The 115,343-nt window shown below is 38.6% G+C and carries 123 protein-coding genes, 1 other RNA gene, 1 pseudogene and 1 riboswitch (2 of these 126 cut by a window edge); of the genes and pseudogenes, 114 read left to right on the top strand and 11 right to left on the bottom strand.

Annotation, left to right across the window (positions count from 1 at the left end):
• The 8 genes from resB to J2X07_RS07655 all read left to right on the top strand — a co-directional run.
• A protein-coding gene (gene resB, locus J2X07_RS07690; protein WP_310257880.1) for a cytochrome c biogenesis protein ResB crosses the window boundary here: on the top strand, positions 1 to 481 show its 3' end. 1,127 nt of this gene lie to the left of the window's left edge; the window shows 481 of its 1,608 coding nt (coding positions 1,128-1,608); the start codon falls outside the window, past its left edge; it ends in the stop codon at positions 479 to 481.
• A gap of 28 nt (positions 482 to 509) precedes the next feature.
• A complete protein-coding gene (gene ccsB, locus J2X07_RS07685) occupies positions 510 to 1,697 on the top strand; it encodes a c-type cytochrome biogenesis protein CcsB (protein ID WP_310257879.1) in 1,188 nt (395 codons plus the stop codon).
• Between the two features lie 148 nt (positions 1,698 to 1,845).
• Entirely contained in the window at positions 1,846 to 2,562 is a 717-nt protein-coding gene (locus J2X07_RS07680) for a response regulator transcription factor (protein ID WP_310257878.1), read from the top strand.
• A complete protein-coding gene (locus J2X07_RS07675) occupies positions 2,559 to 4,349 on the top strand; it encodes an ATP-binding protein (protein ID WP_310257877.1) in 1,791 nt (596 codons plus the stop codon). The genes J2X07_RS07680 and J2X07_RS07675 overlap by 4 nt, the downstream gene beginning before the upstream one ends.
• Before the next feature lie 104 nt (positions 4,350 to 4,453).
• Positions 4,454 to 4,637, top strand: a riboswitch (cobalamin riboswitch).
• A gap of 148 nt (positions 4,638 to 4,785) precedes the next feature.
• Entirely contained in the window at positions 4,786 to 5,187 is a 402-nt protein-coding gene (locus J2X07_RS07670; protein WP_310257876.1) for a DUF4430 domain-containing protein, read from the top strand.
• On the top strand, positions 5,180 to 5,704 hold the full coding sequence (locus J2X07_RS07665; RefSeq protein WP_310257875.1) for an ECF transporter S component: 525 nt from the start codon (positions 5,180 to 5,182) through the stop codon (positions 5,702 to 5,704). The genes J2X07_RS07670 and J2X07_RS07665 overlap by 8 nt, the downstream gene beginning before the upstream one ends.
• Before the next feature lie 344 nt (positions 5,705 to 6,048).
• On the top strand, positions 6,049 to 6,861 hold the full coding sequence (locus J2X07_RS07660; RefSeq protein WP_310257874.1) for a histidinol-phosphatase: 813 nt from the start codon (positions 6,049 to 6,051) through the stop codon (positions 6,859 to 6,861).
• A gap of 368 nt (positions 6,862 to 7,229) precedes the next feature.
• The gene (locus J2X07_RS07655; RefSeq protein ID WP_310257873.1) at positions 7,230 to 7,898 is read left to right on the top strand and encodes a Type 1 glutamine amidotransferase-like domain-containing protein; all 669 of its coding nucleotides are present in this window, start codon (positions 7,230 to 7,232) and stop codon (positions 7,896 to 7,898) included.
• A 597-nt stretch (positions 7,899 to 8,495) separates the two neighbouring features.
• On the opposite strand, the gene serA is transcribed toward J2X07_RS07655, so the two are convergent.
• Together serA and J2X07_RS07645 are read right to left on the bottom strand one after the other, a co-directional pair.
• Positions 8,496 to 10,070 (bottom strand): phosphoglycerate dehydrogenase, encoded by a 1,575-nt coding sequence (serA, locus tag J2X07_RS07650; protein ID WP_310257872.1) that lies wholly within the window; start codon positions 10,068 to 10,070, stop codon positions 8,496 to 8,498.
• A 186-nt stretch (positions 10,071 to 10,256) separates the two neighbouring features.
• The gene (locus J2X07_RS07645) at positions 10,257 to 10,505 is read right to left on the bottom strand and encodes a ferredoxin (protein ID WP_310257871.1); all 249 of its coding nucleotides are present in this window, start codon (positions 10,503 to 10,505) and stop codon (positions 10,257 to 10,259) included.
• Between the two features lie 232 nt (positions 10,506 to 10,737).
• On the opposite strand from J2X07_RS07645, the gene J2X07_RS07640 reads away from it, so the two are divergent.
• From J2X07_RS07640 to J2X07_RS07620, 5 genes are all read left to right on the top strand, one after another.
• Complete coding sequence (locus tag J2X07_RS07640) at positions 10,738 to 11,799, top strand: helix-turn-helix domain-containing protein (RefSeq protein WP_310257870.1); 1,062 nt, start codon at positions 10,738 to 10,740, stop codon at positions 11,797 to 11,799.
• Positions 11,789 to 13,294 carry a RecQ family ATP-dependent DNA helicase gene (locus J2X07_RS07635; protein WP_310257869.1) on the top strand — a complete coding sequence of 502 codons (1,506 nt, stop codon included), beginning with the start codon at positions 11,789 to 11,791 and terminating at the stop codon, positions 13,292 to 13,294. The genes J2X07_RS07640 and J2X07_RS07635 overlap by 11 nt, the downstream gene beginning before the upstream one ends.
• Entirely contained in the window at positions 13,291 to 13,893 is a 603-nt protein-coding gene (locus J2X07_RS07630; RefSeq protein WP_310257868.1) for a CPBP family intramembrane glutamic endopeptidase, read from the top strand. The genes J2X07_RS07635 and J2X07_RS07630 overlap by 4 nt, the downstream gene beginning before the upstream one ends.
• Before the next feature lie 7 nt (positions 13,894 to 13,900).
• Positions 13,901 to 14,212 carry a hypothetical protein gene (locus J2X07_RS07625; protein WP_310257867.1) on the top strand — a complete coding sequence of 104 codons (312 nt, stop codon included), beginning with the start codon at positions 13,901 to 13,903 and terminating at the stop codon, positions 14,210 to 14,212.
• A gap of 358 nt (positions 14,213 to 14,570) precedes the next feature.
• Complete coding sequence (locus tag J2X07_RS07620; RefSeq protein WP_310257866.1) at positions 14,571 to 15,023, top strand: DUF2663 family protein; 453 nt, start codon at positions 14,571 to 14,573, stop codon at positions 15,021 to 15,023.
• Between the two features lie 4 nt (positions 15,024 to 15,027).
• On the opposite strand, the gene J2X07_RS07615 is transcribed toward J2X07_RS07620, so the two are convergent.
• On the bottom strand, positions 15,028 to 15,243 hold the full coding sequence (locus tag J2X07_RS07615; RefSeq protein ID WP_310257865.1) for a hypothetical protein: 216 nt from the start codon (positions 15,241 to 15,243) through the stop codon (positions 15,028 to 15,030).
• 173 nt (positions 15,244 to 15,416) lie between these two features.
• Here J2X07_RS07615 and J2X07_RS07610 point away from each other — a divergent pair, with 173 nt between their 5' ends.
• The 6 genes from J2X07_RS07610 (at position 15,417) to J2X07_RS07585 (ending at position 22,030) form a co-directional block, all read left to right on the top strand.
• Positions 15,417 to 16,181, top strand: coding sequence for a metallophosphoesterase (locus J2X07_RS07610; protein ID WP_310257864.1), 765 nt, complete (start codon positions 15,417 to 15,419; stop codon positions 16,179 to 16,181).
• A gap of 50 nt (positions 16,182 to 16,231) precedes the next feature.
• The gene (locus J2X07_RS07605) at positions 16,232 to 17,140 is read left to right on the top strand and encodes a MerR family transcriptional regulator (protein ID WP_396193788.1); all 909 of its coding nucleotides are present in this window, start codon (positions 16,232 to 16,234) and stop codon (positions 17,138 to 17,140) included.
• Between the two features lie 111 nt (positions 17,141 to 17,251).
• Positions 17,252 to 17,842: a genetic competence negative regulator gene (locus J2X07_RS07600; RefSeq protein WP_310257862.1), complete on the top strand. Its 591-nt coding sequence runs from the start codon at positions 17,252 to 17,254 to the stop codon at positions 17,840 to 17,842.
• A gap of 167 nt (positions 17,843 to 18,009) precedes the next feature.
• Positions 18,010 to 18,927: a D-alanine--D-alanine ligase family protein gene (locus tag J2X07_RS07595; RefSeq protein ID WP_310257861.1), complete on the top strand. Its 918-nt coding sequence runs from the start codon at positions 18,010 to 18,012 to the stop codon at positions 18,925 to 18,927.
• A gap of 235 nt (positions 18,928 to 19,162) precedes the next feature.
• Complete coding sequence (locus J2X07_RS07590) at positions 19,163 to 20,446, top strand: Glu/Leu/Phe/Val family dehydrogenase (RefSeq protein WP_310257860.1); 1,284 nt, start codon at positions 19,163 to 19,165, stop codon at positions 20,444 to 20,446.
• Positions 20,447 to 21,046: 600 nt separating this feature from the next.
• On the top strand, positions 21,047 to 22,030 hold the full coding sequence (locus tag J2X07_RS07585) for a YpdA family putative bacillithiol disulfide reductase (protein ID WP_310257859.1): 984 nt from the start codon (positions 21,047 to 21,049) through the stop codon (positions 22,028 to 22,030).
• A gap of 49 nt (positions 22,031 to 22,079) precedes the next feature.
• Here the strand turns inward: J2X07_RS07585 and J2X07_RS07580 are convergent, their stop codons facing one another.
• The gene (locus J2X07_RS07580; RefSeq protein WP_310257858.1) at positions 22,080 to 23,048 is read right to left on the bottom strand and encodes an asparaginase; all 969 of its coding nucleotides are present in this window, start codon (positions 23,046 to 23,048) and stop codon (positions 22,080 to 22,082) included.
• An 82-nt stretch (positions 23,049 to 23,130) separates the two neighbouring features.
• Between J2X07_RS07580 and prsW the strand changes: the two genes are divergently transcribed.
• From prsW to J2X07_RS07370, 42 genes are all read left to right on the top strand, one after another.
• On the top strand, positions 23,131 to 23,799 hold the full coding sequence (prsW, locus tag J2X07_RS07575; protein WP_310257857.1) for a glutamic-type intramembrane protease PrsW: 669 nt from the start codon (positions 23,131 to 23,133) through the stop codon (positions 23,797 to 23,799).
• Between the two features lie 151 nt (positions 23,800 to 23,950).
• Entirely contained in the window at positions 23,951 to 24,829 is an 879-nt protein-coding gene (gene sleB / locus J2X07_RS07570) for a spore cortex-lytic enzyme (protein WP_310257856.1), read from the top strand.
• A gap of 18 nt (positions 24,830 to 24,847) precedes the next feature.
• Positions 24,848 to 26,197, top strand: a complete 1,350-nt coding sequence (gene ypeB / locus J2X07_RS07565; RefSeq protein ID WP_310257855.1) for a germination protein YpeB — start codon at positions 24,848 to 24,850, stop codon at positions 26,195 to 26,197.
• 102 nt (positions 26,198 to 26,299) lie between these two features.
• Entirely contained in the window at positions 26,300 to 26,959 is a 660-nt protein-coding gene (locus J2X07_RS07560) for a flagellar brake protein (protein WP_310257854.1), read from the top strand.
• 53 nt (positions 26,960 to 27,012) lie between these two features.
• On the top strand, positions 27,013 to 27,189 hold the full coding sequence (locus tag J2X07_RS07555) for a DUF5359 family protein (RefSeq protein WP_310257853.1): 177 nt from the start codon (positions 27,013 to 27,015) through the stop codon (positions 27,187 to 27,189).
• 133 nt (positions 27,190 to 27,322) lie between these two features.
• Positions 27,323 to 27,997, top strand: coding sequence for a (d)CMP kinase (cmk, locus tag J2X07_RS07550; protein WP_310257852.1), 675 nt, complete (start codon positions 27,323 to 27,325; stop codon positions 27,995 to 27,997).
• The gene (locus J2X07_RS07545; protein WP_310257851.1) at positions 27,998 to 28,579 is read left to right on the top strand and encodes a lysophospholipid acyltransferase family protein; all 582 of its coding nucleotides are present in this window, start codon (positions 27,998 to 28,000) and stop codon (positions 28,577 to 28,579) included.
• A gap of 69 nt (positions 28,580 to 28,648) precedes the next feature.
• Complete coding sequence (rpsA, locus tag J2X07_RS07540) at positions 28,649 to 29,788, top strand: 30S ribosomal protein S1 (RefSeq protein WP_310257850.1); 1,140 nt, start codon at positions 28,649 to 28,651, stop codon at positions 29,786 to 29,788.
• 716 nt (positions 29,789 to 30,504) lie between these two features.
• Complete coding sequence (locus J2X07_RS07535; RefSeq protein WP_310257849.1) at positions 30,505 to 31,107, top strand: YphA family membrane protein; 603 nt, start codon at positions 30,505 to 30,507, stop codon at positions 31,105 to 31,107.
• A 137-nt stretch (positions 31,108 to 31,244) separates the two neighbouring features.
• Positions 31,245 to 32,558: a ribosome biogenesis GTPase Der gene (gene der / locus J2X07_RS07530; protein WP_310257848.1), complete on the top strand. Its 1,314-nt coding sequence runs from the start codon at positions 31,245 to 31,247 to the stop codon at positions 32,556 to 32,558.
• Positions 32,559 to 32,650: 92 nt separating this feature from the next.
• On the top strand, positions 32,651 to 33,676 hold the full coding sequence (locus tag J2X07_RS07525; protein WP_310257847.1) for an NAD(P)H-dependent glycerol-3-phosphate dehydrogenase: 1,026 nt from the start codon (positions 32,651 to 32,653) through the stop codon (positions 33,674 to 33,676).
• Positions 33,677 to 33,797: 121 nt separating this feature from the next.
• Positions 33,798 to 34,064 carry a stage VI sporulation protein F gene (locus J2X07_RS07520; protein WP_396193780.1) on the top strand — a complete coding sequence of 89 codons (267 nt, stop codon included), beginning with the start codon at positions 33,798 to 33,800 and terminating at the stop codon, positions 34,062 to 34,064.
• A gap of 444 nt (positions 34,065 to 34,508) precedes the next feature.
• Complete coding sequence (locus tag J2X07_RS07515; protein ID WP_310257845.1) at positions 34,509 to 34,709, top strand: DUF2768 domain-containing protein; 201 nt, start codon at positions 34,509 to 34,511, stop codon at positions 34,707 to 34,709.
• A 17-nt stretch (positions 34,710 to 34,726) separates the two neighbouring features.
• Complete coding sequence (locus J2X07_RS07510) at positions 34,727 to 35,437, top strand: hypothetical protein (protein WP_310257844.1); 711 nt, start codon at positions 34,727 to 34,729, stop codon at positions 35,435 to 35,437.
• A 262-nt stretch (positions 35,438 to 35,699) separates the two neighbouring features.
• Entirely contained in the window at positions 35,700 to 37,178 is a 1,479-nt protein-coding gene (spoIVA, locus tag J2X07_RS07505) for a stage IV sporulation protein A (RefSeq protein WP_310257843.1), read from the top strand.
• 399 nt (positions 37,179 to 37,577) lie between these two features.
• On the top strand, positions 37,578 to 37,850 hold the full coding sequence (locus tag J2X07_RS07500; protein ID WP_310257842.1) for an HU family DNA-binding protein: 273 nt from the start codon (positions 37,578 to 37,580) through the stop codon (positions 37,848 to 37,850).
• 522 nt (positions 37,851 to 38,372) lie between these two features.
• Entirely contained in the window at positions 38,373 to 38,939 is a 567-nt protein-coding gene (folE, locus tag J2X07_RS07495; RefSeq protein WP_310257841.1) for a GTP cyclohydrolase I FolE, read from the top strand.
• 11 nt (positions 38,940 to 38,950) lie between these two features.
• The gene (gene mtrB, locus J2X07_RS07490) at positions 38,951 to 39,169 is read left to right on the top strand and encodes a trp RNA-binding attenuation protein MtrB (RefSeq protein WP_066241872.1); all 219 of its coding nucleotides are present in this window, start codon (positions 38,951 to 38,953) and stop codon (positions 39,167 to 39,169) included.
• Positions 39,170 to 39,280: 111 nt separating this feature from the next.
• Complete coding sequence (locus J2X07_RS07485) at positions 39,281 to 39,988, top strand: heptaprenyl diphosphate synthase component 1 (protein ID WP_310257840.1); 708 nt, start codon at positions 39,281 to 39,283, stop codon at positions 39,986 to 39,988.
• A 4-nt stretch (positions 39,989 to 39,992) separates the two neighbouring features.
• Positions 39,993 to 40,697, top strand: coding sequence for a demethylmenaquinone methyltransferase (locus tag J2X07_RS07480; RefSeq protein ID WP_310257839.1), 705 nt, complete (start codon positions 39,993 to 39,995; stop codon positions 40,695 to 40,697).
• A 46-nt stretch (positions 40,698 to 40,743) separates the two neighbouring features.
• Positions 40,744 to 41,577: a UbiA-like polyprenyltransferase gene (locus J2X07_RS07475; RefSeq protein ID WP_396193893.1), complete on the top strand. Its 834-nt coding sequence runs from the start codon at positions 40,744 to 40,746 to the stop codon at positions 41,575 to 41,577.
• Complete coding sequence (locus tag J2X07_RS07470; RefSeq protein WP_310257837.1) at positions 41,574 to 42,164, top strand: UbiX family flavin prenyltransferase; 591 nt, start codon at positions 41,574 to 41,576, stop codon at positions 42,162 to 42,164. Before J2X07_RS07475 ends, J2X07_RS07470 begins: the two co-directional genes overlap by 4 nt.
• 6 nt (positions 42,165 to 42,170) lie before the next feature.
• Positions 42,171 to 42,998: a menaquinone biosynthetic enzyme MqnA/MqnD family protein gene (locus J2X07_RS07465; RefSeq protein WP_310257836.1), complete on the top strand. Its 828-nt coding sequence runs from the start codon at positions 42,171 to 42,173 to the stop codon at positions 42,996 to 42,998.
• A 22-nt stretch (positions 42,999 to 43,020) separates the two neighbouring features.
• Positions 43,021 to 43,986 carry a heptaprenyl diphosphate synthase component II gene (hepT, locus tag J2X07_RS07460; protein ID WP_310257835.1) on the top strand — a complete coding sequence of 322 codons (966 nt, stop codon included), beginning with the start codon at positions 43,021 to 43,023 and terminating at the stop codon, positions 43,984 to 43,986.
• 88 nt (positions 43,987 to 44,074) lie between these two features.
• Positions 44,075 to 44,518: a nucleoside-diphosphate kinase gene (gene ndk / locus J2X07_RS07455; RefSeq protein ID WP_310257834.1), complete on the top strand. Its 444-nt coding sequence runs from the start codon at positions 44,075 to 44,077 to the stop codon at positions 44,516 to 44,518.
• A 142-nt stretch (positions 44,519 to 44,660) separates the two neighbouring features.
• Positions 44,661 to 45,434 carry a CheR family methyltransferase gene (locus J2X07_RS07450; RefSeq protein WP_310257833.1) on the top strand — a complete coding sequence of 258 codons (774 nt, stop codon included), beginning with the start codon at positions 44,661 to 44,663 and terminating at the stop codon, positions 45,432 to 45,434.
• Positions 45,435 to 45,763: 329 nt separating this feature from the next.
• Positions 45,764 to 46,792 carry an anthranilate phosphoribosyltransferase gene (trpD, locus tag J2X07_RS07445; protein WP_310257832.1) on the top strand — a complete coding sequence of 343 codons (1,029 nt, stop codon included), beginning with the start codon at positions 45,764 to 45,766 and terminating at the stop codon, positions 46,790 to 46,792.
• Positions 46,782 to 47,558: an indole-3-glycerol phosphate synthase TrpC gene (trpC, locus tag J2X07_RS07440; RefSeq protein ID WP_310257831.1), complete on the top strand. Its 777-nt coding sequence runs from the start codon at positions 46,782 to 46,784 to the stop codon at positions 47,556 to 47,558. Before trpD ends, trpC begins: the two co-directional genes overlap by 11 nt.
• Positions 47,542 to 48,168, top strand: a complete 627-nt coding sequence (locus J2X07_RS07435) for a phosphoribosylanthranilate isomerase (RefSeq protein ID WP_310257830.1) — start codon at positions 47,542 to 47,544, stop codon at positions 48,166 to 48,168. Before trpC ends, J2X07_RS07435 begins: the two co-directional genes overlap by 17 nt.
• Positions 48,169 to 49,374, top strand: coding sequence for a tryptophan synthase subunit beta (trpB, locus tag J2X07_RS07430; RefSeq protein WP_310257828.1), 1,206 nt, complete (start codon positions 48,169 to 48,171; stop codon positions 49,372 to 49,374).
• A complete protein-coding gene (gene trpA, locus J2X07_RS07425; RefSeq protein ID WP_310257827.1) occupies positions 49,371 to 50,177 on the top strand; it encodes a tryptophan synthase subunit alpha in 807 nt (268 codons plus the stop codon). Before trpB ends, trpA begins: the two co-directional genes overlap by 4 nt.
• Positions 50,178 to 50,191: 14 nt before the next feature.
• Entirely contained in the window at positions 50,192 to 51,298 is a 1,107-nt protein-coding gene (gene hisC, locus J2X07_RS07420) for a histidinol-phosphate transaminase (RefSeq protein ID WP_310257826.1), read from the top strand.
• A 360-nt stretch (positions 51,299 to 51,658) separates the two neighbouring features.
• The gene (locus tag J2X07_RS07415) at positions 51,659 to 52,531 is read left to right on the top strand and encodes a hypothetical protein (protein WP_310257825.1); all 873 of its coding nucleotides are present in this window, start codon (positions 51,659 to 51,661) and stop codon (positions 52,529 to 52,531) included.
• A gap of 38 nt (positions 52,532 to 52,569) precedes the next feature.
• A complete protein-coding gene (locus J2X07_RS07410) occupies positions 52,570 to 53,853 on the top strand; it encodes a tetratricopeptide repeat protein (RefSeq protein WP_310257824.1) in 1,284 nt (427 codons plus the stop codon).
• 90 nt (positions 53,854 to 53,943) lie between these two features.
• Positions 53,944 to 54,495, top strand: a complete 552-nt coding sequence (locus tag J2X07_RS07405) for a ReoY family proteolytic degradation factor (RefSeq protein WP_310257823.1) — start codon at positions 53,944 to 53,946, stop codon at positions 54,493 to 54,495.
• Positions 54,496 to 54,946: 451 nt separating this feature from the next.
• Positions 54,947 to 55,420: a YpiF family protein gene (locus J2X07_RS07400; protein ID WP_310257822.1), complete on the top strand. Its 474-nt coding sequence runs from the start codon at positions 54,947 to 54,949 to the stop codon at positions 55,418 to 55,420.
• 119 nt (positions 55,421 to 55,539) lie between these two features.
• On the top strand, positions 55,540 to 56,043 hold the full coding sequence (locus J2X07_RS07395) for a ubiquinol-cytochrome c reductase iron-sulfur subunit (RefSeq protein WP_310257821.1): 504 nt from the start codon (positions 55,540 to 55,542) through the stop codon (positions 56,041 to 56,043).
• A 3-nt stretch (positions 56,044 to 56,046) separates the two neighbouring features.
• Positions 56,047 to 56,718: a menaquinol-cytochrome c reductase cytochrome b subunit gene (gene qcrB / locus J2X07_RS07390; RefSeq protein ID WP_310257820.1), complete on the top strand. Its 672-nt coding sequence runs from the start codon at positions 56,047 to 56,049 to the stop codon at positions 56,716 to 56,718.
• A 49-nt stretch (positions 56,719 to 56,767) separates the two neighbouring features.
• A complete protein-coding gene (locus tag J2X07_RS07385; RefSeq protein ID WP_310257819.1) occupies positions 56,768 to 57,529 on the top strand; it encodes a menaquinol-cytochrome c reductase cytochrome b/c subunit in 762 nt (253 codons plus the stop codon).
• A 58-nt stretch (positions 57,530 to 57,587) separates the two neighbouring features.
• The gene (locus J2X07_RS07380; protein WP_310257818.1) at positions 57,588 to 58,172 is read left to right on the top strand and encodes a DUF1405 domain-containing protein; all 585 of its coding nucleotides are present in this window, start codon (positions 57,588 to 57,590) and stop codon (positions 58,170 to 58,172) included.
• 58 nt (positions 58,173 to 58,230) lie between these two features.
• Positions 58,231 to 59,031: a sporulation protein YpjB gene (locus J2X07_RS07375; RefSeq protein WP_310257817.1), complete on the top strand. Its 801-nt coding sequence runs from the start codon at positions 58,231 to 58,233 to the stop codon at positions 59,029 to 59,031.
• 141 nt (positions 59,032 to 59,172) lie between these two features.
• Positions 59,173 to 59,853: a zinc metallopeptidase gene (locus tag J2X07_RS07370; protein ID WP_310257816.1), complete on the top strand. Its 681-nt coding sequence runs from the start codon at positions 59,173 to 59,175 to the stop codon at positions 59,851 to 59,853.
• Positions 59,854 to 60,713: 860 nt separating this feature from the next.
• On the opposite strand, the gene J2X07_RS07365 is transcribed toward J2X07_RS07370, so the two are convergent.
• Entirely contained in the window at positions 60,714 to 61,586 is an 873-nt protein-coding gene (locus tag J2X07_RS07365) for a YitT family protein (RefSeq protein WP_310257815.1), read from the bottom strand.
• Between the two features lie 168 nt (positions 61,587 to 61,754).
• Between J2X07_RS07365 and J2X07_RS07360 the strand changes: the two genes are divergently transcribed.
• The 19 genes from J2X07_RS07360 (at position 61,755) to J2X07_RS07270 (ending at position 80,030) form a co-directional block, all read left to right on the top strand.
• The gene (locus J2X07_RS07360) at positions 61,755 to 62,102 is read left to right on the top strand and encodes a nucleotide pyrophosphohydrolase (protein ID WP_310257814.1); all 348 of its coding nucleotides are present in this window, start codon (positions 61,755 to 61,757) and stop codon (positions 62,100 to 62,102) included.
• Positions 62,095 to 62,898 carry a 4-hydroxy-tetrahydrodipicolinate reductase gene (gene dapB / locus J2X07_RS07355; protein WP_310257813.1) on the top strand — a complete coding sequence of 268 codons (804 nt, stop codon included), beginning with the start codon at positions 62,095 to 62,097 and terminating at the stop codon, positions 62,896 to 62,898. Before J2X07_RS07360 ends, dapB begins: the two co-directional genes overlap by 8 nt.
• 12 nt (positions 62,899 to 62,910) lie before the next feature.
• Positions 62,911 to 63,324, top strand: coding sequence for a methylglyoxal synthase (mgsA, locus tag J2X07_RS07350; RefSeq protein ID WP_310257812.1), 414 nt, complete (start codon positions 62,911 to 62,913; stop codon positions 63,322 to 63,324).
• Complete coding sequence (gene bshB1 / locus J2X07_RS07345; RefSeq protein ID WP_310257811.1) at positions 63,324 to 64,016, top strand: bacillithiol biosynthesis deacetylase BshB1; 693 nt, start codon at positions 63,324 to 63,326, stop codon at positions 64,014 to 64,016. Before mgsA ends, bshB1 begins: the two co-directional genes overlap by 1 nt.
• Before the next feature lie 10 nt (positions 64,017 to 64,026).
• Positions 64,027 to 65,157, top strand: a complete 1,131-nt coding sequence (bshA, locus tag J2X07_RS07340) for an N-acetyl-alpha-D-glucosaminyl L-malate synthase BshA (RefSeq protein ID WP_310257810.1) — start codon at positions 64,027 to 64,029, stop codon at positions 65,155 to 65,157.
• A gap of 7 nt (positions 65,158 to 65,164) precedes the next feature.
• Positions 65,165 to 66,349 carry a CCA tRNA nucleotidyltransferase gene (locus J2X07_RS07335; protein ID WP_310257809.1) on the top strand — a complete coding sequence of 395 codons (1,185 nt, stop codon included), beginning with the start codon at positions 65,165 to 65,167 and terminating at the stop codon, positions 66,347 to 66,349.
• Positions 66,334 to 67,320 carry a biotin--[acetyl-CoA-carboxylase] ligase gene (locus tag J2X07_RS07330; RefSeq protein WP_310257808.1) on the top strand — a complete coding sequence of 329 codons (987 nt, stop codon included), beginning with the start codon at positions 66,334 to 66,336 and terminating at the stop codon, positions 67,318 to 67,320. The genes J2X07_RS07335 and J2X07_RS07330 overlap by 16 nt, the downstream gene beginning before the upstream one ends.
• A gap of 225 nt (positions 67,321 to 67,545) precedes the next feature.
• The gene (gene panB / locus J2X07_RS07325; RefSeq protein WP_310257807.1) at positions 67,546 to 68,385 is read left to right on the top strand and encodes a 3-methyl-2-oxobutanoate hydroxymethyltransferase; all 840 of its coding nucleotides are present in this window, start codon (positions 67,546 to 67,548) and stop codon (positions 68,383 to 68,385) included.
• Positions 68,382 to 69,266, top strand: a complete 885-nt coding sequence (gene panC, locus J2X07_RS07320; protein WP_310257806.1) for a pantoate--beta-alanine ligase — start codon at positions 68,382 to 68,384, stop codon at positions 69,264 to 69,266. The genes panB and panC overlap by 4 nt, the downstream gene beginning before the upstream one ends.
• Positions 69,251 to 69,634 carry an aspartate 1-decarboxylase gene (panD, locus tag J2X07_RS07315; protein WP_310257805.1) on the top strand — a complete coding sequence of 128 codons (384 nt, stop codon included), beginning with the start codon at positions 69,251 to 69,253 and terminating at the stop codon, positions 69,632 to 69,634. Before panC ends, panD begins: the two co-directional genes overlap by 16 nt.
• Before the next feature lie 44 nt (positions 69,635 to 69,678).
• Positions 69,679 to 72,504 carry an ATP-dependent DNA helicase DinG gene (gene dinG / locus J2X07_RS07310; RefSeq protein WP_310257804.1) on the top strand — a complete coding sequence of 942 codons (2,826 nt, stop codon included), beginning with the start codon at positions 69,679 to 69,681 and terminating at the stop codon, positions 72,502 to 72,504.
• 598 nt (positions 72,505 to 73,102) lie between these two features.
• A complete protein-coding gene (locus J2X07_RS07305; RefSeq protein ID WP_310257803.1) occupies positions 73,103 to 73,273 on the top strand; it encodes a YpmA family protein in 171 nt (56 codons plus the stop codon).
• Between the two features lie 12 nt (positions 73,274 to 73,285).
• Positions 73,286 to 73,768, top strand: coding sequence for a DUF5590 domain-containing protein (locus J2X07_RS07300; protein ID WP_310257802.1), 483 nt, complete (start codon positions 73,286 to 73,288; stop codon positions 73,766 to 73,768).
• Positions 73,769 to 73,795: 27 nt separating this feature from the next.
• The gene (locus J2X07_RS07295) at positions 73,796 to 74,986 is read left to right on the top strand and encodes a pyridoxal phosphate-dependent aminotransferase (RefSeq protein ID WP_310257801.1); all 1,191 of its coding nucleotides are present in this window, start codon (positions 73,796 to 73,798) and stop codon (positions 74,984 to 74,986) included.
• 64 nt (positions 74,987 to 75,050) lie between these two features.
• On the top strand, positions 75,051 to 76,343 hold the full coding sequence (gene asnS, locus J2X07_RS07290) for an asparagine--tRNA ligase (protein WP_310257800.1): 1,293 nt from the start codon (positions 75,051 to 75,053) through the stop codon (positions 76,341 to 76,343).
• Positions 76,344 to 76,487: 144 nt separating this feature from the next.
• On the top strand, positions 76,488 to 77,204 hold the full coding sequence (locus J2X07_RS07285; RefSeq protein WP_310257799.1) for a DnaD domain-containing protein: 717 nt from the start codon (positions 76,488 to 76,490) through the stop codon (positions 77,202 to 77,204).
• Positions 77,205 to 77,688: 484 nt separating this feature from the next.
• A complete protein-coding gene (gene nth / locus J2X07_RS07280; protein ID WP_310257798.1) occupies positions 77,689 to 78,351 on the top strand; it encodes an endonuclease III in 663 nt (220 codons plus the stop codon).
• Positions 78,341 to 78,715 carry a YpoC family protein gene (locus J2X07_RS07275; protein ID WP_310257797.1) on the top strand — a complete coding sequence of 125 codons (375 nt, stop codon included), beginning with the start codon at positions 78,341 to 78,343 and terminating at the stop codon, positions 78,713 to 78,715. The genes nth and J2X07_RS07275 overlap by 11 nt, the downstream gene beginning before the upstream one ends.
• A 52-nt stretch (positions 78,716 to 78,767) precedes the next feature.
• Positions 78,768 to 80,030 carry a glycosyl hydrolase family 18 protein gene (locus J2X07_RS07270; RefSeq protein ID WP_310257796.1) on the top strand — a complete coding sequence of 421 codons (1,263 nt, stop codon included), beginning with the start codon at positions 78,768 to 78,770 and terminating at the stop codon, positions 80,028 to 80,030.
• 244 nt (positions 80,031 to 80,274) lie between these two features.
• On the opposite strand, the gene J2X07_RS07265 is transcribed toward J2X07_RS07270, so the two are convergent.
• The 3 genes from J2X07_RS07265 to J2X07_RS07255 all read right to left on the bottom strand — a co-directional run bounded on the left by J2X07_RS07265 (position 80,275) and on the right by J2X07_RS07255 (position 83,905).
• Positions 80,275 to 82,884, bottom strand: coding sequence for a transglycosylase domain-containing protein (locus J2X07_RS07265; protein ID WP_310257795.1), 2,610 nt, complete (start codon positions 82,882 to 82,884; stop codon positions 80,275 to 80,277).
• Between the two features lie 77 nt (positions 82,885 to 82,961).
• Complete coding sequence (recU, locus tag J2X07_RS07260) at positions 82,962 to 83,585, bottom strand: Holliday junction resolvase RecU (protein ID WP_310257794.1); 624 nt, start codon at positions 83,583 to 83,585, stop codon at positions 82,962 to 82,964.
• A 71-nt stretch (positions 83,586 to 83,656) separates the two neighbouring features.
• Positions 83,657 to 83,905, bottom strand: coding sequence for a glutaredoxin family protein (locus J2X07_RS07255; protein WP_310257793.1), 249 nt, complete (start codon positions 83,903 to 83,905; stop codon positions 83,657 to 83,659).
• Positions 83,906 to 84,038: 133 nt separating this feature from the next.
• Between J2X07_RS07255 and J2X07_RS07250 the strand changes: the two genes are divergently transcribed.
• Complete coding sequence (locus J2X07_RS07250) at positions 84,039 to 84,992, top strand: DUF2515 domain-containing protein (RefSeq protein ID WP_310257792.1); 954 nt, start codon at positions 84,039 to 84,041, stop codon at positions 84,990 to 84,992.
• A 35-nt stretch (positions 84,993 to 85,027) separates the two neighbouring features.
• Here the strand turns inward: J2X07_RS07250 and J2X07_RS07245 are convergent, their stop codons facing one another.
• A complete protein-coding gene (locus J2X07_RS07245) occupies positions 85,028 to 85,159 on the bottom strand; it encodes a hypothetical protein (protein WP_310257791.1) in 132 nt (43 codons plus the stop codon).
• Between the two features lie 212 nt (positions 85,160 to 85,371).
• Between J2X07_RS07245 and J2X07_RS07240 the strand changes: the two genes are divergently transcribed.
• From J2X07_RS07240 to J2X07_RS07220, 5 genes are all read left to right on the top strand, one after another.
• Positions 85,372 to 85,881 carry a MerR family transcriptional regulator gene (locus J2X07_RS07240; RefSeq protein WP_310257790.1) on the top strand — a complete coding sequence of 170 codons (510 nt, stop codon included), beginning with the start codon at positions 85,372 to 85,374 and terminating at the stop codon, positions 85,879 to 85,881.
• Between the two features lie 65 nt (positions 85,882 to 85,946).
• The gene (locus J2X07_RS07235) at positions 85,947 to 86,303 is read left to right on the top strand and encodes a YppE family protein (RefSeq protein ID WP_310257789.1); all 357 of its coding nucleotides are present in this window, start codon (positions 85,947 to 85,949) and stop codon (positions 86,301 to 86,303) included.
• 51 nt (positions 86,304 to 86,354) lie between these two features.
• The gene (locus J2X07_RS07230; RefSeq protein ID WP_310257788.1) at positions 86,355 to 86,894 is read left to right on the top strand and encodes a hypothetical protein; all 540 of its coding nucleotides are present in this window, start codon (positions 86,355 to 86,357) and stop codon (positions 86,892 to 86,894) included.
• Positions 86,891 to 88,117, top strand: a complete 1,227-nt coding sequence (locus tag J2X07_RS07225; RefSeq protein ID WP_310257787.1) for a DEAD/DEAH box helicase — start codon at positions 86,891 to 86,893, stop codon at positions 88,115 to 88,117. Before J2X07_RS07230 ends, J2X07_RS07225 begins: the two co-directional genes overlap by 4 nt.
• 38 nt (positions 88,118 to 88,155) lie before the next feature.
• Positions 88,156 to 88,452, top strand: a complete 297-nt coding sequence (locus J2X07_RS07220; protein WP_310257786.1) for a YciI family protein — start codon at positions 88,156 to 88,158, stop codon at positions 88,450 to 88,452.
• Between the two features lie 63 nt (positions 88,453 to 88,515).
• On the opposite strand, the gene J2X07_RS07215 is transcribed toward J2X07_RS07220, so the two are convergent.
• Entirely contained in the window at positions 88,516 to 89,304 is a 789-nt protein-coding gene (locus J2X07_RS07215; RefSeq protein ID WP_310257785.1) for a LysM peptidoglycan-binding domain-containing protein, read from the bottom strand.
• Between the two features lie 406 nt (positions 89,305 to 89,710).
• On the opposite strand from J2X07_RS07215, the pseudogene J2X07_RS19975 reads away from it, so the two are divergent.
• The 14 genes and pseudogenes from J2X07_RS19975 to J2X07_RS07140 all read left to right on the top strand — a co-directional run.
• Positions 89,711 to 90,232: pseudogene (locus J2X07_RS19975) on the top strand (ankyrin repeat domain-containing protein); the annotation flags it as partial.
• Positions 90,233 to 90,321: 89 nt separating this feature from the next.
• Complete coding sequence (locus J2X07_RS07200; RefSeq protein WP_310257784.1) at positions 90,322 to 91,233, top strand: rhodanese-related sulfurtransferase; 912 nt, start codon at positions 90,322 to 90,324, stop codon at positions 91,231 to 91,233.
• Between the two features lie 103 nt (positions 91,234 to 91,336).
• On the top strand, positions 91,337 to 91,969 hold the full coding sequence (locus tag J2X07_RS07195) for a phosphatase PAP2 family protein (RefSeq protein WP_310257783.1): 633 nt from the start codon (positions 91,337 to 91,339) through the stop codon (positions 91,967 to 91,969).
• A 65-nt stretch (positions 91,970 to 92,034) separates the two neighbouring features.
• A complete protein-coding gene (locus J2X07_RS07190) occupies positions 92,035 to 92,223 on the top strand; it encodes a hypothetical protein (RefSeq protein ID WP_310257782.1) in 189 nt (62 codons plus the stop codon).
• Positions 92,224 to 92,353: 130 nt separating this feature from the next.
• Positions 92,354 to 92,542 carry an alpha/beta-type small acid-soluble spore protein gene (locus tag J2X07_RS07185; RefSeq protein ID WP_066290324.1) on the top strand — a complete coding sequence of 63 codons (189 nt, stop codon included), beginning with the start codon at positions 92,354 to 92,356 and terminating at the stop codon, positions 92,540 to 92,542.
• 171 nt (positions 92,543 to 92,713) lie between these two features.
• Complete coding sequence (locus J2X07_RS07180) at positions 92,714 to 93,445, top strand: MBL fold metallo-hydrolase (RefSeq protein ID WP_310257780.1); 732 nt, start codon at positions 92,714 to 92,716, stop codon at positions 93,443 to 93,445.
• 3 nt (positions 93,446 to 93,448) lie between these two features.
• A complete protein-coding gene (locus J2X07_RS07175; RefSeq protein ID WP_310257779.1) occupies positions 93,449 to 94,024 on the top strand; it encodes a TetR-like C-terminal domain-containing protein in 576 nt (191 codons plus the stop codon).
• A 172-nt stretch (positions 94,025 to 94,196) separates the two neighbouring features.
• Positions 94,197 to 95,027 (top strand): tryptophan 2,3-dioxygenase, encoded by an 831-nt coding sequence (gene kynA, locus J2X07_RS07170; RefSeq protein WP_310258189.1) that lies wholly within the window; start codon positions 94,197 to 94,199, stop codon positions 95,025 to 95,027.
• A 362-nt stretch (positions 95,028 to 95,389) separates the two neighbouring features.
• Positions 95,390 to 95,818 carry a MarR family winged helix-turn-helix transcriptional regulator gene (locus J2X07_RS07165; RefSeq protein ID WP_310257778.1) on the top strand — a complete coding sequence of 143 codons (429 nt, stop codon included), beginning with the start codon at positions 95,390 to 95,392 and terminating at the stop codon, positions 95,816 to 95,818.
• A gap of 54 nt (positions 95,819 to 95,872) precedes the next feature.
• On the top strand, positions 95,873 to 96,508 hold the full coding sequence (locus J2X07_RS07160) for a nitroreductase family protein (RefSeq protein ID WP_310257777.1): 636 nt from the start codon (positions 95,873 to 95,875) through the stop codon (positions 96,506 to 96,508).
• A 26-nt stretch (positions 96,509 to 96,534) separates the two neighbouring features.
• Positions 96,535 to 96,831: a putative quinol monooxygenase gene (locus J2X07_RS07155; RefSeq protein WP_310257776.1), complete on the top strand. Its 297-nt coding sequence runs from the start codon at positions 96,535 to 96,537 to the stop codon at positions 96,829 to 96,831.
• Positions 96,832 to 97,085: 254 nt separating this feature from the next.
• On the top strand, positions 97,086 to 97,316 hold the full coding sequence (locus J2X07_RS07150) for a FeoA family protein (protein ID WP_310257775.1): 231 nt from the start codon (positions 97,086 to 97,088) through the stop codon (positions 97,314 to 97,316).
• Entirely contained in the window at positions 97,310 to 99,313 is a 2,004-nt protein-coding gene (gene feoB / locus J2X07_RS07145; RefSeq protein ID WP_310257774.1) for a ferrous iron transport protein B, read from the top strand. Before J2X07_RS07150 ends, feoB begins: the two co-directional genes overlap by 7 nt.
• A 17-nt stretch (positions 99,314 to 99,330) precedes the next feature.
• Entirely contained in the window at positions 99,331 to 99,477 is a 147-nt protein-coding gene (locus J2X07_RS07140; RefSeq protein WP_310257773.1) for a FeoB-associated Cys-rich membrane protein, read from the top strand.
• Between the two features lie 203 nt (positions 99,478 to 99,680).
• Here the strand turns inward: J2X07_RS07140 and J2X07_RS07135 are convergent, their stop codons facing one another.
• A complete protein-coding gene (locus J2X07_RS07135; protein WP_310257772.1) occupies positions 99,681 to 100,109 on the bottom strand; it encodes a VOC family protein in 429 nt (142 codons plus the stop codon).
• Between the two features lie 184 nt (positions 100,110 to 100,293).
• On the opposite strand from J2X07_RS07135, the gene J2X07_RS07130 reads away from it, so the two are divergent.
• The 14 genes from J2X07_RS07130 to parC form a co-directional block, all read left to right on the top strand.
• Entirely contained in the window at positions 100,294 to 100,977 is a 684-nt protein-coding gene (locus tag J2X07_RS07130; protein ID WP_310257771.1) for a carbonate dehydratase, read from the top strand.
• A gap of 317 nt (positions 100,978 to 101,294) precedes the next feature.
• Complete coding sequence (locus J2X07_RS07125; RefSeq protein ID WP_310257770.1) at positions 101,295 to 101,864, top strand: cysteine hydrolase family protein; 570 nt, start codon at positions 101,295 to 101,297, stop codon at positions 101,862 to 101,864.
• A gap of 117 nt (positions 101,865 to 101,981) precedes the next feature.
• A complete protein-coding gene (locus J2X07_RS07120; protein WP_310257769.1) occupies positions 101,982 to 104,264 on the top strand; it encodes a DEAD/DEAH box helicase in 2,283 nt (760 codons plus the stop codon).
• The gene (locus tag J2X07_RS07115; RefSeq protein ID WP_310257768.1) at positions 104,248 to 105,510 is read left to right on the top strand and encodes a ribonuclease H-like domain-containing protein; all 1,263 of its coding nucleotides are present in this window, start codon (positions 104,248 to 104,250) and stop codon (positions 105,508 to 105,510) included. Before J2X07_RS07120 ends, J2X07_RS07115 begins: the two co-directional genes overlap by 17 nt.
• Before the next feature lie 533 nt (positions 105,511 to 106,043).
• A complete protein-coding gene (locus J2X07_RS07110; protein ID WP_310258188.1) occupies positions 106,044 to 106,601 on the top strand; it encodes a DUF1273 domain-containing protein in 558 nt (185 codons plus the stop codon).
• Positions 106,602 to 106,673: 72 nt separating this feature from the next.
• Positions 106,674 to 106,988: a cell division regulator GpsB gene (gene gpsB, locus J2X07_RS07105; RefSeq protein ID WP_310257767.1), complete on the top strand. Its 315-nt coding sequence runs from the start codon at positions 106,674 to 106,676 to the stop codon at positions 106,986 to 106,988.
• Positions 106,989 to 107,064: 76 nt separating this feature from the next.
• Positions 107,065 to 107,473: RNase P RNA component class B (rnpB, locus tag J2X07_RS07100), an RNA gene on the top strand.
• Positions 107,474 to 107,609: 136 nt separating this feature from the next.
• Positions 107,610 to 108,752, top strand: a complete 1,143-nt coding sequence (locus J2X07_RS07095) for a THUMP domain-containing class I SAM-dependent RNA methyltransferase (RefSeq protein WP_310257766.1) — start codon at positions 107,610 to 107,612, stop codon at positions 108,750 to 108,752.
• 372 nt (positions 108,753 to 109,124) lie between these two features.
• Complete coding sequence (locus tag J2X07_RS07090; protein WP_310257765.1) at positions 109,125 to 109,502, top strand: PH domain-containing protein; 378 nt, start codon at positions 109,125 to 109,127, stop codon at positions 109,500 to 109,502.
• Between the two features lie 453 nt (positions 109,503 to 109,955).
• Entirely contained in the window at positions 109,956 to 110,141 is a 186-nt protein-coding gene (locus tag J2X07_RS07085; protein WP_310257764.1) for a hypothetical protein, read from the top strand.
• A gap of 94 nt (positions 110,142 to 110,235) precedes the next feature.
• Positions 110,236 to 111,756 carry a carboxypeptidase M32 gene (locus tag J2X07_RS07080; protein ID WP_310257763.1) on the top strand — a complete coding sequence of 507 codons (1,521 nt, stop codon included), beginning with the start codon at positions 110,236 to 110,238 and terminating at the stop codon, positions 111,754 to 111,756.
• A gap of 110 nt (positions 111,757 to 111,866) precedes the next feature.
• The gene (locus tag J2X07_RS07075; RefSeq protein ID WP_310257762.1) at positions 111,867 to 112,274 is read left to right on the top strand and encodes a CoA-binding protein; all 408 of its coding nucleotides are present in this window, start codon (positions 111,867 to 111,869) and stop codon (positions 112,272 to 112,274) included.
• Positions 112,275 to 112,479: 205 nt separating this feature from the next.
• Positions 112,480 to 114,447 (top strand): DNA topoisomerase IV subunit B, encoded by a 1,968-nt coding sequence (gene parE / locus J2X07_RS07070; RefSeq protein WP_310257761.1) that lies wholly within the window; start codon positions 112,480 to 112,482, stop codon positions 114,445 to 114,447.
• Positions 114,448 to 114,450: 3 nt separating this feature from the next.
• Positions 114,451 to 115,343, top strand: partial view of a DNA topoisomerase IV subunit A gene (parC, locus tag J2X07_RS07065; RefSeq protein ID WP_310257760.1) — the start only. The gene runs 1,552 nt beyond the window's last position; only the first 893 of its 2,445 coding nucleotides appear in the window; it begins with the start codon at positions 114,451 to 114,453; the stop codon falls past the right edge of the window.

Genomic DNA, 115,343 nt, shown 5'->3' with positions numbered 1-115,343 from the left:
CAACGGCTATAAGGTTGAAATCTTAGACTATTATCCTAACTTTATCCTTAACGATCAAGATGAGCCTGCGACAGTAAACAATCTGCCTGATAACCCAGCATTTGTGTTTGCGATGTATTCTCCTCAAAAGCCGCAAGGAGAAAAAGCGTTTGTAGGAATTATGAAAAATATCGATTCTGGAGATAACACATTAAAAATGTCATTTGCAGGACTTGAAACGAAAGATCTAACGGCTTTAACCGTGAAAAAGGATCTCACATTATGGATTATCGCACTTGGTGGATTCATTTTCATGATTGGTGTAACACAAGGGTTATATTGGAACTATAGAAGAATTTGGATTAAGCAGAATCAGGGAGAAGTTTGGGCGGCAGCTCATACAAATAAAAACTGGTATGGTTTAAAGAAAGATTTAGAGTTTCTAACAGAGAAAACGGAATTAACACCGTTAGAAGACCGGGTAAACAGTTCTGAAAAATAGGTAAACGTTCAGGCAGGAGGAACTTACAATGTCGGAAATTAGCAGTACATTGCTATATAGTGCATTTATTATTTATTTGTTTTCAACCCTTTTCTTTTCCATGTCGCTCTCGGACAAGAAGAGTTCAGAGGCAGCTTATACGAAAAAATGGGGAAAAGTTGGTTTTATTACTGCTTGTGCAGGATTTGCTGCCCAGCTTGGATACTTCATTACGAGATGGATCGCAAGCGGACATGCTCCTGTAAGTAATTTATTCGAGTTCACTACTTTCTTTGGCATGATGATGGTATTAGGTTTTATTGTGTTATATTCCATTTACCGTACGAATGGATTGGGCGTGTTTGCAATGCCGGTGGCACTTCTTGTAATTGCTTACGCAAGCATGTTCCCAAAGGATATCTCACCATTAATACCAGCTTTGCAAAGTGACTGGCTTAAAATTCACGTAACAACAGCTGCATTAGGTGAAGGAATTCTAGCGATCTCTTTTGTTTCAGGTCTTATCTACTTAATTCGTACTGTTGATCAGACTGTTTCAACCAAGAAAACAAAATGGCTTGAAATTATTATGTACAGTTTAATAAGTGTAGTTGGATTTGTAATCATTTCTTTAGCATTTAAAGGAGCAGGCTATGAATCTAGCTTTGAAGTAATGAACAAACAAAATCAGCCTGTCAAAATTGTTTATGAATTGCCAGCGATCGCAGGACCAGCGAACGGAGATCATTTAGATAGAGGATTCGGTCCTCTTTTCAATACACCATCCTGGATGCAAGGCGTGAATGCATCAATGAAACTGAATACCTTTATTTGGTCGTTATTATCCGGTTTCGTTCTTTATGGATTACTGCGCCTTGTTCTTAGAAAAAGAATCTCAGCAGCACTTCAAACAAAAGTAAAGAATGTTAACTCGGAATTGCTGGATGAGATCAGTTATCGTGCAGTAGCGATTGGATTTCCGATTTTCTCATTAGGAGCCCTTATTTTTGCCATGATATGGGCACAGCAAGCATGGTCCCGTTTTTGGGGCTGGGATCCAAAAGAAGTTTGGGCACTGATTACTTTCTTGTTTTATGCAGCATACTTACATCTAAGATTATCAAGGGGCTGGCATGGGGAAAAATCAGCCTGGCTATGTGTTGTCGGATTTTGGATCATTACGTTTAACTTGATTGCCGTTAACCTTGTTTTAGTAGGGTTGCATTCATATGCATAATAGCTTGAAGGAAAAGCCTCTCTTTTTTAAGAGGGGTTTTTTTATACAATGTTTCCAATTTGTTTGTACCCCTTTTTTTCATGTATGATAGAAAAGGATAAAGAGACATGTGTAAACGTTATTTTGAATGATAATGGAGGATTAAAGAATGAATACTGAAGCAAAAATTCTTGTTGTAGATGATGAAGAACGCATTCGTAAACTGTTAACCATGTACCTGGAAAGAGAAAATTATGAAGTATATGAAGCTGAAAATGGTGAAGATGCTTTGCAGATGGCTGTATCCATAAATTTTGATCTCATATTGTTGGATCTCATGCTTCCCGGAATGGATGGAATAGAAGTATGTGAAAAATTACGGGAAAAAAAAGCGACACCTGTTATCATGCTTACAGCAAAGGGTGAAGAATTAAACCGGATTCAAGGCTTTGAAGCCGGAACAGATGACTATATAACGAAACCATTCAGCCCTCGTGAGGTATTATTGCGTGTTAAAGCTCTTTTAAGAAGATCTTCGCCGACAAAGTTTCTTAAAACAGAGACGGTTGCAAAAAACGTGATTGTATTTAATCACCTAACGATTGATCATGATGCACATCGAGTAACAGCCGGCGGAAAAGAAGTGAACTTGACGCCTAAAGAATATGAGTTGCTTTATTATCTTGCTAAAACTCCAGATAAAGTGTATGCGCGTGAACAGCTATTAAAAGACGTATGGAACTATGAATTCTTTGGTGATTTGCGCACGGTTGACACACATGTAAAAAGACTTCGAGAAAAGTTAAATAAAGTTTCAACTGAAGCAGCTTCAATGATTGCGACCGTTTGGGGAGTAGGATATAAATTTGAGGCGGGAAATGAATGATCTGGAGAAGTGTTGTAGGTAAACTCTGGGTCACAATATTGCTGTTAGTTTCTGTTGTACTGACGTTACTAACAATATTGCTAACTCAATTCTTTGAAAACTTTTATGACAGCCAAGCAAAAGAGCAGCTAACGAAAATGGCTGACAGGCTTGTTCTTATTATGGAGCATGATAACAACAAAGAAGAAGCGATTCGAATTACAAATGAAATGGCTGAGGCTTATTCAATGTCTGTTATGATCATTGATGAAAATCACCACTCATTTATTTCATCGGATTCTTTAGATAATGCACCGTACATTCCTGTTTCGGTTTTTAATCAAAACAAGAAACTGTCATCCGTAACAGAGTCAAAGGAAAAAATTTATACGAAGAGTGAATTTCCGGTTTTAAAGAATGGTGAAAAATCCTCGCATACCATGATCGTCTATGGAGAACCATACAGCGTGAATGGGAATTCTGGCGGTGTGTATGTATATCAATCGATTGAAAACATCGAAGAAACAACAAATCATACGAAGTACTTGATCTTTTTAGCTGCTGGAATTGCCATTATATTAACTACAATTTTTGCCTTTTTCTTATCCACGAGAATTACTGCCCCACTGAGGAAGATGAGAGAAGCAGCAATGTTTGTTGCAAAAGGTGAATTTGATATGAAAGTTCCAATCTTAACACATGATGAGATTGGAGAATTAGGAATGACGTTCAATCGGATGGGCAGACAGCTGAAAAATAACATTACTGCCCTAAATCAAGAAAAAGAACAGCTTGCGAGCGTTCTAAGTTCGATGGCTGATGGTGTAATTACATTTGATAGAAGAATGAATATTTTAGTCACAAATCCTCCAGCTGACCGTTTTTTGCAAGCCTTTTATTATGAATCAGGTATGAAGACGCAGAAAAAGGAAAACATGCTCCCGGAAGCTGTTATTCATTTGTTTCAAAAAGTGGTTTCACTTGAAAAAGAGCAGCTGACTGAAATTGATATTCAAGGACGTTCGTGGGTGGTCGTTATGACTCCGCTATATGATAACTCTGTTATTCGCGGTGCAGTTGCCGTATTAAGAGATATGACAGAAGAGCGAAGAATGGATAAGCTGAGAGAAGATTTTGTTGCGAATGTATCACATGAATTGAAAACCCCGCTGAGTATGCTGCAAGGTTATAGTGAGGCAATCGTTGATAATATCGCAGAATCAGAAGAAGAGAAAAAAGAATTAGCGAGTATCATATTGGATGAGTCCAAAAGGATGGGTAGACTTGTAAATGAACTGCTCGATCTGGCAAAACTTGAAGCGGGTCATATGAAGCTTCATTATACCAATGTTTCTTTGAAGCCATTTGTTGAACGAATTGTAAGGAAATTTCAAGGACCAGCCAAAGAGCGGGATATTCAATTAAGTTTGCATATGGAAGGGGAACCTGAAGAACTTAATATTGACCCAGACCGAATTGAGCAAGTTCTGACGAATTTAATTGATAATGCTATCCGTCATACATTGAACGAAGGTTTCGTTAGTTTAACAATAAAAATCAGTGAGCAAACAGTCTCTTTTAATGTGAAGGATAATGGTACAGGAATAAAAGAGGAAGATTTGCCATTTGTTTTTGAACGCTTTTATAAGGGTGATAAAGCTAGAACAAGAGGGAAATCTGGAGGGACAGGTCTTGGCTTAGCAATAGCAAGAAACATAGTAGAGGCACATGGCGGCCAAATTAACGTTCACAGTAAAATGAATGAAGGAACGACATTTTCATTTGTTATACCTCGAATGTTGAAATAAAAGATCAAACTTTCCCGATTAATCTTGTTTCATAAGGAACAATTACTTAATAAAAAGATTTCACAAACTTCTTCATTAAGCTATAATTAATGAGAAATCTAATTTCATAATAATGTAAAACAGGTGCTGTCTGTCCGCAGACAAGCATAATTGGGAAAACGGTTAAAATCCGTTGCGGTCCCGCCACTGTAATTGTGAGAACCCTAATAAAATGCCACTGTCAACACGGGAAGGCGTTAGGGGACGATGAACAAGAGCCAGGAGACCTGCCTGTTATTCATGAACATGACCTACGAGGATAGGGGGGTGTTAAGACAGTGCTGATGAACGGCACCTGTTTTTTGCCTGTATACCAAATTTCCGAGCCCCTTCGTAGCCGAAGGGGCTTTTTTTGGTTAACGATTAAAAATTGATAAAAATAGGAGAGAGTTAAAACATGAAAAAACTAGTAGTAGTATTGGCAGTATTAATGATGATGCTCGCAGGATGCGGTACAGCTGAAACGAAAAAATCTTCAGAACAGCCTAAGACAGAAGAAACAAAAAAACAGCAAGTTACAGTGAACATCACGAAAGATAACGGCAAGGAAAAAGTAACGGAAAAGAAAGTAGCCATTAAAGAAAATGACACCGTAATGGATGTTATGAAAAGTAATTTTAAACTCGATTTGATCTATAATGATGCATTTATTAATGGAATTGATGGAGTAAAAGGAAACGAACAAGACAAAACATCGTGGTTCCTTTCTGTTAACGGTAAAGATGCTACGAAGGGCGCAAAGGATATAAAAGTGAAGCCAGGGGATGTTATCGGGTTCGACTTACATAAATATGAATAAATTAACGCTCAGACGAATGACCCTCTTGGCACTTTTAACAGCATTACTTACTATAGGGAGAATTTCATTCGCGATCATTCCAAATGTACAGCCAAATACGTCCATACTGATTATTGCTTCATTCGTATTAGGACCTGTGCAAGGACTTATCCTTGCAATCTTAAGTACCTTAACGACAAATCTATATTTAGGTCAAGGTTTATGGTCCATTGGTCAAATGGTTGCATGGGGTCTTATCGCTGTTATGAGCGGATATTTAGGTAAATATAGACATCAGACTCCTTGGTGGATTTTAAGTCTTTACTCAGGCCTATGCGGTTTTTTGTTTGGATTTATTATTTCACTAATCCTTGGAGGGATCGTTATTCAAAAGTTTTGGCCATATTATTTATCAGGTCTGCCTTTTGACATCAATCATGCGGTCGGAAACATCATTTTCTTTATTGTATTATACAAACCTCTTATGTATGTGATGGAACGTCATTTGAATACTGGAGAACACAAAAGGGCTGCTTAAAAAACAGCTTTTTTGTGTGGATTAATAAACGGCGAATTTATGCCCCGCGGAAAGCGAGAAACCTGGAACGGAAATCATCCACTTCAAAAGCAGAAAGTTTTTAGAAAAAAACATACAAAAAAAGTTCAATTCTCTTCTTTTATGAATAGGATAGTAAAGTTGATGCTTAAAACATAGGAGGACAAAATGAGAGATTACTTAAATCGTATCTTTGCTGTACTATTTTTAACGCTTTGTATAAGTGTATTATTTTTAGGTGGGAAACTTGGTGCATAAAAGACTTGATGAATAGCTATTTTCATGTTACATATGGTTAAACGTTTTTTTAAAAAAAGGAGACCAATATGCTAACAGATTATCATGCTCATCTGGAAAAAGGTACCTTATCAATCGATTACTTAAAACAGTTTGTAGAGACAGCCAAACAAAAAGGAATTAAAGAGTTTGGGATTTCTGAACATGCTTATCATTTCTATGAAACAAAAAACATCGTATCTAAGCCTTGGATGGAAGAAAGACGTTTTTATACGATGGATGATTATGTAAAACTGTTTTACAAAGCAAATGACCTGGGAATGGATGTTAGAATGTCCATTGAGATGGATTATACACCCGGACGGCATAATGAAATGGAATCTTTTATTAGCAGCTATCCTTTCGATTATGTCATTGGATCCGTACATTGGGTTGACAACTTTGGAATTGATTTAGCTGAATACAGAAAAGAATGGGACCGCAGGGATCTTTATGAGACCTACAGAGCTTATTATGACCAGATCATTACGCTCGCTGAATCCAATTTATTTGATATTGTTGGGCATATTGATCTAGTGAAAATTTTTAATTATGTACCAAAAGACAAAGAGTTTATGCAAGAACAATACGAGCGGGTAACAAACGCTCTTAAAAACTCAAAAACTTGTGTTGAAGTTTCTTCTGCAGGCATGCGAAAACCTGTTGGAAGATTGTATCCTGAGCCAGAGCTATTATCTATGTGCTTCCAAAAAGGGATACCAATCGTTCTTTCATCAGATGCCCATGAGCCTCAACAAGTTGGAGAAAACTATGAAGCTTCTATTCAATTGGCAAAAGAGACCGGGTACAAATCACTCATGACATTTAAGGACGGTAAACGTAAAGAGGTTGAATTAGGATAATGCCAGATGGCGGTTGTCTATATAAACTTAAAAACAAAAGAGAACCGGCTCATGTGAGAGTAACGGTTCTTTTTTGAGAGAAAAAACTTGCCAAATTCCAGAGTAATTAGTACTTTAAATCGCAGCGTAATTCGTTGCGGTTTTTTAATAGTAAGAGTAATAAAATATCAAAGATGAAAGAGTAAACATGATTCAGCAAAAGGGTGTGTTGATCCAAGAAGGATTAACACCTTTTTTATGGAATTTATTGAACTAACTTATAAGGTTAAAGAAAATGAACTTCTATAAAGAAGCCGATCTCTGAACTAAAATAAGGGTGATTTAGCTAGAAGTTTTGTCAATACCACACTAAGACGAGGAGTGAAGTTATGAAATTTCTGCTCACATCGGGAGGCATTACTAACAAAAGTATACACAATGCGCTGGTAGACATGCTGGACAAGCCCATCGCCGAATCCAACGCCCTGTGCATCCCCACCGCGATGTACGGACATCCTTGGGTCGGACCAGGCGTGAAAACCTGGGAATTCATCAGCGGGAAAGAAGAGAATCCCATGGTTAATCTAGGCTGGAAGTCAGTTGGCGTGCTGGAGCTCACTGCGTTGCCAAGCATTGACAAAGATCGCTGGATACCTTTGGTCCGGGAGATAGACGTCCTGTTGGTATCCGGCGGCGACGCCCTCTACCTAAACCACTGGATGCGAGAATCGGGGCTGGCAGAGCTCTTAACGTCTCTGAGTGCAGTCTATGTGGGAATGAGCGCGGGGAGCATGGTGATGGCACCTGAAATTGGAGAGATCTTCGTTGGCTGGACTCCACCGAGCGGTGAGGATCAAACACTTGGGCTTGTTGATTTTGCCATGTTTCCACACCTTGATCACGAGATGCTGCCTGATAACACGATGGCTACTGCAGAGAAATGGGCGGCGGGGATGCAGGGACCAGCGTATGCGATTGACGATGAAACTGCCATTAAAGTGATCGATGGGGAGGTCGAAGTGATCTCTGAAGGACATTGGAAGCTGTTTTCGCCTTGATATTACTTTTCAGCTAAATCAAAAACTAGGTAAGATTCATTGTGATGCAATTTAGAGATTGGTCATGTCCATGTATTGTGAAAGGTTTCACTTAAGCAGTATGAGAGTGGGGGGGAATTTGAAATATAACTCAAGAAATCATAGAGGGGTTTTAGGATTTTTATTGGCAATTTGAATTGTGTTTTTTCTATAGGATGTTTTCTAAAAGATTGTTGCTTTTAACTCTTATTTTATTGTCTTTTTTGACAGTTGATTGGAGTAGAAGGTGCGAGACTCCTGCCGGACAGGTTGGCAGTCCGAAAAGCGGAAGCGGTTTGGTCAGCCCCGACAAGCAAAAGGGAAATGGGCTAAGAAGGCGCTTTTTGACTTCGGTACCATTAAACTTTTGACCTCGAGGGGCTAACCGCTGCTGGTAGACAGGTGAGATACTAATACGTGAAATGTACTAACGTGGCTCACCGCCTGCCCCGCGGAAAGCGAGCAACCTGGAACGGATATCAACGACTTTCATGGCAACAATGAATAAAAAAACAGCCTTTCTGAAAGGTTTTTTCAAAAGGCTGTTTGACAAAGGTTCATTGCTTTTATTTCATTGATTTAAAGTTCAATCGGTTTGCAGACAATGAGATCCTCGATATTTGATAGTTCCTTTTGAATATTTTCTGATGGCTGACTATCGAACGTCAGGACCATCATAGCTTCTCCGCCAGCAGATTTCCTTCCTACGTGCATGGTGGCGATGTTAATATTTCGTTCTCCTAAAAATGCCCCTACTTTACCAATAATCCCTGGTGTATCTTGATGTTCAATATATAAAAGTGATCCTTGAGGCACAAAATCAACCGTATAACCATTAAGTCGAATGATTCGTCCACCAAACCCTTTTACTAAAGTAGCAGAAAGGGTAAATGTGTGGTTTTGGCCGGTCACCTTAACATGTATGATGTTTGGATAGCCAAAGTCATCCGTGCCGTGTTTTTCTCCTACGACAATTCCTCGTTCATTTGCAGCAATCATACTGTTTACATCATTAACAGGTCTGCCGAGTCTCGTTCTTAAAAATCCGCAAAGAAAGCTGCGTGTTAATGGAGTAGTATCAATTTCAGATAAAGAGCCGCCATAACCGATTGAAATTTCCTGTACAGGTTCTTTAAAAAATTGGGTTGTAAAAGAACCAAGGTCATTTGAGAAATCGTAATACGCAATTAGTTTTTCATACGTATCTTTTGATAATGAAGGGAAGTTAACAGCATGTTTCAAAGGTTTGTTGAGAATAAATGATTTAATTTCATCGCTGGCCATAAAAGCAACATTTTTCTGTGCCTGAACGGTAGATGCAGCAATATGAGGGGTAACGACAACGTTTTCATGCTCTATCAATGAACGGTTGACTGGCGGTTCTTGTTCAAATACATCAAGAGCACAGCCTGCCAGGTGGCCATTATCTAAAAAGTGAAGAAGGGCTTCTTCATCAATAATGCCTCCACGGGCACAGTTAAGGATAAATGCTCCTCTTTTAGCATGTTTAAGATTATCAGCATTTAAAAGTTTGCGGGTATCTTTTGTTAATGGAGTGTGAACGGTAATGATGTCACTTTGTTGAATGAGCGTATCGAGATCAACAGAAGTTACAGAGAGTTCTTTTTGTTTTTCGAGTGGAAAGTAAGGGTCAAATACAAGAACATTCATGGAGAAGCTTTTTGCTCGTTTTGCTAATTCTGAACCAATCCTTCCCATTCCTACAATGCCAAGTGTTTTTTGGTAAAGCTCTTGGCCGGTATATTTTTTACGATTCCATTCACCAGTCTTTAACGATTGGTTGGCTTGCGGAATATTTCGCAGCAAAGACATCATCATGGCCCACGTATGTTCAGCAGTTGAAATGGTGTTTCCTTCTGGAGCGTTCACAACAAGTATTCCTTTTTTAGTAGCTGCTGCTACATCGATGTTATCAACACCGACGCCAGCTCGGGCGATAATTTTTAGACCAGGCAATTTTTCTAATACAGCTTCGGTTACTTTTGTTGCACTTCTAACCATGAGTCCGTTGATTGTCTCTAGTTCTTGAATTTCTTCGAGCTTACCAAAAATCAAATTGACTTCTTCTAAGTTCACTAAAGGTTCAATGCCATCTTTTGTTATTCCATCGCATACTAAAACAGTCGTTGTCACACTTCCACCCCTTATATTCTTTATGAGTATTATTAATATTTTGATAATTTAACACATTCTCGGAGCGGGTACAACCATGTTTTTTTAAGATAGCGGTTACAAATAAGAAGAAAACGAATTGACAAGAAAAATCATCCTTAATAAAATAAATAAAAAGCCCACAAAAAGAGGGCTTTAACTTAAATACTATTCAAATTTAAGTGCATCACCATCGAAAGGGTCATCTGAAACTTTGATAGAATCAGTAGGACAACCTTCAAAAGCATCTTGCATATCTTCTAAAAGCACATCTGGAATTTCCACAATTCCTTGGTTATCATCTAGAGTTACAAATGCAATACCCTCATCATCATAATCGTAAATGTCGGGTGCAGCTGCTCCGCAAGCTCCGCATGCAATGCAAGTTTCTTTGTCAACAATCGTGTACTTTGGCATAAAAAATTACCTCCTATGGAATTGGAAAACGAATCCGATAATACATATTTACCCATTTTTAAATAAGTGTGTACTAATCATATTGTAATAAGTATCAGTACACATTTCAATAGAAAATTAGAATCCTCATCTTCTCTATTTCCCAACCTCCCTTGAAATAAACCCATAGAATGAAACACATACTCTTTAATTTGTGTAATCTGATAAAATAGATGTTAGTGTGGTGATCAAAATGAATATTTGCAATACCATTATTCTGGAAGTATTACGTGTAATTAATGGAAGCCGAAAATGGTCAGGTGTTTATTATATACTTTCTGGTAAAAAAACATCCCAATCACTATCGGATAGCCAATGGTTTGGAATTGAATCCTATTATTCTTCTTTAAAAGGAATATCACTTGAACAATTTCAAGAGCATCTTCAAAATTTACTTGGCTTAAATTGGATTGAAAAAAGAGATGAAGAGGAAAAGTTTTTTGTTACAGAACATGGGATTTCTGCATTGGAAGCTGAAAAAGAACGTTTTTCCTTTTTGGAAAAGCTGAACGGGTTAAAGTATTCTTCGATAGATTTGGCTTGTTGGCAAGTCATTTCTTTATATTGCCAGGCATTATCTAATTCTATTTATCTTTTTACAAAATATTCTCCTGTTATAAGAGAAAGAAGTGCGGTAAAGCGAGTAAAGGAAGTTTTTCCAAAAACAGACGAGAATCGAACAGCTGCTGCAGAAAAACTCTTTTCTGAATTGTTTTGTGTGTTATCTGAAGCTGATACGATTTCTGCAGAAATTTTTGTTAGGAAATTATCAGGCTATAAACGCATTGGTCTTACATATGAGCAATTGGCAGAAGATTTAGGTCTCACTAAATTGGAATGTATGCTGAGGTTCCGGTCGGTTCTGCACGAGCTATTAAGCAGAACTAGCCAGCAGCCAGAATCTTTTCCCGTTTTATTTTCTCTTATTACTAGGTATATAGCGGCTCCGCCATTAACAAAATCAGCTTCACATACTTATGAATTGCTGAAAGAGAAAAAATCAGTTTCTGAAATTATGAGAATCAGAAAGTTAAAGATGAGTACTTTAGAAGATCATCTTGTGGAAATTGCTCGTACCATTCCAAATTTCTCAATTCAACCGTTCATAAGCCAAGAGGAGATGAAAAAGGTGCTAACTTATTTTGAAACGAACAATGAAAATAAATTGCGACCTATCAAAGAAGCATTTCCTCACTTAACTTATTTGCAAATAAGACTTGTTCTTGCTAAAGAAGGTGGCAATAATGGATCTTGAAGAAGCACTTAAACATTATTATAAGTTTGACACGTTCAGATCAGGACAAAAAGAAATCCTTACTGATTTGTTGAATGGTCATGATGTATTAGGTATGCTCCCGACAGGAACGGGTAAAACACTCATTTATCAGTTGGCTGCCATTTTACTTAAAGGCAGAGCGTTAATTGTTTCTCCTCTAGTTTCATTGATGGAAGATCAAGTCGAACAGTTTAAACAGGCAGGTTTAAAGAAGACGATCGCATTAAACAGTTTTCTCGATTCTTCGGATAAACAATTCGTCTTAAATCGTATAGAAAACTACCAATTTATATTTGTCAGTCCAGAAATCATGCAAAGTCCATATGTCAGAGATGCATTGCTCTCTATTAAATGGTCCTTATTTGTTGTAGATGAAGCACATTGTATTTCTCAATGGGGCCATGATTTCCGTCCTCATTATTTAGAACTAATGAAAATGAAAGAAGAGATGGGGAATCCGGTTTGTTTAGCGCTGACTGCAACTGCCACAAAAAAAGTACAGCAGGACATTCAGCAGCATTTGGGTATGAAGCAAGCTAAAGTTCATATACACAGTGTGAACAGGCCAAATATAACACTGTTTGTCGAAACTTTTTCAGATTTAGAAGAAAAACAAGAGAAGGCTATAGACCTTATAAAAAAATTAAAAGGTCCTGGAATTGTATATACCAATACGCGGAACGCAGCTGAACATCTTGTTTCAATACTTCAAGAAAATGGAGTAAGCAAAGTTGCTTTTTATCATGGTGGTATGGAACAAGAGGAAAGACTGCTCGTTCAAAAACAATTTCTTCATGCTCAATTAGAATTGATTGTTTGTACGAACGCATTTGGGATGGGGATTAATAAACCAGATATTCGGTATGTCCTCCATTACCATACACCTTCATCGATAGAAGGGTATGTGCAGGAAATAGGGAGGGCGGGGCGTGATATGAAACCATCAGCAGCCATTATGCTTAATCACCCGACAGATTTGGATATACCGTTTCATTTTATTGAAAATGAACTTCCTGATTTAAATCACTTAGACTATGTATTTTCAGAAGAAGAGGTTTTAGCTGGTTATTCATTAAAAGAAAGGATTTTAATGACCGGACTCTCAGAAACAGGCCAGAGGTTTTTGGAATATCATCTTCAAAAATTAGGAGTTTTATATTTTCGTCAGTTAGCTGTAGAAAAGAGTAAAGAATTAAAAAAAGGACTTTATGAAAAAATTGAAAATCGAAAGATGGAAAAATTGCAATCATTAAAAAAGATGTCACACTGGATCAGTGGTAATGCTTGTAAACGTGACGGATTGCTTCATTATTTTGGTGAGAAGAGCAGTTTAGAGAATGGGGATTGCTGCAGCAGCTGCCACGCGAAAATCGAAAACTTCTTTGGGCAACTCGAAGATAACAGTGTATCATATGAGATGTGGGAAGAAGAGCTTAAACGTTTATTCAGACAGGAAGTGTTTCAGCAAGTATGAGCCAGCCAGAAAACAAAAACAGGATGGAAGAATTCACATCCAGACAGTTGCTGTTAAATGTGTACGTCTCTCAAGGTCTATTTTTAGTAATCGCAATCGGTATTGCTTTCTTTTTTAAAGTTCCCTTTCCATGGTCAAATGATTTTCCGTTGCCTATTTCCTATATAGCTTTTGCAATATTGACAGGGGTTCTCTTTCCCTTAATTTCAATAGAGCTTAAAAAAAAGCTGCCGGATCACTATTTTGACGACGGGGGAATTAATGAAAAAATATTTGGTCCCCTTTCTTATACTCATATTTTTGTTCTTACAGCGCTAATCGCATTTGCAGAAGAGTGGCTATTCAGGGGAGTTATTCAAAATTTGGCGGGATTGGTCCTTACGAGTGTGATATTTTCGACTCTTCATGTCAGATATATAAAAAAACCGTTCCTTTTTGCTTTGGTAACCTTGCTCAGTTTTTGGCTAGGTGTTCTTTATGAAATAAGTCATACCATATGGATTCCCTTTTTAGCCCATTTTTTAATTGATTTCATTTCTGGATGCTGGATCGCAGGACAATTTAAAAAAAGTATGACAAACGTCGATGATGGAGTGTGAGAGAAAAATGGAAAATGATCAAGCAGAACAACTTAGAAATAAAGCAGGCAACCATACTGTTCTCCAGACAGGATCATTACCTTCTCGCCGAGAGTTACATCAAAGAAAAAAAGGCCGAAAAAAGGAAGAACTTGAAGAACAAAAAAATAAGAAAAAAAAATCTTTTAAACCATCCTTTTTGTTAACAAAAGTCCTGCTGGTTGCCTTCATTGCCTTAGTTGGTTTAATGGTCACTTATCAATATTGGTCCGATAAGATAATTTCACCAGTACATAGCAATATTAAAAAAGGAACAGAACAAGTGAGAATCGAACAATAAAGGCTGTTATCTAAACGCTCTTTTCTGAAAGATTGTTGCTTTTAATCTTATTTATTGTCTTCTTTGACAGTTGATTGGAGTGGGGGGCGAGACTCCTCGAAATGAACTACAATTTTCTTCGTGCGATGTAACGCTGCCTAACCTTCCTTGTCCTACAGGATGATTGTGCTCACCGCACACCCTGCGGAAAGTGAGTCCAAGGGCGGAAATTAACCTCATTCAAAATCAAAAAAGTTTACAGCCAAAATATAAGACCGTCAAGCTTAATCTTGACGGTCTTTTTGATGATAGTTCCTGTATTTATTCCAAGCATGAACAAGCTTTTTGCTGCATAGTTATTTTACAGGAGGTTTTGCGTATGAATCCAATAAATCACTGGGAAATAAAACCTTTTGTGAATGAACTTACTAGTATTGTTCTTGGTCAGTTAGTGGAAAAAAAAGCAGAAAAAGAAAGATGGAAAAAAGCTTTGAATCAATGGGGTTCTTCCATGATTTTTGTTGTAATCGCAACGTTCATTTATTTATATTATTTTAAATTAAAGACGGCTTCTTCGTATATTAATCCTCTTACCTTACTGTTTGGAGATGAAATGGTTTGGATTTGTACGGCATTCTTGATCTATTCTGGTTTTCAAATCATGTGGATGAAAAAGAAATACAAAAAAGCAGATGATGATTATGAAGCGATACGGACTGATTTTATAGACAGAAATGAAGAATGGTGGAGTGATGAAGAACAATGGGAAAAGAGGCATATTGTTTTTGAGTTTATGAAGAAAAATTATAATATAAATATTTTTCACAAATAATGAATTATTGACAAGGGCATCCAAAGAAGAGACTGGACTCTCTTTTAAAGTGCTGACCTTGAATAACAACAGTCGATTCACAGAATTGATCGATCCTTCCAAACGCAACCGTTTCATGTTTATCTGGACAATAAACTTCTATAGGAAGACCGAGTCTAAGGCTATAGGATAGCTCAAGATCTGTCACGAGAGATTTGTTTTTCAGCTTAGTTAATGTCATGATGTTTCCTCTCCAATTTTTAAATATTTTTAAATAACATACTTTTATAATACGGTAAATTTACAAATTTTTCAACTAATCTTTTTAAATATTCTAAAAATTTAACGAGGTTTTGTCTTCTTAGAACAATTGGTTTTATGGTATGATCATTTAAATATTTACTGGAGGCTTACATGCTTTTTTTTATAATGACAATCTTATGTATCGTTCTCATACTCTACATGTATATTGAAGCAAATCGAAATCGTGTCAATTCTGCTCATGCAGTAATAAACAGCTTGCCTGATGCATTTCATGGTTTTCAGCTTTTTTTTATTTCAGATGTTCATCGGCGGGTCATACATGATTCTATAATTGAGAAGGCAAGTACAGCAAATATCGTCATTATTGGAGGCGATTTAGCAGAAAAAGGGGTTCCAATCGAAAGGGTAAAAGAAAATTTATTGAAATTAACGAAAATTGCACCTGTGTATTTTGTATGGGGAAATAATGATTATGAATTAAATAAAAAGGAATTATCTGCTGCAATTAACAATTGTGGAGTTGCAATTATTAATAATTCGTGTGTGACTATCGAGCAAGGCGGAAAGAAAATCGATATCGCAGGAGTTGATGATCTTTCTTTGAAAAAAGATAATCTTGAACAAGCATTATCCGATAGTCATTCTTCCTGTAAGATTTTGATCAGCCATAATCCTGATATTGTAAAAAAAATTAAAGGAAAAGATGGTATCGGTTTAGTGGTGTCAGGTCATACACATGGCGGTCAAATCCGTCTTGGACCATTTGGGATTGCAAAAAGAGGAGGCTGGTATACAGAGGGAACATATCAGCTTTTCATCAGCAACGGCTATGGAACAAGGCACTTGCCATTACGTCTTGGGGCTGAGAGTGAAACAAACCTGATTACACTTAAACAGGCAAAAAGTTTACACTAGAATGTTTTTTCATATATACTTTTCTTAACTTATCTATTGGAGGAAGTTTGATGCCTTGTGAAGGGAAATATAATATTAAAGCCGTTTCCAAGATGCTTGGCATACAAGCTGGAACGTTAAGAGCTTGGGAAAGACGTTATTCTATCGTCCAACCTCACAGAAATGAAGCGGGTCACCGGCTCTACACTGATGAACAAGTCTATATTCTAAAATGGCTTGTAAATAAGGTGAATCAAGGATTTACGATTAGTCAGGCTGTTGACGTTGCACAAAATGGGGAACTTTATAAGGATACATCTCCTTTTTCTGATGAAAATACAGATCGAGCTGCGGAGATGTCCAATCAAATATTAGAAGCTTTGTTATCTTTCCAAGAAAGAAAAGCTAGTGATTTATTAAGTCAAGCCTTTAGTATGTATAATTTGGAAAAAGTCATTATTGATATTTTGGGCACATTATTAGTAAGAGTTGGCCACTTGTGGGAAGACCAAAAAATCACAGTAGCACACGAACACTTTACCTCATCATTTTTGCGTATGAAAATTGGACAACTTATGCATGGGTTGCCTTCAGATCCATATTTACCGAGAGTCATTGTCGGATGTGGTATTGATGAACAGCATGAACTAGGACTTCTAATGTTTACGTTGTTTCTTAGAAGAAGAGGGTTCGAAGTTATTTATTTAGGATATGGGATTCCAGAAGAAGATTTTGAAAAAGTAATCGGTAAGGTTCAGCCAAAGCTGGTTTTCCTATCCTGTACGTTAAGTGATCCAGCGCTCAAGACCCTTGAATGGATAAGAAATATTCATGACAAGTACCAGGAAACTTCCTTTGGTATTGGCGGGTCAGCTTTTGGTCATATTTCACTGAGTATTCAGGAAAATTTCAAGCAGTTTATTATCGGCAGTACTAAAGAAGAATGGGATAACTGGATAACAAGCAAGCTTAAGAACTAGCTGCAGAAATAATGATAAAAGAAATTATCTTGTCTAGCTATCACCAACTTTTTACAAACTCATATATTGGTTACAAAGACATAATAGAGCCGATCGTAAGGGGGACCATAGATGCGGGTAGAACGGTTAACCTATAACAAAATAAAAATCTTCCTAACTTTTGATGATTTGAATGAACGTGGTATTTCCAAGGAAGAAATATGGCAGGACATTCCGAAAGTACATCAGCTTTTTCGAGACATGATGACAGAAGCTGATGATGAGGTTGGATTTAAAGCTGACGGTCCTATTGCGGTTGAAGTTTTTTCGCTTCCGGCACAAGGAATGGTCGTTATTGTGACGAAAGGCATTAATGAATATGAACTTGATGATGAATATGATGAAGATTATATAGAAATGCAAGTTACCTTGGATGAAAATGATGAGATATTTTATGAGTTTTCTTCATTTGAGGACGTTATATTGCTTTCGAAGCGACTGCATACCATGAATATTCGCGGAGGCAGATTATTTTCGTATAATAATCATTTTTACTTAAAGTTTGAAGAAGAAGAAATAAATGAATTGGATCTCGATCTATTTATTGCCATATTGGCGGAGTTCGGAAGTTCATCTACTATTACAAGTTATCGAGTCATTGAATATGGTAAAGAGCTCATGAAAGAAAAAGCCGTAGAGCAAATGGTCCAATACTTTAAATAATAATCACTGATAAGGGCGCAATTTTATATGCGCTCTTTTTATTTACACCCTAATACTGAATTTATATACGAAACGTGATATGATAAGTAATATTTTTTATCCGCTGAACAGTAAATTTTTCAGGGAATATAATATATACATAATATTTGGGCTAGGAGTGACCATACATGAAAATTGCAGTCTTATACGGCGGAGTATCTGCTGAAAGAGAAGTTTCACTATCTACAGGTAAACAAATAATAGCTGCTCTTGAAAGCAAAGGGCATGAAGTGATTGGAATTGATTTTCATCCTTCCCGATTACAGGAATTATTAGAACTGAAAGCAGACGTAGTATTTTTAGGGCTACATGGTAAATATGGAGAAGACGGACGTCTTCAAGGACTTTTGGATATGATGAATATTCCTTATGTAGGTTCTGGAGCTTTAGCTTCTGGAATCGCGATGGATAAAGCAAAGTCTAAACAATTTTTCAAGGATGCCGGCATCACTATCGCAAAAGAAAAAGTATTATATAGAAAATCATATTCCGAAGATCAAGTGGATCTGTCTTTTGATTTCCCAGTAGTTGTTAAACCGAATCGTGAAGGATCGACAATCGGATTAACGATCGCACAAAATAAAGATGAGATGCTAAAAGGCATTACTGAAGCTTTTCTTCACGATGATACCATCTTGGTGGAACAGTTTGTAAGCGGAAAAGAAGTAACTGTAGCTGTAATGGGAGAACATGGAGAAATGCAGGCACTGCCTGTTGTTGAAATTGTTCCAAAGAATGCTTATTATGATTATGAGTCAAAATATGCAGAAGGCGGAAGTATACACTACGTGCCAGCAAGAGTTGATGATCAAATAACAGCTCTACTGCAAAAAAACGCAGTGCTTGCTCACGAAGTTCTAGGCTGTGAAGTATATTCACGTGTAGATTTTATCGTGCCGCATGATGGATCAGAGCCAGTTATTTTAGAAGTAAATACTTTGCCAGGGATGACACCGACAAGCCTATTTCCCGATGCAGCCAAAGAAGTTGGTTTAGACTATCCATCTATGATAGAAAAACTGATTGAGCTATCATTAAAAAAATAAAAAGAGTAACCCCCATCTAAATTTTAGCATGGGGTTTCTTGATTTATCCCAGATGGCACAAGGGCTAGGCCTATTGGCAGAATATTAGTTATTTTCTTAACTATCCGTATATAAGAAAGCGTTTTCTTTTTAGGCAAATTTCACTAAATTTTTCTTCTCAATACTCGTACAAAGGTGTATACTGTCTCTGAAGCTTGACTAAACTTTAGAGGTGACAAATATGGGAGGTAAACAAATGACAGCCCAAAATACGACAGACCAAAAATCCGACAATCATCATGAAAATGACAATGTGCTAACATCCACGCAGTCCGTAATCGCGGATGCGCTCGATAAATTAGGGTATTCTTCCGAAGTTTATGAGTTGTTAAAAGAGCCTATTCGTATGCTGACGGTTCGAATTCCTGTTAAGATGGATGATGGAAGCACTAAGATATTTACAGGATATCGTGCCCAGCACAATGATGCTGTTGGTCCAACTAAGGGCGGCGTTCGTTTTCATCCGAATGTATCTGAAACAGAAGTAAAAGCATTATCGATTTGGATGAGTTTAAAGGCAGGGATTGTAGACTTGCCATACGGCGGCGGAAAAGGCGGAATCATCTGTGATCCGCGTACAATGTCTTTTAGAGAACTTGAAAGACTCAGCCGGGGGTATGTAAGAGCGATCAGTCAGCTCGTAGGACCTACAAAAGATATTCCTGCACCAGACGTCTTTACAAATTCGCAAATTATGGCTTGGATGATGGATGAATACAGCAGAATCAGAGAGTTTGATTCACCTGGATTCATTACTGGAAAACCATTAGTATTAGGCGGATCGCATGGAAGAGAAACAGCGACTGCAAAAGGTGTAACGATTTGTATCCGTGAAGCAGCAGCTAAGCGCGGTATTCAGCTTGAAGGTGCTCGTGTAGTCGTTCAAGGATTTGGGAATGCCGGAAGCTTTCTTGCTAAATTTATGCATGATGCTGGTGCAAATGTAATTGCGATTTCAGATGCTTACGGCGGACTTTACGATCCTGAAGGCTTAGATATCGACTATTTATTAGAGCGCCGTGACAGCTTCGGTACTGTAACTAAATTGTTTAAAGATACAATTACAAATCAAGAATTGTTAGAGCTTGATTGTGATATTTTAGTTCCTGCTGCAATTGAAAATCAGATCACTGAAAATAATGCACACAAAATCAAGGCGACGATTGTCGTAGAAGCAGCGAACGGACCTACTACTCTTGAAGCAACTCGAATTCTTTCTGAAAGAGGGATCTTGCTCGTACCAGATGTTTTAGCAAGTGCAGGCGGTGTTACAGTATCCTATTTCGAATGGGTGCAGAACAACCAAGGATACTACTGGACGGAAGAAGAAGTCGAAGAAAAACTTGAAAAAGTAATGGTTAAATCGTTCGATACAGTTTATACAACTGCAATGAATAGAAAAGTAAACATGAGACTCGCCGCCTATATGGTTGGTGTACGCAAAATGGCCGAAGCTTCTCGATTCAGAGGCTGGATTTAATTTTTTGCAAACATAACGTAAATCTCCTATCATATGATGATAGGAGATTTTTTTGTATAGACTATTTTTCTAAGGCTGTTTTTTTCTAAAAGAGTGTTATTTTTAAGGAATTTTCGTAAAGAGACTTCATTGTCAAGTTGATTGAAGTGCAAGGTGCGAGACTCCTGCAAGACAGGCGGGCAGTCCGAAAAGCGGAAGCGGTTTGTTCAGCCCCGACAAGCAAAAGGGGAATGGACTAAGAAGGCGCTTTTTGCCTTCGGGACCATTAAACTTTTGACCTCGAGGGGCTAACCGCTGCAGCTAGACAGTCCGAAAAGCGGAAGCGGTTTGTTCAGCCCCGACAAGCAAAAGGGAAATGGGCCAAGAAGGCGCATTTTGCCTTCAGGACCATTAAACTTTTGACCTCGAGGGGCTAACCGCTGCAGCTAGACAGGTGAGACACTTATAAGTGAAACGTACGAATGTGGATCACCGCCTGCCCCGCGGAAAGCGAGCATCCTGAAACGGAGATCACCGCACTCAAAAACAACAATGATTGCGGAAACAGCCGTTGTATAACCTATACTTATTAGATAACGTGATATTGAAAGTGGTGAAGCAGTGGATATAGATGTTTGTATTATCGGTGGCGGACCTTGTGGTTTAGCTGCGGCTATTGCATTAAAGAAGAAAGGTCTCTCTTATTGTGTAATCGAGAAGGGAAATGTGGTCAATACAATTTATCAATACCCGACACATCAAACCTTTTTTAGTTCAAGTGAGAAATTAGAAATTGGTCAGTTTCCTTTTGTTCATGAACAAAGAAAACCGAACCGGATACATGCCTTAACCTATTATAGAGAAGTAGTAAAAAGAAATGAGTTGAACATTCATTCGTTTGAAAAGGCGGAGTCAGTTTTAAAGGATGATAATGACTTATTTACAATCCGAACGATAAATCGCAGCGGCAACAGAGCGATTTATACAGCCAAATGGGTTATCATTGCCACGGGCTACTATGATAATCCGAATATGCTGAATATTAAAGGTGAAGAACTTCCGCATGTTCATCATTACTTTAAAGAAGGTCACCCATTTTATGATTTGGATGTAGCAGTAATAGGCGGGAAGAATTCCGCGATTGATGCTGCACTCGAACTGCAAAAATGCGGAGCCAGACCACACGTTTTTTATAGAGGAAAAGAATATTCCCCAAGTATAAAACCTTGGGTATTGCCTGACTTTGAAGGATGTGTAAAGGCTGGTACAATTAAAATGACTTTTAACTCAGTAATTGAAGAAATCACAAATGAGGGACTGGTTGTAAATATTTCAGGTGAAAAGAATTTATTTTCTTTTCATTCCGTTTTTGCGATGATAGGGTACCATCCTGATCATGCATTTTTAAAGAAAATGGGTGTGGCTATCGATGCTGAAACGGGGAGACCTCAATTTCATCCAGAAACGATGGAAACGAATGTAGATGGATTGTTTATTGCAGGAGTTATTGCTGCGGGTAACAATGCAAATGAAATTTTTATTGAAAATGGAAGGTTCCATGGCGAAATGATCGCAAACACAATTATAGAAAGAAAAGAAAGCTGAATGTCCTAAAGGGATGCTCAGCTTTCTTTATATTCATTCTCGATGTAGCTTATTCCCAAAACAACTGCTGCAATTTTTCAGGGGAGTTAGCGTTTTCTAACGCAATCATAAGTTTCAAACGTGCTTTCTGACCGTTTAAACCATTCGAGAAGATTACCCCTAATTCTTTCAGGTGCTTGCCTCCGCCTTCGTATGAATAGATGTCCTGTGCAATACCGTTGAAGCATCTAGACACAAGTACGACAGGTATTTGCATTTTAATGAGATTTTCAATAGCAGGTACTGTCGCTGGAGGTAAATTGCCTTGTCCAAGTGCTTCAATAACGATACCATCAGCGCCTTGAGCAGCTGCATTTATTAAAGTGCCATCCATTCCTGCGAAAGCTTTTAATAATACTACATTTTTAGTGACATCTTTAACTTGGAACCTGTTGGATTGAAGAGGGGTATGATGAAAGAGAACTCCTCTTTTTGTTACAATACCAATCGGTCCATATTGAGGACTTTGAAAGGTCGCGATATTGCTTGTATGTGTTTTTGTTACATTTTTTGCAGTGTGGATTTCATCATTAAAGACAACGAGAACGCCTTTGCCTAAAGATTGCTGTTCAGACGCTACTTTGACAGAAGAAATGAGGTTGTAAGGTCCGTCAGAGCCATGCTCATTGCTCGATCGCATCGCTCCTGTAACAATTACAGGTATGGTTGTCTCGAGTACAAGATCAAGCACATAAGCAGTTTCTTCTAATGTATCTGTTCCATGCGTAATGACGATTCCATCAAAATGCTCGGTTTTGGTTTGTTCTTTGATGAATGCTGCCAGTTTAAGCATGTGTACAGGAGTGATATGAGGAGACGGCAGATTGACATAATTTTTTGAGGTGACTTCTGCGATATCTGTCAGTTCTGCAATAGTTGATTCAAGCGGATGAATTTCTTTCGTGTTGACACCGCCTGTGTTTTTATTTTCTTCCATAGCGATTGTACCGCCTGTGTGGATCAATAATATTTTTTTCATTAGTGCTGCCCTCCTTGTTCTCTATTCCACTTCTTAAAATATCATGTTACGATAGAAAAAAACAGTAGAAAAGAGGCAGGACATGCTGGCTGTAATTTCTGCAGCGGTGGCTCCGGCCATTGCGCTATTATCCTTTTTTTATTTAAAAGACAAATATGAAACAGAACCTTTATCTTTAGTTGTAAAGGTTTATATATTTGGAGTTCTTCTTGTCTTTCCTATTATGGTGATGCAATTCGGGTTTAAAGAAGAGTTGAACATTCCTTTATTTGCTGATGCTTTTTTAACAAGTGGTTTACTTGAAGAATTTTTTAAATGGTTTTTAATTTTTTACGGAGCTTATCTGCATGAAGAATTTAATGAACCATATGACGGTATCGTGTATGCAGTTGCACTATCGCTTGGATTTGCTTCTTTAGAAAATATCTTTTATCTATATACATTCGGAATAGAAGAAGCTTTAGTACGCGCTCTGCTTCCTGTTAGCGGCCACGCATTATTTGGGGTAATTATGGGTTTTTATTTAGGGAAGGGCAAGTTTTCGACTGGCAGGAAAAAAATAATTTTTCTTGTGTTATCTCTACTCGTTCCAGTTCTTCTACATGGAACTTTTAATTTCTTGCTGCTATCAAGCACAAAATACATTTTCTTTTATATGTTTCCGTTTATGATTTTCTTATGGTGGTTTGCACTTCGGAAGGTCAAACTCGCCAATTCGTCAATGAAACATTTAGCAAAGACCGGTATATAGCCGGTCTTTTTTTTTGTGTTCTTTTCAAATTCGTTTTGAATAATAAATCATTTTACAATGATTCTTTGAAATTGAATAAAAAAATACGGATTACAAATGATACAAGTATTAAAAGAAAATGGAGAAAAATTTACAGGAGGCCAGACTTCTCATGAAAAGAAATTCAGCTTACATAAGAGGAGCGTTTTTTGCAATCGCCCTTTGTTTTGGATTTTTTGCTGGATTTGGTCAAAACGCAGCACATGCGTTTTCAAACCAGGTCATTCAAAAGGGTGCAACCGGTGATGATGTTATCGAACTTCAATCACGTCTTCAATATTTAGGGTTTTATACAGGAAATATTGATGGTGTATTCGGATGGAGAACATATTGGGCTTTACGAAACTTCCAATATGAATTCGGGTTAAATATTGATGGTTTAGCAGGAGCTGCAGCTAAACAAAAGCTTGTTAAAGCATCAAAATATGACAAAGCTTGGGTGAACAAACAAATTCGTTCAGGTAAGAAATTTACGCATTATGGCGGGGTTTCAAAAAACAAACAAGTAAAAGGCGGGACTGCTAAAGGTGGTGCTGCAAAAGGTTATACAGCTAAGGGAAAAACGGCTGCTAAAGGCAAAGCTAAAGCAGCAAGGCCAGCACAAGTTAAACCAGCTAAAAACATCCCAGACGGTTATTCGCAAAATGATGTGAACTTGATGTCAAATGCGGTTTATGGTGAGTCCAGAGGAGAGCCATATATCGGTCAGGTAGCAGTAGCCGCAGTTATTATTAACCGGGTTGAAAGTTCTGCATTCCCTAACACTGTGTCCGGTGTAATTTTTGAACCTGGAGCCTTTACCGCTGTAGCGGATGGGCAAATTTATCTAACGCCGAACAAACAAGCAAAAAAAGCTGTTATGGATGCTTTAAACGGCTGGGATCCTACAGGTGAGGCACTTTACTATTTCAATCCGGATACTGCAACATCAGGCTGGATCTGGGGCAGACCTCAAATTAAAAAAATAGGAAAACATATTTATACTAAATAATAAAGAGGTGAGACGTACATGGTACGTACAATTCTGATTGTCCTTTTGTTTGTAGCGATTGCAGGAACTGGTTATTGGGGCTATACAGAACATCAGGAAAAAAATGCGATTCTTTTGCAAGCTGAAAACAACTATCAAAGAGCTTTCCATGATTTGAACTTTCATGTTGATTCACTTCATGACAAAATAGGCGAAACCCTTGCCATGAATTCAAGAAATCAGCTATCTCCTGCACTTGCTCAAGTTTGGAGACTAACTTCTGAAGCACATAACGATGTAGGCCAGCTGCCGTTAGCATTGCTTCCGTTTAACAAAACCGAAGAATTTTTAACAAAAATGGGAGAGTTCAGTTATCGGACAGCTGTACGTGATTTAGGGAAGAAACCGTTAAGCGCTCAAGAACATAGCAAGTTAAAAGAGCTGTACGCAAACGCAACTGAAATACAAAATGAACTTAGAAAAACGCAAGCATTAGCTCAAAAGCATAATTTACGCTGGATGGATGTAGAGATGGCACTTGCGACCAACAAGACACCTGAGGACAACACGATTATTGATGGTTTCAAAACGGTTGACAAAACAGCTCAAGGTTATTCCGAGACCGATTTTGGTCCAGAAGTATCTAATATGATGAAAATGAAGAATCGTAATTTTAATCAGTTAAAAGGAAAAGAGATTACGAAAGAAGATGCGAGAAAGATTGCGATTAAATTCTTTGACTTAAAGAAAAACGTTAAAATTACGGTTGAAGAATCAGGAAAAAAAGCAAATTACGATGCTTATTCACTTACCTTGTATAATCCGGAAACAAAAGGTACGACTTATATGGATTTAACCAAAAAAGGCGGTTATCCTATATGGGAGTTATACGATCGTAATGTTGGAAAGCCTAAAATCTCACTTAATCAAGCAATGTTTCAGGCCGAAGATTTCTTGAAAAAGCACATGGACAGTAAAATGGTTGTCGTATCAAGTAATCAGTATGATAATATTGCAGTGTTTACGTATGCACGATCACAGGAAAACGTCAGAATTTATCCTGAGATTGTAACCGTAAAAGTAGCACTCGATAACGGTGACATCATGGGATATGAAGGAAAGGAATTTTTATTATCGCATGTAGACCGCCGTATACCCGTTTTCAAGCTTTCTGAAAAAGAAGCAAGAACAAATTTAAATCCGAAGTTCCAGGTGAAGGAAGTCAGTAAAGCGTTAATTCGAAATGATATTAACGAAGAAGTATTCTGTTATGAATTCCTTGGAGTTAGCGGAAATGAAACTTACCAAATATTTATCAATGCTGAAAACGGAAATGAAGAAGAAGTAAAGAAATTAAAAGAAGCAGAACCTTCTTATAATGAAATCTAATGCAGAGAGAGCAAAATTTCTTTAGTGAAATTTTGCTTTTTCTTTTTTTCCATTACTGTCATAATATAGGTGGCAGGTTAGAATGGTTATGGGGGAAGTTTTATGCTGGCAATTGGAGAATCATTATATTTAGTACCGCTGTTTTCAGAAAAAAAAGATACATACAAATCGAAAATATATGAGATGAAAGATGATGTAATATATATTGATTATCCGAGTAATGAGTCTACGAATCGAACAGAATACTTCTTTGATGGGACACAATTTAAGGTTTCGCTTGTTGATAAAGAAAAGAATGTTTATACATTCCGGACCGAATTATTAGGCCGAAAAATTGAGAATATTCCAGTATTGATTATTACAGCACCTAAAAATGAAGAAATACATAAGGTTCAAAGAAGACAATACGTAAGAGTCGAGACAATGCTGGATACTGCCGTCAAGAATACGGCTGATACTTATCCATCTTTTAATTCAGTAATCGTTGATTTAAGTGCTGGCGGGATGTTATTATCATTGCCAATCAGGCATAAAGTGGCAAAAGGTGACATCCTGGACTGTTTAGTTGTGCTGCCGATGCGGTCCGGTGAAAAAGTTTACTTAGATCTTACATGCAGTGTTCTTCGCATTTTAGATGGGGAAAATGGCAGACAGCGGGCACCATTACAATTTAATCAAATTACAGCAAAGGATCGGCAGCATATTCTCCGTTTTTGTTTTGAACAGCAGCTGCAGATGAAAAAGAAGGAAATGAAGCTATAGCATATTAATCTTCTTTGTGGGGAGAATACTCCTTTAAAGAAGGTGACAGTGTGATGAAACTCGTTGAAAAAATACTTATCCAGCTGGCGATTGCTCACTTTGTCTTATTGTTTATCGCTCAAATGCTGCTGGAGATTCCGAATTTTAAACTATTTACAAATAAGAGTATCTATTATGAAGGTGTAATCAAGGACAAGAAAGAACCAGCCTTGGAAACGATAGACCGCTGACAAATAACTGTGGTAATATAGATATAGAATTAATCTGTTTGAAAATACAGGTTATGTACAGAGAAAAAGCAGGGGGAATTCTACCTGCTTTTATTGCTATGTATGCATCGTAAAGGTACGGGTAGGAGGAAACATGAAAAAATTAATATCAATTGCCATCGATGGTCCAGCTGGAGCAGGGAAAAGTACGGTAGCTAAGCAAGTAGCTGAAAAGCTATCTTTTATTTATATCGACACTGGAGCTATGTATCGGGCATTAACGTATAAAGCACTTGCGATTGGAGCAGATTTGAATAATGGATCAGCACTTGAATCTGTGCTTCATGAAACCGAAATTGTACTTGTGAAAACAGAGGAAGGTCAATCCGTCATACTAGACGGTAATGATGTATCTGAAGAAATCAGATCCAGTGAAGTTACGAATAATGTATCATTTGTAGCTCGCCAAAAAGAAGTGCGTCTCGAAATGGTGAAAAGGCAGCAATTGCTTGCAGAATCAGGCGGTGTTGTCATGGATGGCCGTGATATCGGCACACACGTTATGCCAAATGCCGAACTCAAAATTTTCTTGATTGCTTCAGTTGAAGAGCGCGCGAGAAGAAGGTATGAAGAAATCAGTTTAAAAGGGATTACTGCTGATTTTGAAATATTAAAAAGTGAAATCGCACTAAGAGATAAACGTGATAGTGAGAGGGAAACTGCACCCCTAAAAAAAGCAGAGGATGCCATTGAGCTGGACACAACAAGTATGAGCATTGAGGAAGTTGTACTCAGTATCCTTCATTATGCTCAAGAAAGGGCCATATAGATGAATCTTTATTCTTTTGGAAAATGGTTATGCGGCACTTATTTTAAAGCAGTATATAAGCCAGAAATAATTGGCGTTGAAAACATGCCGGAAACAGGCGGTGTGCTGCTTTGTGCTAATCACATCCATAATTTTGATCCTCCGCTTGTCGGGGTAGCATCTCCGCGTGATGTTCACTTTATGGCGAAAGCTGAAATATTTTCAATACCTGTCTTAAAAAGCATCTTGCCTCGAGTAAATGCATTCCCTGTTAAACGTGGGATGAGTGATAAAACAGCCTTGAAAACCGGTATTCAGCTTTTAAAGAACGGCAAAGTATTTGGTCTCTTTCCAGAAGGGACAAGAAGCAAGAATGGTGAAATTGGCGAAGGGCTGGCAGGAGCGGGTTTCTTTGCTTTAAAATCAGATGCACATATCGTTCCCTGTGCCATTGTTGGGCAATATAAAAAGGGCAAAAAACTAAAAGTTATTTTCGGCAAACCGATCGATTTTACAGATTTACGAGAGCAAAAAGCTTCCGCAAAAGAAGCTACTCAGCTTATAATGAATCATATAGCTCAGTTAAAAAAGGAAAATGAATAATTGCGTTTATGTTCTTTCTTAGAGAAAGTTCAATAAATTACTTTTCTAATTTTTGAGGAGGGCACGATCATGACAGACGAAATGAGCACAAGTTTAACAAATGCTGCAATGGCCGAAGAAGGTGAAGTTGTCACTGGTACGGTTTTAAAAGTAGAAGACAAACATGCATTGGTTGATATCAACGCTAAACAGGACGCGTTTTTGCCAATTAATGAGGTTTCAAGCCTTTTCATTGAAAAGGTGAGTGATGTGTTAAATGAAGGAGATCAAATCACTGTTCGAGTTCTTTCCAATTCAGAAGACAAGCTGCTAGTTTCTAAAAAAGCAGTAGATAGCGAAAAATCCATGTCTGAATTACAGGAAAAGTATGAAGCAAAAGAAACATTTGAAGTAGCTGTACATGATGTTGTTAAAGGCGGATTGGTAGTAGATTTAGGGATTCGTGCTTTCATTCCGGCATCTATGGTTGAATCACACTTTGTTGAAGATTTTGCTGATTACAAAGGCAAAAAACTTTCTGTTAAAATTGTTGAATTAGATCCTGAAAAAGGCCGAGTAATCCTTTCTCATCGAGCTGTGACAGAAGAGGAAGAAGCAGGAAAGAAACAGGAGATTCTAGATCGTTTATCTCCAGGGGAGATTATTGAAGGTAAAGTTCAAAGATTGACGGATTTCGGTGCATTTGTAGATATAGGTGGTGTTGATGGGCTAGTCCATGTATCACAGCTTTCTCATAACCGTGTAGAGAACCCGTCAGAAGTGTTAAGTGAAGGACAAACAGTTAAAGTGAAAGTACTTTCTGTAGATCGCGATAATGACCGTATTTCACTTTCTATTAAAGAAACGCAGCCGGGGCCATGGGAAGAAGCCAGTTCTTCCATTAAAGCGGGCAGTGTTATTGAAGGTACTGTAAAGAGACTCGTATCCTTCGGTGCTTTCGTAGAAGTAGCTCCAGGAATCGAAGGTCTTGTCCATATTTCTGAAATTGCTAACCGCCACATTGGAAATCCGAGTGAAGTTCTAAAAGAAGGTCAAAAAGCAACTGTAAAAGTACTAGAAGTTAACAGCCAAGAAAAAAGAATGAGCTTAAGTATGAAGGCCGTTCAAGACGAGAAGGATAAAGAAAATCTTGAGAAAAACCTTCCAAAAGAAGAAAAAGGTTTTTCATTAGCTGAAATGATCGGTGATCAGCTTAAAGAATTTAAATAAGTTTCAACGTTTCAGCTCTCGACATGTGCGAGAGCTGTTTTTGTGTTTAACTGTTTTCGCATAACTTGTTGCTTTTGGCTTATAATTGTTTTTTCTCTACATTGATAAGTTGATTGGAGTACAAGGTGCTAGACTCCCCGAATAGGTAAAATTACATTTTCTTCGTGCGATATATGACGGACGCTGTAGCTAGACAGGAGAGCCAACTCAATTTCGCGTAGTGTGGTCACTTAAAAAATTCTTGCAAGGCATGCGAGGAGGAAACATGCTTGCAGACGCAGGAGTACAGTTGATTCCTCGAAGAACTTCATTCCCCACAGAAAGCGATCATCCTGCAACGGAGATCAACCACCTTCAAAAACAACAATGATTGCGAAAAACAAGCAGCCTGATTTGGAAATAATAACTCCTTGTTTTGATTAAGGCTCTTTTCTAAAGTCTATTATCACTATGTTTGTTGTTATTTTGTAATTTTTTTAAAGAGACTTCACTGACAAGTTAATTGTAGCGTAAGCGCGAGACTCCTGCGGGATCAGTGGGACAGGAGAGACCATTTAATGTCGCAAAGCGACGAATGGGCTCACCGCACACCCCGCGGAAAGCGAGCCACTGCAGAGGAAATTAACATCATTCAATTCAATAAAGTATGCGAAAACTGTCTTTGTTGAAGATTAAGAGTAACCGGAAAGTGGCATAATGCTACCGAGGTGAAAAACATGAATGAAGGTGTCCTTTTTTATTGGATAATGTGGATGGGTTGGGTATTTTCAACTTTTTTAATGAAGAGAAACCCGTTCAGATCAAAACTTGCTTTTTTGTTTTTGTTTGGAATTATTTTATCGGGACATTCTATTTCATTTCCGCTTGGTAAAATCAATGCCGCTTTTATCCTGTTTTTAGGCATTGGTTTTGTTTATGCTGTCAAAAATCAGGATCATCTCATTCATCACTTGGTCAGCAGTTTTATAGTTGCGACAGCATATGTTTCTTTGCAGTTATTTGCGTTATACGACCCTGTTAAATTAATTGTGGATAAAAAATATCTTTTGATTATTGTTTTAATGATGGTCCTGCTTATTATATCGAAAAGAAATTATGATATTTTGTTTATTTATTTTATAGGACTATTTATCGGGGATTCGTTATTTCAACTATTAATTTACAGGCTTCAGGGATACGTAGATATAGGATCTGATTATGTCATGGATTTACTTGCAATCACCTCTTTCATTCTCATTATTAGTCTTTCTTCAGCTGAAGTATTGAAAAAAATGAGAAAGGCTTCTTATAAAAAGTCAAGCTCAGCAAAGCAGATTTAAAGATTTTAAGTTGTCTGCAAATGTGTTATTTGCTAAAATAAATGGACTTGTGAATTTTTATAGTATGAAAAATGGTATGATGTAATTTTAAAGGAATAAGATGATTGATTTGATCAGGAAAAAAGGGAAGTGTCAACATGACTAAACCAGTTTTGGCAATAGTGGGAAGACCGAACGTTGGAAAATCTACTATTTTTAACAGAATTGCGGGAGACCGTATTTCAATTGTAGAAGATATACCAGGCGTAACACGAGATCGTATTTACAGTTCCGCAGAATGGCTGAATACAGAATTTAATATGATTGATACAGGCGGAATTGAAATCAGCGATGCGCCATTTATGAGTCAGATGAAAGAGCAAGCAGAACTTGCCATTCAAGAAGCTGATGTTATCTTGTTTTTAGTAGATGGCATGAATGGCATAACTGCCGCGGATGAAGAAGTAGCAAAAATGCTTTTCCGTTCAAAAAAACCTGTTGTACTGGGTGTAAATAAGATTGATAACCCTGAACGTAAAGAACTTTTGTATGAGTTCTATAGTTTAGGGATGGGTGATCCTGTTGGAGTATCAGGTACACATGGAATCGGACTCGGAGATTTGCTTGACAGAGTCGTCAGTCATTTTCCAGAACATACTGAAGAGGAAAAAGACGAAGATACGATCTATTTTTCTTTAATCGGAAGACCTAACGTAGGTAAATCTTCCATGGTGAACGCAATTTTAGGTAAAGATCGTGTGATTGTGAGTGACATTGCAGGAACGACACGTGATGCAATCGATTCAAATTTCGAACGTGAAGGCCAGAAGTATGTCATCATCGATACTGCTGGTATGCGCAAACGCGGAAAAGTATATGAGACGACAGAAAAATATAGTGTAATGCGCGCGATGAGGGCAATCGAACGTTCAGACGTTGTTCTTATGGTAATTGATGCAGAGGAAGGCATCATTGAGCAAGATAAAAAAGTAGCTGGCTTTGCACATGAAGCAGGAAAAGCGGTTGTTATTGTTGTTAATAAATGGGATGCGGTCGAAAAAGATGATAAGACGATGCAAAAGTTTGAACAAAAAATCCGTGATCACTTCTTGTATTTATCATATGCACCGATCGTCTTTGTTTCTGCACTTACAAAACAACGATTACATCAATTATTCCCTGTAATCAACCAGGTTGCCGAGAATCATTCTTTAAGAGTTCAAACGAATGTACTAAATGAAGTGGTTATGGATGCAGTAGCAATGAATCCAGCACCTATGGATAATGGTAAACGATTAAAGATTAATTATGCTACTCAAGTAGCTTCGAAGCCGCCTACATTTGTTATTTTTGTAAATGATCCCGAACTGTTCCATTTTTCATACAAAAGATTTTTAGAGAATAGAATCCGTGAAACTTTTGGTTTTATAGGAACACCAATTAAAATCTTCGCAAGAAAAAAGAATGATTAAGAAGATAAGGGGGATGTAAAATCATCCTCTTTTTCTTTATCCAGCTTTCAAAGATGAATACGGAAAAATAAATCGTATGGAGTGTGACGTGTATGGAAAAAGTCGCAGTTTTAGGTGCGGGCAGCTGGGGGACAGCTCTTGCTATCGTATTAGCTGATAATGGCCATCATGTAAGTTTATGGGGGCGAAGAGAAGAACAGGTACTTGAGATCAATGAAGAGCATCGCAATGAAAGATATTTGCCAGGCATTGAGCTTCCTGAAACCATTCATGCGACGGTTAAGGTGGAAGAGTGCTTAAAAGATGCAGAAACCCTCGTTCTGGTTACGCCTACTAAAGCTATGCGTGATGTATTAGGACAGCTGAAACCTATATTATCCCGCCCGGTAACAATCGTACATGCAAGTAAAGGCATTGAACCAGGTACATATAAACGAATTTCTGAAATTATAGAAGAAGAAATTCCTGCAGACCTTCTTAAGGCTGTTGTTGTCCTCTCTGGACCAAGCCATGCGGAAGAAGTTTCATTGAGGCAGCCTACAACAGTTACGGTTTCATCTGAAAATAATGATGCTGCAGAGAACGTACAAGATTTATTCATCAATCAAAATTTCCGAGTTTATACGAATCCTGATGTTGTAGGAGTCGAACTTGGCGGCGCCCTTAAAAATATTATTGCATTAGGTGCCGGTCTTTCTGATGGTTTGGGATATGGCGATAACGCAAAAGCCGCATTGATTACGAGAGGCCTTGCAGAAATTGCACGGCTTGGTACTCATATGGGAGCGAATCCGCTTACGTTTTCTGGTCTTACTGGTATTGGTGATCTAATTGTAACTTGCACAAGCGTACATAGCCGAAACTGGCGAGCAGGTAACATGCTTGGAAAAGGTATGGCACTTGATGAGGTTTTAGCTAATATGGGTATGGTTGTTGAAGGAGTCAGAACGACTCAAGCCGCATATGAATTAAGTAAAAGAGAGCAAGTAGAAATGCCGATTACTGCCGTGTTATATGATGTATTATTTAACAATAAAGGTGCGAAGCAAGCAGTGGACGATTTGATGCAGCGCACTCGTACACATGAAGTAGAAGATGTCTCTTCCTTAAAGGGCTGACATAAAAGAGATCGATAGGCGAATGTCTAAAAAATTTTAGGCAATCGCCTTTTTTCTTTTCACGCTTCTTTTTTTGTTGCATACGATAGGGATGAAAAGGAAGCGGGAGGAGGACTTTCAATTGGAACGCGAACAGCAGTTTTTTGACAAACTCGAAAAGAAAACAAGTGTGAAAAAAGACGATATTTTCAAACTTGCACAATCCGTCAGCGGGTATAACCTGCGTGATGAGAGAACCATTCGAATGCTGATTTCCCAAGTATCTTCTATGGCTGGAGTAGCTGTTACTAAACAAAAGGAAGATCAAATCGTGCAGGCGGTGCTTAACAATAATATCCCTTTGGATATGGCAACCCTATCAAAAATGTTCGAAAATGGGAATAAATAATTTATTGCGAACTGTTTGTTAAAAGGTCCGTCTATTCATTTTGATAAGGCTTTGCTCAAAGAGGTTGCTGCTTTCGTTCATTTTCGTAAAGTCAGTAAAGAATGTAAAGAAAGAGGCTGCTTCCTGAGTATTCTTTTTGCAAGGCATGCGACGAGGAAGTTTGCTTTGATGCTGTTTTTCTTTTAGATAAGGAGCAGCACTTCATATGACTTCCTCTGTGGCTCACCTTACCTCTCGCGGAAAGTGAGCAGCCTGGAGCGAAAATCAGCAACTTTTATAGCGGCAATGGATACGAAGAGAGCCTTTGATAGTAAACGAATGAACGGGAAGTATTTAGTCAGACACCTGGGTATACCGGGTGTTTTTTTATTTTTTACTCAATGAAAAGTAAAGGAAATGAACGGAATTATGCTATAATGTACGCTGTGGATAAGGAGGATACATATGAGTGAAGGATTAATGAAAATGTGGGTGGCGCTTTCGTCCATCGGTTTAATGTTTATTGCAGTTTTTTCAATTATGTTCAGCCGTTCTAAATTATCAGGTATTATTCAAGTTATCGTATCAATCTTTGCATGGCTGTGCATGATAACAGCGGGAATACTTATCTTGATTGTCGTGCTGAGCGGCCCTGTTAAAGGATAAGAAAAGGAGGAATGAATATGTCTAAAAAGTGGTTAATTCCTTTCTGTCTTATTCTTCTTACTCTCTCCGGCTGCTTATATCCTGAAGAGAGAAAGCTGCAAAATAGAATACCCTATCAGGACCAGATTACAGCGGTTCAGCAAGCCGTTGACAGCTTTCAGAAAGATACAGGGGTATTGCCGATTGAAACAAAAGATGGAAACACAGACATTTTTCAAAAATATGTAATAGATTTTAATAAATTGGTTCCTAAATATATGCAAGAACCTCCAGGGAATTCTTTTGAAAAAGGCGGGACCTTTCTTTATGTTCTGACAGATGTAGAATCGAATCCTACTGTGAAATTAGCTGATTTAGTTATGACAGATAAGGTTCAAGATGTACAGGTTGCATTAAAGGTTTATATATCTAAACATAAATATCCGCCTTTTAAGAAGATTGTTGCTCCCGGAAGATATACGCTCGATTATAAGAAACTAGGTTTTAAAAAGGATCCAGCAGTGAAAAGTCCTTTCACAGGCAAGCAGCTCCCACTTATGATTAATGACGATATGAAACTCTTCATAGATTACAGAAAAGATTTAAAAGTAGCTATAACGAGTAATCCTAAGGACATTAAGAAACATGAAGACATCCGTTATCTGCTTGCGGATCACTCTTTCTTTGTTCCTATCTATTCTGTTCCTTATACAATAGAAAACAATAAACCTATTTTTTTAATAAAATAGGCATGAACTCTCCCTTTTTCTAATACATTCATAGAAAAGGCGGAGAGATTTTTTTTGGAAATCCTTATAACGGAACAAGCTTCATAGTTTCATCGGTAGGCACTATTGTGCGCCCTCCCGTTTTAATGGAACTATATCAGGGCTCATGAGTTAGGTTCCAATAAAAATTTCCGTTCCTTTGTCATAATCCATAGGACAAAATCATACGATGTATTGTCCAAGACTAGCATCCGGAACTTTATTTGGATCGGGAGGGAAACGAATGGAAAAAATCGATATTTTTAAAGATATCGCCGAAAGGACGGGCGGAGATATCTACTTGGGAGTAGTAGGAGCAGTAAGAACTGGAAAATCTACTTTCATTAAGAAGTTCATGGAACTTGTTGTGCTTCCAAATATTCAAAATGAAGCAGAACGCCAACGTGCTCAGGACGAATTACCGCAAAGTGCAGCTGGACGTACCATTATGACCACTGAGCCCAAATTTGTTCCTAACAATGCGGTAAAGATCAATGTAGGTGATGGACTTGATGTGAATATCCGTCTTGTTGACAGTGTTGGTTATGCAGTTCCTAGTGCAAAGGGCTACGAAGATGAAAACGGGCCGAGGATGATCAACACACCTTGGTATGACGAGCCCATTCCGTTCCATGAAGCAGCGGAAATCGGAACGAGAAAAGTCATTCAAGAACATTCAACATTAGGGGTTGTCGTAACAACAGATGGCTCTATAGGAGAAATTCCTAGATATGATTATGTAGAATCAGAAGAACGGGTTGTAGAAGAATTAAAAGAAGTCGGCAAACCGTTTATCATGCTCATCAACTCAACTCATCCGCATCATCCAGATACACAGCAGCTCCGTAACGAGCTATGTGAAAAGTATGATATACCAGTCTTGGCGATGAGTGTTGAAGGCATGACAGAACATGATATCAACAATGTTTTAAGAGAAGCTCTTTACGAGTTCCCGGTATTAGAAGTAAACGTAAATCTTCCAAGCTGGGTAATGGTTCTCCGTGAAAATCACTGGCTACGTCAAAGCTATGAAGAAGCGGTCAGAGAAACCGTCCAAGATATTAAACGCCTTCGCGATGTTGATAAAGTCGTTGGTTTTTTTGCAAACTACGATTTCATTGATGATGCGAGACTTGCTGGGATTGAAATGGGGCAAGGTATAGCAGAAATTGACTTGTTCGCACCAGATTATTTATACGATCAAATTCTTAAAGAAGTTGTAGGTGTAGAAATTCGAGGGAAAGATCATCTGCTTCAGCTGATGCAGGAATTTGCATACGCAAAAACGGAATACGATCAAGTAGCTGATGCTCTAAGAATGGTAAAACAAACCGGTTACGGAATTGCAGCACCAGCGATTACAGATATGAGTTTAGATGAGCCGGAAATCATTCGTCAAGGTTCAAGATTCGGGGTTAGACTAAAAGCGATCGCACCATCGATTCATATGATTAAAGTTGATGTAGAATCCGAATTTGCGCCAATCATCGGTACAGAAAAACAAAGTGAAGAAATGCTAAGATATTTAATGCAGGACTTTGAGGAAGACCCGCTTTCAATCTGGAACTCCGATATTTTCGGACGCTCCTTAAACTCCATTGTAAGAGAAGGTATCCAAGGCAAGATATCGTTAATGCCTGAAAACGCAAGATATAAATTAAAAGAGACGCTTGAACGCATTATTAATGAAGGATCAGGTGGATTAATTGCTATTATTTTATAGGTTGGAGACTCCTTATATCAGGAGTCTTTTTTTTGTTTTGTTGATTGATAAGCTGCGAATCTCATAGTCATTGATCTCGTTACTAGTTTCCGGAAAATTTGGAATGTGAAACAGATTCAGGTTGTAAATTAGTACGATTGTTGTTGAAAATGGAGGGGTCTTTTTTACCTTGTAAATCAAAAAAACTTGTAAAATAAGGTCATAATATAAGTAAAATTAAGTGAGGGAACAGTAAATTCGTCGAAAAAAGATTGAATTTCTTATTCGAATCGTATAATATAAGGCTTGTTACAGATTAAATTAGTAAAATCTTGTATATTACATCTATAAATAACACTTCAGAGAATTATTAAACTGCCGATATATTTCTAGAAACATCCTTGAGAGGAGGTGAATGTAATGAACAAGACTGATCTTATCAATTCAGTATCTGAGCAAGCTCAGCTATCTAAAAAAGATGCATCTAAAGCAGTTGACGCTGTTTTTGAAGCTATTACTGGTACTCTACAAAGCGGAAGCAAGGTACAACTTATCGGGTTTGGTAACTTCGAAGTACGTGAGCGTGCTGCTCGTAAAGGGCGCAACCCGCAAACTGGTGAAGAAATCGAAATCTCTGCAAGCAAAGTTCCTGCTTTCAAACCAGGTAAAGCCCTTAAGGATGCTGTTAAATAATTAATACATAGGGCAAAAAGAGGCTGTTCAAAAGTCATTTTACTTTTGAATAAGCCTCTTTTCATTTTTAATTCAGGTGTGTTTAATAGGTGGACATTCATTGGATTTGTTTTAACTTTTTGTTTGAACGGGAAAGATTTTTGTTCGATAAGTACCGTTTTTTGTTTGATCATTAAGTCTTTCACTTGGATCTGTTCTTCTCAGAAGGAATAGCGCTTTTTTGAGCCCATCTATATACGGTTTAGCCCTCCATTTTGTTCTCTTTCCTCTATTTCATTTGTTGTTTCCAAAAAGATTGTTGTTTTTGCTTAAACTAAGACGCTTACTTCCTCGTACATGGGCTTGATCCATTTTCAATTGCCGCTCACTTTACCATCGGCGGAAATTGGCTTATTCCACAATTTCGATTTAAAAATCACAATTTTATCTTCGCTCAGTTGTAAGGGTTTTCCCGTTTTGCTATTCTTTTAGGGGTATGCTAAAATTTTTCTATTGTGTTATTGGAATTGGGGGACAAAGAGAGTGGCAGAAGTTCAGCGCGAAAAAATTGAATTGGCAGTAAAAATGATATTAGAAGCTATTGGAGAAGACCCTGAAAGAGAGGGCTTATTAGATACGCCAAAACGAGTGGCTAAAATGTACGAAGAAGTCTTTCAAGGGTTGAACCAAGATCCTAAGGAACATTTTGCAACGATTTTTGGAGAAGATCATGAAGAACTTGTACTTGTAAAGGATATTCCTTTTTATTCAATGTGCGAGCATCACCTTGTACCTTTCTTCGGAAAAGCGCATATCGGGTATATTCCTAAAGGCGGAAAGGTTACAGGATTAAGTAAACTGGCAAGAGCTGTAGAAGCTGTAACGAAAAGACCGCAGCTGCAAGAACGAATTACATCTACGATTGCAAACAGCCTTCTGGAAACGCTTGAACCTCATGGAGTTATAGTCGTGATTGAAGCAGAACATATGTGCATGACGATGCGCGGAGTTAAGAAGCCTGGCTCGATGACGGTAACTTCAGCTGTTCGAGGAGTTTTTGAGAAAGATGCAGCCGCAAGAGCAGAAGTATTAAGTTTAATTCGAAATTAGGAGGTTTCGGCATGAAATCAGAATTTGATTTTTTTGTTATTAAAGCCAAAGAAAATGGTGTCAATGTAATTGGATTAACACGAGGAACCGAAACACGTTTTCATCACTCCGAAAAATTAGATAAAGGTGAAGTGATGATTGCCCAATTTACAGAACATACTTCTGCAGTTAAGGTTAGAGGGAAAGCTGTAATCTATACGAAGCATGGTGAAGTGGATACAGAATCCTAAAGAAGCATAACGCTAGGCGCCAGCCTAGTTTTCTTTATGCCTAAAAAAACTAAAAAATTGATTACTATGGTATAATAATGAGGCATATTCAGTTGTCAATGGAGGCACATGATGAACACCATGGAACATATTCAACGTTTAAAACAGCATACACTTTTACTCATGCAGCATAGTTATGTCAATGAATATTTACCGCTGCCGGCGTTAAATGAAGCAAAAGTGTTCATTACATATTGCCTGCTTCGGGAACTCGACATGGAAGAAGCGGTGGAAACAGAAATTTTCAGTTCGATCCTGATGATTCAGTCAGCACTTGACCGTCATGAAGATATATTAAATCAGGATATTAAAACAAATAAAAAGAAAAGACAGCTTGTCGTATTGTCCGGAGATTATTTCAGCAGTCTATATTATCAGTTATTATCACGCTGCGAGAATCTGCAATTAGTTTCCTACCTTTCTCAAGCTGTTAAGATGATTAATGAGCACAAAACAATGCTTCATGACCAGCGTACGAATCAGCTAAGCAGTTTGAAGTTCATTCAGTCTGTTGGGAAGATCGAAAGTTTATTGTATACAAAAGCTGCTGAATCATTAGGACTTGAAAAATATATTCCATTTATCGAACGATATTTATTGCTTTCCCATTATCAGAATAAAGAAGCGAGAAGCTCTTTGAACGACGAGCAGTCGGCGTACTTAAAAAAATGTGAAATAGATATAAAAGAAAAGAAGGTTGAAATTCCTTTATTAGTTGAACGAGAAGATGACAGTATGTATGCAGAAATAGAAAATGACTTAATGTTAGGAGAGGGTTAATCCGATGATGAGCAAAGAAGAACGGGTTCACTCTGTTTTTGAAAAGATATCTGAGCAGTATGATTATATGAATGATCTAATCAGCTTTAAGCAGCATACGAAATGGCGCAATGATACGATGAAGCGTATGAATGTACAGCGAGGCGATCATTGTCTGGACCTATGCTGCGGGACGGGTGAATGGACATTTGCTCTTGCACAGGCAACAGGGGAAAAAGGGAAGGTTACAGGTCTGGATTTCAGCGAGAATATGTTGAAGGTTGGACGTGAAAAATTAAAGAAGCGGCCATTAAAGCAAGTATCTTTTCTCCATGGAAATGCAATGGAACTGCCGTTTGAGGATCACTCGTTTGATTTTGTAACAATCGGTTTCGGTCTCCGGAATGTACCGGATTACTTAACCGTTTTGCGTGAAATGGCTAGAGTTGTAAAACCAGGAGGGAAAGTGATTTGCCTAGAGACGTCGCATCCCACTGTTCCGGGTTTCAAGCAGGCTTTTAAATTTTATTTTACTTATATCATGCCATTATTCGGCAGGTTGTTTGCCAAAAGCTATCAAGAATATGCCTGGCTTCAGGAATCTACAGAAGCTTTTTTGACGAAAGAAGAATTACGAGATCTTTTTCAACAAGCCGGCTTAACGAAAATTGAAGTTAAATCTTATGCGTGCGGCGCTGCTGCCATGCATGCCGGCCAAAAACCGCAATAGAAGAGAGCGTTGAAGTGTGTGGAATAAATGTAAAGTTATTTTAGAGATGATTAAATTTGAACATACTATTTTTGCTTTGCCATTTGCTTTTTTAGGGGCAATTATAGGAAATATCGTAGAAGAAGGAACATTGCCGACACTAGCAGAATGGATTTGGATAACATTGGCAATGGTCGGTGCAAGGAGCTCAGCAATGGCTTTGAACCGTGCAATCGATGCCAATATTGACAGTGTCAATCCGAGGACAAGCAATCGTGCCATACCGGCAAAACTGATTAAAAAAGGCGAGGTTTATCTTTTTATCCTTGCATCATTGGCGTTGTTATTCGTAAGCAGTTATCAATTAAACATGTTATCTGTTAAATTATTGCCGCTAGCTGTCTTCTTTTTAGTTATCTATTCTTACACAAAACGGTTTACGTACTTATGTCATATCGTTTTAGGCATTACCATTGCAATTGCTCCTCTTGGAGGATGGGTTGGTGCTACGGGGACTTTGAGTCTGGAAGCCTTCTTACTATTTTTCGGAGTGTTATTTTGGATCGCTGGTTTTGATGTCATCTATGCTACACAGGATGCTGATTATGATAAAACACATGGGTTGTACTCCATTCCGTCTTTCTTTGGCGTTGCAAAGGGGCTTCTTGCGGCAAGATGGCTGCATGCTGCTAGTTTCATAGCTTTCATTTCTTTTGGCTTTGTTACAGGAATGGGATGGATTTATTTTCTTGGTGTTGCCGTTTCTGGAATAATCATGATTTATGAGCACTCGCTCGTGAAACCGCATGACCTTTCGAAACTGGATGTAGCATTCTTTACGATGAACGGGATATTAAGTATCGTTATGTTTATTTTTTCTATAGGGGACCTTTTGCTATGAAAACATTTACAGTTGGGATTACAGGTGCAAGCGGAGCCATATACGGAGTAAGGCTAGTTCAAGAGATTCTTAAGAGCGGACACAAGGTTCACTTGGTCGTAACAGAAGCTGGCTGGCAAGTGTTTCGAGAAGAGCTGCTGTGGGATACGGAAGATCGAGATGCTGTTATAGAAGAACATTTTGCTTCATACGGGAAAGAGAGATTCTTTTACCATACATTGCGTGACTTTAACGCCCCGATTGCGAGCGGGTCCTATCAAAATGATGGTATGGTGATCATTCCATGTTCGATGGGGACTCTTTCGGGGATTGCCCACGGTGCTTCAGGGAACTTATTAGAGCGGACAGCAGACGTTATGCTGAAGGAAAGCAGAAAACTTGTATTAGTTCCTAGAGAAACACCTCTTCATAAGATCCATCTTGAAAATATGATTAAGGTGACTGATGCTGGAGGCAAGATTGTTCCTGCTATGCCGGGTTTTTATCACTTACCAAAATCAATGGATGATCTTGTTAACTTTTTAGTAGGAAAAGTACTGGATAACATAGGTGTACATCACGAATTGTTCACACGCTGGGGAGATTGATAGATTATGAACATTGGGGAGATCAGTTATACAAACATAATACCCCTTTATTATTATTTAGACAGAGAACGATTAATGGATGATGGAGCAACGATCACGTCCGCAGTACCATCAAAGGTTAATCGTTTAATGGAAGAAAATAAAGTTGATATTGGCGGAATATCCTCGTTTTCATTTGGGAAAAATGCTGATCGCTATAGTCTAGCTCCGGATTTATCTGTTTCTGCGTTCGGGAAAGTCAATTCTATTTTTTTATTTTCAAAGTATCCGATTGAAGAATTAGGTGAAAAACGTATTGCGCTTACATCAAGTTCGGAAACGTCTGTTGCATTGTTAAAAGTCATTCTGCATCATTTTTATGATGTGGCAGCATCCTTTCAAGTTGAAACACCGCTTTTCGATCAGATGATGGAACAATATGATGCATGTTTGCTGATTGGTGACGATGCAATTTCTGCAAATCGAGTGAACAGACGTTATCATGTTTATGACTTAGGCGAGATCTGGTACCAGCAAACAGGGTTGCCGATGGTATTTGCTGTAATGGCATACCGCAAAATAATGGAAACAGAAAAAAAAGATCTGCTCTCTTATGTCATAAAGAGCATGATTGAAAGTAAAGAAAGATGCCAGTTCGAAAAATTTTCCCCAGTAATTCATAAAGCCATGCAGGAGCATGGAGGGGATTATGCCTTTTGGGATTCCTATTTTAATGGGTTAAATTATGAATTTAATGGCGAACATGAAAAAGGACTCAACCTATATTTTCGATTAGCGAATGAGTGTGGTTTGTTAAAAACAATCCCATCCATTTTAAAATTTTCTTATACGTAATGGGCGATAGGGTGAACTAAAAGTGAAGTTAAAAGACTTATACTCCTTTTTAAAAAGAGACTTACAGCAAATTGAAGATCAGCTTGCACAATCAGTCAGCTCTGAACAAACATTGATCAATACAGCGGGCTTGGAATTGTTAAAAGCAGGGGGAAAAAGAATCCGCCCTGTATTTGTCCTGCTTTCAGCCCAATTTGGAACATATGATATTCACCAGATCAAGAAAACAGCAGCTGCTCTAGAATTGATTCATATGGCGTCCTTAGTGCATGACGATGTCGTAGACGATGCTGATATGAGAAGAGGACGAGAAACAGTTAAAGCGAAATACGATAGTAAAGTGGCTATGTATACAGGCGATTATATTTTTGCCTCTGCATTAAAGCTTATGACTGATATTGAAATTCCTAGGGCTCATCAAATTTTGGCACAGGGCATGAAAGAAATGTGTCTTGGTGAAGTAGAACAAATTAAAGAGCAATATGACACAGATCAAAATGTAAGAAAATACTTCAAGAGAATCAAACGGAAGACGGCTTTGCTTATTGCTATGAGCTGCCAGCTGGGAGCCATCACTTCAAAAGCTGATATCCCGGTCCAAAAGTTATTATATGATTTTGGTTATAGTGTAGGTATGGCTTTTCAGATTACTGACGATATTCTAGATTTCACAGCATCCGAAAAGCAGCTCGGAAAACCAGCAGGAAGTGATTTGAAACAGGGCAATATTACTCTCCCTGCTTTATATACCATTCAACGGTTTCCAGGATTTAAAGAAAAACTAAATCTCTATTATGAAAATGGAGATGAAACGCTGTTAAGCGATATCTTAAAGCAGATTAAGCGTAATGGAAGCATAGAATTTGCATCAGCCATTTCTGACACATATCTTAATAGAGCAAAGGCTGCTGCCAGTGGTTTGCCTGAAACATCTGCACGTGAGAGTCTGCTGAAGGTGGCGGATTTTATCGCTGGCCGGAAATTTTGAGCCATTGCTAATTTTTTAGATTTTTGGTACGATTTCTCTGGGGAACTTGTCCCACATAACTATACATAGATGATAGGAGAGGGAATACATGGAAAAAACGTTTTTGATGGTAAAACCTGATGGCGTTCAACGTGCGTTAATCGGAGAAATCGTATCTCGTTTTGAAAAGAAAGGCTTTCAATTAGTTGGTGCTAAACTAATGAATATTTCTGAAGACTTAGCAAAAGAACATTACGGAGAGCATAAAGAGCGTCCTTTCTTCGGAGAGTTAGTTAATTTCATTACATCTGGACCTGTGTTTGCAATGGTTTGGGAAGGTAAGGACGTTATTTTAACTGCTCGTAACATGATGGGCAAAACAAACCCAGCTGAAGCAGCTCCAGGTTCAATCCGCGGTGATTATGCTGTTCAAGTAAGCAATAACATCATTCATGGTTCAGATTCTGCTGAGAGCGCAGAGCGTGAAATCGGATTGTTCTTTAAAGAAGAAGAGCTAGTTTCTTACGAGAAAGCTGTTTCTGTTTGGATTTAATTTAGCTAAGAAATGAAAGCGTTTTTAAACCGGCTTTTTGCCGGTTTTATTTTTTTGTCTAGAAAAAGCTGGAGAAAGCATCCATTTCTTTATACAATAGAAACGAGTTGGTGAAGAAAGCGGCTATAGGGAGAGAAGCAGCTTGGACATAGATTACGAAGGATTTAAAAAAAACATATTCGATAAAACAGGTATTGATTTATCACTCTATAAAGAAGCACAAATGAAACGCAGGCTGATCGCTTTAAGAGAGAAACGGTCTTTTCGGTCTTTTTCAGATTACTTTTTTTCACTATCCAAAGATCGAGACTTACTTGAAGAATTTTTAGATAGAATGACCATTAATGTCTCTGAGTTTTACAGGAACCCATCTCGCTGGGAGGTATTGGAGAAAAAAATTCTGCCTCTATTGATGAAAGATCAAATATCTTTAAAGGTGTGGAGTGCGGCTTGCTCGACTGGTGAAGAACCTTATTCTTTATCCATGATGCTCTCAGATTATAAAGGTCTATCTCATTTTTCAGTCCTTGCAACAGACCTTGATGAACTCGTTTTGGAGCGTGCCCAAAAAGGCTATTATTTTGAAAGATCCATTCAAGACGTTCCAGCTGACAAGAAGAGAAAATATTTTAAAAAGCAAGAATTGGGATATAAAATTGATGATTCTCTAAAAAAGAGAATTGTTTTCAAAAAGCAAAACCTTCTTTCGGATCGATTTGCAGCCGGTTATGACCTTATCCTGTGCCGTAATGTCATGATTTACTTTACGGAAGAAGCAAAGGGTGTTCTTTATAAAAAATTCAGCGACGCTTTGCGTCCTGGGGGAATTCTGTTTGTAGGAAGCACAGAACAGATTTTTAATCCAGGATTGTATGGATTAGAATCAGAAGAGCCATTTTTTTATAGAAAAAAATAACAGTGAATAAATCAATCCCTTCCGTTTAGTTGACAGGATGCGCTGTATGGTTTATTCTAACTGATAAGTTTTTATAGTTTAGTTTAGAGCCTAGTTGAGACAAGTTGAGAGAGTTTGAGTGGAGCAGAGCCGAGAATGGGATTGTACATATGCCATGCGGTTATTTCCGCATGGCTTTTTTGTATTCCTAACATTCGATCCTCTTTTTTACCCCTCAAATCTCCGTAAATTACGGAGGTGTATTCAATATTGAAATTCTTCCCAAAAAGACCTCCTTGAACGTCTGCTAATTACGTCATCCGTAAATTAAAACGTTAAGGGGTGTTCATATGATCCGAAAAATTATGAAAAAAGGAATCAATCATGAAACATTAACTGAAAATGAAGCTGCAATTGTCATGGAGGGGCTGATCGCTGGTACGATATCCGATGTTCAAGCAAGTTCATTACTGAGTATGATGAGTTTCCGAGGAGAGACACCAGAAGAAATTGTCGGTTTTGTTAAAGTGATCCGTAAATATTCAAAACAAGTTCCTAATCAGTTTAGTAATGAAATGCTCGACACCTGCGGTACAGGCGGAGATGGTGCTTCGACGTTTAATATTTCGACAGCAGTAAGTTTCATTCTTTCATCGCTTGGTGTTAAAGTTGCCAAGCACGGCAATAAAGCCGTGACATCAAGCAGTGGCAGTTCAGATGTTTTAAGTGCTCTAGGAATTAACACAGCAACGAATGGATATGAAGCTGAGACACAGCTGAAGAATCATGATATTACATTTTTACACGCACCTTATTTTCATCCGGCGTTAAAGAAAGTGGCACCTCTTAGGCAGCAGCTTCCATTCAGGACCATTTTCAATATTGCAGGTCCTTTATGCAACCCAATGAGTCCCTCGTACCAGCTAATTGGGGTAAGTGATGAAAATCTTGCAGAACGGATGGCAAAAGCAATTACGATGCTTGGTATAAAACGGGCACTCCTTGTAACCGGAAAAGACGGTCTGGACGAGTGTTCGATCACACATGAAACGAAAATGATACTCGTAGATAACGGCTCGATCTCATCTTTTATCTATTCCCCTGAAGAAGCGGGATTAGAGAGAGGAAACTTACAGGATATTATGGTTAAGGATAAAAAGGAAAGTGCCCGTATAATTACTGATATTTTTAATGGCAAAAGCAGTAAATCTGCTAAAAATATTGTTGTATTAAATGCAGCGGCAGCATTATATGCATCTAACCGTGTCACATCTATTAAAGACGGTGTGGAAATCATTGAGGATTGCCTTCGTTCTAAAACGGCTTATAATCATCTGCTGCACATCACAAAGGAGGAGGCAAAAGCCCTTGTTAACTAAAATTATGAAACAAAAACAAAAAGAAATCGCTATATTGCCAGAGATAAACACGATGGATTTGAATTACAAAAGCAAAGATCACCGGCCATTTTCTGCAAAGCTGAAGCAATCCATTTATAAACCGGGGTTAATTGCAGAGGTGAAAAAGGCTTCTCCATCAAAGGGAATCATTAAAGAAGATTTTGATCCGGTAAAAATTGCAATCGAATACGAAAAAAACGGTGCTGCTTGTTTATCGGTCTTAACGGATTCAGAGTTTTTTCAAGGAAGCTTGGATTATTTAAAGGAAATTCGCAGTCATGTCTCACTTCCATTGCTGCGAAAAGATTTCATATTGGATGAACGTCAAATTATCGAAAGTGTTGAATATGGAGCGGATGCCATATTACTGATTGCGGCATGTTTGCCGGCTGAAAGATTAAAAGCATTACATGAATTTGCTGTTGAATGCGGATTAGAGTGTTTAGTAGAAGTTCATTCGAAAGAAGAGATCCAACAGGTCTATAACGTTTGCAATCCTGCGATGATAGGGATTAACAACCGCGATTTAAATACGTTCACAACGAGTATTGATCATACTTTCTCATTGCTTCCTTATATCAAAGACGAAACCATTATCATCAGTGAGAGCGGAATTAAGACTGGTAATGATGTTAATCGTTTATTCGAAAAAGGTGTGGACGGAATGCTGATTGGGGAAACGTTAATGAGGGCGGATCATATCGGAAATAAAATCAGAGAGTTGTACAATGACGGTTCAAATTAAATATTGCGGTTGTCAATCAGAAGAAGATTACCGATTATTATCTTCTTCAAAAGCAAACATTATTGGCTTTATCTTTGCAGACAGCAAACGAAAAGTACTCCCTGAAGATGCTGCACGCTGGATTGATCTTAATGGCAAACAGAAGAAATTAGCCGGAGTATTTCAAAATGCTTCGTTAGAAACCATTTCTGAAACGGCAAGTAAGCTCCCATTAGATATTATTCAATGTCATGGGCAAGAACAGCCTGAAACACTTTTGCAGCTGAAAAAAATAGTAAATGCAGAGATATACAAGGCGATTCCTTTTAGTGACAATGTGATAGAGCAGATTGAGCATTATTCAGCAAGTGCTGATGCGATTCTCATCGACAGTATGGCAGGAGGACAATTTGGCGGTACTGGCATTCCGTTTTCATGGAGTAAAGTGCCCTTGATTAAAAAGGAAGCTGAGAAGTACAACCTTCCAGTATTTATAGCCGGAGGGATTAATCCTTCGAATATTAAAGACCTTCTGCGATACAAGCCATATGGAATTGACTTGAGCGGCGGAATTGAAAAAGACGGCAAAAAATCCGAAAGACGATTAACTGAATTGGAAAGGATGATTTGAATGCTAACAACAACTGTTCCTGATCTTCGCGGAAGATACGGTGATTTTGGCGGGAAGTATGTACCTGAAACGATTATGTTTGCATTAGAAGAACTCGAGAAGGCATTCGATGAAGCGATTGTTGATGATGGATTCAATAAGCTTTTTCAGAAAGAACTTGCGATCTATTCGGGCAGACCAACTCCTTTAACACCAGCTACAAGATTAAGTGAAGCTAACAATGGTGCTAACATCTATCTTAAAAGAGAGGATCTTAATCATACAGGTGCGCACAAAATAAACAATGCGATCGGACAAGCACTCTTAGCCGTTCGTATGGGCAAGAAGAAAATCATCGCTGAGACTGGAGCAGGCCAGCATGGGGTAGCTGCTGCGACGGTTGCAGCAAAGTATGGATTGTCCTGCAAAGTATATATGGGAAAAGAAGATATAAGAAGACAAGCGTTGAACGTTTTCCGGATGAAGCTTTTAGGAGCCGAAGTAGTTGAAGTGACAAGCGGAAGTCAAACCCTTAAAGACGCGACAAATGAAGCAATCAGAGAATGGGTTGCTGCAGTAGAGGACACTTTTTATTTGATCGGTTCTGCAGTAGGTCCACATCCATATCCAAAGATGGTAAAACAATTTCAGCAAGTCATAGGGATCGAAACGATGGATCAGTTTGCTAAGCTTCGTGACGGTAAACTGCCAGATGCGGTAGTTGCGTGTGTTGGCGGAGGAAGCAATGCGATAGGAATGTTTGCACCTTTTATCGATAAAGATGTCCCATTATACGGAGTTGAAGCAGCAGGTCTTGGCGTAGATACGGACCAGCATGCTGCAACCCTTTCAAAAGGGCGCAACGGGGTTATCCATGGGTCACTGACAAAACTTTTGCAAACAAGTGATGGCCAAATTACAGAACCTTATTCGATATCAGCTGGTCTGGACTATCCGGGAATCGGTCCGGAGCATGCTTATCTTCATGAAACAAAAAGAGTGAAATATGAAGCAGTTACCGATCAGGAGTCGCTCGATGCGCTCGAACAATTATGTTTGACTGAAGGTATTCTATGTGCGCTTGAAAGTGCCCATGCTGTTGCCTATAGCCTTAAGCTTGCCAAAACGATGAGTAAAAATGAATCGGTTATCGTTTGTCTCTCTGGAAGAGGAGATAAAGATGTGCATACGCTTATGGAACGAATGGAAGGAGGAGATACGGAATGAATAAAAGGTGGGAGGTTTTTCAAAACTCGTCCGACTATCGTTTTGTGCCTTATATTATGGCAGGTGACCCATGTGAAGAAGCGACGATCGAACTTTCACTGGCACTAGAAGAAAGTGGTGCAGCAGCTTTAGAATTAGGTGTTCCTTACTCAGACCCTCTTGCGGATGGACCTGTGATACAAAGAGCAGGAATGCGCGGTTTAAAACAAAATATGACACTCGAAAAAACGATAAAACTTGTTTCGAAACTTCGAGATAGAGGATTAAAGATACCTGTAATTATCTTTACTTATTATAATCTTTTGTTACAATTAGGAGAAAATCGCTTCATAGAACTTGCTCGAGAAAACGGTGCAGATGGATTGCTCGTTCCCGATCTGCCTTATGAGGAAAGCGGCTATTTAAAGGAAATGTGCAAAGAACAGGATCTTGCGCTTATTTCACTTACAGCCCCTACTACACAGTTGGCCAAACTTCATAGGCTGGCATCGGAAGCGGAAGGATTTCTATATTGCATCTCTTCTCTTGGCGTGACTGGCATTCGAAGCGAGTTTAGAAATGGATTGAATGATTTCTTAAAAGAAGCACGATCGCATGCTAAAGTTCCTGTTTTAGTCGGATTCGGCTTGTCAACAAGAGAACAGATCGAACAGTTTGAAGGAAACAGTGATGGCTATATTGTCGGGAGTGCTATCGTAAAAAAAATCGAATCCTTAGAGGAACAGCTTTTGCATGACAGACAGAACGCGATCTATGATTTTAAGGAATTTTTGCAATCCTTGATACCCATGTATAGCCGCTAAAAAGGAGAGGGAATATGCAGCCGAAAAAGCAATTATTATCATTAACTCCGTATAAACCAGGAAAGCCTGTGGAAGAAGTTAAACGCGAGCTAGGATTAGAAAAAATCGTTAAACTTGCATCTAATGAAAATCCATATGGCTGTTCACAGCTTGCAAAAGATAAGATCGTCGAAGAGCTTTCAAATCTTAATGTTTATCCAGATGGATATTCTGCGGAAATAAGAGAAAAGTTATCACGTTTTTTAGGTGTAAGCAATGACCAGCTTATTTTTGGCAATGGTTCTGATGAAGTCGTACAGATCTTATGCAGAGCATATTTATCTCCTGAGACAAACACCGTCATGGCTGCTCCGACCTTTCCGCAATATCGCCACAATGCCGTTATTGAAGGAGCAGAAGTAAGGGAGATCCAGCTTGTTAATGGCCATCATGACCTTGATGCAATGGTTGAAGCGATCGATAAACAAACAAGAATCGTATGGCTTTGTAATCCGAATAACCCTACAGGCAATTATATTCCTGAGGGTGAATTCGTTGCTTTTATGAAAAAAGTACCTAGAGACGTATTGGTTGTCAGTGATGAGGCATATTTTGAATATGTCGCTGCATCTGATTATCCAAACACAATCTCTTATTTAAATGATTATCCTAATCTTGTAATCTTAAGAACCTTCTCAAAAGCGCATGGACTTGCAGCTCTTCGCATCGGATATGGTATAGGATCGAGTTCGATCATTCAGTCAATCGAACCTGCGCGCGAGCCTTTTAATACGTCCAGAATTGCACAAGCTGCAGCTATTGGTGCACTGGATGATCATAGCTTTATCGAAGAATGTAAACAAAAGAACAGAGAAGGATTAGAACTTTTTTACGAGTTTTGTGATAAAAAAGGACTCTTATACTATCCTTCAGAAGCGAATTTTATTTTATTGGATGTTCAATCAGATGCTGACTCCGCCTTTAATTATTTATTAAAGAAAGGGTATATCGTTCGTTCAGGAAATGCTCTTGGATTTCCGACGATGATCCGTGTCACAATTGGAGAAGAGGAGCAGAATAAAGAGATTATTGCTCACCTGGATTCTTATTTAGCTACTCTTGTTCAAAAGGTAAACGAATAATAAATGGAAAGACCCAAAAAGGCTCAATACAGTGATCCTTTTGGGTCTTTTATAGTCGTTCAGAAGTTCCGGAGTAATGTATTGAGCTTTTAGTAAACACCGAAACTTAACATATACACATCTTTTAGTACGATACTAATAATATTGGAATTTCCTATTTTCATAATTTTCAAAAAAGTGTTGCATTTTAAAGTAGGTCTCTTTATAATGTAATTAATATGGTTTCTCTCCACTCCTATCCATATTATACTTTCCTGACAACGCTTACATGTCAGGGCTTTTTTTTGTCTATTTTTACTTTTTCTCATATATTGATAACTTCCATCATAGCTTGTCTTAAAGGGTAAAAGGAGGCGAGCTATGAAATATATAATAGAGCGGCCGATCGATTCACTCGGATCCAGTACAGTACTATCCTATCTGATAGACTCTCAAAAGATATCATATGTTTCTCAAGGTCCTCTAAGAATGAATGTTATTAAAATGTCCATGCATGGATTTAGAATGATACCTGGCCATATTACTTCTTTGATGTGTATAAATAAGCTGAATGTAGAAACGGTTAAACAAAAGATTACGCAAAAGGTGAAAAAAGGAACGACCACCCTATTAGCCTCTGCTAAAATTGATTATTTTCACGAAGCAGAGCATCAATTAAAACGAACAAGACACATGCTGATTGCAAGTCCTGTAGACTATTGTATCGGATTGTCTCTTTCCCCAGAAAGGCTGACTCCAGAAATTATGAGATATTGCAAAAAGCATAAAGTTCCTTTTATCGAACTCATCGTCGAGGATTTCAAGCAATTAACCGGAATTGTTTGGGAAAGAATTGCAGAAGCTAATTTTCCGTATCAATCTGTTATTATAGCGAAATTTCCGGACTCACTGGAAGATAAGAAGAAAAAAATGTGGCAGAATAAATGGAATGAACTCGCCAGCCAAAAAATGATACCTACTTTCTTTAAATCATTACAGGAAGATGAACCAATACCTTTGCCTTTTCTGAAGTTACTAGGCATATATCCTTTAAAAGGCGGTTTATTTTCAGGAAGTGATGCAGATTACTGTTTAGTTTCTAATAATGAACAAGATCAACTGCCTAAAACTGTCATTGTTAGAGGGACAATTGTTTATTCAGAAAATAACGCAGAGTACAAGCAAGGTTTTGGAAAAGAAATATCAGTCATCCGGCCTCGTCGTTTTGGAGAATCTTCATTTTCTCGTGTATAATAAAGTCAAGAAAACACGGGAAAAAGGAGTTTTATGTTTTGAATACAATCCAGGATGCAATAAGGCTCGTTGAGCACGGAGAAGTCGAAAAAGGGATTTCTCTATTAGAAGAATTAACGAATGGAGCAACAGATGCTGAACAATTTGAAATTGCAGAGCTTTACTTGAATTGGGGACATACTTCAAAAGCACTCTCTATATTTAATAGCCTGCTTGAATCTTATCCTGGTGAAGGTGAACTGCTTGAATCTTATCCTGGTGAAGGTGAACTGCTTGTATCCATTGCTGAATGCTGCTTAGACGAAGGAATGGATGAAAAAGCGATTTCATATTTAGAACAGGTTAATGAAAATGATGATGAGTATTTACGGGCACTTATTCTGCAAGCTGACCTTTATGAAAGTCTTGGTCTATCTGAAGTGGCCGAGCGAAAACTTACTGTCGCTTATGAAAAAGATAACGATCATCCTGTTCTTGCATATGCATTGGGAGATTTTTATTTAAGGCAAGGTAAATTTGATTCTAGTCTTCCGTTGCTGCAGAAGGCGGAAAAAGGAACAGATGAAATCGATGATCTTACCATTAGACTAGCTGAAGCATTGAGCCGGGCAGGGAAGTTTGAAGAAGCTCTGCCGATGTACAGAAAAGCACTGTCGCGCCAAAAAGACTTATATAGCTTATTCGGACATGGAATAACAGCTTATAAAGCAGGTGAATTTAAAGAAGCGATTGCAGCCCTTGAAGAACTAAAGGACATGGACCCTGATTATACGACCCTCTACAGTGTTCTTTCTGAAGCTTATGAAGAAGAAGGGGCTATCCCTGAAGCATTTGAAATCATACAAGAAGGTTTAAAGAGAGACGAGCATAATGAGAATATTTACTTGCAGGCAGCGCGACTCGCTTATAAGATGCACAATCCGGAGCAAGGGGAAGAATGGATAAAAACAGCACTTCAACTAAATCCCGCAAGAATTGAACCGCTTCTGCGCTTAGGTGATCAATATTTACGAGAAGAACGGTATGGAGACCTGATCAGCTTGTACAAACCATTGACTGAAATTAAGGAAGAAATTCCGCTCATGTATTGGCACCTCGCAACAGCAAATAATGAATTGGAAAACTATGATGATGCTTCAGTTTGGTATAAAAGAGCTGCTGAATTCTTCTCAGATGAAGTTTCTTTTTTAGAAGAACATGCCTATTTCCTCATTGAAGAAGGTAATCAATATGATGCAAAAGATTTGTTTGCCAAGGTATTGAAGATGAATCCGGAAAGAGAAGATATTGCAGATGTTTTATCAAGATTGGAAGATTTTTAAAACTTTCTGAAGGGAAGAAGGATTTTACCGCTGGTAAGAGAATATAAATATTTATAAAAATGACGTGTTTTAAATGATGGGGGGATTGCAATGAGCAGCACCGTTTCGGTCCTAGAGAAAAAGGATTTTATAAAATGGTTCCTTAATCATTATCAGTTGAAGAAACGCGAATGTGTATGGTTACTAAATTATTTGGTTAGTGACGATCAGTTGATGGAAAAAGTTCATTTTGTTGAAAAAGCTGAATATTGTCCAAAGGCAATCATCATGTCAACTCAATGTACAGATGGAGTTCCGTTTCGTTTTTACAAACAAAATGTTTTAACAACAGATGCCGAGAAATCATTCCATGACATTCGATTGAATCAAGAGGAAGAAATTTATCTGGAATTGAACTTTAATGCTTCACGGCTCACTCCAGAATATGCTTCTGTATTAGAAGAAAATCCACATCTGCCGCAAAATATGTCCATGGATAAAAAATATGGCATTTGGGCTGAAATGGTTTTAGAAAAATCAATCGAAACATACCGCAGAAATGACCTTATGGCTAAGATCGACAAAGCACTAGATCAAAAAGACTATGAAAGTTTTACAAAATGGACTGCTGAATTAAAAAATCTTGAAAAACAGCCTTCATAATAAAACTATTAAGCTGACTCAAAGTGTTTTTACAGCACTTTTGAGGCAGCTTTATTTTTTATAAGTTTCTATAAGGTTGTGCTTCTGGGGCATTTTTGTAATTCGGTCTTTTCTGAAAAATTGTTGCTTTAGGCCATAATCGTAAGGAACCTTCATTGAAAAGTTGATTGAAGTGCAAGGTGTGAGACTCCTGCGGGACTAGCGGTCAGGTGAGACACTTATAAGTGAAACGTTCGAATGTGGCTCACCGCATGCCCCGTGGAAAGCGAGCAGCATGTAACGGAAATCAACTCTTTCAAAAGCAACAAGGTCATCGAATACAGCTTTTTAAAAGAAATATATAATTACGCCTAAAAAAGTAATAATGAGGACAAGCAATCTATTGTCTATTTTAGTGATCAAAATATGGTACGATTAAAAGCAGGAATTTTTTGAGAAGGAGATAGTTTACATGAAATGGAAAACGAAGGATGCTGATGTGTTCTTAAAATCTGGAGAATATGTTGATAGTCTATTAATCCCGTTAACGCCTGTAGATTTCAAACAAGAGTTTAAAAGCAGTGTATCCATGAGTGAGTATACAGCCCTGCTTTGTGAAGAAATTGAAAGGCAGCTGCACGGAAGATTATTTTTAGGACCGAATTTTACATATGTGAAAGAAAAGAGTGACATTTCCTCTTTAGAAAATTTAAATAATCTGCTGAAACATGTTACAGATTCTGGACATTTCAAACATATCTTTTTACTGACGAGCGACGTTTCCTGGAAAGAATTTGAACAAAAAATCGACGCGCACCTTTTTTGGATACCTGCTCTGCCTTTAGAAAATATGGACGAGAAATATAGATTGGAAGTCATTAAAGAACAAGTGAAACCGCTTTTTCAGCTTATCTTTAATGAGTGGCAGCGGGGCGTTAATTCTTGATTTTCACTAGATGTTCATATTGACAGTAAAAGACAACTTAGGCTATCATGTTTATGTCCTAGTAATATGTGTGTAAAGTCCGGTTGGACCGTCATTTACAGCATAAGGGGGGGAAAACAATGTCAAAGGAAGATATTTCAAGACGTCAGTTCTTAAACTACACGTTAACTGGCGTAGGTGGATTTATGGCTGCCGGTATGCTGATGCCAATGGTCCGTTTCGCTCTAGATCCGATTTTAGAGCCGAGCGCAGATCAAAAAATGGTAGCGGTTACTCCTGTGGATAAGCTGACAAACGAACCGAAGCGTTTTGACTACAAAGTCAAACAGAAAGACGGATGGTATGAGTCTGATGTAACACTGTCTGCCTGGGTTTATAAAGCGAAGAACGGCGATATTATCGCACTTTCTCCAATCTGTAAACACTTAGGCTGTACAGTAGACTGGAACACAGATCCGTCACACCCTAGCCAATTCTACTGTCCTTGCCATTTTGGCCGTTATACGAAGGATGGAACGAACGTTAAGGGTACCCCACCACTTGCACCATTAGATGTATTTGAGAGCAAGGTGAAAGATGGAAAGCTTTATTTAGGAAAGGCAAAACCAAGAAAGGGGGCGTAATGAATGCTACAAAAGGTTTATGACTGGGTAGATGAGCGCTTGGATATTACGCCGCTTTGGAGAGATGTTGCAGATCACGAAGTACCTGAACACGTTAACCCGGCGCATCACTTTTCTGCGTTTGTTTACTGTTTTGGCGGATTAACCTTCTTTATCACGGTTATCCAAATTTTATCAGGAATGTTTTTAACCATGTATTATGTACCTGATATTGTGAATGCATGGGAATCCGTGTATTATCTGCAAAATCAAGTGGCATTTGGTGTTATCGTACGTGGAATGCACCACTGGGGCGCCAGCCTTGTAATTGTAATGATGTTCTTACATACATTGCGCGTATTTTTCCAGGGAGCTTATAAAAAGCCAAGAGAGCTAAACTGGATTGTTGGAGTACTTATTTTCTTTGTTATGTTAGGTTTAGGTTTCACAGGTTATCTTTTACCATGGGATATGAAAGCGCTATTTGCGACAAAAGTAGGAATTCAGATTGCTGAGACGATTCCTGTAGTCGGTCCTATTGCTAAAACATTTCTTGCCGGCGGAGAGATCATTGGAGCACAGACGCTTACGCGATTCTTTGCGATTCACGTATTCTTCCTTCCAGCAGCATTGTTAGGATTAATGGGAGCCCACTTCTTAATGATTCGTAAACAAGGTATTTCCGGACCATTGTAAAAACCAGCAAGATTTTTAAAAGTTTCATAAGAGCAAAGGAGGGAAATATATGCATCGCGGTAAAGGGATGAAGTTTGTCGGAGACTCTCGTGTTCCAGTAGAACGTAAACCGAATATTCCAAAAGACTATTCGGAATACCCTGGGAAAACGGAAGCGTTCTGGCCGAACTTTCTTTTAAAAGAATGGATGGTTGGTGCCGTATTTTTAATCGGTTATCTCATTTTGACCATCGTTCATGAATCTCCTTTGGAGAAAAAAGCTGACCCTACCGATGCCGGATATATTCCTCTTCCAGACTGGTACTTCCTATTTTTATACCAGCTCTTGAAGTACAAGTATGCGGCAGGGGATTATGTTCTTATCGGTACTGTTATTATACCTGGTTTAGCATTTGGTGCTTTAATGTTAGCGCCGTTCCTTGATTCTGGTCTAGAAAGACGTCCATCCAGACGTCCGATCGCAACTGGATTGATGCTATTAGGTCTGATTTCCATTACATATTTAACATGGGAATCCGTAGTTACCCATGACTGGGAAAAAGCTAAAACTCAAGGTAAAATTGTTCATGTTACTTTTGATGAAAATGATCCTGGTTATCAGGTTTATCAAAAACAGAGCTGTGTAGGCTGTCACGGTAATACACTTGGCGGTGGTGCTGGTCCTTCGTTAATCGGTACAGGATTAAAGCCTGAAGAAATTATGAAGATTGCTAGAGAAGGTAAACCACCTGCAATGCCCGCTAATGCATTTAAGGGTTCTGATGCAGATCTTAAGAAATTAGCAACATTTATTTCAAAACTTGAAAAATAATTAGCAGAAGCCGGCTCGGTTAGGGCCGGCTTTTTCTAACGTCAAAGGAGTAATCTGTATGTGGTTTTTCACAATATTGAAAGAGAAATGGTTTCTTTCTACACTGCTTCTCGTCAATATTTTAGGGACGATTTACGGTTATTACTGGTATGGATATCAATTACAGCAAACACCATGGTATTTTTTGCCTTTTGTACCGGATAGTCCGACAGCCTGTTTATTTTTTGTATTTGTTTTGATTGGTTTTTTAACGAAAAAGCAATCAGGTTTGTTCGAGGCTCTGGCAGCGGGTTCCTTATTTAAGTATGGGATATGGGCTGTTGGAATGAACCTCGGTGGTGCGTTCGTCGGAATCCCTTTAGATTCCACGAACTATATGCTGATCTTTTCACATTTCGGCATGGCGCTTCAAGGGATTTTATATGCACCATACTATAAAATAAAAGAATGGCATGTAGGGGTTGCAGCCTTATGGTTACTGCATAATGAAATTATCGACTATGTCTTTGGAATGATGCCGACATATTCCGTATTGGAGCCGTATGAGCAATTAATCGGCTATCTTACGTTCTGGCTTTCTGTTATTACAATTCTAATATTATGGAGAATGAGACGCCACAGTAATCAATCAAACCGAATTTAGGTCTAACCTTGTCCCAGTACTCATACGTTTTAGTATAAGGGTACGGGAGGGGCTACAGATGAAAAGGTTAGGTTGGACGGTTGCAATTTTTTGTTTAGCATTTGGACTGGCTAAACCAGTTTTAGCAGCAGAACATACAATAAATAATCAAAAGGAATGGTCAGAAATAAATGAACTTACAGCTGAGATATGGGAACTCGGAAAAATAGAACACTTTGATGAAGCTGCTGATGTACTTAAATTTGCAGCAAAAGACATCACAAATACTGGAGAAGTGATTACACTCAGGCCAGATCAGCAGCGGATGGTGGACTACACGTTATCAGATGCATTAATGTCCCTAAAAAATCCGGAATGGACAAAAGAAAACAAATTGAACAAGTTAACAGAAGTGCGGCTATTAGTAGATGCACTTCAAACAGATTATGAGCCTTTATGGAAAAAAACAGGTTTAATGATCCTAGAACCTTTTATAAGTATGGAAAAAGGGATAAACAAGAATGATTCTTCCTCCTTTCATCAAGCGGTTAATTTGCTGCTGCAGCGCTATGAAACAGTAAGACCTGCATTATCGGTCGATCTTAGTACAAAAGAGCTGGCACGCTTAGATGAACATGTATCATTTGTTGATCTTAATCGTTCTGCTATCCTAACCGATGAGAATCATCAAAAACAACTGGAAGTAGCGGCCGCCGACTTTGAAGCTCTCTTTTTTGCAAAAAAAGACAATTCTGAGCCATCATTGTTCTGGCTGATTTTTTCTATAGGAGGCATTATTTCTTCTACATTATTTTATGTAGGCTGGAGAAAATATAAAGGTGATAAAGAAGAAGAGATGCGTGTCCCTCAAAAGAGGTGACATGCTTATTCTTTGACAACAAAGACGGAATAAACGTAAAATGTTTCTAAAGAAATCTCGGCTGACGCAATCTGTCAGTCATAGTTGCATTATTGATTTTGATCGTGCAAACAAAAGATTTGACTTGGAGGAATGCAAATAATGGGTGGATTTTTAATCTACTTTGCCTTTTTACTCATTATCCCTTTATGGGCACAGAGTAGAGTTAAAGGGACTTACAATAAGTATTCAAAAGTAGCTAATTCAACAGGACGAACCGGGGCGGAAGTGGCTAGAGAAATATTAAATCAAAATGGACTGTATGATGTTCAAATCGAACCAGTCAGAGGAAAACTTTCAGATCATTATGATCCCCGTTCAAAGGTAGTTCGATTATCAGAAGATAATTATTATGGAAGTTCGATTGCAGGAGCAGCAGTTGCTGCCCATGAAGTTGGGCATGCAATCCAAGATGCTGAAGGTTATGCCTTTTTACGTTTTAGACATGCGCTCGTACCCGTAGCTAACATCGGTTCGAACTTTTCCTTTTTATTAATATTGGGTGGAATGCTTCTCCACGCCGCTAATTTATTTTTACTTGGAATCATCTTTATGGGTGCAGCTGTATTGTTCCAGCTGATCACACTTCCCGTTGAGTTCAATGCGAGCAGCAGGGCAATGGATCAAATCGTAGCCACAGGCTTAATTCGCAATAACGAGGAAAGAGGAGCCCGCAAAGTACTAAATGCTGCAGCACTAACGTATGTAGCAGGAGCACTTGTAGCACTACTCGAACTTGCACGATTTATTTTTATGTTTATGGGAATGAATGACGACGATTAAAATAAAAAGACTCACCGATCTAGGTATCATTGATCGGTGAGTCTTTTTTCTATTTATACAGGTTCTTTTTAAAAGATTGCTGCTTTTGGTGTATTTTTGTAATTTGCCTCATTAGAGGTTGATTGAAGAAGGTGCGAGACTCCGCGAAAATGAAATTCACATTTTCTTCGTGCGATGTATCGCTGCCGTAGCCTTCCTTGTCCTGCGGGACAGGCGGGCAGTCCGAAAAGCGGATGCGGTTTGATCAGCCACGACAAGCAAAAGGTGAATGGGCTAAGTAGGCGCTTTTTGCCTTCATGACCATTAAACTTTTGACCTCGAGGGGCTAACCGCTGCAGCTAGACAGTGTGACACTTATAAGTGAAACGTTTGAATGAGACTCGCAGACTGCCCCGCGGAAAGCGAGCACCTGAAACGGAGATCAACTACATCCAAAAAAAGCAAAGAATGCGAAAACAGTCTTTCTAAAAAATTGATGTTTAAAGTCATTTTCGTTTAGAGCCTTCATTGATAGTTGTTAAGAGTGCAAGGTGCGAGACTCATGCAGGATCAGTAGGCTCACCGCACGCCCTGCGGAAAGCGAGCATCCTGAAACGGAATTCAACACTTACAAGTGCAACAAAGAATGCGATGACAGCTTTACTAAAAAATTGTTGATTTTGAATCATTTTTGTTTAGAGCCTTCATTGACAAGTTGATTGAAGTGCAAGGTGTGAGACTCCTGCGGGACAGGCGGGCAGGTGAGACACTTAAAAGTGAAACGTCCGAATGTGGCTCACCGCCTGCCCCGCGGAAAGCGAGCACCTGAAACGGAAATCAACTACATCCAAAAGACTATAGTCTACACAAACAGCCTTTTTCTATCTTCCAATCGGATTTTTATCAGCGTCGAGTGTAAATCCTTCTCCGATTACTTCGTGAACATCATTTACTGTTACAAAAGCATGCGGATCGATTCTTTCAATGACTTGTTTTAGACGAACAATTTCATTTTTTGCAATAACACAATAAAGAACCTCTCGAAGCTGGCCTGTAAAGCTTCCTTTACCATTTAAAATCGTAGCCCCTCTGTCAAGTTCCTTCATAATGTTTGCTGCAATCTCAGCATTTCGTTCAGAAACAACCATAACCGCTTTACCGGCATATGCTCCTTCTTGCATAAAATCAATTACTCTTGCTCCGATAAATACCGCAACAAGTGTATACATTGCCTCTCGGTAGTCAAGATAGATAAGAGAAACGGCAATGACGACAAAGTCAAATGTAAACATGGTTTTCCCCATGCTCCATCCCAAATATTTATGCCCGAGCCGGGCTATGATGTCTACACCACCTGTCGTACCCCCGTAACGAAAGATGATTCCGAGCCCCACTCCGATCGATACACCGGCAAAAAGAGCTGCAAGTGTCATATCTTCTTTTAAATCGATCTTAATCGATGAATAATGCTGAAAAATATATAAAAACAGAGATACTGCAACAGTACCAATTACCGTATAAACAAATGAATTTCTGCCCAGCAGTTTCCATCCTATGAAGAACAAAGGGATATTTAACGCAAGGTTTGAATAGGAAGGATCAATAGAAAATAAGAAATAGAGAATTAAGGTGATCCCTGTAAAACCGCCTTCTGCCAAATTATTCGTCATGTTAAAATGTACAATACCAAATGAAAAAATGGCAGATCCTAAGAGGATGAATAAAATATTTTTTAATTTGATCGGATAAGTCATATAATGCCTCTTTTCTGTATAAATGCCAAAAGTGTAAAATTCATGCCTTCCTATTATAATCAAAATTCCATGAAATTTGTCAAACTAAAAAAATACCGATAACATAAGGAAAGAGTGTCTTTTTAAGCACAAGAAATATACCAGTCTGATCAGGCAGGAGTGAGTTAAATGTCAAATCGTACACTTAAAGAAAGTCAGGAAGTTGTAGATAAATACATATCGCAATTTAAGGAAGGCTATTTCAGCCCGTTAGCTATGCTAGCCAGGCTAACGGAAGAGCTCGGAGAACTTGCTCGCGAAGTTAACCACTATTATGGTGAAAAGCCAAAAAAGAAAACAGAAGATGCAAACACAATCGAAGAGGAATTGGGCGATTTGTTTTTTGTATTAATATGTCTTGCAAACTCATTGAATATTGACATAGATGAAGCACTTACAACAGTAATGAATAAATTCAACACACGTGATAAGGACAGATGGACACGAATTGATGAAGGAGAGAAGACGAATGAATAATATAAAAATTATTTTAGCAGGTCCGCGAGGGAAGATGGGACAAGAAGCATTAAAAATGATCGATCAAACACCGCATTTTGAATTAGTGGCTGCCATTGATTCGAAAAATGATGGGATGCAAGTAAAAGATCTCGCAGGATGTCCATCCTCAATGAATGCACCGGTTTATGACGATGCAGAAAATTGTATCCAATCTGTAGAGGCTGATGTGCTTATCGATCTTACACGTCCTGATATCGGGAAAAAGCATCTTGAGATGGCATTGAATCACGGTTTAAGAACCGTTATCGGCACGACAGGCTTTAGCAGCGAAGACCTAGAAAGATTAACGGAGCTCGCACACGAAAAGAAAACAGGTGCGATTATTGCTCCAAACTTTGCGATAGGTGCCATATTAATGATGAAATTTTCTCAAATGGCAGCCAAATATTTGCCGGATATTGAGATCATAGAAAAGCACCATGATCAAAAATTGGATGCACCATCTGGTACAGCATTAAAAACCGCACAGCTTATTACAGAAGTGCGCCAAGAAAAGACTCAAGGACATCCGGATGAAAAAGAAGATTTGCAAGGAGCTAGAGGAGCAGAACTAGAAGGGATCAGAATTCATAGTGTAAGATTACCGGGTCTCGTTGCTCACCAGGAAGTTTTATTTGGCGGAGAAGGTCAGCTCTTAACGATACGTCATGATTCTATGAATAGAACTTCATTTATGCCGGGTGTTAAATTAGCGGCAGAAAGTGTCATGAAAATTGAAGGGCTTGTGTATGGCCTTGAAAATATTATGGAATAAGAGGGAGAAATTATGAGAATAGCTCTTATTGCGCACGATAAGAAAAAGAATGACATGATTAATTTCGCAGTAGCATATGCTCCGATTCTTAAGGAACATACGTTATTTGCTACTGGCACGACGGGTTATAAAATTCATGAAGCAACGAATTTAATGATTAAAAGATTTCAATCAGGACCTTTAGGGGGAGATCAGCAGATTGGCGCGCTGATTGCTGAAAATGAGATGGACCTTGTCTTGTTTTTTAGAGACCCTTTGACAGCACAGCCTCATGAGCCGGATGTTTCAGCATTGATGCGTCTATGCGATGTGTATCAAATACCTCTTGCAACAAATGTTGCGAGCGCTGAGTTATTTATTCGTTCGTTAGACCGCGGGGATTTAGACTGGCGAAAAATCATCGATGAAAGAGAGCCTCAGAAATAATGGAACTTGCAAACTGGCTGGCTATTGGAGCTCATGCTGATGACGTAGAGATCGGAATGGGTGCTACGATTAAAAAAGAATCGAATCGAAGCCGCAATGTAATCATTTGTGATCTGACAGAAGCCGAACGGTCATCAAATGGAAATGTTGCAACTCGTAAAAGCGAAGCAGAGAATGCAGCAGCGATATTAGGGGTATCTAAAAGGATCAATTTAAACCTGCCTGATCGTGGACTTCTTCTAACTGATGAGTATATTTTGCGCATCGTGGCTTGTATTCGCAAAGAAAAACCTGAATATGTATTTGCGCCTTATTGGATCGATAGGCATCCGGATCATGGTAATTGTGCAAAACTCGTGAAAGAAGCTGTTTTTTCAGCGGGTATTCGAAAAATCATTGACCCGGATCAATTACCTCCGCATAAAGTAAAAAAAATATTTTATTACATGATTAACAGCACGGAAAAACCTTCCCTCTATGTGGATGTCAGTGAAACGTATGCCCATAAAATAGAGGCTTTAAAAGCGTATCCATCTCAATTCATTAAATCAGAGAATAGTGTAGATACACCGTTGACTAACGGATATATTGAGCGGGTAGAAGCTCGTGACCGATTAAATGGTTTTGATGCAGGAACGTCTTACGCAGAAGGGTTTATTACAGAGCAGATTTATGTAACCAACAATTTGTAAGGAGAACTTTATGAAGTTAAAAATAGGCATCACTTGTTATCCTACTGTCGGAGGTTCTGGTGTAGTCGCAACAGAGCTTGGGAAATTAATGGCTGAAAGAGGACATGAGATTCATTTTATTACATCCAGTATGCCCTTTCGATTAGGTAAGTTTTATCCGAACATTTTTTTCCATGAGGTAGAAGTAAACAATTATTCTGTATTTAAATATCCGCCTTATGATCTTGCTTTGGCGAGCAAGATGGCGGAAGTAGCCAAAAGGGAAAATCTTGATATTTTACATGTTCATTATGCTGTTCCGCACGCAGTGTGTGCCGTATTAGCAAAGCAGATGCTCGATGACAATATTAAAATTGTAACCACCCTGCATGGAACGGATATTACGGTATTAGGGTATGATCCTTCTTTGAGTGCAATGATAAAGTTCGGTATTGATAAGTCGGATGTTGTTACCGCCGTTTCACATCAGCTGAAAGAAGATACTGAAAAATTATTAAACATACAAAATGAAATAAAACCGATTCACAATTTTGTAGATGAACGTGTTTATTACAGACGTGATAATGATCGTGAGCTAAGAAAAACATATGGCATCAATGATGATGAAAAAGTAATTGTTCACATTTCAAATTTCAGACCTGTTAAACGTATACAAGATGTTATAGAATCCTTTGCTCTTATAAGAAAAGAGATTAAGTCAAAATTACTTTTAATCGGAAACGGACCCGAATTAACGGTAGCTTGCGAGATGGTCAACAAACTTCAACTTGAAGATGATGTCTTGTTCTTAGGAAAGCAAGAGAATGTTGGAGAACTGTTTTCGATCTGCGACTTAAAGCTTTTGCTTTCTGAAAAAGAAAGTTTTGGTCTTGTCTTATTAGAAGCAATGGCTTGCGGTGTTCCTGTTATTGGGACAAACATCGGTGGAATTCCTGAAGTCATTGTGGACGGTGAAACAGGATACTTAGTCGAAGTTGGAAATACAGAAGAGGTTGCCGAAAAAGCAGTTTCGCTTCTAAGTGACTTTGAAAAACATAAGCGCTTTTCGAAAAAAGCAGTGACACATGTGAGAGAGAATTTCCATTCTGAAAAAATCGTGAATGCTTATGAAGATGTATATAACTCTTTAGTAAAGGGTTGAGTTTAATATGAACGAGTTGTTTAAAGAAGCTTCATATGTATTAAACAGAATTGAAGAGAACGGTTATAGAGCTTATTTTGTCGGTGGCTGTGTGAGAGATCACTGGATGGACAAACCGATTAAGGATATAGATATTGCATCTAGTGCAAAGCCAGAAGAGATCCAAAGGATTTTTCCTAAGACGATTCCTGTCGGGATAGAGCATGGAACGGTCATCGTACGTCATAACCATGTCTCGTACGAAGTGACTACTTTTCGGAAAGAAGGTAAATACGAAGATTTCAGAAGACCTTCCAAAGTTTGGTTTGTTACGGATTTAGAAGAAGATCTCAGCCGGCGTGATTTCACATTTAACGCTATGGCGATGGACAAATCATATAAGTTATACGATCCCTTTAACGGGAGAGAGGATTTGGCTAAAAAGCAAATCCGAACAGTTGGGCAGCCGGATGAGCGTTTTTGTGAGGATCCACTTCGTCTTATGCGTGCATGCCGTTTTATAAGTACTTATCATTTGACGATCGAAGAAAAGACGAAAAAAGCCATCGAAAATAATGCATCACTGATTAAGCGTATTTCGGTAGAACGGATTACAGATGAATTTCGAAAGCTGCTGGAAGGTGAATGGGCTGGACCGGCACTAAATTTCATGAAAACAGCAGGAATAGTTAAGTATCTTCCCTATCCGATTGAAGAAAAAAGGGAAGGAAACCTCTTGGCGTTCAACTGGAATTTTTTGCAGACGGCTGAACAAAAATGGTCAGCAATTCTTATCTTATCAAAGGTGAAAGACTATCGTGAATTCCTTAAAAAGTGGAAACTGCCAAATGCCGTAATGAATCAGATTTTAAAAATAATGGATGCGTATCAAATAAAACATTGGACAAAGATGGACGTCTATCGATTTGGACTTGATACCGCAACACTAGCTATGGAATTAAAATATGCAGATCAATGTGATTCTTTTGAACAAAGTGTCCAAAGGCTGAAAGAGCTCGCTCTCGATATTCCTATCACTTCTAGAAATGAAATACCTATTGATGGTGAAGATATTTTGCGAATCAAAAAAGAAAAACCAGGCGTTTGGATCGGTCTGCTTTATGATGAAATGGAGAAGGAGATCGTAGAAGGCAAACTGCCTCTTTCACAAGGTGAACTTGTGGACTGGGTTAGAAGGTGGGAACAGAAATGAAAGAAGCATTATTACATATGCTTACGGAAAACGAAGGACAATTCGTTTCCGGACAGCAAATCAGCGATAAACTGAATTGTTCGAGAACAGCGATCTGGAAACATATCTCAGAGCTTAGGAATTCAGGTTACAGTATTGAAGCTGTGCAAAAAAGAGGATACCGGCTGTTAACCTCGCCTGATCTTGTAACACCAGAGGAAGTTTCGCTTTATACAGGAGAAGGATCGTTTGGAAAGAAAATCACATTTAAACCCTCTGTAAAAAGCACCCAAGAAATTGCTCATCAATTAGCAAGAGAAGGTGCTGCAGAAGGAACGATTGTTCTGGCAGATGAACAAACAGGAGGAAGGGGAAGACTAGGCAGAGCTTGGCAGTCTCCTTCTGGAACAGGAATATGGATGAGTTTAATCATGCGTCCTAATATTCCTCTCCAAAAAGCACCGCAGCTGACCTTGTTAATAGCGGTAGCCGTTTCTAAGGCCATTGAAAAAGTGACAGGAATTGAGGCTGCTATCAAGTGGCCAAACGACTTATTGATCAACGGAAAAAAAGTATCCGGAATTTTAACAGAGCTGCAGGCTGAAGCGGATTCTATTCATTCTGTCATCGTTGGTATCGGAATGAACGTAAACCAGGAAAGAAAGCATTTTTCCGAAGAGATTATCGACATTGCTACAAGTTTAGCCATAGAAGGAAATCAGCCTTATAAGAGAGCGGCAATCATTGGAGAAGTTTTGTCAGAAATCGAAAAGCTCTACCATAGCTATTTAGAAGACGGCTTCAAAGTCATTAAATTATTATGGGAAGCTAGGGCTTTTAGTTTAGGAAAAAGAATTACGGCACGATCCATCTCGGGGTCGATTACCGGTTATGCGCAGGGAATTACGGATGAGGGTGTTCTCCTGTTAGAAGATGACAACGGTGTTATTCATTCCATCTATTCAGCAGACATCGAATTTCCTTCTCCTTAAGAGAAGTCCGTGATAAAATAAATCCGTAGGCGGTATCCTAAAGGAACTGCACTAATGGTAGCAAAAAAAACTTTACATGTATATCTGCCTAGATCCAAAAATCGGACCGGGACAGAGGGAGCAAACAAAACAAACGTCAAGTGATGTTTTCTATGCCTTCTTCCTGAATGGAAGAAGGTTTTTTTTGCACTCTGCCCCTGTTAAAAACAGGGAGGAAACACGAATATGAAAACGACGAAAACCTTTATAAACATGAAGGCTGCCGGCGAAAAAATTACGATGGTTACGGCGTACGATTATCCTTCTGCTGTCATATGTGAAAAAGCAGGGATGGATCTTTTATTGGTAGGAGATTCATTAGGTATGGTTGTGCTGGGGTATGAATCAACAATCCCAGTAACTATGGAAGATATGATTCACCATACGAAAGCTGTAAAACGCGGTGCGCCAAACACTTTTATCGTTACAGATATGCCTTTTATGACCTATCATGGATCGATTGATGAAACACTGAAAAATGCAAGAAGGCTTCTTCAAGAAAGCGGCGCAGCGGCGGTTAAGCTCGAAGGCGGAAAACAAATCATTCAGACCGTCGAAACGCTGACGAATGCAGGGGTTCCTGTAATGGCGCACCTTGGGCTTACTCCGCAGATGGTAGGCGTTATGGGCGGCTACAGTGTTCAGGCAAAAGAAGAAGAGGATGCAGCTGTTCTTATTTCAGAAAGTTTAGCATTAGAAAAAGCAGGTGCGTTTGCCATCGTATTGGAATGTGTGCCGCAGCAATTAGCACAGATCGTAACAAATAAAGTGAATATACCTGTGATTGGTATTGGAGCAGGTCAGCAAACAGATGGTCAAGTTTTGGTTTATCACGATATGATCGGGTATGGGTTCCATCATATCCCTAAATTTGTTAAGAGTTATGGAAATGTAAAAGATGTCATGATCGATGGGCTGAAGAAATATAAAGAAGAGGTTCAACAGATGAAATTTCCTGCTGCAGAACATAGCTTCAACATGAAAACAGAGACGCTGGATCGATTGTATGGAGGAGTTAAAGCATGAAAATTGTAAAAACCATCCAAGAACTTCAATATCTTTTAAAGAAAGAAAAAACAGCCTCAAGAACGATAGGCTTCGTTCCCACAATGGGTTATTTGCACGATGGACATTTATCATTAATCAAAAGGGCGAGAAAAGAGTCTCAAATCGTTGTTGTGAGTATTTTTGTCAATCCATTGCAATTTGGTCCAAATGAAGATTTTGACCGTTATCCCCGGGATTTGGAACGCGACACGAAACTTGCAGAAGATGCAGGAGCTGACGTATTGTTCTGCCCTGAAACTACTGAAATGTATCCAGATAAACCAGTCGTTACCGTGGCTGTTCACAGAAGAACAGATGCCCTTTGCGGAAAAAGCCGGATTGGCCACTTTGACGGGGTGGCAACAGTACTTACGAAATTATTTAACATAGTTGCTCCTGATAAAGTTTATTTTGGCATGAAGGACGCACAGCAGGTTGCCGTTGTTAAAGGACTTGCAGAAGACTTTAATTTTTCACTAGAAGTCATCGGCTGTGAAACAAAGCGTGAATCAGATGGTCTGGCAATGAGCTCCAGAAATGTTTACCTGACTCAAAAGGAACGAACAGAAGCTTCTCATCTTTACCAATCATTGATAAAAGCAAAGAATTGGCTTTTGGATTTGGAAAGTGGTGAGACGGAGAAAAAAATGATAGAATACTTGGAGGAACAAACGAATGGAACGGTTGAATATTGTAAAATATTATCGTATCCCGAACTTCTTTCTCCAACAGCGTTTGATGAAAAACTGATCATTGCAGTCAGTGTGAGATTTTCGAAAGCTCGTTTAATAGATAATATGATTATAGACAATGTATTAGAAAGAAAAGAGAGTGGGGAAGAAACATGTTCCGTACATTAATGAAAGCAAAAATACACCGTGCAACGGTTACTGAATCTAATTTAAACTACGTAGGCAGTATTACGATTGACGAGGACATTTTGGATGCTGTTGATATGCTTCCGAACGAAAAAGTTCAAATCGTGAACAATAACAATGGTGCGCGCTTTGAAACGTATATTATACCTGGCAGAAGAGGAAGCGGAGTAATGTGCTTGAACGGAGCAGCAGCGAGACTTGTTCATGAGGGAGACACCGTTATCGTCATCTCTTATGCCATGCTTGATGAGACCGAAGTGAGAAATCACCAGCCAAAAGTGGCAATCATGGATGAGAATAATAGGATTAAAGAAATGTTAGGTGTTGAACCTGAGGCTACCATTTATTAAAGACGCTATTTAATACTGTTTTAGCCACAGGGGAATGAGGTGAAATGGCTATGTCACGACGATTTGTCGTTATCGATTTTGAAACAACAGGAAATTCCGCAGCAAAAGGAGACCGAATCATCCAGATTGGTGCCGTCGTCGTTGAGGCAGGAAAGATAACGGACAGATTTTCTACGTTTGTCCAGCCAGGCGTACCCATCCCCCCTTTTATTGAACAGTTAACGGGCATTAAGGATGAAATGGTAAGTGATGCCCCATTGTTTGAAGAGGTGGCCCCGAAGCTCCTTCAGATGTTAGAAGGAGCTTATTTTGTTGCACATAATGTGATGTTTGATTATTCCTTTTTACAAGGAGAACTCGACCGATGCGGATATTCGCCGCTCTCGATGCCGCTCATTGATACGGTAGAGCTGTCTAGGATGTTATTGCTTGGAGCGGATGGCTATCAGCTCGGCATGCTAGCTGAGTACCTTGGTCTAGAGCATGAGAATCCTCATCAAGCGGATAGTGATGCTGATGTAACAGCAAAGCTTTTAATGCATCTTCTCGATAAGCTCGAAGGGTTGCCATTGCTTACTTTAGAACGATTAACCCCCTTTTTGAAAAAGCTGCAAAGCTCGATCGAAGATATCGTATCAGATATGATTGCTGAGAAATCAGCGTTTTTAGCGGATGAAGATACATTTGATTTTTATCGCAAGCTAGCACTGAGAAAAACGAAACTTGCTAGTAAAAAAGAGCAAGATGGCTATATTTCCAGCCATGAAGAGATCGAATCACTAGACCTTCAAAATGATTTAAAGAATCATATGGCACATTATGAAGTACGAGAAAGCCAGCAAAAAATGGTTCAGCTTGTTGAAGAAGCATTGAATACAAACCAGCATTTAGTGGTTGAAGCAGGTACAGGAGTAGGGAAATCGTTAGGGTATTTGATACCAGGCGTCCGTTTTGCTAAAGAGCAGGATCGTCCACTGGTCGTATCGACGCACACTGTTCAATTACAGCAGCAGCTGCTGGAGCGAGATGTGCCGTTACTGAAAAAGATCATGCCATTTGACTTTACTGCAACTGTATTAAAAGGAAGAAACCACTACTTATGCTTGCGGAAATTTGAACACACCTTGCAAGATCATCATGATGACAACTACGATATGAATTTTACGAAAGCACAAATGATCATATGGCTGACAGAAACAGAGTTAGGCGATGTAGAAGAGCTTTCAATGGCATCGGGTGGGAAGCTGTTTTGGAATACGGTAAAAAGCGATGCGAATTCTTGTTTGAATCATCGCTGCCCGTGGTTTTCAAGATGCTACTATCATAAACAAAGAAGAGCGGCACACGAATCAGACATTGTGATAACAAATCATGCACTATTATTTACCGATTTGAAATCAGATTCCCAGCTTTTACCCGGCTATAAAGAAGCGGTGCTCGATGAAGCACACCATATTGAAGATGTTGTAAGTGATCATTATGGAAAAGAAACCGATTATTTCGCTTTTTTAAAGCTCCTGGACAGACTTTCAACTACTGAAAGCGATGGGATGATCAACACTCTCGCAGAAATGGTTGATCTTCTTGAAGTGAAAGATCATGAAAAACATTTATCCGGCTGGGATCGTACATTTGCTGATGTAAAAAATGAACTCGATGAAATGTTTAAACGGATTAAATCCATTTGCCTTACAAAAGCAAAAAAATCACGTTCAGCAGAGTTAACAAAACTGACCACCCGATATACAAAGGATGACGTACAATCAGCAGCTTGGGAGCCCGTTTTGGAAATGGGGGAAAGAGCAAGGCATTTTATCAATGACTTAACAAAGCCGGTAAAACGCCTGCTAAAAAGTGTGCAAAATCATGAAGAACATCTAACCTTTAAACAAAAAGGATTTTTAGTTGATTTAGAAGGTTTATTGGATGATCTGCAAGATGAATCTTCTGAGCTGCAGCACTTATTGTCATGTCCTTTATCGCAAGAAGTATATTGGTTAGAAGCTGAATCAAAAGGGCCAAGACATGCTGTGAAATTGCATGCAAAGCCTGTAGAAATCGACCAGCTTTTAGCAGACGATTTTTTTGCAAAGAAAAACAGTGTCATCATGACCTCTGCTACAATGAGTGTGAAAAATAAGTTCAGTTATATGATGGAACGGCTTGGTCTACTCGATTTCGGCCCAATCAACGCACAGCTGCCTTCTCCCTTTGAATACGAAAAGCAAGCTAAGCTTATGATTCCAACAGATATCCCGCTTATTAATGAAGTGGACCAAAAGACGTTTGTAAACCGGATTTCGTCATCTCTTTATGATATTGCGAAAGTAACGAAAGGCCGTATGCTTGTTCTTTTTACATCGTATGAGATGTTAAGAGAAACGCATTCAGCTTTTAAAAACTTAATGAAGCAGGAAGAATTTGTGCTGATTGCTCAAGGTGTGGATAGCGGAAGCCGAGCGAGACTTACAAAGAACTTCCAGCGTTTTGATAATAGTATTCTTTTTGGTACGAACAGCTTTTGGGAAGGAATCGATATTCCAGGCGATGACTTATCCTGTCTCGTTATTATCAGGCTCCCGTTTACTCCGCCAGATCAGCCGGTTATGGAAGCTAAAAGTGAAAAGCTAAAAGCTGCAGGCGGCAATCCTTTTTATGACTTGTCATTGCCGCAAGCTATCATCCGATTTAAACAAGGTTTCGGGAGACTGGTGAGAAGTTCAAGAGATAAGGGAGCTGTCTTTGTCTTTGATCGCCGGATGATTGAAACTCGGTACGGAAAATCATTTGTTCAATCATTGCCCAAGCTGCCAGTTTCCATTAAACCAGTAGAAGAGCTGGTAGAAGAGTTAGAAGAATGGATGGACTAAAGGAAACTATGCTAGAGACTTGTGTTGATTTATAGTTTACTAAGGAAAGCTGATATCCGCTCTTTGGATGCTCGCTTTCCGCGGGCGGTGAGCCCCCTCGTCGCCTTGCGACAATGAGTGGTCTCTCCTGTCCCACTCGTTCCGAAGGAGTCTCGCACCTTCAGCTTCTATCATCTTTTCATCGAGGTTATGGTCAATCAAAGCGGAAATTTGAAAACAAACTCTTTCTAAATAGAGTTTTTAAATCAAGTTATGTTTGCTATTCCATTTGATTTTTTCTTTTTGAATGGGAGTTTACTTACTTTTCTCCGATGAATTAGGGTGTTTTACATTAGTACTTCTTGTAGAATTACATCATCACATGTTTCAAAAGCTTCCCGCACTCCCATTAAATCAATAATGATGTATAACAGAATTAATGGAAAGAGGAGAAGATCGATGCTTCTCCTTTTTTTTTTGAATGGATAGCATCTCTGTTTACAAAACTGCTTTCTATTTTATAGAGAACACTCGCTATTTTCACGGTTTCCGAGTACCATTGAAAGTAATTTTCTGCTATAGTAAACAAGGATAAGAACAATCAGTAGGAGGAAGAACAATGGAAAGTAAAATTGAAGTTCTTTCGACAGTAAAGGTAGATAAATACAATGATTTGTACCGAATTGTTTCAGAATTGAATAAAACATTAAAACACCAAGATTTAATGTTTGGACTAGCGATGGATGACGAAAATAAGGAAAAGATGATTTTTACGATCTATCGCACATAGAGAGGCTGAAATATGGGAAAAAAGTGGATACTTATCATAGTTGGAGTTCTTCTTCTGGCAAGCTGGCAAGCTTATTATCTCTATAATCAAGTTCAAGCCAAACCAGCAAAAAAGGAAGCGGAAGCTGTTGAAATTGCAAAAAAAGAAAAAGGTCTTGTATCGATCAGCCATGTGGATCACTTCTACAAAAATGAAACGTATTATGTTGTAGAAGGTAAAAATGAACATGGAACAAATATGATCGTATGGGTCGACCAAAAGAAAAAAGTCACTTCAGAGATCGCAAAAGCTGGCCTTTCTGAAGGTCAAATGATCAATTATGTGAAACAAAATTATGATGCTCAAAAGATAATCGACAGCCGTCTTGGGATGGAAGATGATATTCCTTTATGGGAAGTGATTTTCATCGACAGCAAGGATCGATATACGTATTATTATGGATATTTTGATACGGGAAAACGTTATGAGATTTACCGGTTAAAAGAAGCAGAATAATAAACCATCTTTGGAGGGAATATTTCAATGAAGCTAGCAAAGCGTGTGGAGTCACTGACACCATCTACAACACTTGCCATTACGGCAAAAGCAAATGCATTAAAGGCTGAGGGACACAATGTGCTTGCTCTTGGAGCAGGTGAGCCTGACTTTAATACACCATTACATATTATAGAAGCAGCATATCAGTCTATGAAAGAAGGTTATACGAAGTACACTCCTTCTGGCGGATTGCTCCCTTTAAAAAAGGCGATTGTCAATAAGTTAAAACAAGATCAAGGCTTATCCTATGACACTTCGGAAATTATTGTTGGGACAGGTGCAAAGCATTCTCTTTATTCTTTATTTCAAGCAGTAGTGGAAGAAGGAGATGAAGTCATCATTCCTATTCCATATTGGGTGAGTTATCCTGAACAAGTAAAATTGGCAGGAGGAATCCCTGTTTTTGTAGAAGGTAAAGAAGAAAACCAATTCAAGATTACAGCAGCTGATCTTGAGAGTGCGGTAAGCGAACGAACAAAAGCACTCATTATCAATTCTCCGAGCAACCCGACTGGTTCTCTTTATGCTAAAGAAGAACTTCAAGCAATCGGAGAAGTATGCTTAAAGAATGATATTTTAATCGTTTCTGATGAAATTTATGAGAAGCTGATCTACGATGGTGCAAAACATATATCGATTGCTGAAATTTCACCAGAATTAAAAGAACAAACGATCATTATTAACGGTTTGTCCAAATCACATTCGATGACAGGATGGAGAATTGGTTTTGCTGCTGGAAATGCGAAAATCATCAAGGCGATGACAAATCTGGATAGCCATAGTACTTCTAATCCTACAACAACTTCCCAGTATGCAGCGATCGCAGCTTATAATGGGCCGCAGGAACCTGTTGAAGAAATGAGGACAGCTTTTGAAGGGCGTTTGAACAAAGTTTATGAAAGATTAATCTCATTGCCGGGTGTAACTTGTGTTAAGCCGCACGGCGCGTTTTACTTGTTCCCGAATGTAAAAGAAGCTGTTAAAGTGACTGGGTTTACCACAGTTGATGAGTGGGTTGAAGCGATTTTAGAAGAAGAGAAAGTAGCTCTTGTTCCTGGATCTGGATTTGGTGCACCGGATAATGTAAGGCTGTCTTACGCAACTTCTCTTGAAACAATCATGGAAGCACTTGACCGAATCGAAAGTTTCATCGAACGTCATTCAAAGAAAGATTGATTTTTGGTGAGCCGTCGTTCATAATTTTTTGGTAGATATATAGAAATTTGTGGAGGTACATTTTGTGAAAACGACTATTCAAAAGCTTAATGAACATATTGGCAAGACCGTAACTGTTGGTGCGTGGCTTGCCAACAAGCGTTCTTCTGGAAAGATTGCATTTTTACAGCTCCGTGACGGATCTGGATTTGTACAAGGTGTTGTTGTGAAAAGTGAGGTTGGAGAAGAGCTTTTCGCTGCTGCTAAAGGATTGACTCAAGAATCAAGCCTTTATGTGACGGGGACTGTCAAAGAGGACGAGCGATCCCAGCTTGGTGTTGAACTTGAAGTAACCAATATTGAGGTACTTCATCAATCGGTTGATTATCCGATTACACCAAAAGAACATGGAACTGAATTTTTGATGGATCACCGTCACCTCTGGATCCGTTCAAAAAAACAGCATAGTATTTTAAAAATCCGCAACGAGATCATTCATGCAGTAAACGAATTCTTTTACACCAATGATTTTGTAAAGGTAGATCCTCCTATTCTAACAGGCAGCTCTGCTGAGGGAACGACATCCTTGTTCCATACTAAATACTTTGAAGAAGATGCTTATCTTTCACAAAGCGGACAACTTTACATGGAGGCGGCTGCAATGGCACTTGGAAAAGTGTATTCATTCGGTCCAACATTCCGTGCTGAAAAGTCTAAAACTCGCCGCCACTTGATTGAGTTCTGGATGATTGAGCCCGAGATGGCATTTGTTGAACATGAAGAATCTTTAGAAATCCAAGAACAGTTTATCTCTCACATCGTTCAATCTGTATTAAAACGCTGTGAAAATGAACTGAAAACATTAGGCCGCGACGTTTCGAAGCTTGAGAACGTGAAAGCTCCATTCCCTCGTGTTTCTTACGATGATGCAATTAAGATGCTGAAGGAAAAAGGTTTTGACGATATTGAGTGGGGCGATGATTTTGGTGCACCACACGAGACAGCGATTGCTGAAAGTTTTGATAAGCCAGTGTTCATCACAAATTATCCAAAAGACATCAAAGCGTTTTATATGAAACCAGATCCTAATCGTGATGATGTAGTCCTTTGTGCAGATCTTATTGCTCCAGAAGGGTATGGCGAAATCATTGGGGGGAGCCAGCGTATTGATGACCTTGCACTAATGGAAAAGCGTTATGAAGAACACGGTCTGACAGATGATGCTTACAAGTGGTACTTAGAGCTTAGAAAATACGGAAGTGTTCCTCATTCAGGATTTGGTCTTGGATTAGAACGTACGGTAGCATGGATCTCTGGTGCAGAACATGTTCGTGAAACAATTCCGTTCCCGCGTCTATTAAACCGTTTATACCCGTAATTCATATGAAATTTTTAAAAACTGCCTTGTAAAAAAGGCGGTTTTTTGTTTGCATTGAAAATGCTTTTTACAAGAAATAGCACTTAAACGATCGGACAGGTTACATTGTAAATATGCTATAATGAAGAATAGAGGTGTTGGCTTATGAACGGTAACTTATTTGAAAAATGGATGTCAGAAGGCTCGATCAGCATACCTAAAATGCTGTTAAAATATTATAAAAAAATAGGTTTAACGGATAGTGAATGTATGTTGTTTATACAGCTGCATGTCTCTATTGACTCAGGAAACTACTTTCCAACGCCGCAAGAACTTTCTGATCGGATGACTCTATCTAATAGTGAGATGGCTTCTATGCTTCGTTCGTTGATTGGCAGAGGAATGCTCGGCATGGATCAATATGAAGACAAAGAAAAAGGTGTATACTTTGAAGCGTATACGCTGCAGCCATTGTGGAATAGATTGATGGAAAGCTTAAAAGAAGAGGAAACAGTTAAAAAAGAAACGGACAAGAAAGAGATCGAACAAAATGTATTTGTTTTGTTTGAAAAAGAATTTGGACGTCCGCTGTCTCCGATGGAACTTGAAACATTAAAAATTTGGATAGATGAAGACCGCCAGTCACCTGAGCTTATATTAACTGCTTTAAAAGAGTCAGTTTTATCAGGAAAATTAAATTTTAGATATATCGACCGTATCTTGTTTGAGTGGAAGAAAAACGGCATTAACAGTCCGGAAGCTGCCAAAAGGTATGGTGAGAAATTCCGGGTAAGGCAGCTTCAGCAAAAAAACGGACAGCCAGAAAAACCGAGAAATGACAGCGCGATAAAAAGACCAGCTTATAATTGGCTGGAATCGTAAATTTTATGTTCAAAATCAGACCTGGATTATCCGCCGGGTCTTCTTTTTTGATTAGTTCCTTTACTAATAGATTGTGGCTTTTGGCTATGCTTATTCTCATCATGGACAAGATGATTGGAGTGAAAGGTGCGAGACTCCTCGAAAATGAAAATCACAAATTTTCTTCGTGCGATATATTGCGGCCGTTGCTTTACTTGTCCTGCGGGATTAGCATGACAGACAAAAAGCATAAGCGGTTTGGTCAGCCCCGACAAGCAAAAGGGTAATGGGCTAAGAAGGTGCTTTTTGCCTTCAGGAGCATTAAACTTTTGACCACGAGGGGTTTACCGCTGCAGCTAGACAGGTGAGACCCCTCAGGTTCAAAGCTCCAGAGGTGGCTCACCGCATGCCCCGCGGAAAGCGAGCATCCTGGAACGGAAATCAATCACTTTCAAGAACAACAATATATGCTAAAACAGCCTTTGATTACAGGAGGAATTATGACGTGTTAAATAAAGCACAAATCCAGTTCTGTTTAGAACAAATGGAAGATATGTTTCCAGATGCCCATTGCGAGCTGAAACATTCCAATCCGTTCGAACTTACTATTGCCGTTCTTTTATCGGCACAATGTACAGATGCTCTCGTGAACAAAGTAACACCGAATCTTTTTGCTAAATATAAAAAACCGCAAGATTATCTAGATGTTTCGCTCGAAGAACTGCAAGACGATATCCGTTCGATCGGTCTTTATCGCAATAAAGCAAAAAATATTCAAAAATTATGTGAGCTCCTTCTTACTGAATACGGAGGAGAGATTCCGCAGGACCGTGATGAGCTGACGAAACTTCCTGGTGTAGGAAGAAAAACTGCGAATGTTGTCGTTTCGGTTGCATACGGAGTTCCTGCAATTGCAGTAGATACACATGTAGAACGTGTATCTAAAAGATTGGGGATATGCAGGTGGAAAGATTCTGTCTTACAAGTGGAAGAAACATTGATGAAAAAGATACCGAAGCACTTATGGGGTGCAACTCATCATCGCCTTATTTTCTTTGGTAGATATCATTGTAAAGCGCAAAACCCGAATTGCCCGGAATGCCCTCTCCTTTCCATTTGCCGTGAAGGGAAGAAACGTATGATTGCGAGGGAAAAGCTTGGAAAGTAATCCTCTTTCTCAAAGTGTTAAGCAATCACTCGTTTTTGGCGCGTTTAAAGAATGGAAAGAAGCATCTCCATTAATTGCGGATTTCTTTAGGCAGAGAAACCGGGAACTTACCCGAAAGCCGATGATTTTTCATGCGGAAGGTTTTCTTAAAACACTTTTTTGGGTGAATAACAAGCCATTCGAGGATGATTTGAGTGAATGGAAAGAACGAATAAATGGTCTGAATCATTTACCTGTTAATGCAATTGAGCGGCTTTCCTTTATATTTGATCAGCCAGACCATTATCAGTCCTATATTCAATTAAGTGAATTGTTTACCGAATGGGAAAAGAAAAGTGTCATATTAATGAGGCGAAAAGCATAAAGACAAGGTCTGTGGACATATGATGAAGCATGAGACGTCAAGGAGGGGTAACATGCAGATTCATGTGGTAAAACGAGGTGATTCTCTTTGGAAACTATCTCATTTCTACAAATTGCCATGGCAAGAGATAGCAACAGTCAACAGACTGACTCAAAATGATCAGCTTTCAGTGGGTCAAACCCTTTTTATACCAACGCCGTTTTCGTATACGGTACAGCCAGGAGACACATTGCTCGTAATTTCAAAAAAAATTGGTGTTCCTATAACCGAGCTCCAGCAAGCAAACCCTGGAGTATCTGACATGTCACTTCATGTCGGCCTCGTCTTAAATGTACCTGAACGGAAAAAGAAGACGATTGTGACGAATGCATTTGCTGAGCCGGTCCCAAAAGCAAGAGTGAATTTTGCAGCTGCAGCAAAAGGTTTAACATATACGACGATTTTCAGCTATGAAGTTAACGAAAATGGGGAGTTAACACCTCTGGATGATGATGAATTTCTTAAAGAGATCAAGAACAAAAACGTGAAACCTCTTATGGCAATTACGAATATAAAAGATGGTGAATTTAGCACGGAAGTCGGAACAGCTATCTTAACGAATGAGAGTGTTTCGAACAAGGTCATCGAAAATTCAATTGCGATGATGAAGAAGAAAGGCTATCAAGGCATATCTGTAGACTTTGAATTTCTAGGCAAAAAAAATAAAGAAGCTTACAACAATTTTTTGAAAAAAATAACAAAAGCCATGCACGAAGAAAATTATATCGTACTTACGGCAGTAGCTCCAAAAATCAGCAGCACTCAAATTGGCGAGTGGTATGAATCACATGATTATAAAGCACACGGCGAGATCGTGGATTACGTCATCTTAATGACGTATGAGTGGGGATTCAGCGGGGGACCTCCGATGGCAGTAAGTCCAGTCACATCCCTGAAAAAAGTACTGGATTATGCAATAACTGAAATCGACCCCAAAAAAATACTGATGGGAATCAATCTTTATGGATATGATTGGAAGCTTCCGTATAAAGAAGGCGGAGAATTTGCAAAAGCTCTGAATCCCGTTCAGGCTACACAGCTGGCTGGTAAAAGAAAGGAAGCCATACAGTACAGTAAAAAAGATGAAGCACCGTTCTTCACATATTGGGATAAGGAAAAAAAAGAACATATCGTGTGGTTCGAGGATTTAAGAAGCATGAAAGCGAAGTTTGACATTGTTGATCAATATGGGTTTGCTGGGGTGAGCTTTTGGAACTTGTCATTTGGTTATCCTGTTTTTTGGAATTACTTAATCGATCGATACACTATAAAATAAGTGAAGATGACCTAAAGGATGTTTGGATAGCATCTTTTGGGTCATCTTTAATGCAGACTATTTTAAAAGAGCCTAAATGAAAAACAAGCCCCAGCGAGCCGCAGGGGCTTGTTTTTATGCGCGCCATCCGGAAAATATGCGCGCCATCCGGAAAAATAAGCTGGCATTTCAATTAGGCTCTCATCCACCCATTTAATAAGAAAAAGGGACTGACAGATTATTTGTCAGTCCCTTTACTTTTCTGTTATTGATTTAATGGCGGGATTAATCCTCCACCTTCTTGCTGCTTCTCTTTACGATTTTGATTCACTTGGTTCCCTTGTCCTTGATCAGGGGGAGTACCTGGCTGACCTTGATCTGGAGGTGTACCAGGTTCGGTACCAGGCTGTGTACCTGTACCAGGTGTGCCAGGCTGTCCTTCACCTGGTGGAGTTCCTGGCTCGCCTTGACCAGGCGGTGTACCAGGTTCACCTTGTCCTGGAGGCGTTCCCGGCTGCTGCGGTTCTTCAGGAGCTGTAATGGTGATCGATGTTTCTGCTGGTTCACTTTGCGTGTTGTTTTTACTATCGATCGCGATTACCTGGAATGTGTATTTACCAGGAGCAGGGGAAGGGACAACAAATTTTGTATCATTAATCGTTGCTCTTTCCTGCATTGGTCCATCGTTATAGCTCGCTAGAACTTTAAACGTAACACCGTCTTTATTTTTGTACTTCCAATCGACTTGTATTTCGTTCTTCTTATCATCGAACTTCGCTTTTAATCCATCAATGGTAGCAGGTTTATCAAACTTCTTGCTTACCTCAGGAAGTGTAGAACCCTTAACAAAAAGTTCTCTGATTTTATCTGAATCTGGAGTGAATTCACTTGCTCGTTTACCAGTTCCTTTTTCAAGAAGAACTTCTTGAACGGATTTTGGTTTCTTAAAGCCAGTATTTTTGTGATCTAACTCTTTCATAATGTCGCGGAAAATCTGCTTCGAATAATCATCTTTTGTATTATCCAAATACAGTGCACTTCCATCGTCATCTTGCATATGTTCATATCCAGTCCATACAGCTGCAGAATAGGTGGTCGTATAACCAGCCATCCACGCATCTTTTGTTGCTTTGCTAGGAATGCCATATTTATTTCTATCATTTTTATCATAGTTGGTCGTTCCTGTTTTTCCGGCAATATCCAAACTAGGGATGTTCGCTTGTGTAGCAGTTCCTCTGTCCATAACATCACGCAGCATATCAGTGATCATGTAAGCTGTATAATCCTTCATCGCAGCTTTCGGTTCACTGTCGACTTCGATCACTCTTCCATCAGGGAACTCAATTTTTCTGATCGTTGTCGGTGTACTGTATAGTCCGCCGTTACCGAACGCTGCATAAGATCCTGCTAGTGTTAGAGGTGAAATTCCTTTTCTGAATCCACCGATTGCATATGACGGATACGTAGTGCTTGGATCTAGTTTAAATCCGAGTCCGTTAGCGAAATCAGCAGCTTTTTCTGGTCCGATATCTTGGAACGTTCGGATAGCCGTTGTGTTTTTCGAATCTACGAGTGCTTGACGCATCGTAATATCTCCGGCGTTTCTGTCATCGTGGTTGTTAATTGTAACATCATCAATTTTTACAGGTTCATCTTTTAAAATATGTCCTGTACTCCATTGTTCGTTTTCAATAGCGGGACCGTAATCTAGAATCGGTTTGATCGTTGAACCAGGCTGACGAGTGATGCGGGAAGAGAATTGGTTGCTCAGCTGAACACCACGGCCGCTGCCAATCGCTCGGATGGCTCCTGTTTTTGTATCTACGATTGCTACACCGGATTGAAGGTATTTATTCTCGTTCTCCAGTTTTGCTTTTAGTACATCTTCTGTAACTTGTTGAGCTTTAGTATCTAGATTCGTATAGATCTTTAATCCTGCTGAGAATATATCAACATCTTTCATGCCGTCAATTTTCTTTACATCATCCATAACTTGTTTTAGGTAGGCATCATATGGACGTGATTCAGCATTTAGCGTGCCTTGATGGATTCTATCTTTAACATGGATGCTTTTCGCTTTTTCTGCTTCTGCTTTTGAAATGAAACCATGCTGCGCCATCAAATTTAAAACGACATTACGGCGCTCTTCAGCAGCCTTAGGATTTCGCGTTGGGTCGTAATAGCTTGGTGCTTTAGGCAGAGCTGCTAATGTAGCAGCCTCATCAAGCTCGAGTTCATCGATATCTTTGTTAAAGTAAGTTTTAGCAGCTGTTGCCACACCATATGAACGGTTTCCAAAGAAGATTTTATTTAAGTACATCTCTAAAATTTGGTCTTTAGAATACTTATTTTCAAGCTGATAAGCCAAATAGGCTTCGCGAATTTTCCGCGTTAGTGATTTTTCGTTTGTCAGTACAGTGTTCTTAATAACTTGCTGTGTGATCGTACTCGCACCTTCAGCACCAAACCCGTGGGTCAGGTTTGCTACTGCTGCTCCGCCGATACGTCTGACATCGATTCCGTGATGCTGACGGAATCGAACGTCTTCAGTTGCGATAAATGCGTTCTGAACATTATCAGGAATTTCATTTATATTTACTCTGATCCGTTTCTCTTGACCTGAAAATAAAGATACTTGTTCATCGTTCATATCCATTATTTTAGAAGAAACAGGTGTTTCTAGTTTTTTTGGATCTAGTTTGGGCGAGGTAACAGCAATTGCTGCGATCGATAACACACCTAATATACCAAAAATAAGTACAAGCAAGAGGAGAGTCTTCTTCCAGTTGCGCTTTGGATTCTTTTTCTTTTTCGCCGGTTTTGAGCCTTCAGACGATTGTCTTCGTTCTACACGGCTTCGGTAATCTTTTGACATAATTTTACCAACCTTTCAACTTCGTAAAAAAAGCTAACATTATCAATATTCGTGACTCGTTCAAGGTTTATGAACAACTAGAGAGAAGGTGAAAAATAGACTCGATCTACTATATCTAAATAATTCAGTCTTGGTTGATATCCGATAGTAATAGAATGTCCTTTTTCGGAAATTTCACCCTTTGGAATTGACTTTCTTCCTTCTTTTTGTTCATTCCAATACTGAATCAAATAACGGCAATCAAATAAATAGATATCATCATCAGCCGAAAAGCGAAGGATCACAAAGGAGATTCCGCCATGATCGATGATTTGCTGCATATGATTGATTTGATGCTCATGAAAATTCTTTAGTGGAAAGCTTGTTTTGTTCTTCGTTTCCTTTGCTTCAAAATCAATATACCTTCCTTTATAAACCCCATTATAGTCGGTAGTAGATGCCAGTTTGAAATAAGCTTCCTTAATGACCGCCGCAGACCTTTTCGGATATTCCACATTCACGATTTGAACCGGGGTCGGTTTTTTATGAATGACAGCTTTTCCTGTGAGAAGATAATATTGATTACTTTGATTTAGATCATCTTCTAAAGACATTCCACGATTGCTGTAAGAGATTTCATTCTTAGGAACAGAAGAAGATTTCTTTTTTGTTTTTAAGGCAGTAACGATCTTTTTGCCGTTCGGATAATGAAATGTCCCCATAATTCATCTCCTTCTTTAATAAAGAATGGCTATGGTCATGTTAAATAACAAAGACACATAGCCGGGGTCGTTTACTTTTTTAATAGTGACTCTAGTTCTTCTTCTTTAAAGCCCATGATAACATGTTCTTTGTTATATTCATCGGTTATAACGGTTACCGGTGTAGCAGAAGCTCCTAATGCCATGACCTCCTGCATAAATTCTTGATTTTTCCGGATATCTCGTTCTTCAAATTCGATATTGAGATCCCTAAGCCACTCTTTTTCAGCAAAGCATGGAGGGCACGTTTCTTGTGTATAGATGATAACTTTAGTCGCCAATGCAGTATGCCTCCTTTTTCCAATTGCATCTTTAATAAAGATTAGTTTACTCCTTTTTCGAATGTGTTACAAATATTTTATTGCAGAGAGGAGAACGCTAAAAACGAGAGGAAAGAAAGGAGATTTGCGGCGGATGGACGGCTTAGAACAGATCATACGAAAAATCAGCGCGGCAACAAATTCACAAAATCGTGACAATATTTCACGTACCGTAAGCTATGCTGATTTTTTTAAACGCAATCCGGAAATAAGATGGGCGATGCTGGCAAGTATGGTGTCACGGAATGCTGGATACAGCATGTGTGATTTAAGAGGAGATTGGTTTCCAAGGATTTTGACGCGTGATACGAGAAAACATCTCTTTTTAACATATGAAAGAGCAAACTGGCTGATCTTTCAAGATGCCTTTCCGCAATTGCTGCTTTATGAGCAATCAAAAAAAGCGGGGTACCCGCTCTTTCATCTTTTGCCTCTATTCCATGTGTCTGCTTTCATGATAGAGGAATGGTTTCGATTCTGGGAAGAAAGAGATGTAAACCGCCTCGTTACTTCACTTATAATAAATGAGCAGCATGTTATCGAAGAACCTGTCTTAGAACAATCATTTTATAATAATCGGATCTTTTCAGCTTTGCCATTTTTGCTGCAAGATTATATGCATTTTAGTACCGTCTTGTTTCCAAGCCTTACGGGAGAAATTTATGGTCTCTCTGTACATGGATTTAAAAAAGTAAAAAACAGAATTGAAACGGGCAAGATGCTGTATTGGCTTTTGTTTCATTCACCTTGGAGCGATGAAATCATACAATTTTCAAACAAAGTGACCCACACTGGGTCACGGCATGATTTTGAAACGTATATCTATCCAATCAAAAAAAGAGAAACACCGATCTTAAGATTGGTTTATCCAGTGATCAAGCATAAAAAAGCTGAAGGAAAAGATTGGTTCCAAAAAAAGAAAGATACAGAGCGGTTTTACAAACCGATAGAACCGCTGCACAAGCTTTGTTTAACAGATTGGTATAAACAGAAGCAAAGACAGCTGAAAATAGCCGTTTTATTAAAAGAATGGGTGCAGCATACATAAAAAGACGGTCCACATCCGGACCGTCTTTTTGATTATCATGTACTCGGCTGATCAGGCCCATTCAGTTTCTTATCACCGTATCCTTTGTTTTGCTTTTGATCTTTTGGAGTACTTTCTTGATTTTTGTAGGTTTCTTGATTTTTCTGCTGTTTGCTTTCACCGCTCATTTTGTGTGACCCTCCTTTATTTTACGTACATGATTAGTTTTACGGATGGGGCGACTGAATATACAAATAATCAACAAATAGATGTCGAATTCTATGTAAATTAGGCAAAAACCACTTTCTTTGCCGAATGAAAACTAGTTTTGTCACGTATGAAGGGTTAAAAGGAAAATCCTCGAAATTAGTACCTACAAGAAAACGGGGAGGTATTCACTATGGAAACGGTATTGAAGACCAAAACTGTCTCTGAGGAGCTTGGAGTGAATCCAACAACAGTTCAGCGTTGGGTAAGACATTTCAATATTCAGTGTGATAAGAATGACCATGGGCATTATTTATTTAGACAAGAAGACATCGAACAGCTAAAAAAAATAAAAACACAGCTCGATCAAGGATTGTTAATGAGCGATATTCAAATCAGCACGTTTAAGATGGAAGGACAAACAATGGAGCTTCCAATAGAGTTTGATGATAAGTTTGAACGATTGGAAGCAGCCATCACAGCATTAGAAAAAAAAATAGAAGAAAAAGCGGATGCAGTGGTTTCTTACCAGATGCTGCAGCATGCTCGGGAAGTAGAAGATTTAGTTAAAAAAATGGAATTAATGGAGTTTAGACTTCAAGATCTAGAAGTAGCATTGTTAAAAAAGAGTCATACAGAAGAAGTGGAATATGTGAAGCCAAAGCATAAAAAGAACTGGTTTGTGAGTTTATTTACTCTATAATAAAAATGAAAAAGTGTAAGTCCTTCTATTCTTTGGTACAGTATAAGGAATGGAGGGACTTTTTTATGAGCAATCATTTATATCACATGACCATTCAATTGATAGAAGATATAGAGGAAGCGTTTGATATTTTTAAAAACCAGACAAAGCAGCGAGAAGATGAAGCGGACTTTTATACAGAAGTAAAACCTTTTGCTGATCGGATTCATACTAGAGTATCCGAGTGGGAGCCGGCTGCAAGAGACTGGGTGATCGCGAACAAGCCGAAGTATTTGTATCCGATTCAAATTAAAACAGCCGCAGAAAATATAGGATATCTAGGAGTGTATGTTTTTCAAAAAAAAATGAAGGATAAGCGGATTACAGAAATGGTTAAATCCGTTTTGTACGTATTAAATCAGTTGAAAGATCAAATGAAATAAAATTTCACGTACCGTACATAAAAACTTCTTCTAAAATAAGGAGATAACAAGATGTATCATCCATCCGTTTATGATAATCTTAAGGTTGTGTTTGAAGGCGTCGTATATGACTCTGATTTTTCAGGAGAGATAGAAATTATCAACCGAGAAGATATAGTGGATTTTGCTGTAATAGAAAAACGTAATTCAATCAGCTTTATCGTTTTAGGGATCAGTGATTCTATAAAAGGGAAAGTGATTTTAAGCACAAACTTAGCAAATCTTGCAACCGAAAAACTGCAAGATAATCCTGAAGGTGCAGGATGTAATTTATCAATCGAGATCGAGACACCAGTATATGAAATTGAAACAGACTGCAAAAAGCTTCAAATGATTTTAAAAAAGTGGACGACTGGTGAAATAAAAAGCAAAATGGAGCAAAAACTTACCTATATATATGGGGAATCGAGAAACGTATTTTATAATACTGTTTCCATAAACATTGAAAAACCTGTGACAGAAGATGATACGGAACGTTTTTCAGAAGTTCTTGGAGAAGTAATTGCTTCCATAAAAGAATTTAATCAATATTTTAAGGGGTACAAAAAATGACACAACAGATCAATGAGTTTCCGGAATTTATTCAAAATGCCTGGAACAAGAGCGGATTTACTTCATTAACAACTATTCAGGAACGTGCTTTTCCTTCCTTGCTGGAAAATAAAGATATTGTAATTGAATCACCAACAGGGACAGGCAAAACGATAGCGTATGGTCTTCCGGCTCTTGCAAAAATTAATGCAGAGATCAAAAATGCTCAAGTCGTCTTTCTGGCACCTACTAGAGAATTGGCGATGCAAATTTTTGAGGTTTGTCAGAAATTCACTGAAAACAGCGGCATTAGCGGTGCATCTCTTATTGGCGGAGCCAACATGCAGAGGCAGCTTGATAAACTAAAAAAGAAACCTCAGTTTATTGTTGGGACCCCAGGGCGTGTAAAAGAATTGATTCAAAACAAAAAGCTGAAAATGCATGAGGTCAAAACTATCGTAATCGATGAAGCAGATCATATTGTTGAAGCAGGTTTTGGCGGAGATGTTGAACAAGTTATTGGAGCGACGTTAAAAGATAGACAGCTTGTTTTTGTGTCAGCCACGATTAATAACAAAACAGAAGAATGGTCAAAAAAATTAGCTGATCAGCCCGATGTTATCAAAGCGGAAAAAGAAACTTCTTCAAACAGTGTTACACATACGTTTATGTTGTCCGAATACCGCGATAAAGTAGATAATCTTCGTAAATTAATTCGTCATACACCAGACATTAAAGCCATTGTTTTCGTAAATAATTCGATGAAAATGGATGAGTTTGCTTCAAAGCTCGAATTTAAAAAAATACAATTGGGTGTATTAGCAGGAAATTCAACAAAAGACGATCGTAAAAGAGTTCTAACAGATTTTAAACGCGGGAAGATACCAGTACTTTTAACAACTGATGTAGCAACACGGGGTTTGGATATTCCTGATGTAACACATGTTGTTCATTTGGAACTTCCTGAAGATGTAAAACAATATGTTCACCGTTCAGGCAGAACAGGCCGTATGGGGAAAGAAGGAACTGTTGTTTCTCTGGTTACGAAGGCAGAGTTATCTTCTGTGAAGAAATGGACGACAAAGTTAAATGTTCCTTTACAAAAGCAAGTACTAAAAGAAGGTCAAGTGCTTATTCGGGATGAACAAACAAAACCGAAGAATTCAGTTGCTGCAGGAAAAAGTAAAGTTCAAAATCGAAAACCAAACTTTAATAAAAATAAAAGAGATAAAAAGGATATTTAAAAAGCATTAGAGAATTCTCCTAAAAAGGGGAGAGTTAGATGCTAACGAATGAATTTTTATATCAGATTAAGCCAGTAAGAGAAAATTTTATGAATGACCAAACAGAAGCAGAGCAAAATGCGTTAGAATCACATTTTGTCTATCTGAAAAGTCTTTTGCAGGATGGAAAACTGGTCTTAGCAGGACCATGTTTAGACGCTTCGTTTGGAATTGTTATCTTGCAGAATGTAACGGAGAATGAAGCACAGGCTATAATGGAAAATGATCCAGCGATTTTAAATAATATCATGACGGGTACGCTTTATCCATTCCGAGTCTCTCTTATTAAAAATTAAAAGTAAAAGCATTCAGCCATTGTCGGCTGGATGCTTTTTTAGTGAGAGTCGTCATATAGAAACTTATTTTTTGAATAACTGTACCCAGGCTCCTTGATAGTAAGCAACCCCGATAGAATCATAATTTGAGCTTAAAATATTTTGTCTGTGGCCAGGACTGTTCATCCAGTCCGCCATAACAGCTTGTGGTGAAGTTTGCCCTTTTGCAATGTTTTCGCCGGCAGCTGTGTAATCGATTCCAAAACTTCTCATCATATCGAACGGTGAACCATATTTTGGAGAATTATGATCAAAGTAGTTGTTTTGAATCATATCCTTTGCTTTTGCCATGGCAACATTACTTAATTCAGCATCAAGTGTTAATGGGGCAAGTCCTGCTTTTTGACGCTCTTGATTCACAAGTTGAGAAACTTGTGTTGCGTAGCTGTCAACAGAATATTTTGCAGGTGCAGGAGCTGATTTTGGAGCAGAAGGTGCATTAGGCGCCGCAGCAGTAACTGGAACGTCTAAAATTTGACCTGGAAAAACCCAATTGATCTGTTTCAATTGCGGGTTTATCTTTTGCATTGCCCATAAACTAACATTTGACGCCGAAGCGATTTTATATAAGGTATCCCCAGATTTAACTGTATAGTGTTTCGAAGAAGAAGGAATATATACAGTTTGACCAGGATAAATATTGGGACAAGGTAATCGATTCATCCCTAGCATCAGTTTAGAACTAATATTATGCTGCTGTGCGATGGTGTACATAGAATCACCATTTTTTACTGTGTAAGGTGTAGACGCATACGCAGCTGTTCCCATCATTAGAAATGCAGATATACATAAAGATGTAATTTTAAAACGCATATTATCCCCCAATATACCGTTCCTCAACGACTTTCACTACTATAATACTCACATAAGTAGTTAATTGAAACAACTGGGAATCGCAGAGAATTTTTGTAAATAAATGTATCGTTTTGTTGTATTGTGTGGCTGTTTCCGCATATTCTGTTGCTCTTGAAAGTGATTGATTTCCGCTTCAGGATACTCGCTTTCCGCGGGGTGTGCGGTGAGCCTACCTGGCGCTTTGCACCTGTGGGGTCTCACCTGTCACACTGATCCCGCAGGAGTCTCGCACCTTACACTCCAATCAACCTTCCATGTGAGCAGTTAAAAATACCCTGCAGTCAACAATTTTATTGAAATCAACAACCCTTTAGATAAGAGTGTTTTGTAAAAGAAAAGGTTTTCATGTCGATTTGTTGAATTACTAGTTATGAAAGAAATCGAAAGGAATGTGATTATGAGCATACATAAAGCTTCGATGGATGGAAATGTAACAGAACTGAAGAAGATACTTTCGCATGAAGAAACAAATGTAAATAAACTTCAAGATGGCTGGTCTCCTCTGCATTTAGCCGCTCATTTTGGACACTTTGATGCAGTAGAGCTGCTTTTGCAGAATAACGCAGATGTACATGTGAGATCTGAAAATGAAATGGCTAATACGCCGCTTCATGCTGCAGCAGCAAATAAAAAGAACCGAACTGAAATGATTGGATTACTGCTAGAACATGGCGCGAATATTAATGATAAACAAAGCGGAGGATGGACCGTCCTTCATCAAGCCGCCCATCATAATGATCCTGAGATGCTATTGTATTATTTAGGAAAGGGTGCAGATCCCTTTATCGCAAAAAATGATGGAAAGACGCCACTAGAACTTGCAGAAGATGAAAAATTTGATGAAGCAGCAGATGTTTTGAGAAACTATACTTTAAATAAAATTTAAAATACAGGGCAGCCTGTATTTTTCTTTTTTGTATAATTTGTTATTATAGGAAAGGTAGTTTTTGAAGAAGTAAAAGAAGGTGAATTAAAATGCAATATCAAGTGCTGTTATATTATAAATATGTCAAAATAGAAGACCCTGAAACGTTCAAAGAAGAACATCTGAATGTTTGTAAAGAAATTGGCCTAAAAGGGCGAATTCTCGTTGCTGAAGAAGGTATAAATGGAACGGTTTCAGGAACGATTGAACAAACTGAACAATACATGAATCATATGAAAGCCGATGAAAGGTTTGCCGATACCGTTTTTAAGATTGACAGAGTAAACGAACATGCTTTTAAAAAAATGAAAGTGAGAGTAAGACCTGAGCTGGTCCATCTAAGCTTAGAAGATGATGTAAACCCTAACGAGGTAACGGGAAAACACCTTTCTCCAAAAGAATGGATGGAAGCTTTGGAGGATGATGATGTTGTTATTCTGGACGCTCGTAATACGTACGAATATGATTTAGGTCATTTTAAAAATGCGATCCGACCAGACATAGAAACATTCAGAGAGCTTCCAAAATGGGTAAAGGAAAACTTTACTCAGTTTAAAGACAAGAAAGTTCTTACGTATTGTACGGGCGGTATTCGTTGTGAAAAATTCTCCGGTTTCTTAGTAAAAGAAGGATTTAAAGACGTTTCACAGCTTGAAGGCGGCATCATTAGTTATGGGTATGATGAAGAAACAAAGGGTAAACTTTGGGACGGGAAATGCTACGTATTTGACGAGAGAATTTCCGTTTCTGTTAATCGAAGCGGGGACGAAACGGTTGTCGGGAAGTGCTGTCATTGTGGAAATTCTGAAGAACGCTATGTGAAATGCGGAAATCCAGAATGTAATGCGCACCTTCTAATGTGTGAAGAATGCGAGAAAGAGCATAAACGGTCATGCAGCAAAGAATGCATGGGACATCCATGGAACCGTTATGTAAAAGAACAAGAACTTTTAAAAGGATGACTCGTTTGAGTCATCCTTTTATTTGAATGAGTAGACAAAAAAACATGACTATCCTATTTATTGGAGACTGAAGTAAAATATAGGATAGGAGAGTGAAAAAAAGATGAAAAAAGTTAATTTAATAATAGGGTTTTGCAGTATTGTAATGACCTTTTGTGCGTTTTATCCATTATCTTTTATTCATGAGATGGATTCAGAGGGAAGAAGTATGCTCTTTAACACCAGAAATGATTTATTAAATAAAAGTGTAATATCTTTTACACATGTTGGAGATGCAAAAGTATTAGGAGTTTTATGCTTACTAGGTATGATTTTGTTATTTTTTAATAAAAAATGGCTAAACGGATTCTTATTATTATCAAGTCTTGCGGTGACTTTTGGATTAAATAAAATAATAAAGAATGCATTTGAGCGGGAACGTCCTGTTGAAAATCGATTATTGGAAGAGGATGGCTACAGTTTCCCGAGTGGGAACGCAATGGTAGGAACATCATTTTATTTGTTTGCTGCATTTTTACTTTATCAAAAATTCCAAAAGCCTTGGATTTTGTGGATTGGTACCATTATCCCTTTCTTATTAGGTGTGAGCAGGGTCTATGTAGGTGTCCACTATCCATCAGATATTTTAGCTGGATTTAGTATTGGAGTCTTGTGCTGTCTTGTACTTATTAAAATTGCTATAAATAACAATAAAATTAAACATAAAGCAGTACAAAACAAAAATTCTGCTTTATAGATTATCAATACATACTCTAATTTGTTATAATCATATTGTAATGTTTACCGAGAGGGTGCTAAGGAATGCCGCCAATTATTTTTCCTGAAAACAAGATGGACTACATACCAGCTGTTATTACGCTGATTATATTTACTATTTTTGCTTGGCGAACTTTGGTGTTTTTTAAAAAGCACCACGCAAAAGAATTAAAAGAAGCGCAATTACTTGAACAAGAATTGTTAAATAACGCTAAAGAAAACAAGGACCTTTAATAGGTTCTTGTTTTTTTTGAAAAAAAATTATATTTCTATGAATAGGTTTTCAAAAATAACTAATACTACTTTTAACGGAAAAACAAATTTAATTTTCCGTACATATTATCTCCCAAAGGAGGGAAATCGCATGGCACGTAACCAAAGCAATCAAATCGTAGTTCCTGGAGCACAAGGTGCTCTTGATGCAATGAAGCAAGAGATCGCTGCTGAGTTCGGAGTACATCTTGGACCAGACACAACTTCTCGTGCAAACGGATCTGTTGGTGGCGAAATCACTAAGCGTCTTGTAGCACAAGCACTAGGCGGACTTCGTTAATCAGCAACCTCCTTGTAAGAAAAACCCCTATTCTGAAAATGAGTGGGGGTTTTTAGTTATGCGCCCATTAAACAATTTTATACATATTAAGGAAATTCTTATTGCAAAAACTAATACCATTAGTTATATTAAAACTAATGGTATTAGTTTTTTATAAGGAGATGTTTTGTTATGAAGATTACGAAAAAAGAGCATCTATATCAGTTAGCATTTTTGCCTTATTTGTTTCCAGTAAATTGTTATTTCGTGGAGGAAAAGGAAAGTTTGACTTTAATAGACGCTGCTCTTCCACATAGCAGTAAAGGTATAATTACAGCAGCACAAAAAATTGGTAAGCCGATTACTAAAATTGTTATAACACATGCCCATGATGATCATGTGGGAGCATTAGACTCACTAAGAAAACAGCTGCCGAATGCATTGGTTTATATCTCGAAACGAGATGCCCGTTTAATGGATGGCGATCTTTCATTGGATTCCAGTGAATCAGATACTCCTATTAAAGGAGGGGTTTCGAAAAACATTCAAACTCGGGCAGATGTGCTGCTTAAAGAAGGAGACAAAATTGGTTCCCTTCAGGCTATTTCAGTTCCTGGCCACACACCAGGCTCAATGGCATTTTATGATAGGCGGTCAGGTGCACTAATCGCTGGGGATGCTTTTCAAACAAGAGGAGGATTTGCCATTGCTGGCCAGCTTGTTCCACTTTTTTCATTTCCGAAATGGGGTACATGGAATGCAAAGGAAGCAGCTTCATCCGCTCTTAAAATATATGAATTAAATCCGACGCTGCTTGCAGTAGGACATGGAAAAATGCTTGAGAATCCTCTTCCTTCTATTAAAAAAGCATTGGAGAAGTCTGCATTATCTTCATCAGATCTTACAGAAAAAAGGAGCAGTTAATCAATGTCTCCTAGAATCGGGCTCGATACAAATACAATCGTACATACTGCTGCGAAATTAGCTGATGAACAAGGTATGGATCAAATAACATTAGCATCGCTCGCAAGGACTTTAAAAGTACGAACCCCATCCTTATACAACCATATCGATGGATTAGAAGGGCTTAAAAGATTATTAGCCTTATATGGATTAGCCGAATTAAACAATAAGCTCATACAGAAGATAAATGAGCAAGATAAAGAAGAAACGATCAGGAGTTTGGCAAAAGCTTATGTTGATTTTGCGAGGTCGCGTCCTGGTCTATATGAATTAACACTGCAAGCCCCAGATCACAATGATGCAGAAGTTCAGCAAGCAGGGAAGGCTCTTGTTGCTATATTAACAGACGTTTTTCGGGATTTTGATTTGTTAGAAGACACAGCTTTACATGCAGTACGGTGTTTCCGTAGCATGCTTCATGGCTTTGCATCGCTAGAGCAAAAAGGGGGATTCGGTCTTCCTCTAGACCTTGATGTAACACTAGAACTATTAGTTAATTCGTTCCTATCTGGTATACCGGTTTTTCAGCAATCTTCTTGAAGAAAGAAAAGAAGATAAGGTAATGATTGCAAAATGGGGTGATCCAGTGGGATGGCTCTTTTTTTCAATTTAACTTAATAAATAGGTCATTTATCATGTATAATGAAAGCGTTATCATTTCATTGGGGGCTATGTCCTGATTGGAGAGGGTTGTATGGCAGAACATAAAAATATGGACAGCAAAGAATCTGAAAAAGGGATCTATACGAATTTTATGAATCAGATGACGTATGGAGAGTATTTAAAACTAGACCAGATTTTAACCAGTCAAAAAAGGCTATCCGGACATCATGATGAAATGCTTTTTATAATCATTCATCAAGTGAGTGAGTTGTGGATGAAATTGATTTTACATGAAACACGCTCAGCTATTTCTTCTATTGAAAATGGAAATCTTCATGCTGCATTTAAAATGCTTTCACGTGTATCTAAAATCCAGTCGCAGATTATTGAATCTTGGAATGTGTTATCCACTTTAACGCCGGCAGAGTACATGGAGTTTCGGGATAAATTAGGGCAAGCTTCAGGATTTCAGTCGTATCAGTATCGAATGATTGAATTTGCTCTCGGATATAAAACACCTCACATTTTAGAAATCTATAAAAAAGATCAGGAATTACTGGAACAGCTAACGATAGCATTGCATACACCGAGTTTATATGATGTATCTATCCAAGCATTAGCGAAAGGCGGACTCTATATTGATGAGGAAGTTTTAAATCGTGATGTGACGAAAAAATACGAATATAACAGCAGTGTTGAAGCAGCCTGGTTAGAAGTATATAAAAATGTAGAAAAATATTGGGATCTTTATGAACTTGCAGAAAAGCTCGTAGATATCGAGGACAATCTGCAGCAGTGGCGTTTCCGGCATATGAAGACGGTTGAAAGAATAATCGGCTTTAAAGTGGGAACGGGAGGTTCATCAGGTGTCAACTATTTAAAGAAAGTTCTTGATCAGCGTTTTTTCCCAGAACTTTGGGATCTTAGGACAAGTATATAACGATAGAAAAGAGTGGACAGTTGTTCCACTCTTTTTGTTAAGCTATTTTTTAAGAGATTGTTGCTATGGGGGCATTTTTGTAATTTAATTCCAAAGTGATTGGAGTGTAAGGGGTGAGACTCCTGGGGGACAGGCGAGACACTTAAAAGTGAAACGTACGAATGTGGCTCACCGCCTGCCCCTCGGAAAGCGAGCAGCCTGGAACGGAAATCAGCGACTTACAAAAGCAACGATGTATACGAAAGCAACCTTGATTAAAAAGCATTATTTTTGACTTCAATAAGGACATGTATTATATTAATTGACGTATCAATTATTGAGCTATCAAATACTATTTAAATTATAGGAGGTGGATGTTATTCATGTCCAACTCATTCATTGCAGATGAAACAATCCTTTACCAGCTATATGATATTTATCGAAGAACAGCTCCGAAATTTGAAAGCTGCACAGGAATTAGTCAGACTCGTTTGAAGCTTTTGCATGAGTTGTATGAAGTTGAAGAAATTAGTCAAAGAGAGTTACAGAAAAGAGTAAACATTGATCATGCAGCTGTGACGAGACATTTGAAACAACTAGAAGAAAAGAGAATGGTTATCAGACGAAAGAATCCTGAAGATCAGCGATTTACGTATGTTCAATTATCAGATGAGGGACGATTAAGAATCATTCAATATCGAGAAGAAAAACAAAAGTTCATATCAGATGTCTTAAATGGTTTTAAGGAAGAAGAGCGTGTACAGCTTCTGGACATGCTTACTCGTATCCAAAACAACATCGAAAAAATCTAAATCTATTTTAAAACCTAGTTAATCAACCCAGACTCGACAAAAAGGAGAATAACAATGCAGCAAACAAAAATAAATGATTTTCAACAAATAATTACGGGACGCCGTTCCATTCGCAACTATGATCCATCTGTAAAAATTTCAAGAGAAGAGATGAAGGAAATCTTAACTGCTGCTTCACTTGCCCCCTCTTCAGTAAATTTACAGCCTTGGCGGTTTGTGGTAATTGATACTGAAGAAGGGAAAAATACGTTAGCGCCACTTGCAAAGTTCAATCAAAGACAAGTTGAAACTTCGGCAGCCGTCATTGCCGTCTTTGCAGATACGAACAGTTTAGAATATTTGGAGCAAATCTACGACAAGGCAGTAGACGAAGGACATATGCCTGCTGAAGTAAGAGATCAGCAAGTACCGGCTATAAGAGGTTTGTTAGAAATGATGTCCCCTGAACAGTTCAAAGATATGAATCTGATTGATTCAGGACTTGTTTCTATGCAGCTCATGTTAGTGGCACGTGCATATGGTTATGACACGAATCCAATTGGCGGCTATGAAAAGGACAGAATCGCTGAAGCGCTGGATTTAGACAAAGAACGGTACTTCCCAGTTATGCTGTTATCAATTGGAAAAGCAGCGGATGAGGGGTATCAATCGGTTCGTTTACCAATTGAAACAACAACAGAGTGGAGATAGACAACAAGAGAGGGAGAATACAACCGATGATTATTATTCATGCAGGATTTCAGGTATTAAAAGAAAAAGAAGAAGAATTTTTGGATGAGATCTACAAGTTAGTGGATGCATCAAGAGAAGAAAGTGGAAATGTTTCATACCATTTACTAAAAGATACGGAAAAAACGAATGCATATTTAATGGTGGAAGTATGGAGAGATCATGAAGCTGTTCAAAGCCATAATGGAAGTGAACACCTCACAACATTCCTTGAAAAAGCAAAGTTGTACCTCTCAGCTCCAGCGGATGTTAATGTATATGATGCAAATCAACTAGGTAAATAAATGCTTGAAAGGGGAGGCATACATATGTGCCTTCCTTTTTCTTCTTTATTTTTTCTGTTTTAAAATCATAAAAGGTATTGAATCGGATTATCTTTAATAATAATTATGAAAAATTTTTAAATAGGCATAGCCAAACGCCCAATTTTGTTATAAACTAAATTTAATTGATAAAGGTTATCATTCTCTATTAGGAGATTTTTTTTATAAACGTAATTGATAATAATTATTATTTTCAGCTTTTGGAGGATTCGACTATGTTACTTTCAGAGTTATGTAAAGGGGAAAAGGCGAAAATCGTTGACTTATCATCATTAAGTGAAACGGTAAAACGCCGACTTTTAGATTTAGGAATTTGTGAGGGTTCTCAAGTATGTTTGCAGTGCAAAATGCCGTTTAAAGGTCCTTGTATGTTAGAAAACAGTGGTCAATCATTGGGTATCCGTTTACAGGATGCATCATTCATAAGGGTTGAAAAATCATGCTAAACATCGCTTTAATCGGTAATCCGAATACTGGTAAAACATCACTCTTTAATAACCTCACAGGTACATATCAGTATGTCGGCAACTGGAGCGGGGTAACCGTTGAAAAAAAAGTAGGGGTCATAAAAAACAAAAAAGGAAATCTAATTGATTTACCTGGTGTTTATTCTTTAAGTCCTCTCTCTAAAGACGAAGCGGTTGTTTCACATTTCTTTGTTACCGAACAATTCGATGGAATTATTAACATAGTGGATGCTTCACAGATTGAAAGAAATCTATTGCTGACAATGCAGCTGCTTGAGTTTGGAAAACCGCTAATCATTGGGCTCAATATGACAGATGTAGCAAAGCGAAGAGGCATTACCATAGATGAAACAATTCTATCTAAACTATTACAAGTCCCTGTTGTTCCTGTTATCGCTCGATCTGGTAAGGGAACAGGCACAATAAATGATTTATTAGAAACGAATCATCAAACGGAATCTTCTTTTAAAATCGATTATGGACAGCTTGTTGAAGATCGTATTAAAAAAATCATTTCAATGCTGCCTTCTGAACTTTCAATTCCAAAAAGATGGACAGCCATTCAGCTTTTAGAAGGAAATGCGGAGGTAACAAAATTTATTGCCTCATTTGAAAATGCGAATCAGATCAACCAAATCATTCAAGAAACGAATGAATATGTCAAAAGAGAGTTAGGCGTTCCGACTCTTGCAAGATGGATTTATTCTGTAAGAAAAGAATTTATTGATCAAGTTATTGCGAAGTCTGTTGTATCTCAACAAGATCAAGATAAATCCTTAACTGAAAAGATCGATCGTGTTGTAACACATCCGTTACTTGGTATACCGATCTTTCTTGTTACGATGTTTCTCATGTTTAAACTTACCTTTGACTGGCTTGGGTTACCTCTGTCTGATATGCTGGATGGATTTTTGTCGGGTTCACTGACAAACTGGCTGACGAGCGGATTAAATGCTTTGCAAGCGTCTGATTTTATTAAAGCCGTTGTTCTTGACGGAATTGTTGCTGGAGTTGGCGGTGTTCTCGTATTCGTACCGCAAATTTTCATTCTGTTTTTATTAATCTCGTTTCTTGAAGATTCAGGATACATGTCAAGGGCTGCGCTAGTCATGGACCGCACAATGGAAATGGTAGGGTTGAATGGTAAAGCATTCATACCGATGATTATCGGATTTGGATGCAATGTACCAGGAGTAATGGCAGCTCGAACGATTGAGCAGCCGAGGGAACGATTGTTAACCATTTTGTTGACGCCTTTAATGTCTTGTTCAGCACGGTTGCCTGTTTACGCACTTTTCGTTGGTGCATTTTTTGCAAAGTACCAAGCACTCGTCGTTTTTTCTCTGTACGTGCTCGGAATAGTAGTCGCTTTAACATTAGCAAAAATATTCTCTATGACGATTTTAAAAGGAGAATTCTCCATGTTCGTTGTAGAATTACCGCCTTACCGAATGCCTCAAGGAAAGGCATTATTCCGCAGTACGTGGGACAAAGGTAAGGGCTTCATAAAAAAAGCAGGGACCTTTATTTTCGGTGGTTCTGTAATGATTTGGTTAATGTCATATGCAGGACCAGGCGGATTTGATGTAAAAATGGATGATAGTTTTCTGGCTATGATCGGTGGAGTTCTCGCTCCAATCCTAGCACCTTTAGGATTTGGTTCATGGCAAGCCGGAGCATCATTGATAACGGGTTTCTTAGCAAAAGAAGTGGTCGTTTCTGCAATGAACATCATTTATCACGTTCCGAATGCAGATTCATTGCAAGGTTTGCTATCTAACGAATTCTCACCGCTATCAGCATTCAGCTTTATGGTGTTTGTCCTGTTGTATGTGCCATGCTTAGCAACAGTTGCTACGATCCGTAAAGAAGCGGGATCTGCGAAATGGACATACTTCTCAGTAGGATATGCACTTGTTATTGCTTATTTATTATCATTAGTAATCTATCAAGTGGGAAGACTCTTAGGGTACTAGAGAAGGAGGACTGACCTATGCTTTTAAATATTCTTTTCGCACTGCTTATTTTTGGTTACGCGGGCTGGGCTATTTTTCGCCATGTAAAAAAGAGCAAGCAAGGGAAATGTGCTGCATGTTCGCTAGCTAAAAACTGTGAAACAAAGTGTGATTCAATTTCATAGATATTATATAGAAGAGGCATGAACTTAAAGTGTAAAACTTTTAGTTCATGCCTTTTTTTTCTAACTAACCTGCTCGAGAGAATGTCTGATTTATCCAAACGAGGATGAAGGGTTGAAATTTTATATACAAATTAAAAAGAAACAAGGCTGATCGCTACTTTTGATCAGCCTTTTTTTGCTAGATAATATAAAGTTTTAACAGGTTACGTAGCTGTTTGTCCATTATCAAAGTTTAACTGCCACATGATTCCGAATTTATCTGTGACTTGTCCATAAAGCGGGCTCCAAAATGTTTCTTGAAGCTCTAATTCTACTTTTCCGCCTTCTTTTAGTTTGCTATAAACGGTTTTAATATGATCCATATTACTATTTACAAACGCTAGCGTGATGTTGTTTCCTTCTGTAAAAGGCATTCCTGGCATTGTATCAGAAAACATAACATTGCTTCCATCAATATTAAGTCTTGTATGCATCACTAAATCTTTTGCTTCTTCAGGAAGTGGATAATCCGGGTGAGAAGGTGCTTCGCCAAAAGTCATGATTTTCGGTGCTTCAGTTTCAAATACATGTGCGTAAAATTCTACGGCTTCACGGCAATTCCCGTTAAAATTAATATAAACATCAACTGACATTTGTTTCACTCCCATTGATAAAAAAATTTTTTCCTATTTACATAGTATCATCATGCTGTACATTTTTTCCATTTTTATTTTTCTGCGATAGGTCTGATTGTTTAATGTCAATGGTTTCGTCTGTTGCATAATTACTCTAGTCTGCATAACCTGATTAAATAACGAATTGAATGAGGTGGTCAGGTTGAAACATTATGATGAATCATGTACAAATCATGTAAACCATTGTTTTAAACCGTTTATTAGTCCTAATCCAATTACATCATTTAATCCCATTCAAATTTCTCCAACAATTGACAAAAGTGCATTCGTAAGTCCATTTACAAGTGTAATAGGTGATGTCGTTTTAAGAAAAAATGTTTATGTAGCTCCATTAGTCAGTATTCGTGCAGATGAAGGAACGCCTTTTTATATAGGGTCTAATACCAATCTTCAGGATGGTGTGATTTTACACGGATTATTAAATAAATTGGTTGAAGTTAAGGGGAAAGATTATTCCATATATATAAGCAAGGATGTTTCAGTAGCGCATGGAGCTCTTATTCATGGACCTTGCTATATTGGAAAAAAGGTATTTGTTGGATTTAAAACCATCGTTTATGACGCTATTGTAGAAAGCGGTGTATTTATTGCTAATAATGCGGTCGTCACAAATGGTGTTCATATTGCTAAGAATCGGTTTGTTCCTCCTGGAGCCTATATTGATTCCCAGAAAAAAGCTGACTCACTTTCGAGAGTACCTGCTGACAATAAAGAATTTGCAAGAGAAGTACAACGAGTTAATCAGGAATTCCCAGCTGCTTATAATTTGTTATTTGGAGATAGTCGCTGTTCTTGCGGAATGGCATATAATAATTCTCCGGAATAATTAAAAAGGATGTAAGTGGTTCAGTATTGAAATGAATCACTTATTTTTTTGTTTGTTTTTTACAGCAAGATTCTCATCTTTTTAATTTTTGAGTTCTGAAGTTACAGTCGTAATCGATATTTTTAAGTCGTTTCGAATACCTTTCCCAATATACGAAGAGTAATTAATCATTTTTTTTACATATGAAAAGTTTGAGTTAACAACTATTGTATAATTTCATTAGACCCGTTAACACTTTCATTGAAAACATGTGGGTTCAATCTAACCGTATACAAATCAAGAGTTGATTTTCAGCTTATAAAAAGGAGCTTAAGCACATGAATAATCTTAACGACAAGACCGCTTTGCTGGTCATGGATCTGCAAAAGGGCATTGTATCTCGTTACGCAGAAGAAGAAGCAGTACTGTTACCGTTCCAAAAAGCTATTGAAGCTGCACGTCAACATGATATACCAGTTATTTTTGTACGAGTTGCCTTTAGCAAAGGCTATCCAGAGATCAATCCGAAAAACAAAATGTTTTCAGCTATTTCCAAATCGGGTGGAATGACAATCACAGAATCAGCGACACAAATACACGAATCCGTTAAGCCAGAACCAAGCGAACTAGTTGTTACAAAATACAGGGTTAGCGCGTTTGCGGGCAGCAATCTCGAAGTTATACTTCGATCTTGGCAAATTGATAAGTTAATCATCAGTGGTATTTCTACGAGTGGAGTCGTTTTATCAACCTTACGTGAAGCGGCAGATAAAGATTATGATCTTACAGTACTTTCTGATGCGTGTCTGGATGCTGACCCCGAGGTACACCGCGTTTTGACCGAAAAAGTTTTTCCTCGTCAGGCAAATGTTCTCACTGTAGAGAATTGGATTTCCGGATTAGAATGAAAACGATTAACTGAAACTGCAAATTAATTACTTAATCTTATGTGGCTTGAACATTCAGTTCAAGTCCCTATTTCATTGCGAACAAATATTCGTTACAATGAAAATGAGGTGAGAAGCATGTTTCAAAAAAAATCCATTCAACAAGTTATGGATGTCTTGCGAGAGCCTGATGTTTCTAAACAAATAGTGCACTGGAAGACGATTGAACCAAAAGAAGCGGTTTCCGTTCCATTGCCAGCTTTATTACATCCTAATTTACAATCTGCTCTTACTAAAAGAGGGATTTCTTCTTTATATATTCATCAATTATCCGCTTTTGAAACGGCACAAAGAAATGAGAACTTTGTTGCTGTAACACCAACGGCGTCTGGTAAAACACTTTGCTATAACCTGCCTGTGTTACAAGAGGCAGCAAACAATCCTGAATCTAGAGCGCTTTATTTGTTCCCGACAAAAGCACTTGCTCAAGATCAGAAAGCAGAAATGAATGAACTGATCGATGAAATGGGATTAGACATAAAAAGTTACACTTATGACGGGGATACCCCGGCAAACATACGCCAGGTCGTAAGAAAAGCTGGAAATATAGTAATGACAAACCCTGATATGCTGCATGCAGCTGTTCTTCCGCATCATACGAAATGGGTTGCGCTGTTTGAGAACTTAAAGTATGTCGTCATTGATGAACTTCATACATACAGGGGTGTTTTTGGGAGCCATGTTGCAAATGTGATCAGACGCTTAAAACGGATCTGTCATTTTTACGGCAGCGATCCTGTCTTTATATGTACATCTGCGACTATTGCGAATCCAAAAGAACTTGCTGAACAGCTTACAGGAAATCCGATGACATTAATTGATAATAACGGTGCCCCTGCTGGCCGTAAGCATTTTCTTTTTTATAATCCGCCGGTCGTGAATGTTCCGTTAAATGTTAGGCGAAGTGCAACACTCGAAGCTCGTAATTTAGCGAAGCTCTTTTTAGAAAATCGCATTCAAACAATTGTTTTTGCGAGAAGCCGTGTGAGAGTTGAAATCTTGCTAACTTATTTGCAAGAACTCGTGAAAAAGGAGTTCGGTACTAAATCGATCCAAGGATACCGCGGCGGTTATTTGCCAAAGCAAAGACGCGCTATCGAAAAAGGACTGCGCAACGGGGAAATCATGGGTGTAGTATCTACAAATGCCCTAGAGCTAGGTGTAGATATTGGTCAGCTGCATGCATGTATTTTAACAGGTTATCCTGGTTCGATAGCAAGTGCATGGCAGCAAGCTGGCAGGGCAGGCAGAAGGCAGGATGAAAGTGTTGTGATCATGGTTGCATCCTCTTCACCTCTTGATCAGTATGTTATTCAAAATCCTGATTATTTTTTCAATCAATCACCCGAGTCAGCAAGAATAAATCCAGATAACCTCATTATTTTGGTCGATCACCTAAAATGTGCGGCTTACGAACTGCCTTTTAAAGAAGGCGATGCGTTTGGGAATCAGGAAATTATGGATGTGCTTGAGTTTTTAGTGGATGAACAAGTGCTCCATAAAAGAGGAAAGAGTTTCTTTTGGATGAACGATTCGTTTCCCGCTCACAATATTAGCTTACGATCCGCTTCACAGGAAAACGTGGTTATTATCGATCAGACAAATGTAGCGGACGTCCGGGTTATTGGAGAAATGGATCGATTCAGTTCCATGACTTTATTGCATGAAGAAGCCATTTATCTGCATCAAGGTACTCAATATCAGGTAGAGAAGCTTGATTATGAAGAGAAAAAAGCATATGTCCGAGAAGTAGATGTGGATTATTTTACAGATGCAAATCTTGCTGTTTCATTAAATGTACTAGAAACCGACAAGGAAACGATAAACGAGCAAAATTCGAAAGCATTTGGGGACGTAATGGTTGTAGCCAAGGCGACGATTTTCAAAAAAATCAAATTTGAAACACATGAAAACATTGGATCAGGTCCGATTCATTTGCCAGAGGAAGAGCTTCATACTTCAGCAACTTGGCTGACATTTGATAAACAAGACCTGACAGAAGAAAAGTTGGAAGCGGGATTACTAGGAATCGCTCATGTAATTCGCCATGTCGCTCCATTGTTTGTGATGTGTGATTCAAATGACCTTCATGTTGTACCTCAAGTTAAAGCTGTCCATTCGGAAAAGCCAACGATCTTTATATATGACCGTTATCCTGGCGGAATCGGTTTGAGTGAAAAAGTATATGAAGCATGGGATACTGTACTTCATCAAGCGCAATCCATTATTGAAAGCTGCCCTTGTGAAAAAGGCTGTCCATCTTGTACAGGAACAATAGAAGAAGGAAACAACAGTAAAGAATTAGCTGTAAAATTAATCGTACAAATTAAAGGAGTCAACCATCATGTCGATTCAAAATAAGCTGAACCGGCTAAAAAAGCATATGGGCAACCCTTCATCGACACGTTCTGTTCCTTTGCCTCCAAATGATGACATGTCTAACAAAATAATCGAAAACGGAGATTATTGGGAGAAATTTGGAGCTTCTCCCTACTTTTTTGAAGACGATTATTGCATCATTCGAAAAGTGGAATATCCACTGGATCATTTGTGGGGAAGGTATCGGTTTGACGAATTAGATATAGCCGTGAATAAATGGAAGGACGTTAAAGCAAAACATCCGCTTCATGCGAATGAATTACAAGCTTCTGATCTTTTGTTCTTTGACACAGAGACTACGGGTTTGAATGGCGGAGCAGGGAATACGATATTTATGCTGGGAATGAGTCAGGTCAAAGATGAGCATGTCATCGTTCATCAATTTTTCTTGCCTGGACCAGGGTCCGAAGTTGCGCTGTATCATTATTTCTTGAATCATGTGAAAGAGTTGAAAAATCTAGTTACGTACAACGGAAAGTCTTTTGATTGGCCGCAAGTGAAAACGAGGCACACATTGATCCGTGATTTCGTACCTTCTCTTCCTGAGTTCGGTCATTTTGATCTTTTGCATGGTGCTCGAAGATTATGGAAAGATACACTGCCCGAGGTTAAGCTGTCTGTCGTTGAAAGAGAAATTTTAGGTGTGGATCGTATCCATGATACTCCGGGATATCTTGCTCCAATACTTTACTTTCAATATTGCAAAGAGGGAGATCCCACCTTGCTTGAAGGTGTGTTTCGACATAATGAATGGGATGTATTAAGTTTAATCACACTTTATACGCATATGTCGAATACGATACAAGGAAATAAAATACGCACAGAGCGGGAAACGTTTGCTATAGCAAGATGGTTTGAATCGTTAAACGAACAAGAAAAAGCAATTGAAGCATACAAAGAGGTTTTAGAGACTGGTATAACCCTAGATAGCCAAGCAAAGAAAGCTTTAGCTAAACTCTATAAAAAACAGGGCAAGATCGATCGTGCGGTTCTGTTCTGGCAAGAGCTTGAAGCAGAGAATGCTATGGATGAGGAACCTGCATTGGAGCTGTCCAAATATTTTGAGCATACAGTGAAAGATTTTGAACTAGCATTGAAATTTGCAGACCGGGCATTTTCTATATGGAAAAGTAAAAAAAGGCTGCTTAAGAAGAAAGAAGAACAGGAAAAGATGGCTTTTGCAAAAAGAATCGAACGATTGGAACAACGTATTATCCATTATTCGTAAATATTCGTCAAATTTATGAATTTATTCAAAATATCTCTTCTCAATTGACCGTGTTTTTTGTAGAATAAGAGAGGATGAGAAAAGCTTTTTTTAGAAAATAAATTTCCTCTCTTATTTTTATTCCCCGGGTAAGCGCAAAATACGTCAAAAATCCTTATATTTCAACGTGTTTTCCGCCAACAATCTTCTCATTTCGATTGTTTTCGCAGCCATAACCGGTCATATTAAGAGGGAAATGATATAATTTATTTCATGGAGAGATGGATAAGTGAAGCAGTGGATTGTTGTTCTTTTTTTTGTAGTAGTCGGATTAACACTTATGGTTGGTACTGAAATCAGTCACACAACACAAAACTTGTAAAGAAAATTGGCTGACCAAGCCTTAGCCGTCAGCTTTTTTCACTTATACTTTAAAATAAACTTGTTTCTAAGTCGACGAACAGCCTGTTAACAAGTTATACTTTACTAAAGTGTAAGGAAATTTCCCGGCCGTATAAATGCCGGGTGTTTTTCATTTAGGGGGGCATTATATGATTCAAACCTTATTGGTTAGCGGATATAAAGCCCATGAACTTGGTATTTTTAGTGATAGTCATGAAGGGGTATACTACATTAAGAAAGCACTGCAGCAGCGGATTCGTGCGTTGATTGATGAAGGGCTGGAATGGGTAATCATCAGTGGACAGCCTGGAGTGGAATTATGGGCAGCTGAAGTTGTATTCGATCTGCAGCCGGAGTTTCCTGATTTGAAGCTGGCTGTTTTGACGCCTTTCCTGGAGCAAGAGACCAGATGGAAAGAAAATGTTCAGGAAAAATACCAAGAAATCATCATCAATGCTGATTTTGTGGACTCTGTAAGCAGGAAACCTTACGAAAATCCACAGCAGCTGCGCGTGAAAAATCAATTTTTAGTTCAAAAAAGTGATGCGATTTTACTTCTTTACGACGAAGAAAAGGACGGCTCACCGAAGTATTATTTACAGGCCGCGATGAGTAAGCAGGAATTGGACGATTCTTACAAAATATATTTTATAACGCCTTATGATTTGGATATTATCGTTCAAGAAGAACAATGGAATCGAAACGAGTAAAAGAGAAAGAAATTGACATTTTGGTCATGATTTGAAAAAATGATTTTAGAATCTTTGTGTGAGGTGATTCACATGAGTGAACAACGTTTTCATTTAACGGCAAAAGACATATTGGAAAAAGACTTTAAACAAGGCTTTCGTGGTTATGATCAAGACGAAGTAGATAAGTTTCTTGATATGATTATCAAAGATTATGAGAACTTCCAAACAGAATTCGATGCGCTGGTTCAAGAAAATAACCGATTGCGCAGAGAAATGCAAAGTTCTTCCGATCAGCCTACTCGTCGCATGCAGCCTGTTACTTCAAGCACGACGACCAACTCAGATATTCTTCAGCGTTTATCTAATTTGGAAAAACATGTTTTTGGCAGCAAGTTATACGATTGATTCCAGTTTTTATCCATTTGATTTTTAGGTTTTCAACATGCTATAATGAATCTTGCTTTTAAAAACAAAATCAATAACGTTCGGGTAATCGCTGGACCTGATTTTTCGGGTTTAGAGGAAAGTCCATGCTCGCACGGATCTGAGATGACCGTAATAATCGTGCCTGGCCAAAAAATAAGCCAGGGTAGCTTGGTTTGCTAATTTTAGCTTACTGGGTTAACGGCAGGGAACGCACCTAAGTCCTCTGGATATGGTGTTAATACCTTGAAAGTGCCACAGTGACGTAGTCCCAATGGAAACAAAGGGAGTGGAACGCGGTAAACCCCACGAGCGAGAAACCCAAATTATGGTAGGGGAGTTTCCCTTTCGGAATTGAACGAATGGGAGAACAAGAAGCTAAGGCTTTTTGTAGATAGATGATTACCACCGGTGTACGAGGCGACTTGCCGTTTGTAGTACTATGGAACAGAACATGGCTTACAGAACGTTATTGGTACCTAATTAAAGCTGAATGAGGGCCCCGTTTACCGGGGCTTTTTCTATTTACATAATAAATGACCAATCAGAACAGGGTATACTTATAGGTAACGAATAAAGCAACATTAAGGGAGTTTTACGGATATGGCGAAATTACGTCTGATTGCAACAGCAGCAATGGGACTCGAAGCTCTTGTAGCACAAGAGGTTCGAGCATTAGGTTTTGAGAATGTACAAGTAGAAAACGGAAAAGTTTATTTTGATGGAGATGAAAAGTCACTCGTAAAAGCGAATTTATGGCTTAGAACAGCTGATCGAGTAAAGCTTGTTGTAGGCGAATTTAAAGCAGAAACGTTTGATGAACTGTTTGAAAAAACAAAGGCATTGCCATGGGCTGATTTTATTCCAGAGAACGGTGAATTTCCGGTTATCGGCCGTTCCGTAAAATCAAAATTATTTTCAATTTCAGATTGTCAGGCAATCGTTAAAAAGGCAGTTGTTGATAATTTAAAGACAGAATATAACCGTAAAACCTGGTTTCCTGAAGATGGAGCTTTGTATCGCATTGAGGTTGCGATTCATAAAGACATGGCAACATTGACAATTGATACGAGTGGTACAGGTCTTCATAAGCGAGGCTATCGTGAGCTTCACAGCGGTGCGCCTATAAAAGAAACAATGGCGGCTGCACTTATTATGCTGACGAACTGGACGCCAGATAAGCCGTTCGTGGATCCATTCTGTGGTTCAGGCACTCTTCCCATTGAAGCTGCAATGATCGGACAAAATATTGCTCCGGGCTTAAATCGTGAGTTCGCATCAGAAAAGTGGGATTGGATCGATAAGAAGGTATGGTATGAAGCTGTCAGTGAAGCGCAAGACGTTGCAAAGTATGATCTGCCGCTTGATATTCAAGGATCAGATATTGATCACAAAATGATCGAGCTATCAATCAATAATGCTAATGAAGCTGGTTTTGAAGATTTCATTACGTTTAAACAGATGCAAGTCCGCGATTTTACGACAAGAAAAGAGTATGGCTGTCTCGTTACGAACCCTCCTTATGGAGAGCGACTAGGCGACAGAGAAGAAGTAGCACAGCTATATCGTGATCTAGGTAATGCCATGAGACCATACGATACATGGAGCGTATATGTTATTACTTCTAACGAAAAGTTTGAAGAATATTACGGCAAGTCTGCTACAAAGAAACGTAAACTGTACAACGGTGATCTCAAGACCGATTACTATCAGTTCTTCGGTAAAAGACCGCCGCGACAATCATAAAACAAATACAAAAAAGACCCAAATTTGCTGTTTTCCAATCAGCTTTTGGGTCTTTTTTTGTTATTTTTAAAGTAATATTCTTTTTAATTTGCTCTTATCGTAATGTAGCTTCAAAGAAAAATTTAATGGAGTGTAAGGTGAGAAACTCCTCGAAAATGAAATTACATTTTCTTCTTGGGATGTATTGCGTCTGTTTCTTTCTTTGTCCTGCGGGATTAAGGCTTACCTTATCCCCCGCGGAAAGCGAGTATCCTGGAACGGAAAACAACTGCATTCAAATACATCCTTGTTTATTTAAAGGTTAAAAAGGGAAATATATAACTTTCAAGAATAAGTATCTAAGAGCTGTAAGATTGAAAGGAGAGATGTAAGATGGGTATTTTAAGCGGATTGATGGGCAATGCATCTGAAGTGGATATTCAGTCAGTAGAAAAAGAATTAGAAATGATTATAGCAGATAATGAACAGACTGAAAAAGCGTATAAAATCCTTAGGGACTATTTTGTATTTACTAACACGCGTCTGATCGTCATAGATAAACAAGGCATTACAGGGAAGAAAGTTGAATTTCACTCAATACCTTATAAAAGCATCACCCATTTTAGTGTAGAAACAGCTGGAACATTTGATCTTGATTCAGAATTGAAAATCTGGATCTCAAGTACAGCTTTACCCATCACTAAACAGTTTAAGAAAGATAAAAGTATTTTTGATGTACAAAAAGCGCTGGCAGCATATGTAGCAAAATAAGATAAAGAACTGTTTCGATAAAGTGTAAGTATCACTTTATCGAAACAGTTTTTTTCATTTGGCAGTTTCTAAAAGTTTGTTGCTTTCAAATCTTCTTAGACAGTTGATTAGAGTAGAAGGTGTGAGACTCCTGCGGGACAGGCTGGCAGTCCGAAAAGCGGAAGCGGTTTGGTCAGGCCCGACAAGCAAAAGGGAAATGGGCTAAGAAGGCGTTTTTTGCCTTCATGACCATTAAACTTTTGACCTCGAGGGGCTAACCGCTGATGCTAGACAGGTGAGACACTTAAAAGTGAAACGTACGAATGTGGCTCACCGCTTGCCCCGCGGAAAGTCAGCAACCTGGAACGGAAATCAACGACTTTCAAATGCAACAATGAATAGGAAATATGCCACTGTGTTTAAAGACATTGGAATGGCGTACATACTAAGACTAAATAAAAAGAGAAAGGGTTAATGTACATGTACGTTCAATATAGTCACCTATCCAGCATCCAGAAGGCTTATCATAATTTGCATCCTCATTTAGAGGATCATCATAAAAATGAGATACAGCAGCTGCTGCATCAATCGATTGGTCACTTTAACACGATTGATCCAAGTTTTTCACCATACGCGGAAATGTTTAAGGAAGATTTTTAAGAAATTTAAAAGTGACCAGCAGGACTTTTTTATTTCGTCACGAATTCCTAAAGCGGTATGTTTTTTTATGATAACGTGAAAGGATGATTTTATAATGACGCAAACAAAATTGTCTGTTGAAAAAGAATTCTTAGATTATGTGAAAAAAATGGTACACATCAACGAAGCGATTGGTTTAATGTATTGGGATCTCCGTACTGGCGCTCCAAAGAAAGGCGTAGAACAACGTTCTGAAGTAATTGGCACATTATCCTCGGACGTTTTTGCCATGTCTACATCAGAGGAAATGAAGGCTTATATTGAAGAGCTCTCAAAGCCTGAAGTTCAAGATACACTTTCCGATGTAACGAAAAAGACGCTTGAAGATGTGAAAAAAGATTTTGAACGCAATGCAAAAATTCCTCCTGCAGAATTTAAAGAATATGTAATACTTCAATCAAAGGCAGAAAGCGTTTGGGAAGAAGCGAAAGGGAAATCTGATTTCTCACTATTCCAGCCATATCTAGAAAAACTTGTTGAATTTAATAAAAAATTCATCGGGTACTGGGGTTATGAAGGTAATAAATATAACACTTTGCTGGATATGTACGAGCCAGGGGTTACGGTTGAAATTTTGGATGAAACTTTCGCAAAACTGCGGGACCGCATCGTACCGCTTCTTCAAAAAGTCAAAGAAGCAGGGCAGCCTGAAACGAGTTTCTTGTTCGATCATTTCCCGAAAGAAAAACAAAAAGAATTCAGCCTGCATGTGCTCAAAGACATGGGCTATGACTTTGATTCTGGACGCTTAGATGAAACGGTTCACCCATTTGCGATTGGTTTAAACCCTGGAGATGTACGTGTAACAACGAAGTATATGGAGAATGATTTCCGTACTGCAGTGTTTGGAACGATTCATGAAGGCGGACATGCACTTTATGAGCAAAATATCTCTGAAGAACTAGTCGGAACTCCGCTATGTTCGGGAACATCTATGGGGATTCATGAATCTCAATCTCTTTTCTGGGAAAACTTTGTTGGCCGTCATCACGGTTTCTGGAAAAATAACTATTCCACATTGAAGAATATTTCAGGAGCTCAGTTTAATGGTGTAGAATTAGATGATTTCTATCGTTCCATTAACGTTGTAGAGCCTTCTCTTATCCGCATTGAAGCGGATGAGATGACGTACCCGCTGCATGTAATCGTAAGGTACGAGATTGAAAAAGGTCTATTTAACGATGAGATCGAGGTAAAAGACCTTCCTCGGATCTGGAATGAAAAAATGCAAGAATACATCGGTGTAACGCCGAAAAATGATGCGGAAGGTGTTCTTCAAGACGTTCATTGGTCAGGCGGTAGCTTCGGTTACTTCCCGTCATACGCACTTGGCTATATTTATGCGGCTCAGCTGAAAAATGCAATGGTAAAAGATCTTCCTGACTTTGATGCTCTTATGGAAGCAGGTAACTTCTTGCCGATTAAAGAATGGTTAACCAAAAATGTTCATCAATACGGTAAAATGAAAAAGCCGATTGAAATCTTAGAAGATGTTACAGGTGAGGGATTGAACCCAGATCATTTGATTGCATACTTTGAGAAAAAGTACAGTGACATTTACCGATTAAACGGATAACTGACTTTTAGCCGGCTCTCTAGAGAGAATGCCGGCTTTTTTATGCTGATGTTTCAAATTTACTGATTTTGTCTAACATCTATATAAAATGATACGAGGAGGAATATACAATGGGAGCAGCGACATCACAAGACATAAAAAATCTGTTAGCGGTGAGAAAGCGCATAGCCGTAGTCGGGTTGTCTGATCAGCCTTTTCGTACATCATACAGAGTAGCAGAATACATGCAGAATGCGGGTTATGAAATCATTCCTGTTAATCCGACTGTCACTGAAGTTTTAGGACAAAAAGCATATGCTTCTTTAGAAGAAATTGAAGGGCACGTAGATATTGTAAACGTCTTCCGGCGCAGCGAATTTCTGCCCGAAGTAGCCCGTTCAACAGTCGCGATCAAAGCCGGTTTTTTCTGGGCACAGCTTGGATTGTATAATGCAGAAGCTGAACAGATTTTGCAAAGTGCGACGATTCCTTATATTATGGATAAGTGCATTAAAGTGGAACATGCTATGATACGGTAGTAATGAACCACCCGCCAATACGGGTGGTTTTGCCATGCTCGTCCATCTTCTCTATACTTTTAGCACAAAAGAAATCTCATAAGTGCTAAAGGTTTTGGTTGTTTGACCGAGAAATAAGAGGAGAATATACGGACAATGGTAGTATAGAAACAAACGTTCTGCTATGATAATAAGTACTGCAGTAACGTGAAAGGAGCAACACATTTTGGCAAGTAAATCATTCATTGACTATAACGATGATGCCATCCAGGTGCTAGAAGGCTTAGAAGCTGTTCGCAAGCGTCCAGGTATGTACATTGGAAGCACGGATGCGAGAGGTTTGCATCACCTCGTATATGAAATTGTAGATAATGCCGTTGATGAAGCTTTAGGCGGATTCGGTGATTACATACATGTAAAAATTCATAAAGACAACAGCATTTCCGTATCGGATGATGGCCGTGGAATGCCTACAGGTATGCATAAACTAGGAAAACCAACACCGGAAATCATTTTTACGGTATTACATGCAGGCGGTAAATTCGGACAAGGCGGATATAAAACTTCAGGAGGACTTCATGGAGTTGGTGCTTCCGTTGTAAACGCACTTTCAGAATGGCTGGAAGTTACGATTCACCGTGCTGGAAAAACATATCGTCAGCGGTTTGAGAATGGCGGTAAGCCAGTTACGACACTTGAAGTGGTCGGTAATACGAGGAAAACAGGTACGACTGTACACTTTAAACCGGACCGCACGATGTTTTCAACAATTAACTACAATTATGAAACATTAAGCGAACGTTTAAGAGAAGCGGCATTTCTTTTAAAAGGAATCAAGATTGTGCTTGAGGATGGCCGTAATGGAGAAAAAGAAGAATTTCAATTCAATACAGGTCTTGAAGCATTCGTTAAGTACTTGAACGAAGATAAAGATGCCCTTCATTCTGTTGTAAGCTTTGAAGGTACTCAAAATGAAATTGAAGTTGATTTTGCTTTTCAATATAATGACGGGTATGCCGAAAATGTTCTTTCATTCGTGAACAACGTGCGTACAAAGGACGGCGGAACACATGAATCCGGTGCAAAAACGGCGATTACGAGAAGCATCAACGAATATGCACGAAAAATAAATCTCTTAAAAGAAAAAGATAAGAACTTAGACGGTTCTGATATCCGCGAAGGATTAACAGCCGTTGTTTCTGTACGTATTCCAGAAGAATTTCTTCAATTTGAAGGACAAACAAAGAGCAAGTTAGGGACGAGTGAAGCACGATCATGTGTGGATGCAGTTGTAGCAGGTAAGCTTGCCTATTTCCTAGAGGAAAATCCAGCTGTCAGCGAAATGCTTATTCGCAAAAGTATTAAAGCTGCTCAAGCTCGTGAAGCAGCAAGAAAAGCACGTGAAGACGCGCGAAACGGGAAGAAGAACAAACGCAAAGATTCGATGTTAAGCGGGAAACTGACTCCTGCAACTTCGAAAAACCCAGAGCGCAATGAACTGTACCTTGTAGAGGGTGACTCTGCAGGTGGGTCTGCTAAGCAGGGACGAGATCGAAAATTCCAAGCGATTTTGCCTCTTCGCGGTAAAGTAATCAATACCGAGAAAGCAAAGCTTGCCGATATATTCAAGAACGAAGAGATCAACACGATTATCCATGCGATTGGTGCTGGAGTCGGGTCTGACTTCACTTTAAAAGACGTCAATTATGATAAGATCGTCATCATGACCGATGCTGATACAGATGGTGCTCACATCCAGGTGCTGCTGCTTACTTTCTTTTACCGATATATGAAACCGCTCATTGAAGAAGGAAAAGTATTTATCGCACTTCCTCCTCTTTACAAAGTAAGTAAAGGGACTGGAAAAAAAGAAGTAATTGAATATGCATGGGATGAGGACGAACTAAAAGAAGCACAGAAAAAAATTGGAAAAGGCTACATCATTCAGCGATATAAAGGTTTAGGCGAGATGAACGCCGATCAGCTGTGGGAAACGACTATGGATCCTGATACACGGACTTTGATTCGTGTACGGATCGATGACGCTGCCCGTGCCGAAAAACGTGTCTCTGTTTTAATGGGAGACAAAGTTGAACCACGCCGTAAGTGGATTGAAGAACACGTGGCGTTTGGGCTTAATGAAGAAACGAACATACTAGATAACGAGAACTTGTCAGCTTCTGAGGAGGTTTAAAGATTGTCACTGCTTGAGAAATTTAGAGAGTTGCCGTTAGAAGACGTAATCGGTGACCGCTTCGGAAGATACAGTAAATACATCATTCAGGAGCGGGCATTACCTGATGCCAGAGATGGCTTAAAACCCGTTCAGCGCCGTATTTTATATGCGATGTTCGCAGAAGGAAACACGAACGAAAAACCATACCGTAAGTCCGCTAAGACAGTCGGTAACGTAATCGGTAACTATCACCCGCACGGTGATTCTTCCGTTTATGAAGCGATGGTCCGTATGAGTCAGGACTGGAAAGTAAGGAATGTACTGATTCAAATGCACGGTAATAACGGAAGCATCGACGGAGATCCGGCAGCTGCCATGCGTTATACAGAAGCAAGACTTTCCGCGATTGCTTCTGAACTATTGCGTGATATTGATAAAGAAACGGTAGAATTTGCACCGAACTTTGATGATACGACAGAAGAACCAGTCGTATTACCAAGCCGTTATCCCAACTTGCTCGTTAATGGTTCAACGGGTATCTCTGCCGGCTATGCCACAGATATCCCTCCTCACCATCTTGGTGAGGTAATTGATGCTGTTATGATGCAGATTGATAACGCCGATGTTTCGCTAGATGAATTAATGACGGTGATTAAAGGTCCTGATTTTCCTACTGGGGGAATTGTGCAAGGGGTAGAAGGAATAAGAAAAGCATTTGAAACAGGAAAAGGCCGATTTATTATTCGTGCCAAAACAGAAATTGAGAGCTTAAAAGGCGGACGTCAGCAAATCGTCATTACAGAAGTTCCTTTTGAAGTAAACAAAGCGAACCTCGTAAAACGCATGGATGAACTTCGCCTGGATAAAAAGGTTGATGGCGTAGCAGAAATTCGAGATGAGACGGATCGTACAGG

Source organism: Fictibacillus barbaricus, assembly GCF_031457135.1.
GTDB lineage: Bacteria > Bacillota > Bacilli > Bacillales > Fictibacillaceae > Fictibacillus > Fictibacillus barbaricus_A.
The sequence above is the reverse complement of the archived record's forward strand: the minus strand, read 5'-3'. Positions and strand labels throughout refer to the sequence as shown.

Bases quoted from the DNA above. Each gene is read 5' to 3' on its own strand.
- ccsB (WP_310257879.1), top strand. From the start codon at position 510: ATGTCGGAAATTAGCAGTACATTGCTATATAGTGCATTTATTATTTAT.
- J2X07_RS07680 (WP_310257878.1), top strand. From the start codon at position 1,846: ATGAATACTGAAGCAAAAATTCTTGTTGTAGATGATGAAGAACGCATT.
- J2X07_RS07675 (WP_310257877.1), top strand. From the start codon at position 2,559: ATGATCTGGAGAAGTGTTGTAGGTAAACTCTGGGTCACAATATTGCTG.
- J2X07_RS07670 (WP_310257876.1), top strand. From the start codon at position 4,786: ATGAAAAAACTAGTAGTAGTATTGGCAGTATTAATGATGATGCTCGCA.
- J2X07_RS07665 (WP_310257875.1), top strand. From the start codon at position 5,180: ATGAATAAATTAACGCTCAGACGAATGACCCTCTTGGCACTTTTAACA.
- J2X07_RS07660 (WP_310257874.1), top strand. From the start codon at position 6,049: ATGCTAACAGATTATCATGCTCATCTGGAAAAAGGTACCTTATCAATC.
- J2X07_RS07655 (WP_310257873.1), top strand. From the start codon at position 7,230: ATGAAATTTCTGCTCACATCGGGAGGCATTACTAACAAAAGTATACAC.
- J2X07_RS07645 (WP_310257871.1), bottom strand. From the start codon at position 10,505: ATGCCAAAGTACACGATTGTTGACAAAGAAACTTGCATTGCATGCGGA.
- J2X07_RS07640 (WP_310257870.1), top strand. From the start codon at position 10,738: ATGAATATTTGCAATACCATTATTCTGGAAGTATTACGTGTAATTAAT.
- J2X07_RS07635 (WP_310257869.1), top strand. From the start codon at position 11,789: ATGGATCTTGAAGAAGCACTTAAACATTATTATAAGTTTGACACGTTC.
- J2X07_RS07630 (WP_310257868.1), top strand. From the start codon at position 13,291: ATGAGCCAGCCAGAAAACAAAAACAGGATGGAAGAATTCACATCCAGA.
- J2X07_RS07625 (WP_310257867.1), top strand. From the start codon at position 13,901: ATGGAAAATGATCAAGCAGAACAACTTAGAAATAAAGCAGGCAACCAT.
- J2X07_RS07620 (WP_310257866.1), top strand. From the start codon at position 14,571: ATGAATCCAATAAATCACTGGGAAATAAAACCTTTTGTGAATGAACTT.
- J2X07_RS07615 (WP_310257865.1), bottom strand. From the start codon at position 15,243: ATGACATTAACTAAGCTGAAAAACAAATCTCTCGTGACAGATCTTGAG.
- J2X07_RS07610 (WP_310257864.1), top strand. From the start codon at position 15,417: ATGCTTTTTTTTATAATGACAATCTTATGTATCGTTCTCATACTCTAC.
- J2X07_RS07605 (WP_396193788.1), top strand. From the start codon at position 16,232: ATGCCTTGTGAAGGGAAATATAATATTAAAGCCGTTTCCAAGATGCTT.
- J2X07_RS07600 (WP_310257862.1), top strand. From the start codon at position 17,252: ATGCGGGTAGAACGGTTAACCTATAACAAAATAAAAATCTTCCTAACT.
- J2X07_RS07595 (WP_310257861.1), top strand. From the start codon at position 18,010: ATGAAAATTGCAGTCTTATACGGCGGAGTATCTGCTGAAAGAGAAGTT.
- J2X07_RS07590 (WP_310257860.1), top strand. From the start codon at position 19,163: ATGACAGCCCAAAATACGACAGACCAAAAATCCGACAATCATCATGAA.
- J2X07_RS07580 (WP_310257858.1), bottom strand. From the start codon at position 23,048: ATGAAAAAAATATTATTGATCCACACAGGCGGTACAATCGCTATGGAA.
- prsW (WP_310257857.1), top strand. From the start codon at position 23,131: ATGCTGGCTGTAATTTCTGCAGCGGTGGCTCCGGCCATTGCGCTATTA.
- sleB (WP_310257856.1), top strand. From the start codon at position 23,951: ATGAAAAGAAATTCAGCTTACATAAGAGGAGCGTTTTTTGCAATCGCC.
- ypeB (WP_310257855.1), top strand. From the start codon at position 24,848: ATGGTACGTACAATTCTGATTGTCCTTTTGTTTGTAGCGATTGCAGGA.
- J2X07_RS07560 (WP_310257854.1), top strand. From the start codon at position 26,300: ATGCTGGCAATTGGAGAATCATTATATTTAGTACCGCTGTTTTCAGAA.
- J2X07_RS07555 (WP_310257853.1), top strand. From the start codon at position 27,013: ATGAAACTCGTTGAAAAAATACTTATCCAGCTGGCGATTGCTCACTTT.
- cmk (WP_310257852.1), top strand. From the start codon at position 27,323: ATGAAAAAATTAATATCAATTGCCATCGATGGTCCAGCTGGAGCAGGG.
- J2X07_RS07545 (WP_310257851.1), top strand. From the start codon at position 27,998: ATGAATCTTTATTCTTTTGGAAAATGGTTATGCGGCACTTATTTTAAA.
- rpsA (WP_310257850.1), top strand. From the start codon at position 28,649: ATGACAGACGAAATGAGCACAAGTTTAACAAATGCTGCAATGGCCGAA.
- J2X07_RS07535 (WP_310257849.1), top strand. From the start codon at position 30,505: ATGAATGAAGGTGTCCTTTTTTATTGGATAATGTGGATGGGTTGGGTA.
- der (WP_310257848.1), top strand. From the start codon at position 31,245: ATGACTAAACCAGTTTTGGCAATAGTGGGAAGACCGAACGTTGGAAAA.
- J2X07_RS07525 (WP_310257847.1), top strand. From the start codon at position 32,651: ATGGAAAAAGTCGCAGTTTTAGGTGCGGGCAGCTGGGGGACAGCTCTT.
- J2X07_RS07515 (WP_310257845.1), top strand. From the start codon at position 34,509: ATGAGTGAAGGATTAATGAAAATGTGGGTGGCGCTTTCGTCCATCGGT.
- J2X07_RS07510 (WP_310257844.1), top strand. From the start codon at position 34,727: ATGTCTAAAAAGTGGTTAATTCCTTTCTGTCTTATTCTTCTTACTCTC.
- spoIVA (WP_310257843.1), top strand. From the start codon at position 35,700: ATGGAAAAAATCGATATTTTTAAAGATATCGCCGAAAGGACGGGCGGA.
- J2X07_RS07500 (WP_310257842.1), top strand. From the start codon at position 37,578: ATGAACAAGACTGATCTTATCAATTCAGTATCTGAGCAAGCTCAGCTA.
- mtrB (WP_066241872.1), top strand. From the start codon at position 38,951: ATGAAATCAGAATTTGATTTTTTTGTTATTAAAGCCAAAGAAAATGGT.
- J2X07_RS07485 (WP_310257840.1), top strand. From the start codon at position 39,281: ATGAACACCATGGAACATATTCAACGTTTAAAACAGCATACACTTTTA.
- J2X07_RS07480 (WP_310257839.1), top strand. From the start codon at position 39,993: ATGATGAGCAAAGAAGAACGGGTTCACTCTGTTTTTGAAAAGATATCT.
- J2X07_RS07475 (WP_396193893.1), top strand. From the start codon at position 40,744: ATGATTAAATTTGAACATACTATTTTTGCTTTGCCATTTGCTTTTTTA.
- J2X07_RS07470 (WP_310257837.1), top strand. From the start codon at position 41,574: ATGAAAACATTTACAGTTGGGATTACAGGTGCAAGCGGAGCCATATAC.
- J2X07_RS07465 (WP_310257836.1), top strand. From the start codon at position 42,171: ATGAACATTGGGGAGATCAGTTATACAAACATAATACCCCTTTATTAT.
- ndk (WP_310257834.1), top strand. From the start codon at position 44,075: ATGGAAAAAACGTTTTTGATGGTAAAACCTGATGGCGTTCAACGTGCG.
- trpD (WP_310257832.1), top strand. From the start codon at position 45,764: ATGATCCGAAAAATTATGAAAAAAGGAATCAATCATGAAACATTAACT.
- J2X07_RS07435 (WP_310257830.1), top strand. From the start codon at position 47,542: ATGACGGTTCAAATTAAATATTGCGGTTGTCAATCAGAAGAAGATTAC.
- trpB (WP_310257828.1), top strand. From the start codon at position 48,169: ATGCTAACAACAACTGTTCCTGATCTTCGCGGAAGATACGGTGATTTT.
- trpA (WP_310257827.1), top strand. From the start codon at position 49,371: ATGAATAAAAGGTGGGAGGTTTTTCAAAACTCGTCCGACTATCGTTTT.
- hisC (WP_310257826.1), top strand. From the start codon at position 50,192: ATGCAGCCGAAAAAGCAATTATTATCATTAACTCCGTATAAACCAGGA.
- J2X07_RS07415 (WP_310257825.1), top strand. From the start codon at position 51,659: ATGAAATATATAATAGAGCGGCCGATCGATTCACTCGGATCCAGTACA.
- J2X07_RS07405 (WP_310257823.1), top strand. From the start codon at position 53,944: ATGAGCAGCACCGTTTCGGTCCTAGAGAAAAAGGATTTTATAAAATGG.
- J2X07_RS07400 (WP_310257822.1), top strand. From the start codon at position 54,947: ATGAAATGGAAAACGAAGGATGCTGATGTGTTCTTAAAATCTGGAGAA.
- J2X07_RS07395 (WP_310257821.1), top strand. From the start codon at position 55,540: ATGTCAAAGGAAGATATTTCAAGACGTCAGTTCTTAAACTACACGTTA.
- qcrB (WP_310257820.1), top strand. From the start codon at position 56,047: ATGCTACAAAAGGTTTATGACTGGGTAGATGAGCGCTTGGATATTACG.
- J2X07_RS07385 (WP_310257819.1), top strand. From the start codon at position 56,768: ATGCATCGCGGTAAAGGGATGAAGTTTGTCGGAGACTCTCGTGTTCCA.
- J2X07_RS07380 (WP_310257818.1), top strand. From the start codon at position 57,588: ATGTGGTTTTTCACAATATTGAAAGAGAAATGGTTTCTTTCTACACTG.
- J2X07_RS07375 (WP_310257817.1), top strand. From the start codon at position 58,231: ATGAAAAGGTTAGGTTGGACGGTTGCAATTTTTTGTTTAGCATTTGGA.
- J2X07_RS07370 (WP_310257816.1), top strand. From the start codon at position 59,173: ATGGGTGGATTTTTAATCTACTTTGCCTTTTTACTCATTATCCCTTTA.
- J2X07_RS07365 (WP_310257815.1), bottom strand. From the start codon at position 61,586: ATGACTTATCCGATCAAATTAAAAAATATTTTATTCATCCTCTTAGGA.
- J2X07_RS07360 (WP_310257814.1), top strand. From the start codon at position 61,755: ATGTCAAATCGTACACTTAAAGAAAGTCAGGAAGTTGTAGATAAATAC.
- dapB (WP_310257813.1), top strand. From the start codon at position 62,095: ATGAATAATATAAAAATTATTTTAGCAGGTCCGCGAGGGAAGATGGGA.
- mgsA (WP_310257812.1), top strand. From the start codon at position 62,911: ATGAGAATAGCTCTTATTGCGCACGATAAGAAAAAGAATGACATGATT.
- bshB1 (WP_310257811.1), top strand. From the start codon at position 63,324: ATGGAACTTGCAAACTGGCTGGCTATTGGAGCTCATGCTGATGACGTA.
- bshA (WP_310257810.1), top strand. From the start codon at position 64,027: ATGAAGTTAAAAATAGGCATCACTTGTTATCCTACTGTCGGAGGTTCT.
- J2X07_RS07335 (WP_310257809.1), top strand. From the start codon at position 65,165: ATGAACGAGTTGTTTAAAGAAGCTTCATATGTATTAAACAGAATTGAA.
- panB (WP_310257807.1), top strand. From the start codon at position 67,546: ATGAAAACGACGAAAACCTTTATAAACATGAAGGCTGCCGGCGAAAAA.
- panC (WP_310257806.1), top strand. From the start codon at position 68,382: ATGAAAATTGTAAAAACCATCCAAGAACTTCAATATCTTTTAAAGAAA.
- panD (WP_310257805.1), top strand. From the start codon at position 69,251: ATGTTCCGTACATTAATGAAAGCAAAAATACACCGTGCAACGGTTACT.
- dinG (WP_310257804.1), top strand. From the start codon at position 69,679: ATGGCTATGTCACGACGATTTGTCGTTATCGATTTTGAAACAACAGGA.
- J2X07_RS07305 (WP_310257803.1), top strand. From the start codon at position 73,103: ATGGAAAGTAAAATTGAAGTTCTTTCGACAGTAAAGGTAGATAAATAC.
- J2X07_RS07300 (WP_310257802.1), top strand. From the start codon at position 73,286: ATGGGAAAAAAGTGGATACTTATCATAGTTGGAGTTCTTCTTCTGGCA.
- J2X07_RS07295 (WP_310257801.1), top strand. From the start codon at position 73,796: ATGAAGCTAGCAAAGCGTGTGGAGTCACTGACACCATCTACAACACTT.
- J2X07_RS07285 (WP_310257799.1), top strand. From the start codon at position 76,488: ATGAACGGTAACTTATTTGAAAAATGGATGTCAGAAGGCTCGATCAGC.
- J2X07_RS07270 (WP_310257796.1), top strand. From the start codon at position 78,768: ATGCAGATTCATGTGGTAAAACGAGGTGATTCTCTTTGGAAACTATCT.
- J2X07_RS07265 (WP_310257795.1), bottom strand. From the start codon at position 82,884: ATGTCAAAAGATTACCGAAGCCGTGTAGAACGAAGACAATCGTCTGAA.
- recU (WP_310257794.1), bottom strand. From the start codon at position 83,585: ATGGGGACATTTCATTATCCGAACGGCAAAAAGATCGTTACTGCCTTA.
- J2X07_RS07250 (WP_310257792.1), top strand. From the start codon at position 84,039: ATGGACGGCTTAGAACAGATCATACGAAAAATCAGCGCGGCAACAAAT.
- J2X07_RS07245 (WP_310257791.1), bottom strand. From the start codon at position 85,159: ATGAGCGGTGAAAGCAAACAGCAGAAAAATCAAGAAACCTACAAAAAT.
- J2X07_RS07240 (WP_310257790.1), top strand. From the start codon at position 85,372: ATGGAAACGGTATTGAAGACCAAAACTGTCTCTGAGGAGCTTGGAGTG.
- J2X07_RS07235 (WP_310257789.1), top strand. From the start codon at position 85,947: ATGAGCAATCATTTATATCACATGACCATTCAATTGATAGAAGATATA.
- J2X07_RS07230 (WP_310257788.1), top strand. From the start codon at position 86,355: ATGTATCATCCATCCGTTTATGATAATCTTAAGGTTGTGTTTGAAGGC.
- J2X07_RS07225 (WP_310257787.1), top strand. From the start codon at position 86,891: ATGACACAACAGATCAATGAGTTTCCGGAATTTATTCAAAATGCCTGG.
- J2X07_RS07220 (WP_310257786.1), top strand. From the start codon at position 88,156: ATGCTAACGAATGAATTTTTATATCAGATTAAGCCAGTAAGAGAAAAT.
- J2X07_RS07215 (WP_310257785.1), bottom strand. From the start codon at position 89,304: ATGCGTTTTAAAATTACATCTTTATGTATATCTGCATTTCTAATGATG.
- J2X07_RS07200 (WP_310257784.1), top strand. From the start codon at position 90,322: ATGCAATATCAAGTGCTGTTATATTATAAATATGTCAAAATAGAAGAC.
- J2X07_RS07195 (WP_310257783.1), top strand. From the start codon at position 91,337: ATGAAAAAAGTTAATTTAATAATAGGGTTTTGCAGTATTGTAATGACC.
- J2X07_RS07190 (WP_310257782.1), top strand. From the start codon at position 92,035: ATGCCGCCAATTATTTTTCCTGAAAACAAGATGGACTACATACCAGCT.
- J2X07_RS07185 (WP_066290324.1), top strand. From the start codon at position 92,354: ATGGCACGTAACCAAAGCAATCAAATCGTAGTTCCTGGAGCACAAGGT.
- J2X07_RS07180 (WP_310257780.1), top strand. From the start codon at position 92,714: ATGAAGATTACGAAAAAAGAGCATCTATATCAGTTAGCATTTTTGCCT.
- J2X07_RS07175 (WP_310257779.1), top strand. From the start codon at position 93,449: ATGTCTCCTAGAATCGGGCTCGATACAAATACAATCGTACATACTGCT.
- kynA (WP_310258189.1), top strand. From the start codon at position 94,197: ATGGACAGCAAAGAATCTGAAAAAGGGATCTATACGAATTTTATGAAT.
- J2X07_RS07165 (WP_310257778.1), top strand. From the start codon at position 95,390: ATGTCCAACTCATTCATTGCAGATGAAACAATCCTTTACCAGCTATAT.
- J2X07_RS07160 (WP_310257777.1), top strand. From the start codon at position 95,873: ATGCAGCAAACAAAAATAAATGATTTTCAACAAATAATTACGGGACGC.
- J2X07_RS07155 (WP_310257776.1), top strand. From the start codon at position 96,535: ATGATTATTATTCATGCAGGATTTCAGGTATTAAAAGAAAAAGAAGAA.
- J2X07_RS07150 (WP_310257775.1), top strand. From the start codon at position 97,086: ATGTTACTTTCAGAGTTATGTAAAGGGGAAAAGGCGAAAATCGTTGAC.
- feoB (WP_310257774.1), top strand. From the start codon at position 97,310: ATGCTAAACATCGCTTTAATCGGTAATCCGAATACTGGTAAAACATCA.
- J2X07_RS07140 (WP_310257773.1), top strand. From the start codon at position 99,331: ATGCTTTTAAATATTCTTTTCGCACTGCTTATTTTTGGTTACGCGGGC.
- J2X07_RS07135 (WP_310257772.1), bottom strand. From the start codon at position 100,109: ATGTCAGTTGATGTTTATATTAATTTTAACGGGAATTGCCGTGAAGCC.
- J2X07_RS07125 (WP_310257770.1), top strand. From the start codon at position 101,295: ATGAATAATCTTAACGACAAGACCGCTTTGCTGGTCATGGATCTGCAA.
- J2X07_RS07120 (WP_310257769.1), top strand. From the start codon at position 101,982: ATGTTTCAAAAAAAATCCATTCAACAAGTTATGGATGTCTTGCGAGAG.
- J2X07_RS07115 (WP_310257768.1), top strand. From the start codon at position 104,248: ATGTCGATTCAAAATAAGCTGAACCGGCTAAAAAAGCATATGGGCAAC.
- gpsB (WP_310257767.1), top strand. From the start codon at position 106,674: ATGAGTGAACAACGTTTTCATTTAACGGCAAAAGACATATTGGAAAAA.
- J2X07_RS07095 (WP_310257766.1), top strand. From the start codon at position 107,610: ATGGCGAAATTACGTCTGATTGCAACAGCAGCAATGGGACTCGAAGCT.
- J2X07_RS07090 (WP_310257765.1), top strand. From the start codon at position 109,125: ATGGGTATTTTAAGCGGATTGATGGGCAATGCATCTGAAGTGGATATT.
- J2X07_RS07085 (WP_310257764.1), top strand. From the start codon at position 109,956: ATGTACATGTACGTTCAATATAGTCACCTATCCAGCATCCAGAAGGCT.
- J2X07_RS07080 (WP_310257763.1), top strand. From the start codon at position 110,236: ATGACGCAAACAAAATTGTCTGTTGAAAAAGAATTCTTAGATTATGTG.
- J2X07_RS07075 (WP_310257762.1), top strand. From the start codon at position 111,867: ATGGGAGCAGCGACATCACAAGACATAAAAAATCTGTTAGCGGTGAGA.